This is a genomic window from Nocardioides daejeonensis (assembly GCF_003194585.1).
Lineage (GTDB): Bacteria > Actinomycetota > Actinomycetes > Propionibacteriales > Nocardioidaceae > Nocardioides > Nocardioides daejeonensis.
In genome coordinates this window covers 225,939-338,874 of sequence record NZ_QHKZ01000001.1, presented here as the reverse complement: position 1 = coordinate 338,874, position 112,936 = coordinate 225,939, and the positions used below count along the sequence as shown (strand labels likewise).

Below are 112,936 nucleotides of genomic sequence, written 5' to 3'. Positions count from 1 at the left end.
TCGGTCTGGGAGGTCGTCAGCACCGGCCGACTGACCCGGCGCCGCTTCATGCGCCCGCTGCTGCCGCGCGACCGGGCCGCCATCCGTGAGGCGCTGGAGGTCGTCGGGCTCGCCGACCGGCACCGCGACGGGGTGGCCACGCTCTCCGGCGGCCAGCAGCAGCGGGTGCTCATCGCACGCGCCCTGGCCGGCGAGCCGGAGCTGATGCTCCTCGATGAGCCGACCGCAGGCGTCGACCTGCCCAACCAGCAGGCGCTCGCGTCGACGCTGGCGACGCTGAAGGAGCGCGGCGTGACCGTCGTGCTGGTCGCCCACGAGCTCGGGCCGATGGCGCCGCTGCTCGACCGGGCGGTCGTGATGCGGGATGGCCAGGTGGCCTACGACGGTGCCCCCTTGGCCGATCACGAGGTGCACGGGCCCTTCTTCGGCCCGGGCCACCACCACCATCACCAGGAGTCCGTCCGTCCGCACCTCGACCACGTGCCCCCGGTCCTCTCGCCGATGGACGCCGCGCACGAGGAGGTGCAGCCCTGATGGACGTGCTCGGCTACGACTTCATGATCCGGGCCATGCTCGCTGCGGTCTTCACCGGTCTGGCCGCACCGGTCGTGGGCACCTACCTGGTGCAGCGGCGCCTGTCGCTGATGGGTGACGGCCTCGGCCATGTCGCGGTCACCGGCGTCGCTCTCGGCCTGCTCACCAACACCTCGCCCACCTGGACCGCGATCGCCGTGGCGATCCTCGGCGCCATGCTGATCGAGGTGATCCGGGAGCGAAGCAACGGAGGAGGCGACGTCGCCCTGGCGCTGCTCTTCTACGGCGGCATCGCGGGCGGCGTGCTCATCACCGGCATCGCCGGGCAGTCCGCCTCCCGCCTCCAGGAGTTCCTCTTCGGCTCGATCACGACGATCTCCGTCGACGACGTCTGGATCACCATGGTCCTGGCGGCTGCGGTGATGGTGATCGGCCTCGGCCTCGGCCCCCAGCTCTTCACCGTCGCGCAGGACCAGGAGTTCGCCAAGGTGGCGGGCCTCAACATCCGGGCCTACAACCTGCTCCTCGCCGTACTCGCGGCTGTCACCGTGACCGTCGCGATGCGCACCGTCGGGCTGCTGCTCGTCTCTGCCCTGATGATCGTGCCCGTTGCCACGGCGCAGCAGCTGAGCCGCAGTTTCCGAGCCACGCTGGTCGCGGCCATGGGAGTCGGGCTGGTCGCCTCCCTCGGCGGCCTGCTGCTGGCTGCGTGGGCGTCGTACGACGTGCCGGGGATCTCGCCCGGACCCACGATCGTGCTGCTCGCACTCGCGATGTTCGCGTTCACCTGGCCGCTCGGCGCCTGGCTGCGCTACCGCCGACGCCAGCGGGTGCCCTTCAACGAGCTCCCGCCGCTGGCCCACCACACCACGGGCGAGCATCCCCACCGGCACGGCGAGAACTGCGGACACGCCGCTGTGCCGCACGGCGACCACGTCGACTACCTGCACGACGGCCATCGACATGCCGTCCATGGAGAGCACTATGACGAGCACTGAGGCCAACAGCCGACCGTCGAGTCCCGAGGCCAACAGCCGACCGTCGAGTCCCGAGGCCGGCCGCCCGACCAAGCAACGGCTCGCGGTGGCCCGGATCATGGACACCTTCGAAGGCTTCCGAAGCGCGCAGGAGGTGCACACGCTGCTCGCGACCGCGGGCGAGACCGTCGGGTTGGCGACCGTCTATCGCGCCTTGCAGCGGATGGCGGAGGCCGGCGAGGTCGACACGTTGCGCACCGAGGAGGGCGAGCTCACCTACCGAAGGTGCTCCACCACCCATCACCACCACCTGGTCTGCCGGGCCTGCGGCGCCACCGTGGAGATCGAGGGGCCAGCCGTCGAGCGGTGGGCGCAGACGGTCTCGCACGAGCACGGGTACGTCGACGTGAGCCACACGCTCGAGATCTTCGGCACCTGCGCCGACTGCGCGAGGGTCTCGACGGGCGGTCGCTGAGACCGAAGGCGATCAGGCGGAGCCGTAGCGACGATCGCGGCGTGCGTAGGTGTCGATCGCTGCCCAGAGGTGGCGCCGATCCACGTCCGGCCACAACACGTCGGAGAAGACGAACTCCGAGTAGGCGGCCTGCCAGAGCATGAAGTTGGAGAGACGCTGCTCGCCGGAGGTCCGCCAGACCAGGTCGGCATCGGCGAGCTCGGGCACGTAGAGATAGCGCGCAAACGTCTTCTCATCGACCTTGTCGGGGCGCAGACGCCCCGCGGCGACGTCGCGAGCCAGTGCCTGGGCGGCGTCGGCGAGCTCCGCCCGGCCACCGTAGTTGACGCACATCGTGAGAGTCGCGACCTTGTTGTCCTTGGTCAGCTCCTCGGCGATCTGCAGCTCCTTGACCACCGACTTCCACAGGCGCGGCGCTCGCCCCGCCCAGCGCACGCGCACCCCCAGGGCGTGCATCTCGTCGCGGCGACGCCGGATCACGTCCCGGTTGAAGCCCATCAGGAACCGCACCTCGTCGGGCGATCGCGACCAGTTCTCGGTCGAGAAGGCGTAGGCGGAGACCGCCTTCACACCGATCTCGATCGCCCCCTCGACCACGTCGAAGAGCGAGCTCTCCCCCTGCTCATGGCCCGCCGTACGCGGGAGCCCGCGCTCCTTGGCCCAACGGCCGTTGCCGTCCATGACGATGGCGACATGACGAGGCACCAGTTCCGCCGGGATCGGAGGCGGCGTGGCGCCCGACGGGTGCGGGGTCGGTCGGCGGACGGCTCTGCTCACCGGACAAAGATAGGCGGTATCCACAGCCGCATCGTTTAGGGTTCGGCTGTGACCGGCAGCAACGACGCCATCGAGCAACAGCTCTTCACGCTCTTCCGACGGAGCCAGGCGATCCACATCACCACCCGTTCGGGCGGGTTCGAGCTCGACCGCTCGAGCTACGGCATCCTGTGCCTGCTGGACGACGCCGGTCCCCAGCGGCTCGGCGCCATCGCCGCTCGGTTCCGCCTCGATCCCTCCACCATCACCAGGCAGGTCCAGGCCGTGGTGCGGATGGGGCTTGCGGAGAAGACCACCGACCCGGCCGACCGCCGCGCCAGCCTGCTCGAGCTGACCGAGATCGGCCGGGAGACCATCGCGCAGGCGCGGGCGCACCGGCGCCGGATGCTCGACGCGATCCTCGCCGACTGGAGCGACCAGCAGCGTCAGGAGTTCCTCGACGCCCTGACCCGCTTCAACACGACCGTGGACGGCTGGATCGACGCCGGGCACATGCCCCTCTGACCCGGCTCACCGCGGGACGTGGGCCAGCGACCTGATCCCGCGTTCCAGGTGCCACTGCACGTACGCCGCCACGAGACCGGTCGCCTCGCGGAGGTGCCGCGGCTCGGTAGCGGCCACGGTCACCCAGTCCCCGGCCAGCAGTGCCCCCAGCAGCGCCACGGTCTCGGCCGCCGGGTTGGCCGACCCGGGCAACCGGCAGGCAACACAGAGGATGCCACCGGCTGAGGCGTTGAACCAGCGGTGCGGCCCCGGTGCGTCACAGCGGGCGCACTCGTCGAAGGAAGGCGCATACCCAGCGATCGCCAAAGAGCGGAGCAGATAGGAGTCGAGCACCTGCCCGGCCGCTCGCGGCACCTCGGCGCCGTCGTCGGTGAGGGCCCGCAGGCCGCCGACCAGGAGCAGGAACTGCTGCGGCGAAGGCTCGCGCTCCTCGGCGATCAACCGCTCCGCCGTCTCCAGCATGGCGGTGCCGGCCGTGTAGCGGTCGTAGTCCAGTCCCAGGCGGGAGTGGAAGGGCGTCAACGTCTCGGCCTGGGTGATCGTGTCGAGGTTGCGCCCCTGCGCCAGCTGCAGGTCGACGTGGGTGAACGGCTCCAGGCGGGAGCCCCAGCGCGAGGTGGTCCGGCGTACCCCCTTGGCGACGCCGCGGACCAGCCCCTGAGAGCGAGTCAGGAGCGTGATGATGCGGTCGGCCTCACCCAGCTTGTGAGTGCGCAGCACGACGGCCTCGGCGCGATAGAGGGGCACAAGGAGATTGTGCCCCGGCGGCGGCTGGAATCAGCGGAGCACCACGGGGTCGCCCACCCGGATCGTGCCCGGGGTCACCACGTCGAAGTAGACGGCGAGCTTCGCCTCCCGCTCCCGCCCGAGCGTCTTGAGCAGCTGCCCGTGTGCGGTGGCCCCGTCCTGTTCGATGTCGACCATCCGGCACCGGGTGATCCGCTTGACCCCGCGCAGCACCACCTCGCCGATCTGAATCTCGGCCCCCAGCCAGGACTCCTCCAGCCACGGCTCCTCGGTCTCGACGACCAGGTTCACCCGGAAGTGCCGCGGATCCACCGGCTCCGGATCCCCGGTGAGGTCGGCCAGGGCCTGCAGTGACGCCGTACCGACCAGAGAGACGGAGCCGGCGTCCATGTGCGGCGTCTCGCCCTCACGTCCGAAGCGCACGTCGGCTCCGATGTGGGCGCTGAGGAGGATGTCGACCTCCGGTGCGTCCACCCGCCGCCATCCCCCGTCGGGAAAGAGCACCTCGGGTACGTCGTCGGTCCAACGGGTGCCCAGCTCGAAGATCCGGTCGAGGCGCCGGAACCGGCGGCCATCCTTGCCCGAGCCGAGCTTGCCGTCCGGATCGACGACAGCCCAGGCGCGATCGCCGAGCAGCCCCCGGCGATCCACCTCGGCGACGTCGAGCGCCTCGCCCCCGCAGGACTTGACGGGATGACGGCGGATGCTGAGAAGGGCCACGGGCGCAGCGTAATGCCGGGCCGGGTGCCGATTGCTCAGGACCAGCGGGGAGGACGCTTCTCAAAGAAGGCTCGGACGCCCTCCACACGGTCAGGTGAGCTCGCGTTCTCCTCGTCGGCGGCCCGGGTGAGCTCCCAGCCGTATATCTCCCGCTCAGCGGCCTCGACATGGATCGCCCGCAGCGACCCCTGGACCGCATCCGGGCTGTTGACCGCGATGCGATCCGCCAGCCGCAGTGCCTCCGGAAGCGCCTCGCCGGGTGCGCTGAGCACGTTGATCAGCCCGTGCTGGTAAGCACGTTCAGCGGGGATGGGGTCGCCGGTGAGCAGCAGCTCCGTGGCGAGGCTGAGCGGCAAGCGGGCCGGCGCACGGAAGAGCGCCCCGCTGTTGGCGACCAGGCCACGCTTGACCTCGGGCAGACCGAATCTCGCCTCGCGACTCGCCACCACCAGGTCGCAAGCCAGCACGCATTCGAAGCCTCCTCCCAGCGCGAACCCCTCCACAGCGGCGGTCAGCGGCTTGCGTCGTACCCGGGCGAGGAAGCCGTAGGCCCCGCCCTCCGTGCGCGGCGGCGCGGTGGAGGTCAGGTCGGTGCCCGCACTGAAGTAGCCACCGTCCCCGGTCAGCACGACCGCTCGCACGCTGCGCTCGCCCTCCAACTGGTCAAAGGCGGCCGAGAGCTCGTCGGCCAACGCCTGATCGATGGCGTTGCGCCGCTCGGGCCGGGCGAGAAGGAGCACCCGGACGTGGCCGTGGTCCTCGACACGCAGAGAGGTCATAGCTCGATCCTCTCGCGAGTGCCCCTCATCGGTGCGTCTGCCCGTCGTCGACCTTGATGATCGTGCCGGTCACGAACTCCGACGCCGGCGAGACGAGGTAGAGCAGGGTCGAGTCCAGCTGGGCCGGATCGCCGAGACGCTGCCGGGGAAAGCCGGTCGTGATGTCGCCGACCCGGGCGATCATCCCCTCCATCATCTCGGAGGAGAAGGCTCCCGGAGCGATGGCGTTGACGTTGATCCCATGGCGTGCCCACTCCACCGCCAGCGACTCCGTCATCCGGTTCACCGCAGCCTTGGTGACCGCGTAAAGGGCCGCGCCTTCCCCGGCGTAGTGGAACGCGCTCATCGAGGAGGTGTTGACGATCCGCCCGGGCAGGCCGGCCTCGATCAGGAGCCTCGCCACCGTGGTCGAGAGCAGCCAGGGACCGCGGACGTTGGTGTCGAGCACCCGGTCGACGAGGTCGAGGGTCATCTTGTGAGCCCGCGCTGCGTCTGGGATCCCGGCGTTGTTGACCAGGATCTGCGGCACGCCGACCCGGTCGACGACCTCGCCGATGCAGGTCTCGATCGACGCAGGATCGGCCACGTCGAGCCGCACGCCCACCGCGCTGCCGCCCGCCGTCACGACCTCGTCCACGAGCGCGGCGATCCGGTCCTCGCGCCGGCCCGTCACCACGACCGTTGCACCGGCCGCAGCGAGAACGCGCGCGAAGCGGTGGCCGAGCCCCGAAGTGGCCCCGGCGACGAGGGCGACCTCACCGCTCAGGTCGTGGCCGGCGTACGGCAGGGGGAAGGTCACGGTCGGAGCTCCGCCGCACGACCGAGCTCGGTCCTGGCGATGGTCCGCAGGTGCACCTCGTCGGGGCCATCGAAGATCCGCATCGCCCGATGCCAGCCATACATGGCCGTCAGCGGTACGTCGTCACTCACCCCCGCGCCGCCATGCACCTGGATCGCGCGGTCGATGACATCGAGTGCCACCCGCGGCACGGAGACCTTCGCCATGGACACGTACGGTGCGGCCGCCTTGTTGCCGTGCTTGTCGATCACGGCGGAGGCGTGCTGGCAGAGCAGGCGCGCCTGCTCGATGGCGAGTCGCGACTCGGCCAACTGCTGCTGCACCATGCCCTGCTCGGCCAGCGGCTTGCCGAAGGCGACCCGGCTCTGCACCCGTTCGGCCATCAGCTGCATCGCCCGCTCTGCGGCACCGAGGGCTCGCATGCAGTGGTGGATGCGACCGGGACCGAGCCGGGCCTGGGCGAGAGCGAAGCCCGAGCCCTCCTCCCCCAGCAGGTTCGCGACCGGCACGCGTACCTCCTCGAAGAGCACCTCGCAGTGACCATGCTGGTCGTGGCGGCCGAAGACGGGCACGTCGCGCACGATGGTGACTCCCGGCGTACCACGAGGCACCAGCACCATGGACTGCTGCAGGTGCCGCGCTGCCCCGGGGTCGGTCTTCCCCATCACCACGAACACCTGGCACCGTTCGTCGGCAGCGCCGCTGGTCCACCACTTGCGTCCGTTGATGACATAGGAGTCACCGTCGCGCACGATGCTGGTCTCGATGTTCGTGGCGTCGGATGAGGCGACGTCCTTCTCGGTCATGGCGAAGGCCGACCGGATCGTGCCGGCAAGCAGCGGCTGCAGCCACCGCTGCTTCTGCTCGGCCGTGCCGAAGAGGTGCAGCAGCTCCATGTTGCCGGTGTCGGGCGCCTGGCAGTTCAGTGCCTCGGGCGCCAGCTCAAGACTCCAACCGGAGATCTCGGCGAGCGAGGAGTAGTCGAGCTGGGAGATACCCGACTCGGCAGGCAGGAAGAGGTTCCACAGCCCGCGCCGCTTCGCCTCCTCTTTCAGCTCTTCGATCACCGGCGGCACCGTGTGGTCGTCCGGGCCGCCGGCGGCGCGGTGTGCGTGATAGGAGTCTTCGGCCGGAAAGACCGCAGTATTCATGAAGTCGATCAGCTCGGCGCGCAGCCGCTGCGCTTCGGCCGATGGGGAGAGGTCGAGTCCGAGCCCGTCATAGGCGAGTGTGGGAGTCATGGTGGTCCTCCTGGTTTCAGAGTCCGGCCCGGTCCGCGCGCTCGCGGGCCCGGGTGAGTAGGGGGCCGACCATGTCGCCGATGTCGTCGAACCAGTCCCCGACCGTCGTCCCCTGCAGGTGACGGTGGTGGATCTGCTCGAGGATCACCGCGATCTTGAAGTCGGCGAAGACGATGTACCACTCCAGGTCATCGACACTGATGCTGCGTCGCTCGGCATAGAGCGCCACTACCTCGGCGGCGGTGGGGAAGCCCGCATGCGCGGTCGCGCCGGCGGTGATGGGGTTGTGCATCTGGCCGGGCTCGTCCCAGAAGCTGATCAGGATGCCGAGGTCGGTGAGGGTGTCGCCGAGGGTGGACATCTCCCAATCGAGCAGACCCAGGATCCGACTCGGGTCGTCGTGATCGACCATGAGGTTGTCGATCTTGAAGTCACCGTGGACGATGCCGGGGAAGCGCAACGGCGGCAACGAACGGGTGAGCCGTTCGACGAGATCATCGACCTCAGGACGCTCGGAGGTCTTGATCTTGTGCCACTGCCGGCCCCAGCGTGAGACCTGGCGCTCGAGGTAGCCGTCGGGACGACCCCAGTCGGCCAGGCCGACGTCTGCGGGATCGATCGAGTGGAGGGCGACCAACGTGGTCACCATGTTCTCGGCGAGTGCCCGGCGCTGCTCGACGGTCAAGGTTCCCGTGCCTTCACGGGTGCGGTAGGTGCGGCCCTCAAGCCGATCCATCACGTAGAAGGGCACGCCGAGCACCTCGGTGTCCTCACAGTGCGCTACCACCGTGGGCACCGGCACGGCGGAGCCGCCGAGAGCGCCCATCACTCGCGCCTCGCGCGACATGTCGTGCGCGGACTGCAGGATCTCGCCGTACGGCGGGCGCCGCAGGATCCAGTGCCGGCTCCCGTCGGAGATGTCGTACGTCGGGTTGCTGCGTCCCCCGGCGATGAGCCGCGCGGTCAGCACCCCGGTCGGGCCTTCGGGCAACTCCTTCGCCAGGTAGCGCTCCAGCGCTGGCAAGTCGAGGAGGCCGTCCCCGACCATCGCGTTGCCGGCCTCCTGCGCGGCGCTCGAGTCAACCATCTCCTCAACCCCTATCCAAACGACCGTTTAGATAACCATAGGGCGCCGTCCTCGGTCTGGCAACCCCCGGGCGAGCTCACCCCTCCCCAGCGTCGCGACAACCCACCGTGCCCAGGGCCAGGTCCACGTAGCGCTCGGCCATCTCGGCCGGAGCGACCTCACCGTCCTGGCGATACCAGCTCGCCACCGAGTAGCCCATATTGATCACCGCGCGCGCAGCCTCGCGCGGATGCCTGGTTGCAAAGTCGCCGGTCTCGACCCCACGGGCGATCACGTCATCGAACATACGTTGCTGTTCATCACGCAGCCGCACCACGATCTTGCGTCCCACCTCGTCGAGGCTGCGCAGTTCCGAAGCGCCGATCTGCGCCTCTGCCTGACGATCAGTGTGAAACAGAATCCAGGCTCTGACCAGCGCAGAGAGCTGCTCGCGCGGCGTCCGGCCGGCCGCCAACAGTGCCGATCGCGTGGCAGAGATGACGTCGCTCATCGTCTCGACCATGATCTCTTGCAGCACCTCCTGCTTGGAGGGGAAGTGATGATAGATCGATGCCACGGTCACATCGGCGCCGCGCGCGATGTCACGCATGGACGTAGCGTGATAGCCGACCTCGTTGAACCTCTCGACGGCGGCCCGCAACACCGGCGCCTTGCCGTGCCGCGCCTTGCCCTGAACGGCTCTGACCATGCTTGACTCCTTCGCTCACCACGCTGGCGGATCGCCTCAGCAAACCAGAGCGGGCAGCTCTTGCTCAACCCTAGTTATTTAACTGATCGTTTGTTTAGATATCATCACAAACACGAGCAGGAGGCCCCTGATGACAACACCGGTGGTGGTCACCGATCCCGCGCCCGGCGTCCGCATGATCACACTGTCGCGCCCCGACCAGCTCAACACCCTCGAGGCCGGCCTGGTGTCCGCGCTGCATGAGGAGCTCGATCGCGTCGCAGCCGAGCGTGACGTGCGGGTCGTCGTGCTCACGGGGGCGGGTCGCGCCTTCTGCGCGGGGCTGGACCTGAACGGCTATGGCGACCCCGAACGGATCGATGAGCAGGGCTTCACCTTGGGCACGCTCGACCGCCAACGCGAGATCGCCCGGCTCGTGGAGAAGATCAACGCGCTCCCCCAGCCGGTGATCGCCGCCGTGAACGGAGCCGCCGCCGGTGGCGGGCTGGCCCTGGTCTGTGCCAGCGACATCAGGATCGCGGCCGAGCCGGCGGTCTTCGCCGTCGGCTTCATCCGCGCCGGATTCTCAGCCTGCGACATCGGCATCTCCTGGCTGCTCCCCCGCGTGGTGGGCGCCGGCAACGCGCACGAGCTGATGCTCACCGGTCGTCGCTTCGACGCCGCCGAGGCGCACCGGCTCGGGTTGCTCACCCAGGTGGTGCCGACCGAGACCCTGCTCGACGCCGCGTTGGCCAAGGCCGCCGAGATCGTGCGCAACCCCCCGGCATCGGTGGCGCTCACCAAGCAGGGCATGTGGATGGCCCTGGAGATGCCCAGCCTGAAGACCGCGATCGAGTTCGAGAACCGCCAGCAGGTGATCACCGCCCTCACCGAGGACCAACCCGAAGCCATGCGTGCCTTCCTGGGGAAGCGCGCTCCCGACTACAAGCACAGGTGACCGCCGTGGAGACCCTGCTCTACGCCGTCGAAGACGGCATCGCGACCATCACGCTCAACCGGCCCGACCGGCTCAACGCCTTCACCGACGAGATGGAGGCCGAGCTGATCGAGGCCTTCGACCGGGTGGACGCCGACGACGACGTCCGGGCCGTGATCCTCACCGGTGCTGGCCGGGGCTTCTGCGCCGGAATGGACGCGGTCGACGGGGGCGATGCCTTCACCGCCTGGCGCACCAGCCGCACCGCTCCCGCCGACACCCAGTTCGACGTACCCGGTGATGACCTGCCGCGGCGCCGGGACGGGGGCGGCCGGGTGGTGCTGCGGATGTTCGACTGCCGCAAGCCGATCATCGCCGCCGTCAACGGCCCCGCCGTCGGGGTGGGCGCCACGATGATCCTCGCCGCCGACATCCGGCTCGCATCCGAGACCGCGAAGTTCGGCTACGTCTTCGCGCGGCGCGGCGTGATCCCCGAGTCCTGCTCGTCATGGTTCCTCCCCCGGCTGGTCGGGATGCAGACGGCCCTGGAGTGGGTCTTCACCGGCCGGGTCTTCCGAGCCCCGGAGGCGCTCGAGCACGGCCTGGTGCGGTCGTTGCACACGCCCGAGGAGCTGATCGGCGTCGCCACCGACATCGCCCGCGAGATCGCCGACAACGCAGCCCCGGTCTCCGCCGCCATGGCCCGGCAGCTGCTGTGGCGCATGCAGGGCGCCGCCCACCCGATGGTGGCGCACCAGATCGAGTCGCTCGGCCTGAACCTGCGGGGCGTCAGCGCCGACGGCCGCGAGGGCTTCGCCTCCTTCCTGGAGAAGCGACCTGCCGCCTTCCCCGACCGGGTCACCACCGAGCTGCCTGACCTCTTCACCACCTTCCCTGCTCCCACCTTCGACCCGACCACCTTGGAGGACCCCCGATGAAGCGCACTCTCTACACCGACGATCACGAGGCCTTCCGCGGCACTGTCGCGGCCTTCGTCGAGCGCGAGGTCGTGCCCAACCTCGAACGCTGGGAGGAGGAGCGCATCATCGACCGCGACGTGTGGCTCGCCGCCGGCAAGCAGGGCCTGCTCGGCCTGGCCGCCCCGGAGGAGTACGGCGGCGCGGGTGGCGACTACCGCTTCCGCAACGTGATCCTCGAGGAGTTCGCCAAGGTGCACGCCACCTCGCTTGCCTCGAGCTTCTCGTTGCAGGACGACATCGCCATCCCCTACATCGCCGAGATCGGCACCGAGGAGCAGAAGCAGCGCTGGCTCCCCCGCATGATCGCCGGAGAGCTGATCGGCGCCATCGCGATGACCGAGCCCGGCACCGGATCCGATCTGCAGGGCATCAAGACCTCCGCTCGCCAGGTGCCCGGTGGCTGGGTGATCAACGGCGCCAAGACCTTCATCACCAACGGCATCAACGCCGACCTCGTCATCACCGTCGCCCGCACCGACCCGGCCGGTGGGCCTCGCGGCTTCACCCTCTTCGTGGTCGAACGGGAGATGGAGGGCTTCTCCCGCGGGCGCAAGCTCAAGAAGGTCGGCCTGCACGCCCAGGACACCGCCGAGCTGGTCTACGAAGACGTCTTCGTGCCCGACGCTGGAGTGCTCGGCGAGATCGGCGGCGGCTTCGGCCAGCTGAAGAACATGCTGCCGCTGGAGCGGCTCTCGATCGCCGCCCACGCGGTCGCCGTGGCCGAGGCCGTCCTCGCCGACACGATCACCTACACGAAGGACCGCAAGGCCTTCGGTCAGCGCATCGCCGACTTCCAGAACACCCAGTTCGAGCTCGCCGAGATGCAGACGATCGTCCACGTGGCCAGGGTGTACGTCGACCAGGCGATCCTCGCCTTCAACCTCGGCGAGCTCACCGACGTCGATGCGGCCCAGGCGAAATGGTGGGCTTCCGACCTGCAGAACGACGTCATCGACCGCTGCCTGCAACTGCACGGCGGCTACGGCTTCATGTTGGAGTATCCCGTGGGCCGCGCCTACCAGGACGCCCGGATCCAGCGCATCTTCGGCGGGGCGAACGAGGTCATGAAGCTGATCATCGGGCGGAAGATCGTAGGCCGCCCCTGAACGAACGGCGGCCTGTCTCCGATCAGATGACCGGGGACAGGCCGCCGTTGACGTTCGCGCGGGCGTCGTCGATCCGCGCCCAGCCGCTCAGCCGTCGATCCGCAACAGCACGTCTTCGAGATGGGCGTCGACGCCGAGCCTGGCCGCCGCCTCGCGCACCGCGTCGACGTAGGTGACGACGTTGCCCAGCTTGACCTCGTCGTAGCCGCGGATGTCGTCGGCAAGAGCCAGCAGGCTCGTGAGCGCCGACCGCTCGTGGTCGGCCATCTGGGCCATAACCTCCTCGCACAGCCCCCGATAGTGCCGGACCAGGGCCTTCTCGATCCTGCGGACGCGGTCCATCCCGAAGATGTCGAGTCGGGTGCCGCGCAGGAACTTCATCCGCGCCATCACCGCGAAGAGCGGGCGGAACCAGCCGCCGACCTTGATCTTCTTGTGCATGCCCAACGCCTTCAACATCGGCGGGTGGAGATGGAAGCTGACCTTGGCTCCGACACCGAACTCGTCTTCGATCCGCTGCTTCTCACTGTCGAGCAGATGCAGGCGAGAGACCTCGTACTCGTCCTTGTAGGCAGTCAACCGGTAGAGCTGGAAGGCGACCGTCTCGGTGATGGAGCCGACCGTCCCATAGGCCGCCCGCTCCGCCGCGGCGGCTCGGTCCACGACGTCGAGGTAGCGGGTTGCGAGCTTCTCGTCCTGGTAGGCGACCAGCTCGGGGACCCGCACGTCGAGCAGCTGCCGCACCTGGGTGCCCTCGGGGTGGGCGGTGATCCGGCGGGCGAGCGCCTGCGAGATCACCGCGGCGGGCTGCGATTGCGCCTTTTCCAGCATCGTCGCCACGACCTCGGGAGCCGCGACGGCGGCGCGCCCCCAGCGGAACGCGTTGATGTTCGCCTCGACGGCGGCACCGTTGACGCGGAGCGCCTCCTCGATCGAGCCAGCCGTGATCGGCAGCGCACCAGACTGATAGGCGGCGCCGACCAGCACCGTGTTGGTCATCAGGTGATTGCCGAAGACGGCCTCCGCGATGCGGTTGGGATCGACCGCAACGTTGTCGGCCGCGCGCGAGACTTCCGCGAGCTCGGCAAGAAGCACGGCCGCATCCGGATAGGGGATGCTCGGGTCGATCGCCTGATCGGCGGTCGGCGTGGGCGACGTGGAGGCCACGACGATGGTGCGGTCGGGCCCCGCCAACGACAGGTTCTTCGGGGCCATCGACGTCAACAGGTCGAAGGCGAGGAAGAGATCGGTCTCCCCCTCAGCGATCTGAGCGGCCGGCTCGTCGGACGCCTTGCTGTAGACCTGCAGCTGGGAGACCACCGGCCCCGCCTTCTGGCTCGACCCGGTCAGGTCGAGGTTGCGCACCAGCAGGTTGTCGAACGCGGCCGCATTGGCGAGCACTTGACTCATCGTGACGACGCCGGTGCCGCCGATGCCGGTCATCGTGATGTTGAAGGCTTCAGAGGGCACCCGGCAGACCGGTGCGGGAACCTCGGGTGCCTGAGCCACCGCACGCTCCGTGCGGACCGCGTCCTTGGTCTCGACCGAGAGGAACGACGGGCAGTTGCCGTCGACGCAGGAGTAGTCGAAGTTGCACGACGACTGGTGGATCGTCGTCTTCCGGCCGAACTCGGTCTCGATCGGCTGCACCGAGAGGCATTGCGACTTGCGGTTGCAATCGCCGCAGCCCTCGCAGACGCGATCATTGATCGCGATCCTTCTCGTCGGCTGCACCATCTTCTTCCGCTTGCGCAGCCGACGCTTCTCGGCAGCGCAGTACTGGTCGTGCAGCAGGACCGTGACGCCACGCACGTCGGCAAGGGTCTCCTGCGCCTCGAGCAACCGGTCCCGATGCCAGACCTGGACTCCCTTGGCCAGCTTGGTGCGTCGGTACTTCTTGGGATCGTCAGTGGTGATGATGGTGCGAGCGACCCCCTCCGCCTCGAACAGCTTGGTCAGCGCCGGCACGCTCATGCCGCCTTCGACGTGCTGTCCACCGGTCATTCCCACGGCACTGTTGTAGAGCAGCTTGTAGGTGATGTTGACGCCGGCTGCCACGGCCGAGCGCAGCGCCAGGCTGGCGGAATGGTGGAACGTCCCATCACCGACGTTCTGGAAGATGTGTGCCGTGTCGGTGAACGGCGCCATGCCGACCCACTGCGCGCCCTCCCCGCCCATCTGGGTGTAGCCGGCCATCTCGCCGTACTCGTCGCGCGGCACCACCAGTTCGAGGATGTGGCAACCGATACCGGCCGAGACGGTGGCGCCCTCGGGCGCGATCAGCGACCGGTTGTGCGGGCAGCCGGAGCAGAAGAACGGCTTGCGGTCCGTGATCAAGGGCAGCAGCGGGCGGGTACGTCGGGGCGCCGGCACGGTGACCACGTCACCGAGCAGATCGCGCAGCGCGGGCCCGAGGGCGCGGACGACCGCGTCGGAGGTGAGGGCGCCGTAGTCGGGAATCATCGGCCGCCCGTTCGGACCGAGCTTGCCATGGATGGCAGGCGCGTCGGCGCGACCGTACAGCGCCTCCTTGAGGAAGCCCTCGACCAGGGACTTCTTCTCCTCCACGACGAAGATCTGCTCCAGACCGTCGGCGAAGTCCGACCACTCCTGCTGACTGACCGGCCACAGCGCACCCAGACGCTTGACTCGTACGCCGTGCTTGCGCAGCGCCGCCTCGTCGAGCCCCAGGTCCACCAGGGCCTTGTGCAGGTCGTAGTAGGTCTTGCCCGGAGAGACGATCCCGATACGTGCCTGGGCTGGAGCGATGGTGATCGGGTTCAGGTTGTTGAGCCGGATGTAGTCGGCAGCGATCTGCTTACGCTCCTCCACCAGGTCGCGCTCCGCCTCACGCATCGGGCCGCCAGGCGTGTTCACTCGCAAGGTCGGGGCGAACTCGCCCGAGCGGACCGCCTCAGGAAGGACGAACCGCAGCCGCGCCGGATCGACATCGGCCGATCCGGAGGCGTCGGCAGTCTCGGTGACCATCTTGAAGCCGACCCACAGGCCGCTGATCCTGGAGAGCTCATAGCCGTGGGCGCCGAGATCGAGGATCTCCTGGACGTTGCCGGGGAAGAAGAGTGGCATCCCCCAGTCGATGAACATGCCGTTGCTGTCCGTAGGGAAGTTGGTGGAGCCGGCATTCGGGTCATCGCCGGCCACCACTAGGACACCACCGTGCCGGCCGGTGCCCCGGATGTTGCCGTGCCTCAGTGCATCCGCTGCACGGTCGACACCCGGGGCCTTGCCGAACCACATGCCGAAGACGCCGTCGACGGTGGCGCCGGGCAACTCGTTGACGGTCTGCGCGCCCCACAGCGCCGTTGCTGCCAACTCCTCGTTGAGCCCGGGGCGATGAACGATCCGGTGCTCCTCGAGAAGCTCGGTCTGCCGAGCCATCTCGTCATCGACGCCACCGAGCGGTGATCCCGGGTAGCCCGAGACCAGGCCGCCCGTGTTCAGTCCGTTCGCGACGTCGCGGCGCCGCTGGTCGACCAGGATCCGGACGAGGGCCTGGATGGAGGTGAGGTAGGCACCGTCCTTCTGGTCCTCGAAGCGGTCCGCCAGGGAGTGGCGGGCCTGCGGCCGGCTGGTGAGCGTCATTTCTCTTCCTTGTCTGATGAGATCGAGTGGTACGGCAGGCAACCGGCGAGGCGGTGGCCTCAGCTGCCCAAGTGGGTGCTGAACTCGCCGACCGCCAGTTCGCGGATCGTCATGTTGTCGATCTCGTCCTCATCGATCTCGTAGCCGAGACCCGGCTTGGTCGGCGCGTCGACGAATCCCTCGGCGTTGACACGCAGCGTGTCCTTCATCCCCTGGTCGAGGATTCCGGTGGGCACCGGAAGTTCCACCAGATCGCAGTTGTGGATGGCGAGCATCACGTTGAAATGGGCGGCCTGGATCAGCGTGTGGCCGTAGGAGTGGGGTTCGTAGTTGATCCCGAACGCCTCACACATGGAGGCGGCCTTCTTCATCGCCGAGATGCCACCGACGAAGTCCCCGATCCCCCGGATCTGGTCGACCGCGTGTCGAGTGACGTACTGGGGCAGGAACTTCAGCCCGCCCATGACGCTCTCGGCTCCCGCCACCTGGATGTCGAGGCTCCGGGTGAGGTCGACGAGTCCGTCGATGTCGGTGTCCTTGATCGGCGCCTCGTACCAATAGAAGTCGAGCTCTTCGAGGACTCGGCCCACCTTGAACGCTCCGTGCCGGTCGTAGGAGTTCACCGGGTCGAGCATCAGATCCATGGTGTCTCCGACCGCTTCGCGGACGGCACGACACACCTCGATGTCCTTGTCCGGGGTGCCGAACGCGTGCAGCTTGTAGGCGGTGAAGCCTTCGTCGCGGCACTGGAGGGCAAGGTCCACGTAGTCCTGGACCTCCGGATACCACACCGTGCTCGCGTAGGCGCGGACCCGATGCCTGGCGGCGCCCAGCAGCTTGTAGACCGGGGTCTCATGGTGCTTGCCGATCAGGTCCCACAATGCGATGTCGACGGCCGAGCTGACGCCCGTCGGTGCGGTCAGCGAGTCGCTCAGCTCGTAGGAGATGGCCTCGACGTCGTGCGGGTCGCGCCCGACGAGCACCTTCTTGAGTCGCGGCAGCGAGTCCTCCATCTGACCGTTGCCGACCAGCCACGTGATGCAGTGGCCCTCGTGGCCGTCCTCGCCGATGATGCGCAGGAGAATCAGGCCGATCCGCCGGCCCTCCCACTCGTCCTTCCACTTGAACTCGTAGTCGGGGGACTTGAGCTGGGTCGCGCGTACGTCGATGATCTTCATGGAGATTCAGTCCTCAATGGGTGGGAACGGGTTGGCTGATGAGAAACGGGGCATCCGCTGACTCCACGGGCTCCAGGTCGTCGATCTCCAAGGAGGTCAACTCGGAGGCCGCAAGCAGACGCTTGGTGTAGTCGTGTTCTGGTGCGCGCATGACCGCATCGACAGGCCCCTGCTCGACGATGTCGCCCTTGTAGAGCACGGCCACGCGGTGGCACAGGTGCCGGATCATGTCCATGTCGTGGCCGATCAGCAGGAAGCCGACGCCGAAGTTCTCCTGCAACTCCAGCAAGAGGTTGGCGATCTGAGCGCTCACCGAGACATCGAGCGCGGACATCGGCTCGTCGAGGACGATGACCGACGGATCCTCGGCCAGGGCACGCGCGATGGCGATACGTTGCCGCTGACCGCCCGACAGCTGGTGCGGATAGCGGTCGATGTAGTCCTCGGGCAGGCCGACCATGGCGGTGAGCTCGGCCGCGCGCTCACGTCGCTCCGACTTCTTGGCGCGGCGCTCGATCGCGCGACGCTCGGTCATCACGTCCCAGAGTCGGCGACGCGGATTGAGCGAGCTGAACGGGTTCTGGAAGACGGCGCTGACGTTGTTGAAGTACTCCTTCATCTCCGCCTTGCCCATCTCATTGCGCGGCGTACCGCGGAAGCGGACCACACCGGTGGTCGGCTCCTCGATCGCCAGCAGCATGCGCATCAGCGTGGTCTTGCCGCTGCCGGACTCGCCGACCAGGCCGACGGTCTCCCCCTGGGCGACGCCGAGAGAGACGTCCTTCAGCGCGTGCACCGCGGCGGCACCGCGTGCTTCGTAGGTCTTGACGACGTTGCAGGCTTCGAGAATGTAGTCGGTCATGACGCCACCGGATTCCAACATGTGTAGCGGGTCCCTTGCTCGGTTGCGACCTCGCTGGGAAGGCCTTCGTGACACTGGTCGGTCGCGTTCGCGCAACGAGGGCTGAACGGGCAGCCCTGAGGCATCGCGAACAGCGAGGGCGGATTGCCCGGAATGGCACGCAGCTTCTGTCTCGGCCGGTCCCCCAGCACGCTCGCGTCGAGGAGGGCGCGGGTATAGGGATGCGAGGGCGCCGCCATCACCTGCTCGATAGGCCCGCTCTCCACCACGATGCCGCCGTACATGACCACGACGTGCTGACAGAGCAACCGCGCCACGCGGATGTTGTGGGTGATGAACAGGGTGGCCAGATTCCGCTCGCGGCGCAGGCGGTCGAGCAGACGCAGGATGCCGACCTGCGTCGTGACGTCCAGAGCCGTGGTCGGCTCGTCGGCGATGAGCACACTGGGCCGCTTCGCCAACGCGATCGCGATCGCGACCCGCTGCTTCATGCCGCCGCTGAACTCGTGAGGGTAGTCGCCGAGCCGATCGGCGGCGTTCACGATGCCGAGCGACTCGAGCAGCTCGGTGATCACCTGGTCGGCGTTGCGCTTGTCCTCCTCCGGGAGGACCTCCTTGATCTGCGAGCGGATCGTGTAGAGCGGATCGAGCGCTGTGGTCGGGTCCTGCGGGATGAAGCCGATCTCGTTGCGCAGCACCTGGCGCATCTGCCGGTCGGTGCACAGACGTACGTCGATGCCGTTCACCGAGACGATCCCCTCTCGGAGATTGCCGACCGGCGGTCGGATCATCCGCATGACGCTCTGCGCGACGGTGCTCTTACCGCTCCCGGACTCGCCGACCAGAGCAACTGCCTGACCCTGTGGAACGTGGATGGAGACACCGCGGGCGGCGTGCGCCACCCGGCCACCCTGGTAGTACTCCGTGTGCAGGTTCTTGACGTCCAACATGGTCATCACCGCCTTGTCGCGGGGTCGAGGGTTTGACGAAGCCAGTCACCGAGGAGGTTGGCTGAGAGCACGGTGATGCTCAGGGCGATGCCCGGGAAGACCGGCACCCACCAGGCGGTCTGCATGAAGTTGCGGCCGTCGGCCAGCATGTTGCCCCAGGAGGCCGCAGGCGCCGGGACGCCGATGCCCAGGAAGCTCAGCGAGCCTTCGGCGATGATCGCGAATCCGATCTGCAGTGTCGCGAGCACGAGCAGGGTCGGCACGACGTTGGGCACGATGTGCCGCACGATCGCCCAGCGGGCGTTGCCACCCATCACCTTCGACATCACGACGTAGTCCTCGTTGCGGATCCGGATCACCTCGCTGCGCAGGACCCGGGCGTACTGCGGCCACACCGCCAGCACCAACACGACGATCACGATGGTGATGCTCTTGCCGTAGAGCGCGACCACGATGACCGCCAGCAGCAGCACCGGGAAGGCCATGGCCGAGTCGGCCACACGCGTGAGGAAGGCATCCAGTCGACCGCCGGTGTAGCCCGCCAGAAGGGCGACGCCCAAGCCGATCGCGCCCGCGATCAGCACCGCACCCACAGCGACCAGGAACGAGACCTGAGCGCCCGAGAGCAGTCGACTGAGGATGTCGCGACCGAGCTGGTCGGTGCCCAGCAGATACGTGGTCGAGCCGCCCTCGGCCCAGAACGGCGGCGCCAGCGAGTGCGCCAGGTCGTTCTGGGTCGGATCGTGGGGGGCGATCAGCGCGCCGAAGATCCCACAGAAGGCGAAGAGTCCCATCGCCGCCATGGAGAACCACGGCTTGCGCGAGTGCCTGCTGCGCTTGAGGCCGCGTCGGCGCGGTGCCCGGCGGGTGGGCGTCATCGTGGACATCAGACTGTCTCCATCACGTCGATGGGCTGCACGGTCGTCGTGGGCCTCTTCTTCTTGCCGCGACTGGCGGCCGGTCTACGGACTCGCGGATCCAGCAGGCCGTAGAGCACATCGACGATGAAGAGCAGGGCGATGAAGACGAGGGTGTTGACGATGACGATGCCCTGGATGAGGGCGAAGTCCTTGGCGTTGATCGCCTGGATCGCCAACTGGCCGACACCAGGCCACGCGAAGAGGTTCTCGATCACAATGGTTCCGGAGAAGAGGGCTCCGAGTTGGATGCCGGCCAAGGTGACCACCGGCAGCGAGGAGTTCCGCAGCACGTGCACGACCAACGTGGCCGGGGCGACGCCCTTGGAGCGTTCGAAGAGCGTCTGATCCTTGGAGAGCATCTCGAGTACGGTCGAGCGGGTGAGGCGCGCGATCGAGGCGAGCGCGAACGCCGCCAACGAGATCGCCGGCAACACGATGCTGGTTGCGGTCGCATCCCCGAACGCTGGGAACCAGCCGAGGCTGACGCTGAACACCGCGACCAGGATCATGCCGAGCCAGAAGGACGGGATCGACTGGCCGAGCACGGCCATCAGGCGCACCCCGTAGTCGGTGGGCGTGTTGGAGCGGAAGGCGGCGAGCGCACCCGCCGCAACACCCAACACCAGTGCGAACAGGAAGGCGACCAGCGCAAGCTTGGCGGTGGCCTGCATGCCCGGAACCACCAGGTCGGAGACCGGAACCCGATAGCTGGTCGAGCGACCGAGGTCACCGGTGACCAGGCCCTGGAGGTAGTCCCAGTACTGCACCAGGATCGGGCGATCGAGGCCGAGCTCGACGCGGACCGCATCAAGCTGCTCCGGCGTGGCATCCGGCGGGGCGAGCAGCGCGGTGGCATCCCCGGACATCCGGGCCAGGAAGAACACCACCGTAACGATGAAGAAGAGCGCGATCAGGCCTTGCAGAAACCGCGTTCCGGTGTATCTCAGCATGGGGGCTCCAAGAAGGTGGGGTGCGCCCGGTCGCCGACCGGGCGCACCCGGGTCGGTTACTTCGCCCGCAGGGACCAGAACGGTCCGGCGTACGGGTTGCCACTCATCAGTTCGAAGTCGGCAACCGTGGGGCCCACCGCATAGACCGCGTCGAGGGAGACGACGGGCAGCGAGTAGGACTGGTCGTAGAGGTATGTGCCCATCTCCTTGGCGATCGCCTCCTTGTCGGCAGGATCCATCGCCTCGGACATGTCAGCGAACATCGTGTCCAGCTTCGGGTCCTTCACGGTCGTGTAGCCACCGTCGGAGCCGAAGAAGATCTGGTAGTTCTGCGGGTCGGCCATCAACAGACCGGGCATGCCCAGCACGATCGCGCCCCGAAGCTGGTGCTTGACCACACTGTCGAGATAGGTCGCAGGGTCCTGCACGTCCAGAGTCGCCTCGACCCCGATCTCCTTCCAGTAGCCGACCACGGCTTCCGCCATCTTCTGCACGTCCGTGACGGCGGTCGTGGCGTTGTAGAGCGTGAGGGTGAACTTCAGGTTCGATGCGCCGGCATCGGCCAACAACTGCTTGGCCTCGTCGGGGTTGTAGGGCAGCGCGGTCAGGGACGGGTCGTTGCCGAGCGTCACCGGGAACGTGTTGTTGGCAGGCACCGAGCCGAAGCCGCGATAGAGCGAGTCCGCGATGGCCTGGCGGTCGACCGCCAGCGTCAGCGCCTTACGGACGTTGGGATCCTTGAGCGGCGAGTCCTCGGGGAAGTAGTTGTCCATGTAGAGGACATGCCCCTGGGATGCGGCCTCGCCCTTGATCAGCCGAATGCTCTTGTCGTTCTCCAACTGCGCAGCGCTGTTGGGCGAGATGCCCTGCGCGATGTCGATCTGCCCGGTCTGCAGACCTGCGACGCGGCTGCTCTCATCGGGGATGATCTTGAGGACGAGCGTCTTGAAGTTGGCGATCCGGTCCTTGTCCCAGAAGTCCTTGAAGCTCTCGAGGGTCATCGAGTCGTTGAACTTCTGCGAGACGAACTTGAACGGGCCGGCCGCTACCGGAGCCTTGCGGAACTCCTTCTCGCCGACCTTCTCGTAGTAGTCGCTGGCGATCGGCGCCGGGATGTCCATCGGCAGTGTTGCGTAGGGCTCCTTCGAGGTCACCGCGACGGTGAGCGGGTCGATCACCTCGACCTTGTCGATACGACCCGCGAAGGTGGCGTAGGAGGTGAACTCGGGATCGCTGACTCGCTCGATCGACGCCTTGACGTCCTCGGCATCGAAGTCGGAGCCGTCGTGCATCTTGACTCCTTCGCGCAGCTTGAACGTCCAGGTGCGGCCGTCCTCGCTCACCTCCCACTCGGTGGCCAGCGCCGGCACGAACTTCGCGTTGAGGTCCTGGCGCAGCAGCGGCTCGCCCACCGACCACTTGATCGGGTAGGTGTTGCCGCCCTCGTTGGCGAGCACCGGATCGGCGTACTGCTGTTGCAGCGTGGCGACACCGACGGTGAGCGTCTGGTTCTCAGCGACCTCAGGGATGTCGCCTTCGCCGAGCTCGTCGACAGAGCTACCGCCACCGCTGCCGCAGGCGCCAAGTGCGAGGGCAAGGGCAGCAGCCCCCGCCACCACGCGGAGCCCGCGTACGTGGTTCCGTCGGGGACGACCGCCGCTGATCGCGCGACGCGTCCCGAGTAGTGCTTTGGACACTGCCTTCTCCTTTGTTCCGATCGCCGGACACCAGAGGTCCGACCTGCGCGGGGCTCGGCGTCGATGACCCGACAACTTCCGCCTTGTTGACATACACGTCAACTTGATACCCATGTCATATTGTGTTGCGTGCCACCCTCCCTGTCAAGGGATCGAGAAAGGTTCCCGAGAGCGCTATTCGCCGCGACCCATGAAGCCCATCTGCTGAGCCCAGAGCTGAGCCAGCACCTCGTTCGCAGCAGCCCGCTCGAAGGGCATGCCACGCAGCAGCCAGAAGTGCGAGAACCTCTCGTGCTGCATCGTGAGCAGCGCCGCTCGCAGCTCCGCCTTGGCCTTCGAGACACCGAGCGACCGCTCGATGAGGGGCCCGACCTTGGCGGTGATCTCCCCCATGCGCAATCGATACATCTCGGCCACCTCGGCCTCGAGCGCAATGGCCTCGTGGACCGCCAGGAGCGCGGTCTTGTTGTTGGCATAGAAGTCGAACGAGGCATCTAGCCACTTCTCCAGGAAGGCCTCGTCGATGACCGCGGCATCGCACAACTCGTCGTACAGATCGAGCAGTTGCACCCGGAGGTCCCCCCACAGCCCGATCACCAAGTCGGCCTTGTTGGCGAAGTGGAGATAGAAGGTCGCCCGACTCAGGCCAGCCGCCTTCGCCACCTGGTCGATCGAGGCGGCGGCATAGCCACGTTCAGCGAAGACCTCCACGGCACCCTCCTCGAGACGTCGCCTGACGAGCTCGCGGCGCTCGTCCTGCAAGGAGGGTCGGGCCTTGGCTTCCGCATTCATTCTTAGATACCTCGTCTACCGCCGTTGACATCGTGTCTACCTAAGTAGACAGTGAGTCACCTCACTCGTCAAGGCTTCCTGAGAAGTTTTGACACTTCCATCAAGTCTTCGAGAATCAGTTGACATTGATGTCAATCTCAGTGGATGGTGCAGGCCGGAGACCGGCTTCCCCAGACGCTGAAGGAGAGAGTGGACATGCGCATCACCGAGGTGGAGACCTATCTGGTCCGACCGGACGGATACAGCTTCAAGTGGGGCGAGAACCAGCCCGTCGTCCCGATCGGGCTGACCTTCGTCCGGCTCAAGACCGATGTGGGGCTCGAGGGCAACGCGACGGCGTGGCTGCCCGGCACGCACTCCGAGGTCGGCGAGATGATCGAGCTGTTCATCCGCCACAACCTCATCGGTCGCGACCCGCTGGACCGCGAGGCGATCTGGCAGGAGATGACGGCGACGATCAACAACACGATGGGCAGCAAGGCGACCAGCGCGGTCGACACGGCGCTATGGGACCTCGCCGCCAAGGCGGCGGGCATCCCGCTGTACAAGTACCTGGGCGGCCACCAAGACAGCAAGCCGGCCTATGCCTCGACCACCCACTACGACGACATCGACTCCTACCTCAAGCTCGCTGACGAGTCGATCGCCCTGGGGTATCGGGCCTACAAACTGCATCCCTTCGGCGTACCCGACAAGGACATCGAACTCGTCAAGGCGGTGCGTGAACACGTCGGCCCCGACATCCGCCTCATGATCGACCCCGTCAACCACTACGACTTCAACGGCGCCATGCGCGTGGGACGAGTGCTCGACGACCTCGACTTCTACTGGTTCGAGGCGCCGATCCGCGATGAGGACATCGCCGGCCTGCGCCGGCTCACCAGCGAGCTCCGGACCCCGATAGCCGTCGGCGAGTCGCTGGTGCGGGGCATCTGGGACTACGCCAACCTGTTGCGCAACGATGCCGGGGACATCATCCGCACGATCGGTGATGCGATGGGCGGCATCACCGGCATGCGCAAGGTCGGAGCCATGTGCGAGGCATTCAACCGTCAGATCGAGACGCACTCCTACGGCCCCACCCTGGTCCAGGCAGCACATCTCAACTTCATGCTCGCCGCACCCAACTCGGAGTACTACGAACAGGCGGTGCCGGGCGGCATGCTCGACTTCGGCATGAAGGACGTGATCACGGTGGGCGCCGACGGCCGGGTCCAGGCGCCCACCAAGCCCGGCCTGGGCTACGACGTGGACTGGGATGCCGTCGACGACGCGACGGTCGTCCACAAGACCTGGTCCTGACGACGTCGCGCACGAGGGGTGTGACAGCTACCGGCTGTCACACCCCTCGTCCGTCGCGCCCCTCGCGTCGCCGCGTTCGCGCGACCAGAACTCACCTGGGCGCGAGCGCGCGCGACCAGATGTGCGCGAGCGCATCGACGATCCTCGTCTCCTCGAAGTCACGGTCGAGGGAGAACCAGATGTAGCAGATGTACTCGAGCATCGCACCCAGGGACTCCGCGGTGTATTCGACATCGAGGTCTGCCGGCGTCCGCCCCTCGGCCTTCAAGCGCTCCATCCCGCGCCGAGTGCGTTCGACGAAGGTGTTGCGCGCCTCAAGGCGCAGGTCACGAAGCTCGGGAGTGAACGTGCCCACCTGCTCCATCAGCCCGAGCATGGTGGCGTGCGGACGATAGGCGTGCACGAAGCGCTCGATCGAGTCGTGCACCCGCTCCTCGACCTCCTTGGTCGGCGGCGGCGCGGTCATCGCCTCGACCATCTCCTCGATCACCTGATGGCTCACCGCCTCGAAGACCGCGTCCTTGGTCTCGAAGTAGGTATAGAAGGTGCCGTGCGAGACCTTGGCCTGCTTGACGATGTCAGCGACCCGCGTCTCGATGAAGCCCTTGCGCTCGAAGACCTTGCGAGCTGCTTTCAGCAGGGCCGCCTTGCGCGCCGCCCCGCGATCGGTCACCGGCCCGGCATCGCGCCGTGCCTGCTGTGGTTCCGTCGGCCCCCGCATCGTCCACTCCCCTAGCCCTGCTGCCTGGTCGGCGAGATCGCGTCCAACAGGAGCGTCGCCATCTCCGAGAAGGGCGCCCGCTCACCCTGGGCCTTCGCGGCCCTGACCACGGCGCCACTGATGGCGTCATGCTCGAACGGTCGCCCCGACCGGAGATCCTGCCACATGGAGGAGTGGATCGAGTCGGGATAGCCGGCGAATTCATCGAGGATGACCGTCGCCAGATCGGCGGGAAGCACGACGCCACGACCGGCTGCGACGGTGATGCACTCGGCCACCAAGCCGTGGATGACCTCGCGCAGCGGTGCCCTCACTGCCAGTTCCCGCACCCGCAGGTCGGTGATGGTCGAGACCGAGTTGCCGGCCAGGTTGTAGGCGAGCTTGACCCACAGCGCCGTCTCGAAGTCATCCACGACGGAGACCGCCAGCGAGGTGCCGGACGTGGCGTCGGCGAAGCGATGCCCTCCAGGGGTGGCGGGCACCTTGATGTCGCCACGGTTGGTCCGTTCGATCCACCCCGGCCCATGCCGCTCGACGGCATGCTTGACGATCGCCGGGACGACGCGCGCCGCGTCGACGAAGGGCGCCATCCGCTCGACATGCTCGATGCCGTTCTGCGCGACCACCACGTCGGTAGACGTGGTCAATGCGGCCGCCAGCCACGGGCCGACTCCCGCGACGTCGTACGTCTTCGTCGCCACGACGATCAGATCCGCAGGCCCGGCCCGCTCCGGGTCGCCGATGATCGCGACCGGCGCCGTTCGACGCTCCCCCGCCTCCTCCAGCACCAGTGCAGACACGGAGCTGCGCACGGCGAGGGAGACCTCGTGCTCCCCTGCCAGCGCCAGGTCTGCCGCGATCAGTCCGCCGATACCTCCCGCGCCGACGACCAGGATGCGCATCTCAGCCGTAGACCTGGATCGTGGCGTCGTCGAGGACGTCCCAGTCGACCTCGTAGCCGAGCCCGGGGGCGGTGGGCGCGAGGGCGTAGCCGTCCGCATCGATCTCGACCACGCTCTTCATCCCGAAGTCGAGTGGCCCACGCGGGAACGGCAACTCGAAGAACTCACAGTTCTTGGCAGCGAGGATGTAGTGCAGATGAGCGGCCTGCACGAGGGTCGAGCCATACGAGTGCGGCTCAAGCCGCCGGTTGTGCAACTCCGCCAACGCGCCGATCTTGCGCAGCCCTGTGATGCCCCCAACGATGTCGCCGACTGCGCGGAGGCCGTCTGCAGCGCCTTGCATGAGGTAGTTGGCGTAGGTCCACGGACCCCGTGCCGTCGACTCGCCCATGAAGACCGGTACGTCCAGCACCTCGCAGAGCCGCCTGAACCCCGCGACGTCGTCATCGCGGATCGGGTCCTCGTACCAGTGAAAGTCGAGCTCTTCGAGCACCCGCCCGACCCGGACGGCGTCCTGGAAGTCGTAGGCGCTGGTGGCATCGAGCATCAGCGTGTAGTCCGGCCCCACCGCCTCGCGTACGGCGCGGCAGGCGGCAATGTCCTTGTCGGGGATCGCGGCAGCGTGCAGCTTCACCGCGTGCATCTCGGCGGCCTTCGCCTCGAGGGCCAACGTCGCGTAGTCCTCGGTCGCCTTCTGTGTCTCGGTGGTGATGTAGACCGGCACCTTGTCGCGATAGCCACCGAGCAGTTGATGGATCGGCATGTTGGCGGCTTTGCCGGCGATATCCCACAGCGCGATATCGATGTTGCTGGCGGCCTTGGGGGCGATCATGTAACGACTGAAGGCCATCAGCTCCTGCCAGATCTTCTCTCGCTGCAGCGGATCGGCACCGACCAGCAAGGGCCGGAAGAAGTGATCGGCGGACTCGCCGATCTCACGCGGGGCCGCCGGGAGCCAGGACGAGGAGATTCCACTGATCCCTACGTCGGTGACGATCTCGAACACCGTCATCGTCAGCTGGACCGGAGGAATGTCCTCCCGCCACTGGAAGGTGAACTCCGGCGGTTCGACGACCCGGATCTTGAGATCGGTGATGCGCATCGCGTGCTCCTCTACAAGGCTGCGGAACCTCGGTGTGGTCCGGCTCACCACACCATACGAACGACTTGACATTGACGTCAACATTGAGATCGGCGATCATGAGCATCCAGACCGCCGTCGCAGCAGCTTCCCCCGAAAGGTTGGCGTCCATGACCACCCGAGCTCCCCGGCTCCGCACACGTTTCACCGAGACCTTCGGAGTCGAGTACCCGATCATGCAGGGCGGGATGCAATGGGTCGGCAAGGCGGAACTCGTCGGCGCGGTGGCCGAGGCGGGAGGCCTGGGCATGCTCACCGCCCTCACCTTCCCCGACCCGGCCCAGCTGAGCGCGGAGATCCAGAAGGTCCGCGACCACACCGACAGGCCCTTCGGCGTGAACCTGACGATCCTGCCGTCGATGCGCACGGTGAACCATGACGAGCTGCGTCATGCCATCGTGGATGCCGGGGTGCGGATCATCGAGACAGCGGGGGCGAACCCCGGCCCCTTCATGGACTACTTCGACGCGCACGGCGTCAAGATCATCCACAAGTGCACCAGCGTGCGGCATGCGCTCAAGGCTCAGGCAGTCGGTGTCACGGCCGTCAGCATCGATGGCTTCGAGTGCGCCGGACACCCGGGAGAGGACGACGTACCCGGACTGGTCCTGATCCCGGCAGCAACCGCACAGCTGGAGATCCCAGTGATCGCCGCGGGCGGCATCGCCGACGCTCGTGGCCTGGTCGCCGCACTCGCGTTGGGTGCCGACGGCGTCAACATGGGCACACGCTTCCTCTGCACGCAGGAAGCGCCGATCCATCCGCGTATCAAGGAGGCGATCGTCGCCGCCAGCGAGCGCGACACCGAGCTGCTCTTCCGGCCACTGCGCAACACCTCCCGCGTGCACAGCAACGCCGTGGCGCGAGAGGCCGTCGAGATCATGTCCACAGGCGGTCAGTTCGAAGACGTCCGGCATCTGGTCAACGGGATCCGTGGACGCACCGTCTATGAGCTGGGCGATCCAGAAGCCGGCGTCTGGTCGGTCGGCATGGCCCAAGGACTCATCCACGATGTCCCGACGTGCGCCGAGCTCCTCAACACGATGACCTCCGAGGCCGTCGACCTCATCGACAAGCGCCTGGGGAGCATGCTCGAGGGGGCCCCCGCCCTGGCCTGAGGACGTGCTTCAGAAGGTTCGGCCTTCGCGAGCGGCGCATCCAGTGCGTGTCCCCGGAATCCTCGCGGAAACGCGAGCGAAGCGGGTGCTTTTCGTGGGGTGGCGACACAGTCCCGGTTCGCGCCGGGGCGGCGCGCCGCAGGCCACGACCGTCATCAACACGTGCTGAGGGTGGAAGTACGACAAGGTGAAGGCATGCGAACCGGCAAGCCCCCACCCTTGAGCGCCTATCCCTCGAAGCCCCCGACAGGGTGGGCGGACTGGACGATGCTGCTCATCGCGATCGTCTCGGTGGCGCTGCTCGCCTGGATCACCTTCTGGGAGGTCTCCCCCAGCGTCGAGCGCCGAGTGATCATCGCCGACTACGCCATCTGCGGGCTCTTCTTCGCGGAGTTCGTCTGGCGTTGGCGACGCAGCCGAGAAGGCTGGCGGTTCCCGCTGCGCAACTGGTACGAGGTGATCGGGATGATCCCGCTCTCGAACCCGGCTTTCCGGTCCTTCCGGCTGCTGCGCGTCATCGTGGTCCTGGCCCGGCTCGGACGTGCCGCGGACCGCGCGTTCGGAGACCGGGTGACCGCGGCCGTGATCCAGCGCTCCACCGACACGCTGGTGGAGGCGATCAAACGGCCCATCACGATCGCGGTGATGGACGAGGTCGCCGCGGTGCTGCGCACCGGCAACTACACGCAGAACATCGCCGCCGCACTGGAGGAGAACAGGCACGAGCTCGACGAGATGATCGTCGAGCTCGTCAAGCAGGACAGCCGGATCGGACGACTACGCAGGCTCCCGTTCCATGACGATGTCGTGCGCTTGGTCAGCGACACCGTCTTCGGGCTCGCCTTCGAGGTCTTGAAAGACCCGCGCACCGACGAACTGATCTCCGACCTCCTCCGCGAGAACATCGAGCAGATGCGGATCGCCGTGCGCGAGCGCGACCGAGCCGCTGAGCGAGAGCGAGCGGCCGTGGCGGCCGCCCGAGGACGCTGAAACGGACGTCCCGGTCGCCACACCCGCCTGTCAGTCGGCACTCAGGCCCGCGTAGGCGTCGCGCAGCTCGCGCTTGAGGATCTTGCCGCTGGGGTTCTTGGGTAGCGAGTCGGCGACCACGACGAACTTCGGCGCCTTGTAGGACGCCAACCGCTCACGTGCGAACGCACGGACCTCCTCCGCCCCCACCTCGACGCCAGCCCGAGGTACGACGACAGCGGCCACGGCTTCGATCCAGCGCGGATGAGGCACCCCGAACACGGCAACCTCACCAACGCCTTCGTGTTCGAAGAGGACCTCTTCGACCTCACGACTGGAGACGTTCTCTCCACCGGTCTTGATCATGTCCTTCTTGCGATCGACCACGTAGAGTCGCCCGTTGACGTCGACATACCCGAGATCGCCGGAGTGGAACCAGCCGTTACGGAAGGCCTCCGCCGTCTTCTCCGGATCCTTGAGATAACCCAAGATCAGGTGGGGGCTGCGATGGACGACCTCGCCGACCGTCCCGGGAGGCAGCTCCCGATCGTCGTCATCGACGATGGCGGTCTCCACGTTGAGCGCCGGGTAGCCGGCAGAGCCACCGTGGGTGAACTGATCCTCGGGTGGCAGTGCGGTGGCCAGGGATGCCATCTCCGTCTGCCCATAGAAGTTCCACAGTCGCAGGCCGGGGACACGCGTGGTGAGCTCGCGCAGCACCTCCTTGGGCATGGCAGACGCGCCGTAGTAACCCTTGCGCAGACTGGTCAGGTCGGTGTGGGCGAACTCCGGCGTCGCCATGAGACCGATCCACACGGTCGGCGGCACGAAGAGGTTGGTGATGCCGTGGCGCTCGATGGCCGCCAAGATCTCGATCGGCTCCGGGCGGCGCAGGATCACGCTCGTCGCGCCCAGGAAGATCTTGGTCGAAAGGAAGTTGTCGAGCTGGGCGCAGTGGTAGAGCGGCATCGCGTGGAGCTCGATGTCATCGGAGCCCATGCCCCCCGTGACGATGCACGAGGTGTATTGCCAGATCAGCGATCGACTGCCCAGCACGGCGCCCTTGGGGCGCGACTCGGTGCCGGAGGTGTACATGATCCGCACCGGGTCGTCGTCCGCCAGGTCCTCATCAGGCAGCAGGCAGCGGGCATGCTCGAGCCAGGTGCCCAGCGGAGTCCAGTCCGCACCGGGAGTGGGGTGCGTCCCGGGCTCGAGGTCGATCCGGACGCGGATCGGCACCGCCTGCTTGGCCAGACCGATCGCTTCGACGGCGACCGGCAGCATCGTGTCCTCCACGAGGAAGGCCTTCGCCTCGCAGTGGTCGAGGATATAGGCGACCTCGGCGGCGCCGAGCATGAAGTTCACCGGCACCAGGACGACGCCGCGGCGGGCCGCAGCGAACGCGATCACCGGGAACTGCCAGCAGTTGTGGCTGAGCAGGGCAAGCGTGTCGCCACGCTTCAAGCCGGCTGTGGCCAGCGCGCCGGAGAGCCGATCGACCTGCTCATCGAATCCGGCGAAGCTCAAGGTCACCGGCCCGTCGATGATGGCGGTCTTCTCCGGCGTCCGCCGGGCCGCACGCCGCGGCAGGTCCCCGATGCGTTGGCGTCGGGCGGCGACGACCTCGACACCGGCCATTCCCTCGAACATGGGTTTCACTCCTTCTCTGCGCTGGGCGACGGCCGGCTCGGCCTCAGTAGGGCCGGTGCGTTCCGAAGGTCCGACCCTGGTAGGTCATCGGCGCCCGGCCTGCGTCGCGGAAGGAGGTCTCGACCAATCCGGAGACCAGCACATGGTCCCCACCTGGCTGGATGCGCTCGACGGTGCAGCGCACCCAACCGGACGTGCCCTGGAGGCGAGGGACTCCCGACTCCAGGACATGTCCCAGTCCGGCGAACTTGTCGTCCTTCTTTGAAGCGAAGGCCAGCGCGACGTCCGACTGATCAGCAGCCAGGATGTTGACCCCGAAACGCCGGGTGCGCTGGATCACCGCCAAGGTCGTGGATCGGCGATCCAACGCCACCACGATCATCTCCGGGTCCATGGACAGCGACATCAAGGCGCTGACCGTCGCTCCGGACCCAACGCCGTCGAGTGCGGAGGTGATCACCGAGACCGGAGCCGCCATGTTGGCCATGACGTCACGGAAGGCCGAGGTCGGCGTTGTGGTCTGCACGGGGCGAACGACGCGTCCGAGCGCGGCGGTCGTGCGCGGCCGACTTTCCATGATCGTCATCTCTTCTCCTTCGTCTGCGGTCGTGGACTACCCGGCCAGGCCGGTCTCGGCCCAGAAGCGGTCGAACTCGGCCGGCACCACGTCGGAACCGTGGGTGACCTTGCCGTCTACGAACCGGTGCGTGAAGACGCCCTGCACATCGAGCTCCTTCTCGCCCAAACGGCGATAGAGCCGCAGGGTCGCGGTCACGATGCCTTCCGGGGTCTCGGTGGCGTCGAGTACCTGGTTGGCCGACTCATCCAACTTGGCCAGCACGCCGAACGCCTCGAGGAACGAGGCCTTGGTGTAGACCGTCTGGGTGCCCTCAAGCGTGAACCCTGCCCAGGAGAGGTTGTCGTCGTAGAGCGCGACCAGCGGACCCGCATCGCCCGCGTCAGCCGCAGAGAAGGCATTCTTGAGAGACTCGATATTGGCGCTCATTTCCACTCCTATCGATGAATCCGACCGCAGTCGAATAAAAGGGGATCCCCTATTTTCGGGATCGCGAGAAAGCGAAGCCGTACACATCTTCCGATGTATTTCAATTGCACACTTCGCCTGTGACATCGATTACTCTGCACCTCGGGAGCGCAGCGTTGCACCGGACAACTACGTGGTCCACCACGCGATCGAGTGACCCCGGACACAATGAGCCCGATCCGCGCTCGATCAGGGGCGCCGATGGCCCCCTGGCGCTCGAGTCGGCTCACTCGTTCCACGAGTTGACCCCCCGGCCTCCGGCGCCGAAATCTCCGCGTCGCCGACGCGCTTGACAAGCACGCGCCGCGTCGATGACAGTGATGGAAATCACCGCATGATAACCGTGGAAAGCTGGCAGTTAATGAATAAGGACGAGTGGGAGCAGGTGACCTCACTCCATGCTTCCGGTGAATCGATCAAAGGCATTGCGCGACGGTTGGGAATGTCGCGCAACACCGTCCGACGCGCCCTCTCGTTCGAGAGCGCCCCAGACGACTCGCGCGGGGCGCGCAGCACGCTCTACGACCAGCATGGGGAGCGGATCCGCCGACTCGTCCGCGACGACCCGGCGAAGACGGTGGCGCAGATCGCCGCGGAACTCGACTGGCGCCATGCCCCTTCCACCTTGGCCAAGTTCGTCGCACGAGCCCGCGAAGAGGTCCCCGACAACGCCCGGGCCACGACCCCCGCCCTCGGCGCGACGACGTCCAGCAGCGTCGGCCCGACGGACAACCCCGTGCCCGCACCGGACAGCGCGGCGCCGGTGCCACCGGGTCCGCAGCTCAGCACCCCCCACTCGCTGGGCCTGCCGCACTTCTCGACGCCCTTCGTGGGGCGTCGTGCGGAGCTCGCCCGGCTCCGCGGCCTCCTGGGTGAGCACCGGCTCATCACGATCACCGGCATCGGAGGCATCGGCAAGACCCGCCTGGCCACCCACGTCGCCCACGAAGTGCGGCGCGCCTTCCCCGATGGCGTCCGGTTCGTGGAGCTGGCCGGCCTCCGTAGCCCGGAGCTGATCGCGCAAGCCGTCCTGGAGGGACTGCGGCTGGCTGGACGCGACCAGCAGGGCTCCACCGCCGAGGCCGCCCTGGTAGAGCATCTCTCCGGACGTCGGATGCTGTTGGTCATCGACAACTGCGAGCACCTGATCGATGCGAGCGCCTCGCTGGTGCATGCGCTCCTGCAGGAGACGGCCACGCTGACCGTCATCGTCACCAGCCGCGAGGTCCTCTCTCTGCCCGAGGAGTTCGTCCTGCCGCTGAGCCCACTCCCCGTCTCCGACGGCCCAGCTGGCGACCCAGCGCTGGAGAGCGCCATGGAGCTCTTCGAGAGTCGTGCGGACGCCGTGCTCGGCGGGTTCCGCATCACGGAGAGCAACCGGGAGGCTGTACGTCGCGTCTGTCGACAGCTCGACGGCCTTCCCCTGGCCATCGAGCTGGCCTGCGCGCGCCTGGCCGTCCTCTCGGTCACCGAGCTCGCAGACCGGCTCGACCGACGCCTCGAGCTGCTGACGACGGGCAGCCGGGCCGCGCCGGTCCGCCACCGGTCGCTGGCGGCCACGCTCGACTGGAGCCATGATCTGTGCACCTCGGAGCAGCAGTTGCTCTGGCGGCGCGTCTCGATCTTCACCGACGGCTTCGATCTGGCCATGACCGAGGAGGTCTGCGCCGACGCCGCTCTGCCGGCGGCTCAGGTGCTCGACGCGATCATGGCCTTGGCGGGCAAGTCGATCCTGCAGCGCGAAGAGGTCGCCGGGTCGGTGCGCTTCCGGATGTTGGAGACCATCCGTGAGTACGGTCAAGGGCACCTCGACGAGGACGAAGCGGCCACCCTGCACCTACGGTTGCTGACCTGGGTGCACACCAAGGTCAGAGAGCTCGTCGCGGCATGGCCAGGGCCGGATCAGGTGCGCATCAACGCGTGGTTCCGCGCCAACCGCGCCAACCTGCGGACCGCCCTGCGGTGGGCCGTCGAGAGCCAGTCCGACCCCGAGGTACGCCGCACCGCTGCCCAGGTCGTCGCCGAACCATGGTTCCTGTGGGCCGGCGGCTTCTCGGTGCGCGAGCATCGGCTGTGGCTCGACCGGCTCTCGGCGAGCGTCGCCGGCACGCCCGAACAGGGCCAGGCACTGGCCACCCTCGCCTTGGTGGAGACGCTGCAGGGCGATCGCGAGAGCGCCACGCACGCGATCGACGTCGCGGGCCGTATCGCGACCGACGCCCACGACCAACCGACACTCGACTTCGTCGAACACACCCAGGGGTTGATGGCCTACTTCGGCGGCGACTTCGCCGCCGCCGAGCCGCTGTTGCTCTCTGCTCTCGAGCACTACGGCGAGCGCGAGCCACTCGGCGGCCTGCGCTCGGCACTCGACGTACATCTGGGCATGTTCTATGCCTCGACCGATCAGCTCGACCTGGCAAGCAAGCACTACGCGGAGGTCCAGCAGCGCTCGGCTGTCACCGGGGAACGCTGGTTCCATGCCTATGCCGACTTCGGGCTGGGAGCGGTGGCCCTGCTGGCCGGCGACGGTGAGCGGGCCCGAGCCCTGGCCAAAGCCGGCCTGGAGATGATCCGGGAGTTCGACGATGAGATCGGCGCCACCCTGCTGCTCGATCTCCTCGGTTGGGCCGAGGCGACGCTCGGCGAACTGGAGCGGGCCGCCGTACTGGCCGGCTCCGCGGCGCAGCTGTGGGACGGCTTCGGGCGGCAGCTCTATGGTTCTCGTCACTGGATGGAGGTCCGCGAGCGACACACCGCCGCGACCCAGGAGCGGTTGGGCGCGGAACACTTCCACCGACTTCACGGCGAAGGTGCGGCGAAGTCGGTGACCGAGGCGATCGCCTTCGCTCTCGACGAACAGATGCCCGCGCCTGCGTCCCCCACCCCGGCCACGGGGGTCGACGAGCTGACCCCACGCGAGCGCGAAGTAGCGGCGCTGGTGGCACAGGGGCTCTCCAACAAGGAGATAGCCTCTCGGCTGGTGCTCTCCCCACGCACGGTAGAGGGGCATGTGGAGCGGGTGCTGCAGAAGCTGCTCGTCACCAACCGCACCCAGGTCGCTGCCATCGTGCGCAGCTGACGCCCCGGGAAGCGGATCACCTCCACTCCCCGGGGCGAAGTCTGAAGCCCGGTCACGCCGCCTGCGTCAGCTGAGGCGCCCCTCGCCGTACTCGGTCATGATCGGGCCGGCCGCATCGACCAGGGTCATCGGGTCGACCAGCAGATGCTGCGTGGCGATGGCCGCGTCCCGCGTGGCCCTACCCAGCGCCGTCGGGTTGCGGAACGACTGGCTGCCGCCCCAGCGGTGGGCGAAGTTCGTCACCTGAGCGTTGACCTCCTGGACCCAGGTGACCGCCTGACGCAGACGGGCGCCCTGGACCTGGGTGAGTTCATTGCCCGCGTTGATCCACTCCTCCGCCTCCTGGTGCACCTCGTAGACGTAGGCGCGAGCGGCCCGGTAGAGCGCCTCGTGCTTAGCGAACTCGAGTCGGAAGAGCTCGGAGTCTCCGATCACCGTGGCGTACCCGACCCGCCCCTTCACGCTGGCGATCTTCACGATCTCGTCGAGTGCCCGACGCGCGATCCCCAGGGCGACCGGGGCATGTCCGCCGACCCCGATGCCGAGCAGGCCGAACCGATAGGCAGGCTCCGGTCGCACCGGGGTCGTCGAGAAGGTGTCGAAGGCGTGCTCCTCAGGGATGAACACCTCGGTCAGTCCATAGTCGTAGGAACCGGTGCCGACCAGGCCCCACACATTCCAGTTGCCCCGGAACTCCACCTGCTCCCGCGGCACGAACGCGGTGCGGCAGACCGGCTGGCCGTCCGCGGAGGTCAGTGGGTTGCCCTCGTCGTCATGGACGATGAAACCGGCACCGATCCACGAGGCGTGGGCCGAGCCACTGGCGAACTGATAGTTGCCCGTGACGACATAGCCCCCCTCGACCCGACGACCGGAACCCGTCGGCAGGATCATGCCTGCGGTGATCCCGGGGACCGGCTGGTCGAAGAGGTCGCGCGCGCCCTTGTCCGCCAGGAAGCCAGCAGCGAGGGAGGTGCTGAGGCTGTTGGCCATGAACGCCCAGCCGGTGGAGCCGTCGGCCCGGGAGAGCTCCTCGATGACCTCGAAGGCCTGGACCAGGCTCATGCCCTCGCCGTTGAGCTCCTCCGGCACCATCATCCAGAAGAGACGGCTGTCGACGAGCGCGTCGTAGACAGGCTTGGTGATGGTGGCCCGGTCCTCGATCTCGTTGGCTTCGGCCTCGATGATCTGGGCAACAGCGCGGGCGCGGGCGAGGTGATCACCCAGGACGACGGGAGTTTCGGTAAGCAGTGCGGACATGGGGCGACCTTTCTCGTTCCGAGCTCTGAGCCCGGGGACTTGTGATGGCCACCACACTGCTCCGCTGCCCGGTCGCACACATGCGGGCAACTACGTGGTCCGCCACCCGTCCGACCACGTGACCCACTCCGCGCCTGACTGACCCCCGACATGGCTCGGCGTCCGGTCCCCGACGGGACCGGACGCCGAGCAGTCGACTCAGTTGGCGCGGTTGATCGCCGAGATGACCGCCTTCAGCGACGCGGTCACGATGTTGGCGTCGAGACCGACGCCCCACAGGATCTGGTCACGCACCGCGCACTCGACGTAGGCGGCGGCGATCGCGTCACCACCGGCGGAGAGGGCGTGCTCGGCGTAGTCCAGGACACGCACGTCGCCACGGTTCTCGAACGCGGGGTTGCCCTTCTCCTGCTCGGCAGCCACCAGCTCGGAGAGCGCGTTGGTGAAGGCGTTGATCGGTCCGTTGCCGGTGCCGACCAGCTCCCGCTCCTCCCCGTCGACGTAGATGTTGACCGCCAGCTCGTCCTTGCCGCCGGCCGTCGACGAGGTGCGTACCGAGTTCAGCCTGAGCGGGGTGTCCCGGTCGAGGTACTCGGCGCTGAAGACCCGCCAGATCTGCTCGGGCGTCATCTCGCCGCCCTCGCTGTCGGTGTGCTCCTGCACCACCCGGCTGAACTCGATCTGCGCACGCCGCGGCAGGTCCAGGTTGTGGTCGGCCTTCAGGATGTAGGCGACTCCGCCCTTGCCGGACTGGCTGTTGACGCGGATCACGGCCTCGTAGGTGCGGCCGACGTCCTTCGGGTCGATCGGCAGGTACGGCGCCTCCCAGGCGATGTCGCGCACCGAGATGCCCTGCGCCATCGCCTTCTGGTCCAGGTCCTCGAGGCCCTTCTTGATCGCGTCCTGGTGCGAGCCGGAGAAAGCCGTGTAGACCAGGTCACCGGCGTACGGGTGTCGCGGGTGCACGGGCAGCTGCGTGCAGTACTCGACCGTGCGGCGTACCTCGTCGATGTCGGAGAAGTCGATCTGAGGGTCGATGCCCTGGCTGAACAGGTTCATCCCCAGCGTGACCAGGTCGACGTTGCCGGTGCGCTCCCCGTGGCCGAACAGGCAGCCCTCGACCCGGTCGGCACCGGCCATCAGCGCGAGCTCGGTGGCGGCGACCGCCGTACCCCGGTCGTTGTGGGGGTGCAGGCTGATCGCGGAGTGCTCCCGGCGGGTCAACCCACGCGAGAAGTACTCGATCTGGTCGGCGTAGGTGTTCGGCGTGGACATCTCCACGGTAGCCGGCAGGTTGAGGATGATCTCGCGACCAGCCTCGGGCTGCCAGACGTCGGAGACCGCTTCGCAGACGCTCAGTGCGAAGTCGGTGTCGGACTGGGTGAAGATCTCCGGGCTGTACTGGTAGCCGAAGTCCTCGCTGCCGACGATCCCGCCCAGCAGCTGCTCGGCGTACTTCATCACCAGCTCGGTGCCCCGAGTGGCGATCGCCCGACACTCGTCGGGGGTGACGCCGAAGACGACGCGCTGGAAGAGCGGCGCCGTGGCGTTGTAGAGGTGCACCGTGGCGCGGTCGGCACCGACCAGCGACTCGATGGTGCGGGAGATCAGGTCCTCACGCGCCTGGGTCAGCACGGAGATCTGGACGTCGTCGGGGATCCGGTCCTCGACGATGAGCTGCCGGACGAAGTCGAAGTCGGTCTGGCTGGCACTCGGGAAGCCGACCTCGATCTCCTTGTAGCCCATGCCGACCAGCAGGTCGAACATCTTCAGCTTGCGAGCCGGACTCATCGGGTCGATCAGCGCCTGGTTGCCGTCGCGGAGGTCGGTGCTCAGCCAGCGCGGCGCGTGGGTGATCCGCTTGGTGGGCCAGGTGCGGTCAGGTACGTCGACCGGCACGAACGCCGAGTAGCGCTGGTGCGGCATCCCGCTCGGCTTCTGGCTGTTGGCGGTGTTGCTCAGGTTGGTCATGGGTTCCTCGCTTCGATGGTGGGTCGGGCGCCGGGCACGCACCACGAAACTCCGCAGCGAGGGGGTCCGGCTTTCAGACCTCGCTGCGGCAGCGAAGGAGGAGGCTGTGAAGAGTCATCATGACAAGAGACACGATAGCGCACCTGACTGAGGAGAAGACATTGGCTCGCCTGCTGGTCGTCCACCACTCACCCTCCCGCTCGCTGCGGGCGCTGCGCGACGCCGCGGTCGAAGGCGCCGCGAACGAGGAGATTCCCGACGTCGAGGTCGTCGTCCGGGAGGCCCTCGACGCGGCCGCCGACGACGTGCTTGCCGCCGACGGCTACCTGCTCGGCACCTCGGCCAACTTCGGCTACATGTCCGGCGCACTCAAACACTTCTTCGACCGCAACTTCCTGGCGATCGGCGGCGCGCTCGACGACAGCGGCGCCGCCAGCGAACAGCCCTCCGGGGCCACCGCGAAGCGTCCGTGGGGCTACTGGGTGCATGGACGCTACGACACCACCGGTGCGGTGCGCTCCGTGCAGTCGATCGTCGGTGCCCTCGGCTGGCGCCAGGCCCACGCCGGCGTGGACGTGCTGGGCGAGGTGACCGACGAGCACCTCGAGCAGGCATGGGAGCTCGGGGCGACGGTCGCTGCCGTGATCTCGGACTCAGCGCACTAGGGTAGGCCCGCCAGTACCGACTCCCGGGAGGGAATGCCGTGACCGCCGTGACCCGTCGTCTCGCTGCGATGCTCGGCGTCGCCACCCTCGTGCTGCTGGCCTCCGGTTGCGGCGGCGACGAGTCGGACACCCGGGTCGACCCCGACCTGGTCGACTCGACCGAGGTGCCCGACAACGGCCTGTGCCGGATGCTTACCCCCGACGACGTCGCGCAGCCGACCAATGCGACCCGCACGGTCGACTGCGCAGAGAAGCACACCGCCGAGACCTACGCCACCGGCGAGCTGCCCGGACGCTTCGCCGAGGCCGACTACGACGACCCCGAGCTGAGCGCCTACGCCTACGAAACGTGCTCGGCCGCCTTCGAGGAGTTCCTCGGCGCCGACGAGTCCCTGGTGATGCGCTCGGTGCTGAGCTGGGCGTGGTTCCGGCCTTCGGAGAAGGCTTGGGACGACGGAGCCCGGTGGTACCGCTGTGACGTGGTCGGCGGCGGCGAGCAGTCGAAGGAGTACGTGGCACTGCCCAAGACCGCCAAGGGGCTGATGCTCGGCAAGCCGAAGGACGACTGGATGGTCTGCGCCGACGGTCCGAGCGTCGCCGGCTCCGTGAAGGTGCCGTGCTCGCGTCCGCACACCTGGCGCGCCGTCACCACCATCAAGGTCGGCGCCGACAGCGACCCCTACCCCGGGGACCGCCTGGTCGAGGTGAAGTCGCGCGACTTCTGCTCGCGCTCGGTCGGCGGCTGGCTCGGCTACCCGGACGACTACGACTTCGCCTACACCTGGTTCCACCAGGCCGAGTGGGATGCCGGCAACCGGCGCTCGATCTGCTGGGCCAGGACCCGCAAGTGACCACCCCCTGGCTCCGGGGCGTGGCTGTGGCGGTCACCGTGGCTGCACTCCTGACCGGCTGCTCCGGCGACGACGCGGCGCCTGCCCCACGGCCGACCAGCAGCGCCGCACCGCGCACGCCGGACCGGCCTCCAGCACCCCCCGAGGCCGGCTCCTGCCACCGGCTCGACTACGCGACAGCGGTGCAGCCGACGGCCGAGGACACCACCGTGCCGTGCCGCAAGCCGCACACCTCGCGCACGATCAAGGTCGGACGCCTGCGCACCGCCGTCGACGGCCACCTGCTGGCCGTCGACGCCGTCCGGGTACGTCGACAGCCCGCCCGCTACTGCGCCGCGGCCTTCGACGCCGCAGTCGGTGGCTCACCGGAGCAGCGTCGGCTGAGCATGCTGGCCGTGGCCTCCTTCAGCCCGAGCGTCGAGGAGTCCGACCGCGGCGCGACCTGGATCCGCTGCGACGTGGTTGCCGTCGTCGAGCCCGAGCGCCTCGGTCCCCTGCCCGCTGCCGTGCGTGGACTGCTCGACACCTCGCAGGGCCGGGAGCGCTTCGGCATGTGCGGCACGGCCAAGCCCGGCACGCCCGACTTCAGCCGGGTGGCCTGCTCCCAGCCGCACACCTGGCGCGCCACGGCGAGTGTCGACGTACCGCCGGGGGCGAAGGGCGGTTGGCCGGGCGCGGCGAAAGCCCAGGCGGCGGGGAAGGACCGCTGCACGGAGGCGGCCCGGGCGAACGCCGACGACTCGCTCAACTACGAGTGGGGCTTCGAATGGCCGGACCGCATGCAGTGGCGCTCGGGGCGCCACTACGGGATCTGCTGGGCGCCCGCCTGACGGCTCCTAGAAGCCGAGCTTCCGCAGCTGCCGTGGATCGCGTTGCCAGTCCTTGGCGATCTTGACGTGCAGGTCGAGGAAGACCGGGGTGCCGAGCATCGCCTCGATCTGCTTGCGCGCGTTGGTGCCCACCTCCCTGAGGCGGGAGCCCTTGTGACCGATCACGATCCCCTTCTGCGAGGAGCGCTCCACGAAGACGTTGGCATGGATGTCGAGCAGCGGGCGGTCGGCGGGCCGGTCCTCCCGCAAGCGCATCTCCTCGACCACCACGGCGATCGAGTGCGGCAGCTCGTCGCGCACGCCTTCCAACGCGGCCTCCCGGATCAGCTCGGCCGCCAGGATCTCCTCGGGCGCGTCAGTCAGATCGCCCTCGGGGTAGAGCGGCGGGCCGGGGGGCATCATGGCCACCAGCAGTTGAGCCAGCAGCTCCACCTGATCGCCGGAGACCGCGGAGACCGGCACGACCTCTCCCCAGTCGGTGCCCGTCTCGCGTCCGAGCTCGGCGATGTCGAGCAGGTGCTGCGCCAGCCGGTCCGGGCCGACCAGGTCGGTCTTGGTGGCCACCGCGATCTTGATGGTGCGGCGCACCTTGCCCAGCTCGTTGACGATGAACCGGTCCCCAGGGCCGACCTTCTCATCGGCCGGGAAGCAGACCGCCACCACGTCGACCTCCGCCCAGGTGGTCTTCACCAGGTCGTTGAGCCGCTCCCCGAGCAGTGTCCGCGGCTTGTGCAGCCCGGGGGTGTCGACGAGCACCAGCTGACCGTCTTCGCGATGCACGATGCCGCGCACCACGGTCCGCGTCGTCTGCGGTCGCGAGGACGTGATCGCCACCTTCGTGCCGACGAGAGCGTTGGTCAGCGTGGACTTCCCCGCGTTGGGGCGGCCGACGAAGCAGGCGAAGCCGCTGCGGTAGCCCTCCGGCACGTCGAGACTGAAGCTCGTGGCCGCCGCGGCTGCCAGATCGGCCGGTGCGAAGTCGTCGTCGAAGTCGTCGTCATCCATCGGCGTTCTCCTGTGCTGCGTCGTAGTCGGCCCAGATCTCGTCGTCGGACTTGCCCGCGGCCTTGCCGGCCCGGTAGATCGGCCCCGGGTCCACCTTGCGAGGCTGGCGGCCGGCCGTGGCACGCCAATAGCCCATCACGTCGTAAGCATGGCTCGGGAGCTTGCGCACCCGCATCAGGTGCTTGCGGATGGCGCGCATCTGCGCGGACTCCCCGGCCATCCAGAAGTATCCCTCGCCCGCGGGCCAGTCGATCCCCTCGACGACCTCCGCGAGCCGGCTGGCGCCGTACTCGGAGGGAAGCCAGGTGACCTCGGGGCCCTCAGGCAGGTAGCCCTCGTGCGGCTCGGGCACCTCGGCCCAGATCCGGACCGGGAGGTCGGTGGTCGACTCCGCGATCCGGGCCATTGCGGGAAGCGCCGTCAGATCGCCGACCAGCAGCACCCAGGCGGCGTCCTCGGGAAGCGTGAAGGAGCCCTTCGGTTCGGTGATCACCACGGTGTCACCGACGCAGTCGCCCGCTGCCCACTCCGTCACCAGCCCGACCGCATGGACCACCACATCGACCACCAGCTCGCCGTCGGCCCAGCTCCGCACCGTGTAGTAGCGACTCTGGAACTGCCCCGGCACCACCAGGCCGACCCACTCGTCCAGTACGCCGGTGGAGGGGAACCCGGCAAGCCCCTCGCCGCCGAGGGTCAGCCGCACCAGGTGGTCGCTGAGCTCCTCGCGACGCAGGACCTGCGCGGTGAACTGGTCGGCACGGGTACTCACCGGCTTAGGGTACGTCGGCTCCTACCTCTGGTGAGCACCGGTGCGCGCCAGCGCAGCCACCCAGTCCGGGCGGCTGCGCCTAGGCCGCCCAGTCCGGGCGGCTGCGTCTAGGCCGCCCAGTCCGGGCGGCGGGGGAACTCACTGTCGCCGTCGTCGTGGTTGCGCGTCGCCAGCACCTGGTGCAGCTCGATCTCATCACGCTCGAAGGCAAGCCGGGAGCCAGCCATGTAGAGCCCCCAGACGCGGGCGATCTCGATGCCCGCCTCCGCGACGCACTCGTCCCAGTGCTCGGCGAGGTTGGCCGACCAGCCGGCCAGGGTGCGGGCGTAGTGAGTGCGGAGGTTCTCGGTGTGCTGCACCTCCAGGCCGGCGTCCTGGGCGGCGGTCACGATGGTCCCCGAGCCGGTGAGCTCCCCGTCGGGGAAGACGTAGCGGTCGATGAACTGGCCGGTGCTGGTGGGCCGGTTGTGCGGCCGGGTGATGCAGTGGTTGAGCAGCCGCCCACCCGGACGCAGCCGACTGCGCAGGAAGGAGAAGTACGACGGGTAGTTGGCCACCCCGATGTGCTCGGTGAGGCCGATCGAACTGACCGCGTCGAAGCCGCTCTCCGCGACGTCGCGATAGTCGAGGTGGCGCACCTCGACGAGATCGTCGAGCCCCTCCTCCTTGATCTTCGCCTGGGCCCACTCCGCCTGCGCCGCGGAGAGGGTCACGCCGAGCGCACGCACGCCGTGCTCCCGCGCGGCGTGCCGCACCATGCCGCCCCAGCCGCATCCGACGTCGAGCAACCGCATGCCCGGTCGCAGGGCCAGCTTCTGGGCGACCAGCTCGTACTTGGCCCACTGCGCCTCCTCCAACGTCACGTCGTCGTCGGCGTGCACCGCGCAGGTGTAGGTCATCGAGGGCCCGAGCACCATCTCGTAGAAGCGGTTCGAGACGTCGTAGTGGTGCGCGATCACCTCGGCGTCGCGAGCCTGCGAGTGCCGCAGCCCCTCCACGATCCGTCGCCACCGCGGCAGGTGCTCGGATGCCGGCGGCGGGGGCGGCACCAGGGTGGAGATGCCGATGTTGCGCAGGATGGTCGCTGCCTCGGTCACGCTCGGCTTGCGGAACCGGAGATGGTTGAGCAGCAGCTGCATGACCGGGTACGGGTCCCCGGGGCTCACCCCGCGCACCTCGAGGTCGCCGCTGACGTAGGCCCGCGCCATCCCCAGGTCGCCGGGCGCGGTCAGCAGGTAGGAGAGCCCACGCTCCGTGGCCAGGTGGAGGTGGAACGGCGAGTCCTGAGGACCCGCCGCGCTGCCGTCGTAGGCTGTGAAGCGGAGGGGAAGGCCGTCGACCAACAGGTTGTCGACGGTCTGGGCAAGGGAAACCGGAGTGGTCAGGCTCAACGTCGTCGCACCGCCTTGTCGTGGAGGGTGGTCAGGCGGCTGTCGGGGTCGTAGCGCTCCCGCAGCCGGGTCAGGTTGTCGGTGTCATAGAGACGGTCAAAGGTCTCAGGGTCGTAGAACGCCTCGGAGTAGAGCGACTTGTGGCCGTCCAGGGCCTCCACCCGCTCTTCGATGGCCCGGTTCAGGGGGCCCGACGGAGCATCGGGGCCGACCGGCACGGTCCCCCAGAAGCCTGCGTTCACGTAGGTGCGCCCCGGCTCCAGCGGGTACGTCGGCCAGGGACGCGCGCCACCGCCGGCTCCGGAGCGCAGCCGGAGCGGGCAGAGCCAGACCGGGCGCATGCCGACCTCGCCGTCGAACCAGGTGAGGAACTCCCCGAGCCGCTCCAGGGGCACCTCGACGTCCTGGATCACCCGCTCCCGTTGCGGCCGGCCCTTCCAGCGATCGATCCGGTCGACGATGCCGTAGCGCCGATCGAGACCGACCAGCTTGTGGTAGACGTCCGAGCGGCGCCAGCGGCGCGGCCACAGCCGCCGGACCCGCGGATCGTGGAGACCGAAGGCGCCGGAGCACCAGAACCAGTCGGTGTCCCAGCGCCACAGGTAGTCGTAGGTCGTGAGCAGGTCCTCGGAGCGCTCCTGGAGCGAGCGGTAGTAGATCTGCTGGCCGGTATAGGAGGACGGTGCCCCGGCATAAGGGCCGCGCCCCCAGTGCGCGAGGGTGAGTCGCAGGTCGTCGGGAGCAAAGGCCACGCCGTCCATCGCGTCGACCCGCTGCCCGGCCCACGTGCCGGTGGCGACGACCTCCTCGACCACGGCGGCCAGCTCGGTACTGTCGTGGAACGCCAGGTGGCGGAGCCACACCTCGCCAGGTACAGGCTCGAGCGCGATCCGCAGCCTGGTCGCGTAGCCCAGACTGCCGTAGGAGTTGGGGAAACTGCGGAAGAGGTCGGCGTGCTCGTTGTCGGGCGTCGCCGTCACGATCTCACCTGCGCCGGTGAGGAGATCGAGCTCCAGCACCGACTCGTGCGGCAGGCCGTTGCGGAAGCTCGTCGACTCGATGCCGAGGCCGGTCACCGCACCGCCGAGGGTGATGGTGCGCAGCTGCGGCACCACGAAGGGCATCAGTCCGTGCGGCAGGGTGGCGTCGACCAGGTCTTCGTAGGTGCACATGCCCTGTACGTCGGCGGTGCGCGCCACCGGGTCGATCGCGATCACGCCGTCGAGCCCACGGACGTCGAGCGCCCCACGCACCGGGTCGCGCGGACGGAAGAGGTTCGAGGTGCGCTTGGCAAGACGAACCGGATGACCGGGCGAGATCGAGGCCATCGAGGCTCGCAGTCGCGCGACCGCGGCCTCGTGCTGGCTCCATCCCTGCAAGGACGGGGACGTTACCGCTGGAGCAGTCACGATGCCCAACGTAGCCGGATTGACTGCACCTGCCAACCTTGTTTTCGGGTAGCCGGAGCAGGGCGTTTCGGGTAGCCGGAGCAGGCAGGGTCCCCTCAGGCGAGGTGGACGACGACCCCGTCGCCGGCGAACTCCCGGATCGCCTCAGCGTCGACTTCGGCCAGCGTCTCGGCGCCCATCACCACGACCGCCTCGAGGCCCTTCGCCCCTGAGGAGAGGGCCATCGCCAAGCAGACACCGACCGCGCTGACCTGCAACGAGGGCAACGCGACGGTGGCGCCGGCGTACGTGCGCCCGTCGAGGTCGCGAACGGCTGCGCCCTCCGCGGCGCCGGTCCGGGCCCGGGTGGCCCGGGCGAGGGTGACGAGCTTGCGGTCCTCTGCGGAGAGTGCGGTCGGGTCAGGCATGGGGTTCAGCGTAGTCAGCGTCAACGCCCGGCTCCTCGGCCGGTACGGCCAGCCGGATCACCACACGGCCGACGCGGTTGCGTCGCCCAGCGGGCGCCTCCGCCTCGAAGCGCAGGCCGTACGCGATCGCCACCGATCCCGGCAACGGCACCCGGCCCAGCTCCTTGGCGAGCAGCCCGCCGACCGAGTCGACGTCGTCGTCATCGACCGGGTGCCCGGGAAAGAGCTCCGCAAGGTCGTCGATCGGGTAGCGCGAGGAGACCCGGTAGCCGCCGTCGGCAAGCGCCTCGACCTCGACCTCGCCGGCGTCGTACTCGTCGGTGATCTCGCCGACGATCTCCTCGAGGACGTCCTCGATGGTGACCAGGCCGGTGGTGCCGCCGTACTCGTCGACCACGACCGCGATGTGCTGGCGGCGGGCCTGCATCTCGGTGAGCAGCTCACCGGCGGGCTTGACCGCAGGCACCCAGTGCGCGGCCCGCATGTGCTGGTCGATGCGCTCGGTCAGCTCAGCCTCGGCGTGGTCGAAGACCCGCCTTGAGATGTCCTTGAGATAGGCGACGCCGACGATGTCGTCGAGGTTCTCGCCGACCACCGGAATCCGCGAGAAGCCACTGCGCAGGAAGAGCGACATGGCCTGGCGGAGGTTCTTGTGGCGCTCGATGAAGACCACGTCGTTGCGCGGCACCATCACCTCGCGCACGACGGTGTCGCCGAGCTCGAAGACCGAGTGGATCATCTTGCGCTCGCCGGACTCGATGACGCTGGACGCCTCGGCCATGTCGACGAGCTCGCGCAGCTCGGTCTCCGTGGAGAACGGGCCGTCGGTGAACCCCTTGCCGGGCGTGAGCGCGTTGCCCAGCAGGATCATCAGCTTGGGAAGCGGGCCGAGCACCCGGGTGACCAGTACCAGCGGGCCGGCCGAGAAGAGCGCGACGGGGACGGCGTGCTGACGGCCCAGGGTCCGGGGAGCGACCCCGATGACGACGAACGAGACCAGCACCATCGAGGCGACGCTGACCAGGACCGTGTTCCACCAGCCGTCGATCGTGGAGGTTACCAGGCGGGTCGCCAGGACGATCCCGGTGACCTCGCAGAGCATCCGCAGGAACAGCGCGGTGTTCAGGTAGCTGGCCGGGTCGTCGAGCACCTGCAACAGGCGGCGTGAGCCGGGCTTCCCCTCGGCGGCGATCTCCTCGGCGCGGGCCCGGGAGAAGGCGCTGAGGGCCGCGTCGGCGGCGGTGAGCAGGCCGGCCAGCACCACCAGCAGGACGATGGCGATCAGTGCCCAGAGATCCGCAGACTCCATCGTGGGGTCAGGCCTCCGAGGTGGCGACCTGGCGCCATTCGTCGAGGAGCTGGGCCTGAAGGCCGAACATCTCCTTGTGCTCCTCCGGCTCCGCATGGTCGTAGCCCAGGAGATGCAGGATGCCGTGCACCGTCAGCAGGTCGATCTCGGCCTCGGTGCCATGACCGGCGGTCTCTCCCTGCCGCTCCGCCACGACCGGGCAGAGCACCAGATCGCCGAGCACACCCTCCTCGAGCTCCTCGTTGACCATGCCCGGGCGCAGCTCGTCCATGGGGAAGGCGAGCACGTCGGTCGGCCCCTCCTTCCCCATCCACTGCTCGTTGAGGTGGGCGATGGTGGCCTCGTCGACCGCCTTGATGCACAGCTCTGCAAGGGGATGGACACGCATCTGGTCCATCACGAACCTGCTGAGCCGGGAGAGTCGCTGGACGTCTATCTCACGCCCGGACTCGTTGATCACCTCGATGGTCACTGGTGCTTTCCTCCGGAACGGTCGGCCCGGGCGCGCTCACCGCGGGAGTCGAAGTCGTCGTACGCCGCCACGATCTGCCCGACCAGGCGGTGCCTCACGACGTCGTGGCTGGTGAGCCGGTTGAAGGAGATGTCCTCGACGTCGGTGAGGATCTCCTGGATCACTCGCAGACCCGAGCGGGTGCCACCCGGGAGGTCGACCTGGGTGACGTCGCCGGTGACCACGATCTTGGAGCCGAAGCCCAGCCGGGTCAGGAACATCTTCATCTGCTCCGGCGTGGTGTTCTGCGCCTCGTCGAGGATGATGAAGGAGTCGTTGAGCGAGCGGCCACGAAGGAAGGCCAGCGGCGCGACCTCGATGGTGCCGGCGGCCAGCAGCTTCGGGATGGTCTCGGGATCGACCATGTCGTGGAGTGCGTCGTAGAGCGGCCGCAGGTAGGGGTCGATCTTCTCGGTGAGCGTCCCCGGCAGGAAGCCGAGCTTCTCCCCCGCCTCCACTGCCGGGCGGCTGAGGATGATCCGGTTGACCTCCTTGCCCTGCAGAGCCTGCACGGCCTTCGCCATCGCCAGGTAGGTCTTGCCGGTGCCTGCCGGGCCGATCCCGAAGGTGATGGTGTGGTTGTCGATCGCGTCGACGTACCGCTTCTGGTTGAGGGTCTTCGGCCGGATCGTGCGCCCGCGGTTGCTCAGGATGTTCATGCTGAGCACGTCGGCGGGGCGCGTCTCGGTCTCGGTGCGCAGCATGCCGGCGACCCGCTCGACCGCCTCGGCGCTGATGCCCTGACCGGTGCGGATCAGCGTCACCAGCTCCTCGAGGCAGCGTTCGACGAGCGCGATCTCGGCCGGCGCGCCGTGCATGGTGATCTGGTTGCCGCGCACGTGGATGTCGACATCGAACGCGCGCTCGATCCGGGTGAGGAACTCGTCGCCGGGCCCGAGCAGGCTGACCATGTTGATGCTGGCCGGGACCACCACGGTGTGGCGGGTGCGGGAGGTGTCCTTGTGAGGGGTGTCAGTCATCGTGCCGACCATGCTACGGCGCACGCCCTCAGCGGCGCAGTCGGATTCCTCTCCGCTCCGATGGAGCATGTGGGCTGCCGAACCCCGAGAACGCAGCCCGTTGACTCCATCGAAGCGCCCCAGGCGCCCGGCTCAGCGCGTGTCTCACCCAGGCGGCCAGGTGAAGGGACGACCACCGAGCACGTGCAGGTGGGCATGGAAGACCGTCTGCTGGGCAGCGGCGCCGGTGTTGAAGACCGCCCGATAGCCCTCCAGGCCCTCCTGCTCGGCCACCGTGCGGGCGAGCAGGAACATGTCGGCCAGGGCCTGAGGCTCCGCAGCGGCAACCTCCGCAGCGTTCTCGTGGTGGCTGCGCGGCACCACGAGAACGTGCGTCGGCGCCTGGGGCATCAGGTCCCGAAACGCCACCGACAGCTCGCTCTCGGCCACGATGTCGCCCGGCAGGTCGCCTGCCACGATCTTGCAGAAGATGCAGTCTGCGCTCATGACACCCGACAATAGAGGGCACGGTCGTGGAGATTCGACACGCACCACCCCTCCGCAGGTAAACCGACCGGCCGGGCTCGTCGTCGTACTAGCGTGACCACCCATGCACTCCCCCTGGATCGGGCCTCGCCGGTGACCGTGCCCCCCGACGTGTGGGACGCCGATGCCGCAGTCGGTGCGCTCTACGCCGCGCACTGGCGTCAGCTCGTGCGTCTCTCCGTGCTCCTCGTCCGCGACCTCGGCACCGCCGAGGAGGTCGTGCAGGACGCGTTCGTGGCGATGCACGGCCGCTGGCACCGGCTCCGCGACCCCGACAAGGCACTCGCCTACCTGCGCCAGAGCGTGGTGAACCGCAGCCGGTCGGTGCTGCGACACCGCGGTGTCGTCAACCGGCACCTCGCCCGGGAGGCGGCGGCTCCGCTACCCACTCAGCCGGGTGCGGACCAGGCGGCGCTGGCAGCCGAGCAGCGCGGCGCGGTGCTCGACGCGCTGGCCGACCTGCCGCGCCGGCAGCGTGAGGTGCTCGCGCTGCGCTACTACCTGGATCTCTCGGAAGCAGAGATCGCCACCACGCTGGGCATCAGCAAGGGCGCGGTCAAGAGCCATGCCTCCCGCGGCGTGGCCGCCCTGCGCACCCGTCTCGCCCCCCACGGCTCGGAGGAGCTCCGATGAACGACCACGACGACGACCTCCGTCGGCTCCTGCACGACGCCGTCGACCACGTCACCCCGCACGAGGGGCTGACCAGCATCCGCAGCAAGACCAAGGAGAAGAAGATGTCCGCACGCCGTCCTGTCCTCTTCGGCGCCGGCGGCGCCGCCGTCGCGACCGCTGCCGTGATCGGGGTGATCGTCTGGTCCGGTGGCCTCGGCGGCGGCGACGACAAGCCCGACTCCGGTCCGGCGTCCGCACCGACCGCACCCAGCGCGACCGTCGACGACAGCACGCCCAGCGAGCCGACGACGACCGGCAGCACCGACGCGCCGGAGCCGTCCTCGACCAGCGCCGCTGTCCCGGTCTATTACATCGGCGACACGCCGCGCGGCCCCGGCCTCTACCGTGAGTTCCACCGCAACCCCGACGGCACCGACCCGATCTTCGCGGCGGTCGACGCCGCGATCCGCCAGCAGCCGCTGGACCCGGACTACCGGACGGTGTGGCCCGAGGGGGCCGAGGTGCAGGAGATCGGCGTGGAGACCGACCGGATCGTGATCGGCCTGACCGGCGACCTGCGTGAGCGTCCCTCCAGCATCTCCGCCAAGGACGCCGCCATGGCGGTGCAGCAGCTCGTCTACACCGCCCAGGCCGCCCACGGGCAGGGCCGGGTGCCGGTGCAGCTGACCCTGAACGGGTCACCCAGTGACACCATTCTCGGCGTCCCCACCGCCGAGCCGCTGGCCGCGGGCAAGCTCTTCAAGACCCTGTCGCTGATGAGCATCACCTCCCCCGCCGAAGGCGCCACCGTCTCCGGCAGCTTCACCGCCACCGGGGTCGCCAACAGCTTCGAAGCCTGGGTCGGCTACCAGATCCTCAAGGACGGCCAGGAGGTCGCCACGGGATTCGGTACGGCGGAGGGCGCGATGGAGGAGAAGCTCTTCCCCTGGGAGGTCGAGGTCGACCTCAGCGGCCTGGCACCCGGTGAGTACGTGCTGCGCTTCCACACCGACGACCCGACCGGCGGCGCCGAGGGCAACGGACCGGACGAGGACACCCGCACCATCATCGTGAAGTGAGCGACGTCGCCGGAGGTCGAGCCTGTCGAGATCTCGACAAGCTCGATCACCGGTGACACGCACGATCACCAGGGGCGGGCGAGAACCTGCCTGACGCCGTACACGAGTGACGAGGGCAGGAAGCCCGGGTCGTCGTCGGTGAGCCGCATCTGCGGGAACCGGCGAGCCAGAGCCGGGTACGCCGCCCGGAGCTCCATGCGCGCGAGCTCAGCACCGACACAGCGGTGGATCCCGTGCCCGAAGGCGAGGTGGGAGGCCGGCGTGCGGGTGGGGTCGAAGGAGTCGGGCGCCGCGCCGAAGCTCGGGTCCCGGTTGGCTCCGGGGAGCGAGACCAGAACGACGTCGCCGGTGCGCACCAACTGGCCGCCGACCACGATGTCGTGCTTGGCGAAGCGTGGGAAGGCGACCTGCACCACCGACAGGTAGCGCAGCAGCTCTTCGACGGCCGGGCCGACGAAGTCAGGGTCCTCGGCCATCTGCTGCCAGGCGGTGGGATGGCCGAGCAGGACGGCGGTGCCCATGGCCAGCATCCCCGCGCTGGTCTCCATCCCGCCGGTGAAGACGCCGTCGGCGAGGCCGGCCAGGTCGAAGTCCGAGATCTCGTCGCCGTGCTCGCGAATGATCTGGCCGATCAGGCCCGGCCCCGGCTCCCGTCGCTGCCGGGCGGTTGCCTCCTTGAGGAACTCCCGCGAGGCGGAGATCGCGCCCAGCGCACCGACGCCGCCGGAGGTCACGTCGAAGCGCGCATGGCCGAGCTCACGGAACGTCTCACGATCCCGGTCAGGCAGGCCGAGCAGGTCGCAGATCATCAGGAACGGGATGGGGAAGGCGAAGGCGGGCACCAGGTCGACCACGTCATGGACCCGGGCGCGCGCCTCGATCTCGTCGAGCTGGCCGGCGATGATCCGGTCCAGCGAAGGCTGGATCCGCTGCAGCCGGCGCATCGTGAACTCCGGGGTGATCAGGCGCCGGAGCCGGGTGTGGTCGGGGGGATCGGTGAAGCCGAGGCCACCGATGTCACCGTCCGCAGCACCTCGCTTGCCGACGTAGGGCCGGATGTCGGTGCTGAAGGCATCCTGTTCGGTCAGCGTCTGACGGCCGGCCTCCTCGCCGGTGACGAGCCAGATGTCGATGCCGAGCAGGGATCCGAGGCGGTGCACCGGCTCACTCGCCCGGGTGCTGGCCAAGCGCGGGTCCGGGTCGAACCCGTCGCGCCGCAGCGGCCAGGAGAGGTGCTCGGGGATCCTGTCGAGGCGCGACAGATCCACTGATCGAGCCGGAAGCACGGTGAGCAGCGTCCGGCGAACCAGCCCCAAGATCTGTCGCTTCATGAGCCATAGCCTCTCGCATCGACCGCTCCGACCGCGTCAGGGACTCCCCTGACTTCGTCCCGGAGCGCCGGATCGAGTCATGCCCAGCGGGCGCTGCGTCCCAGGAGGGTCGCCATCGCCGCCACCCCGGCGGTGGAGGTGCGCAGCACCTCGCTGCCCAGGCGGACGGCGGGCGCGCCCGCCTGCGCGAAGGCCTCGATCTCCTCCGGACTCACCCCGCCCTCGGGGCCGACGACGAGCACCACCGGCCCCTCCGGGTCCGGGGTGACGCCGGCCAGGGGCGCCCAGGCCTCCTCGTGCAGCACGAACCCCTGGGTGGCCGAGCCGAGCAGCGCCACGACGTCAGCGGTCGTGGCCAACCCGGTCACCTCGGGGAACCAGGAGCGACGTGCCTGCTTCGCCGCCTCCCTCGCGGTCGCCGCCCACTTCGCTCGGGACTTCTCCGCCCGCTCACCACGCCAGACCGCAACCGAGCGGGAGGCCGCCCAGGGCACGATCCGATCGACGCCGAGCTCGGTGAGCATCTCCACCGCCAACTCGCCCCGGTCTCCCTTGGGCAGGGCCTGGACCACCGTGAAGGCGGGGGTCGGACGCGGATCCATCCGGCGCTCGGCGACCTCGACGACGAACCGGCGCTTGCCGACCTCCGCGACGCTGCCGGTCACGGAGACTCCCGCACCGTCGGTCAGCACCACCTGCTCGCCGGCGCGCAGTCGGCGTACCGCCACCGCGTGGTGTGCCTCGTCGCCGGTCACCTCGACCGGGGTGCCGGGCGCGGCGTCCGTCAGGTCGGGCACCCAGTGCACATGAGCCGTCATGGTCAGTGCGGGTTGAAGGCGTCGCGGAGGCGGCCGAAGACGGACTTGTGCTGCGGTCCGACGGCACCGGTCGGCGACTCCTCACCACGCAGCTCCGCCAGCTCGCGCAGCAGCTCCTCCTGGCGCTCGTCGAGCTTGGTCGGTGTATCGACCACGATGGCGACGACGAGGTCACCGCGGCCGGTGGTCCGCAGCCCGGGCACGCCTCGTCCACGGAGCACCTGCTCGGTGCCGGACTGGGTGCCGGCTCGCACGTCGAGTGCGAACTCGGTCTCGATCTCGCTGTCCTCGCCGGCGAGGTCGGCCTCCAGGGTCGGCAAGGTGAGCTGCGTGCCGAGCGCGGCCGCAGTCATCGGCACCGTGACCGTGCAGTGCAGGTCGTTGCCTCGACGCCGGAAGGTCGGGTGCGGCGCCACCTGGATCTCGACGAACAGGTCGCCGGCAGGGCCCCCACCCGGGCCGACCTCTCCCTGGCCGGAGAGCTGGACCCGGGTGCCGGAGTCGACACCAGCGGGGATCTTGACAGTGAGCGTACGCCGCGAGCGCACCCGGCCGTCGCCGGAGCAGTCCCGGCAGGGGTCGGGGATGACGCTGCCGAAGCCGCGGCAGGCCGCGCACGGTCGCAGGGTGCGGATCTCTCCCAGGAACGACCGCTGCACATGAGCGACCTCACCGGCGCCGTGACACGTCTCGCAGGTGACCGGCTTGCTGCCGGCAGCGGCGCCATCGCCCTTGCAGGTCTCACAGACCACCGCGGTGTCGACCTTGAGCTCACGCGTGACGCCGAAGGCAGCCTCGGCAAGCTCGATCTCCAGCCGGATCAGGGCGTCCTGGCCGCGCCGCACCCGCGAGCGGGGACCGCGCCCCTGCGCCTGCCCCGCGCCACCCCCGAAGAAGGCGTCCATGATGTCGGTGAAGGAGAAGCCGGCCCCCTGGCCGAAGCCGCCACCCATGCCGCCGAAGGCGTCGCCACCGCGGTCGTAGCTGGCCCGCTTGGCGGGGTCGCTCAGCACCTCGTAGGCGTGGCTGACCTCCTTGAACTTCTCCTGGGTCTCCGGGTCGGGGTTCACGTCCGGGTGCAACTGTCGGGCAAGGCGGCGGTAGGCCTTCTTGATCGCGTCGGCGTCGGCGTCCCGGGGCACCCCGAGGAGCTCGTAGAGGTCCTGGCTCATCTGTCCTTCTGTGTTCACATCGTGGGCCCGACTCGGGTCAGGCCTCGTCGAGAATGCGGGAGACGTAGCGCGCTACCGCACGCACGCTGGCCATCGTGGCCGGGTAGTCCATGCGGGTCGGACCGACGATCCCGAGGGAGGCGATGGACTGCTCGCCGGGGCCGTAGCCGGCCGCCACCACGCTGGTCGTGGCGAGGTTCTGGAACGGGCCCTCATGGCCGATCCGCACCGTGACCAGCCCGTCGCTGCCGGTCTCGCCGAGCAGCTTGAGCAGCACGACGTGCTCCTCCAGCGCTTCGAGCAGCGGGCGGATGGTCGTGTCGAACTCGCCGAAGCGGCTGAGGTTCGCCGTGCCGCCGACCGCGACACGTGCGTCGGAGCGGTGGTCGGACATGGCCTCACGGACCGCCACCGCAGCGGTGCGGGCAGCGGAGGCGAGCTCGGGCCGTACGGTCGCGTGGAACTCGCCGAGCGTCGTGACCGCGTCGCTGATCTGCTCACCCGCGACGGCGCCGTTGAGGCTGCCCCGGAGCTCGGAGAGCTCGTCGTCGGCGAGCTCCCCCTCGAGCTCGACCAGTCGCTGCTCGACGCGACCGGTGCTCAGGATGAGGACGGCCAACAGCCGGGTCGGGGTGACCGAGACGAGCTCCACATGGCGAACCGTGCTGTTGCTCAACGTGGGGTACTGCACCACCGCGACCTGACGGGTGAGCTGGGAGAGAAGGCGGACGCTGCGCTGGACCACGTCGTCGACGTCGACGGCTCCGTCGAGGAACGAGGCGATGGCCCGGCGCTCCGCAGCCGACATCGGCTTGACCTGCGTCAGGCGGTCGACGAAGAGCCGGTAGCCCTTGTCGGTCGGCACCCGACCCGCACTGGTGTGCGGCTGGGTGATGAACCCCTCGTCCTCCAGCACGGCCATGTCGTTGCGCACCGTGGCCGGCGAGACACCGAGCTGGTGGCGCTCGACCAGCGCCTTCGACCCCACCGGCTCCTCGGTGGAGACGTAGTCCTCCACGATGGCCCGGAGCACCGCCAATCGCCGGTCCTCGACGACCATCGCTCCTCCTCACGTCCCGCCGTGCTGGCACTCAAACTCTGCGAGTGCCAAGGATACTCCGGGTTGTCCAACGTCTCGCGCTCGCTGCGCGTCACGCCGGTCACGCCGAACACGGGCACCCGCAGTCACGGGGCACCCGCTCACCGCTCACCGGGCGATTCTTACCGAGACCGGCAGGTGGTCGGAGAGCTCCGTACGCACCGTCCGAGCGCCGGAGACCACCACGTCGGGAGTGACCAGCAGGTGATCGATCTGCTCGACCGGGCGGTCCGCTGGCGAGGTGAAGAGCGGCCGCCGCTCCGCCAGTGCGTCGACCAACCCCACCGCCAACAGGGCACGGAAACTCTCGCTGTCCGGTGGGATGTTGAGGTCGCCGCCGAGGACCAGCGGCCGGCCCTTGGCCAGTCGGCCCGCGACGATGTCGGCGATCTGACGGGCCTGGAGGAGGGATCCACCCCCGAGGCCGGACGCGGCCGGCTGCAGGTGGGTTGAGACGACCTCGTAGCGATCGCCCGCCTTCGTCACCGTGGCAGTCAGCACCTGCGCGCCGGTCGGGGCGCCGAAGTCCCGAAGTGGATGGGACTCGACGTTGCTGATCGGGAGGCGGGTCAGGATCGCGTCGCCCCAGACCGGGTCGGCGGCCGGGCCGAAGTGCGCCTCCATGTCGAGCAGCCGGGCCAGGATCCGGAGCTGGTCCTGGCCTCCGTTGAGCAGCCAGCCGCGGTCGATCTCGCTCAGCAGCACCACGTCGGGCGCTTGGCCGGCGATCAGCTCGGCGACCTCACGGACCTGGAACTGACCGTCCATGCCGTAGCCCATGCGCAGGTTCCAGGCCAGCACGCTCAGCCCGGGCTCCCGTCCGGTTGGGATCGAGTCGAGCGGCCGGATGGTCACCTGGGGGCCGACCCAAGCCACCCCTGCCGCGACGAGCGCGGCAGCGACGATCCCGGGCACCGCGGCACGGTGCCGGTCGACGCCGCCAGCAACCCGTGCCGGGTCGGCCGCGTCCCGGCGCGCGGCGAGGACTCCCGCCAGACCGAGCGCTGCGGCCAGCACGGTCAGCACCCAGTCCGCGCGGTAGCCGAGGTCGTAGCCGGCGTAGTAGGCGAAGAAGAGCAGCACCCAGGTGATCCCGCCCGTCCACATCGCCCAGCCGAAGCCCGCGGGCGGCACCTCCGGACCGCTTCGCAACGGCTCGACCGCTCCGGCAAGCATCACCAACAGCCCGGCCAGGGCGACGATGCCGGCGGCGGCAGCCAGCCCGGTGGGCTCCCCTGCCAGGACGAGGGCGGTCGCGGCGGCGAGGACGACCGCGGCGATGACCGCGACCGACGGCGACAGGCGCGGAACGAGCAGCGCCACGCCCGCGGCCGCGACGGTCGCTCCCGCCACCAGGGCCGCGCCCCATCCGCCGGCAGCCGCCGACGCCCGGCCGACGTTCGCCAGCGCCACGCCGGCCAACAGCAGCGCGGGGAGGAGGGCGAGTGCGAACCGGGGCGGACTCGCCCCCACCCAGCGCTCACCACGCAGGCTCAGCAGCACCGCGGCGGTCTGCACGGCAAGCAGTCCCCATGCCCAGGCGTCGGCTCGCCATACGGCTCCCCAGGAGCCGAGTGCGGCGTGCGTGAGCGTCGCCACGGCCAGCCCGGTCATCACCCCGGCCGCCAGGACGCGCGAGCCGAACGGAGCGACGTAGAGCCATGCCAGCGCGGCGACCAGACCGACGGTGGCGATCCAGAGCTGGGGATCGCCACCACCGACCCACTGCAGCGCGATCCGCGCCAGCAGGGCGACGACGAGCAGGCCAGCGGCAGTCCGGGCGCGCCGCTCCGGACCGACCCGGCGGAGCACCAGCAGCAGCACCGCCGGGCTGGCCACGACCACCACCGCGAAGAGGCCCATCAGCTCGGCGGGTGTGCTGGCCGCCTGCCCGAAGATCGTGATCAGCGAGGGTGCCCAGACTCTCTGGAGGTCGATGAGCAGCCAGACTCCAGCGGCTACCGGGAGGATGCGAGGAAACAGACGCGGCATGGGGACCATCATGGACTGACTGGGTCAGATGTACCAGAGACCTCGTAGGGACGGATCGAGCCGGACAGTAGGCTGCCCGTCGTGAGCGTGACGATCCCGATCTTCCCCCTCAACGCGGTGGTGATGCCCGGTCAGGTGCTCCCCCTGCGAATCTTCGAGGAGAGGTACGTCGCCATGCTTGCCCACCTCCGACAGGAGACCGACCCCGCGCAGCGGCTCTTCGGCACGGTCGCCATCCGTGACGGCCACGAGGTCGGTGCGCCGGCCCAGGCCTGGTTCCGGATCGGCTGCCTGCTGCAGCTCACCGACGTCGAGCGCAACGCCGACGGCAGCTACGACGTCGAGGCAGTCGGCCGCAGTCGGCTCAGGCTCGACCGCCTCGACCACACCGGCCCCTTCCCCGAGGGCGACGTCGAGCTGCTGGAGGACCCGGTGCCCGAGCAGGCCGCGCAGCTCGCCCCGCGGGCATTGGCGACCTTCGAGGAGTACCGGCAGGCGCTCTCGGCCGTGAACGGCGAGGAAGTGCTCGTCGGCGCTCTCCCCCGCGATCCGGCCATGCTGGCCTGGAGCATCTCCGCCGCGACCATGTTGACGCTCCCCGAGCGCCAGGCGCTGCTCGAGGAACCGGATGTCGCGCTGCGCCTCGCCCTCGCGATCGACCTCATGCGCCGCGAGATCCAGGCCATGACCACCCTCCCGTCGCTGCCTGCCACGCAGATCGGCCGGACCGCCTGGAGCCCGAACTGATGGCTCGCAAGGCCCCCGCAGGCACACCGGCCGTGATCGCGCTGACCCAGGCCGGCATCCCCCACACGTTGCACGCCTACACCCACGATCCGCGCGTGACGAACTACGGGCTGGAAGCCGCCGAGGCGCTGGGCGTGGAGCCCGAAGCGGTCTTCAAGACCTTGCTCGCCGACGTCGACGGCCGCCTCGTCGTGGGGATCGTGCCGGTGACCGGCCAGCTCGACCTCAAGGCACTTGCCCGCGCCGTCGGCGGCTCCAAGGCCGCGATGGCCGACCCTGCTGCGGCGCAGCGGGCCACCGGCTACGTGGTCGGCGGAATCTCACCGATCGCCCAGGTGCGTAGCCACCCGACCGTGCTGGATGAGACCGCGATCCTGCACGAGACGATCTATGTCTCGGGCGGACGGCGCGGTCTGGACATCGGCCTGCGCCCCGACGACCTGCTGATGCTCACCGACGGAACCTACGCGGCCATCGGGAGGTAGCCGTGTCTCAGGAGGGGCTGTGGGCGACCTCGCCCTGTCCCGCCGGAGGCACGTCGACCGCAGCGGGATCGCGGCGGGGCACCGCGCCGTCGCCGGGAAAGCCCACCAGCACCAGCACGCTGCCCACCAGTGCGCCGCCGGGGAAGCCCAGGAACCAGGCCACCCGCGACGCGGTCAGCGCAGCCTCAACGGTCGGGAACCCGTCGCTGTAGTCCGCGTTGACGTCGATCGACTGCGGCGCGTCCGGGCCGAGCCAGGAGCCGACCGCGACCATCAGCAGCCCGGCAGCGAGCGCTCCCACCACGACCAGCCCCAGCGTGACGAGCTCATCGTGGTCGTACACCCACATGAAGACCGCGCCGAGGACGAGGCCGACCGGCACGGCGACCGCCAGGTAGAGGCCGGTGGAGCGGAACTGCTGGTCGGGCTCGAAGAACGGCTTGCCGCCGTCGAGCAGGTAGGCGTTGGTCGCCGGCGCCGGCGACCACCACCAGTACCAGAGGAACGCGGCAGCCACCCCGACGAGCAGGAACGCACCGAGGGTGATCGCCACCTGGCGAAGCACCGCCGGGCGGGTCACTGCCCCAGGCACCCGGGCCCCAGGAGCTGCTTGAGGTCGGCGAAGAGAGCAGGCGTCGGTGTCACCCGAAGCCGGTCATCGAGCCGAAGGACGGTCGTGGCGTTGCGGGTCATCAGCTTCAACTGCACCTCCGACATTCCGGGATGGGTGGACAACACGTCCTTGAGCTGCTCGACGATCGGTGGGGTGCACCGGGTCGACGGCATGCTGATCACCACCGGTCCGGACGGGCCGTCGTTGAGATCCGGGAGGCTGACCTCCTGCCCACGCAGCTCCGGCTGGTCCTTGTCGCGGGAGAGCGTGCCCTTGACCCTGATGATCGAGTCCTCGGCCAGGTGCGGCCCCGCAAGCTGGTAGGAGCTGGGGAAGAAGAGCACCTCGATCGCCCCGTCGAGATCCTCCAGGGTGACCGTCGCCCAGGCATCACCGCGCTTGGTGATCTTGCGCTGCACCTGCGTGATCAGGCCGCTGACGGTCAGCATCGTGCCGTGCGGCCGGTCTTCGTCGAGCAGCAGCTGCCCGATCGTGCAGTCCGTGCCCTGGGAGAGCACGTGCTCCAAGCCGAGCAGCGGGTGGTCGGAGACGTAGAGGCCGAGCATCTCCCGCTCGCTGCTCAGCAGCGTCATCTTGTCCCACTCGTCGATCTCTTCGTTGATCTCGACGTAGGTCGACGCACTGCCTGCCTCCTCGGCTCCCAGCATGTCGATCAAGGAGTCCTGACCGCCACCGTCGTTCTTCTTCGCCTCGACATAGAGATCGACGGCACGCTCGTGGACCGCCACGATGGAGCGGCGCTTGTGCTTCATGTCGTCGAAGGCGCCGGCTTTGGCCAGCGAGTCGATGACCCGCTTGTTGCAGACGATCAACGGCACCTTGCTCATGAAGTCGTTGAAGTCGGTGTAGCGCCCCTCCTGGCGCCCTTGGATGATGCCGTCGACCACGTTGTGGCCGACGTTGCGTACGGCGGTGAGACCGAAGCGGATGTCGGTGCCGACGGCCGTGAAGTTGTGGGCCGACTCGTTGACGTCGGGCGGCAGCACGTGGATCTTCATCCGCCGGCACTCGTTGAGGTAGATCGCCATCTTGTCCTTGTCGTCCTTGACGGACGTCAGGAGCGCGGCCATGTATTCGGTCGGGTAGTTGGCCTTGAGGTACGCCGTCCAGTAGGTGATGACGCCGTAGGCCGCCGAGTGCGACTTGTTGAACGCGTAGTCGGCGAAGGGGACGAGGATCTCCCAGAGCGTCTTGACCGCGTCTTGGGGATACCCGCGCTCGAGCATGCCGGCCTCGAAGCCGGCGTACTGCTTGTCGAGCTCCTCCTTCTTCTTCTTGCCCATCGCGCGACGCATGTTGTCTGCGGCGCCCAGGGAGAAGCCGGCGAGCACCTGGGCGATCGCCATCACCTGCTCCTGGTAGACGATCAGGCCGTAGGTCTCCCCCAGCACCGGCTCCAACGCCTCGGCGAGGGCCGGGTGGATCGGCTCGATCGGCTGCCGCCCGTTCTTGCGGTGCGCGTACTTGTTGTGGGAGTCGGCACCCATCGGCCCCGGTCGGTAGAGCGCGCTGACCGCGGTGATGTCGGCGAACTTGTCGGGCAGCATCGAGCGGAGCAGCGCCCTCATGCCGCCGCCATCGAGCTGGAAGACCCCCAGGGTGTCGCCCCGGCCCATCAGCTCGTAGGTGGCCTTGTCGTCGAACGGCAGCTCCTCGAGCACGACCTGCTCACCGCGGTTGGCCAAGATGTTGCCCAACGCGTCTTCGAGGATGCGCAGGTTGGAGAGACCGAGGAAGTCCATCTTGACCAGACCCAGCGACTCACACATCGGGTAGTCGAACTGGGTGATGACAGCGCCGTCCTGAGGACGGGCCATGATCGGCACGATGTCGATCAGCGGCTCGCTCGACATGATCACGCCGGCGGCGTGGACTCCCCAGTTGCGGATCTGGCCTTCGAGGCCGACCGCGGTCTGGTAGATCTTGCGGACCTCGGGGTCCTGGTCGTAGAGGGCGCGGAACTCGCCACCTTCGCCGTAGCGCTTGTGCTCCTCGTTGAAGAGGTCCTTGAGCGCCACGCCCTTGCCCATCACGTCGGCAGGAAGTGCCTTGGTGATGCGGTCGGAGATGGCGAAGCCGTGGTCGAGCACACGAGCGGCGTCCTTGATCGCCGCCTTGGCCTTGAGCCGGCCGAACGTGGCGATCTGCGCGACCCGCTCGGCGCCGTACTTGTCGCTGACGTACTGGATCACCTCGCCGCGACGGGCGTCGTCGAAGTCGATGTCGAAGTCGGGCATCGACGGGCGCTCGGGATTGAGGAACCGCTCGAAGAACAGGCCGTGCTCAAGCGGGCACAGGTCGGTGATGCTGAGGGCGTACGCCGCGATCGAGCCCGCGCCGGAACCGCGGCCCGGGCCGACCCGGATGCCGTTGCGCTTGGACCACTGGATGAAGTCGGCAACCACCAGGTAGTAGCCGCAGTAGCCCTTCTGCGAGATGATGCCGAGCTCCATCTCGACCCGGTCGCGGACCTCCTCGGTGAGTCGCTCCCCCGGGTAGCGAGCCTCGATGCCCCGCCAGACCTCCTTGCGGAACCACGACTCCTCGGTCTCCCCCGCCGGCACCTCCGCACGCGCCATGTAGCCGCCGGTCGACTCGGTGAACTCGACGTTGGCGCGCTCGGCGATCAACAGGGTGTTGTCACACGCCTCGGGCATCCCGAACTCGTCGGCCCACAGCGCCCGCATCTCCGCGGCCGACTTGATGTAGTAGCCGCCACCGTCGAACTTCAGTCGGTTCGGGTCGGAGAGCCGCTTGCCGGAGGCGACGCAGATCAGGGCGTCGTGGGCGTCGGCGTCCTCCGGGTTGTTGTAGTGGGAGTCGTTGGTGGCGATGGGCTGCAGGCCCATCTGCTTGCCCAGTCGGAGCAGGTCGTCGCGGACCCGCTTCTCGATGGAGATGCCGTGGTCCATCAGCTCGAGGAAGACGTTCTCCTTGCCGAAGATCTCCTGCAGCTCCGCCGCCTCGCGCACGGCCTCGTCGTACTGCCCCAGGCGGAGCCGGGTCTGGATGGCACCGCTCGGGCAGCCCGTGCTGACCATCAGGCCCTTGCTGTGCTCAGCCAGGATCTCCTTGTCCATCCGTGGCTTGTAGAAGTAGCCCTCGAGACTGGAGCGCGAGGAGAGCCGGAAGAGGTTGTGCATGCCCTCGGTGGTCTCCGCCCACATCGTCATGTGGGTGTAGGCACCGCCGCCGGCGACGTCGTTGCCGCCCTCCTCGGCGAGATCGCCCTTGCCCCAGCGCACCCGGCGGCGCTCGCCGCGCTGGGTGCCCGGGGTGATGTAGGCCTCGATGCCGATGATCGGCTTGACGTCGTACTTCTTGGCCTTCGACCAGAAGTCGTAGGCACCGTGCAGGTTGCCGTGGTCGGTCATCGCGATCGACGTCATGCCGAGGTCGCGCACCCGGGTGAAGAGCCCGTCGAGCAACGAGGCGCCGTCCAGCATCGAGTATTCGGTGTGAACGTGCAGGTGGGCGAAGGAATCACCGGAACCGGCAGCCATGGATACGAGCAACTCCTGCGGGTCGAGAGGGAGAAAAACAGCCTACGTCGTGCTGGGGATCATCCTGACAGAGCACACCGACACAATCGGCCGGCTCCACTCATCGACCGTCGATCCAGCCGAATGAGCGTCCGTGGCCGTGCGTCCACGCGACCGCCTGGCCGTCGAGACCGAGCACGAAGCGCCCGGGGCGAGGCTCCGGAGCCGTGGCCGCCACCTCCGGAAGCACCGTGGCGGCCTCGTTGCTGATCCAGCGGCAGGCACCGTCGGCGACCAGCCCTCGCATCAGCTCCGCGAACTCGGCCCGGCGAGCGGGTGGCAGGTAGGCGATCACCGCGCTGTGCTGCACCACGGGCGTACCACGCCGCGCCGCGTCGGCAAGCAGCCCGGGCAGCAGTTCGAAGAGGTCGCCGCGGCGGAGCTCCGGAGGCTCCGCGCGCGCTACCTCGATCGCCACCTGGAGCTGTCGGCGACGGTCGTCCTGCTCGGGCCAGACGAGATTCGCGAGCCAGGCTGCCGCGTCGGCGTCCGTCACGTCGAGCGGGTTCAGGTCGCACCCCGCACGCCAGCGGACGGAGGGATGCCGCTGCGGCACCGGGAAGGCGCCGTCCGGCACCGATCGCAACGTCGGTCCTCCACTGCGGAGCTCCCCGTACGGCGACCAGTCGTAGTCCCAACGGTCCGGGTAGAGGCAGAGGCCCCCGCTGGCACCGACCTCGACCAACGCGATCTCCCCGCCGATCAACCCCAGCACCGGAGTCAGGGTGGCCATCCGACCGGCCTCGTTGGTCTGCGTGGCCCGGCTGAGGATCGTCTCGCGGACGGTCGCGGCGCGGCCCAGCAGGACCTCCCGGAAGCCCTCGTAGGCGCCTGGCGCAGGAGCGCCGTGCCAGCGGGCGGCGGCGAAGACCAAGTTGGGTTGCTGCTTGACCGGGGGCAGTCCAGCCAGCCAGTCGAGCACCTCCTCGTCGGCGGCGACGCGAGTGCTCCAGTCGACGAAGCACGGCGAGTCCCGCGCATGCTCGGCGAAACCCAGGTACTGCTCCCGTACGGCGCCCCAGGGGTTCACGTCCCCATCCTCCCTCGCCACTGCAGCTCGATGTCGGGCGCCCCCTCCTCGTTCTCGGTGCCGTCGGTGCGCCGCACCTCTGTGAAGCCGTGACGCTCGTAGAAGCGTCGCGCTCCGAGGTTGCTCACGAAGACCCAGAGGCCGATCCCTGCCGGCCGCAGCGACTGCGCCAGGCCGAGGAGCGCGGAGCCGATGCCCTGGCCGGCGTGCCGCGGATCGACGTACAGGTGGTCGAGCCAGGTCGAGGTCAGCGCCGCGAAGCCGACGACCGCCCCGTCACGCTCAGCCACCCAGAGCCCGACGGCGCTGAGATCCCAGCCGGCCACCCCAGCACGCACCTCCGCCTCAGGGTGCACGAACGGAGGCATCGCCGGGTATGCCGCGCGGCGTGAGGCGACCAACACCTCGGCGACCTGCCCGAGGTCGCTCGCCGTCCCCGGACGCAGCAGGAGCTCCTCCACGCCGCTCAGTGTGCCTCGCGGATGACGTCCAGCGCGTGTTGCAGGTCGGCGGGGTACGTGGAGACGTAGGTGACGTAGTCGCCGGTGTCGGGGTGCTCGAAGCCCAGCTTCACCGCATGCAGCCACTGGCGCTCCAGGCCGACGCGCCGCGCCAGCACCGGGTCGGCGCCGTAGGTCATGTCTCCGACGCAGGGGTGTTTCAGCGCCGACATGTGCACCCGGATCTGGTGGGTGCGGCCGGTCTCGAGGTGGATCTGCAGCAGGCTCGCGAAGCGGTGGGCCTCGAGCGTCTCGTAGTGGGTGATGCTGTGGCGACCGTCAGCCATCACCGCGAACTTCCAGTCCGACTTCGGGTGCCGTCCGATCGGCGCGTCGACGGTGCCCTCGAGTGGGTCTGGGTGCCCCTGCACCAGCGCGTGGTAGGTCTTGTCGACGGTGCGCTGGCGGAAGGCGTTCTTGAGGCGGGAGTAGGCGTGCTCGGACTTGCAGATCACCATCACGCCGGACGTTCCGACATCGAGCCGTTGCACGATCCCCTGGCGCTCCGGGGCTCCGCTGGTGGCGATGCGGAAGCCCGCGGCAGCGAGATGGGCCACGACCGTGGGGCCGGTCCAGCCCATGCTCGGGTGGACCGCGACGCCGACGGGCTTGTCGATCACGACGATGGAGTCGTCGTCGTGGATGATCTTGATGCCCTCGACCGCCTCGGGTACCACTGCCAGCGGGTCCCGCTCGTGCGGGATCGTCACGTCGAGGGTCGATCCCGCGGTCACCCGGTCGCTCTTGCCGACGCCACGACCGTCGAGCTCGACGTGGCCGGAGGCGATCAGCTCGGCGGACTTCGTGCGGGACAGTCCGAACATCCGGGCCATGGCGGCGTCGACGCGCTCGCCGTCCAGCCCCTCGGGGATGAGGACCACGCGCTGCTCAGTCATCGTCGGTCCGCTTGTCGGCCTCGTCCCGGCTTCCGTCCAGACGGATCCCCCGCAACGCCTGGATGATGATCACGCCTGCCGCGATGTTGATGCAGACGTCGGCGACGTTGAAGACCGGGAAGTTGGGCAGCGCGAACATGTCGACGACGTGACCGCGGAAGAAGCCCGGTTCGCGGGTGAGCCGGTCGATCAGGTTGCCGCAGATCCCAGCGAGCAGGAAGCCGAGCCCGATCGCCCAGAAGCGATCGGCGACCCGGAAGGAGAGCACGATCACCACGATCGCCGCAAGGCAGGCGAAGCCGGCAAGGATCTCCGTCGCCGAGGTGCCCATGCTGAAGGCCGCACCCGGATTGCGGACCAGACGCAGCCCGAGGAGGTCTCCCAGCAGCGGACGCGTCTCGTACGGCGTGAGGTGGGTCAGCGCCGCATGCTTCGACCATTGGTCGATCCCGACCATGACCAGGGCAGCTGCCCAGAAGAGCAGCCGACTGACCCCGCGGCTGCGCGGAGAGGCGACGGGGCTCTCGGGGTCGGTTTCGTCGGGTCCTGGTCTCCGGTCTCCGGCACCCCGGGACGCTCCTCGCGCTGCTTCCATCTCGCCCCGAGTCTTCCACATGGGGTGTCGACTCCCCGCTTCGCCGGGCGCGACCCGGGACGCCGCGCGGCTCAGTACGCCCGTTTCTCCTCGCGCTGCTTGCAGGTCATGCACAGGGTCGCCCGCGGAAAGGCCATCAACCGCATCTTACCGATCGGGTTGCCGCAGGACTCGCAGACGCCGTAGGTGTTGTCGTGGATCCGCTCGAGGGCCCGCTCGATCTGGGCGAGCATGTCGCGGGCATTGTTGAAGACGGTCAGCTCGTGGTCGCGCTCGAAGCTCGAGGCTCCGACGTCGGCCTGGTCGTGCCCCGCACCGTCCCCGGAGTCGCGCAGCAGGACGGTGATCTCCTCCTCGTGCTCGCGCAACTCGGCACGGAGTCGGTCGGCGTGCTCGTGCAGCTCGGTGAGGACCTCCTGCAGCTCCTCGGGAGTCCACTCGGACTCCTCCGGACGCACGGCGAGCTTGGCCGGGGCCACCGCCTTGGCCGGGCGCTTCGCGCCCGCCTTCTTCGCCGGGGCCTTCTTCACGGGTGCCTTCTTCGCTGGCGCCGTCTTCTTCGCCGGGGCGCTCTTCTTCTTCTTCGCGGGAGCCGTCTTCTTCGCCGCAGCAGTCTTCGCCGCGGCAGCCGGTGCGCTCTTCTTCGCGGGAGCCTTGGCCGGAGTGCTCTTCTTGGCGCTGGCCTTCTTCGCCGGGCTCGTGGCCGCAGCCTTCTTGGCGCTGGCCTTCTTCGCCGGGGCCTTCTTGGCGGGGGCCTCCGCCTTCGGCGCCTCGGCTGCGCGCGTGCGCGGCTGGATCGCTCGCTTCACGGCAGCGGCTGCTGTACCGACCATCGACCTCTTCGAACCGCGTGCCATCGTCCACGTCCTCTCGGCCTGACCCGCGCGAGGCCGCGCGTGCCGTCAAGTGGGAGGGAGGCTAGTGGGTGCCGCCTCGTTACTCAATGCGCCACGCTCAGATCGGCGCCTCGCCGGGCCGGGAACGCCGACGGCGGCCGGGTCCCTGTCGGACCCGGCCGCCGCCGGTAGGTGCGGTGTTGCTGCGCTGAGCCTTGGCTCAGGCCTCCTCGTCGCCCAGGATCGAACGCAGCCGCTTCGGAGCCGGGCTGGCCTGCGCGACCTCCGCTCCGGTGTCGCCGGAGGCGTTGAGCGAGGCGAGCTGCTCGGTGAAGTAGCTCTTGAGCCGGGCCCGGTACTCACGCTCGAAGGAGCGCAGCTTCTCCACGTCGGCGCTCAGCGTGTCGCGCTCCACCTCGAGCGCACCGAACATCTGGGTACGACGCTCGGCCGTCTCGGAGTCGAGCAGCTGCGCACGGGTCCGCGCGTCCATCTCCAGGCGGTCGGCCTTCGTCTTGGCCTCGGCCTCGAGACGCTCGGCCTTGGTACGGGCCTGCCCGACGATCTTGTCGGCCTCGTTCTTGGCCTCCTCGACGAGCTCGTCCGCGTTGCGGGTGGCGATCTCGAGGAGCCGAGCCGCGGCGCTGGACGCCTCGGCAACGGTCTCGACCTTGATCGTCTCCACCTGGCCGGTCGGCGCCGCAGCGGGAGTCGGCGTCGGCACCGGGGCGGGCTCGGGCTTCACCTCGGCCACAGGGGCCGGGGCAGGCGTCGGCACGGGGGCCGGAGCCGCTGCCGGAGCACCGGCCTGCGCCGCAGCGAGCTTGGCGCGCAGGTCCTCGTTCTCCTTGGTGAGTCGGGCCAGTTCGGCTTCCACCTCGTCGAGGAACTGGTCGACCTCACCCATGTCGTAGCCCTCACGGAGCCGGACCGGAGTAAAGCGCTTGTTGCTCACGTCCTCAGGCGTCAGCGGCATGACCTCACCCAATTCGTCACTAGTTCATGGTCTGTTTTCTCGTCCCGAACAATAGCGCCTGGGGTCATACCCCCGGCACCACGCCGGATGCGGTGGGACCAGCCCCACCCGACGATGCTCACCTCGGCCTCACAGGAGCAGGGCCGCGTTGAGTTGCATCAGAAGGTATGCCCCCACCAGCACCAGAAGGAAACTCAGGTCCAGTGCCACGCTGCCCAGGCGGAGCGGCGGGATCACCCGCCGCAGTGCCTTGATGGGCGGATCCGTGACCGAGTAGACCCCCTCCAGCAGCACCAGCAGCGGGCCGCTCGGCGACCAACTGCGGGCGAAGACCTGCACCCAGTCGAAGACGAAACGTATCCAGAGCAGAGCGATGAACACCCACAAGACGATGTGGATGATCTGTCCAGCGATCACGTGTCAGCTCTGGTTGAAGAAGCCGCCCTCGGCGATTCGCTGCTTGTCCTCGGCCGCAACGGTGACGTTGGGCGGGGACAGCAGGAACACCTTGGCGGTGACGCGCTCGATCGAGCCGTGCGTCGCGAAGATCAGGCCGGCGGCGAAGTCGACGAGTCGCTTCGCGTCGGCGTCCTCCATCTCCGACAGGTTCATGATGACCGGCACGCCCTCGCGGTAGTTCTCACCCACCGTGCGGGCCTCGTTGTAGGTGCGCGGGTGCAGTGTGGTGATGCGAGACAATTCGGCGACAACTCCTGATGACGGGACCGGCTGCGGACGACGGCGCTCGGCCAGATCGGCGACCGGCGCCGGGCGGCGCTCGCCCCGTTCCGGCTCCTCGGCGTGGTCGTCGAGTTCCTCGTCGAGGTAACGGTCGCTCTCCTCGACCAGGCCGAGGTACTCACCGATCCTGCGCATGGCGCCGCTCATGAGTCTTTCCTCCGGAGTTCTGTGCCCGAAGCGGGCACGTTTGGTATAGGTGACATTACTGGACCGCCGGCCTCTCCCCGAGGACCGCACGGCCAATGCGTACGTGTGTCGCGCCGTGTTTCACGGCCTCTTCCAGGTCGCCGCTCATCCCCGCGGACAGCACCGTGGCCTCCGGGTGGTCACGGCGAAGGGCCGCGGCGAGCTCGGCCAGCTCGGCGAAGGCGGCATCGGCGTCCGCGCCGAGCGGCGCGACCGCCATCAGCCCCGCCAGTCGCAGTCCGTCGGCCGCCACCACCGCCTCGGCCAGCGGGCCGATCTCCTCCGGTCGTACGCCGGCCCGTCCGTCCCGCTGCTCCGGTGGATCCAAGCTCACCTGGACCAGGCAGGGCAGCACGATCCCGCGCTCCTGGGCGCCACGGGAGAGCCCCGCGACGAGCTTGGGCCGGTCCAACGACTCGACCATGTCGGCGTAGCGCGCCACCGCTGCCGCCTTGTTGGACTGGAGGCCGCCGATGTAGTGCCAGCGCAGTCCCAGATCCGCCGTCTCGGCCGCCTTGGCCTCGGCCTCCTGGTGGCGGTTCTCCCCGACGTCGGTGACGCCGAGATCGGCCAGCAGGCGTACATCGCTGGCCGGGAAGTACTTGGTGACGACGGTGAGCGTGACCTCCCCCGGGTCACGACCGACCGAGCGACAGGCGGCAGCGATCCGCTCCCGGGTCGCCGCCAGCCCCGCCGCCAACTCCTCGCGCCGCGTCATCGCGTCTCCACTCCTTCGGAATCTCGCATCACGATCAGCCCCACCTGGCGCCCGGACTGCGCAGCGTCGCGCCGGTAGGAGTAGTGCGCCGGCGACTCGACGGTGCAGATGCCCACCTCGACGACGTCGGCGACCCCGGCCCGGTCGAGCTGGGCTCGCACGCCGGCAGCGAGGTCGAGTGACGGCGTACCCCAGGAAGTGGTGGCGCCGGCCTCGGGAACCAGGGCCGCCACCTCGGCGCGCAGCACGTCGGGGACCTCGTAGCAACGACCACAGACGTGCGGCCCGATCCGAGCCAGGATCCGTCGGGCGCCGGCCGCGCGCATCCGGCGCACCGTCGCGCCCACCACATCCGCAGCCATCCCGGCTCGTCCGGCGTGGGCCGCGGCGACGACCCCCTCCTCCGGATCGGCCAAGAGCACGGGGACACAGTCGGCGACCCGCACCACCAGCACTGCCCCGGGCACGCTGGTGACCAGCCCGTCACACTCCGGAGCGACCTCCGGCACGCTGTCGAGGTGTGCCACAGCCGCACCGTGGACCTGCCGCATGTCGACACGGCGCGCCGACGGGGAGAAGTCGTCCAGCACCCGGCGCCAGTTGGCCTCGACCTCATCGCGACGCGGCGGCGGAACGAGAGCCAGGTCAAGCTCGTCGTACGGCGACGCACTGACTCCGCCGAACCGGTCGGTGAAGGCCAGGTCGACGGAGCCGATGCGTTCGCGGTGCGTGAACAACCGGGGTTACTTCAAGAAGTCCGGGACGTCGAGATCGTCGTCGTCGAACTGGACCGGCCGGGGCGCCTGGCGCTGCGCCGGCTGCTGGGCGGGGGCCGCCGGGCTCGGGCGGGCTGCCTGCTGCTGCGGCTGCGCCGCCGGAGCAGCGGGCGCCTGCTGGGCGGGCTCGGCGCGCCGGGTGGCGAGCGCCTGCGCCGCCTCGCGGGTCTCGGCCTGAGTCTGCTGCGGAGGCTGCTGCCGGCGCAGCACCGTGCCCTCGTCGCGACGCTTCGGCATGCCGCCGTCGAAGCCGGCGGCGATGACCGTGACCCGCACCTCGTCACCGAGGGCGTCGTCGATCGTCGCGCCGAAGATGATGTTGGCCTCGGGGTGGACAGAGTCGGCAACCAGGGCGGCTGCCTCGTTGATCTCGAAGAGACCGAGGTCGGAGCCTCCGGCGATCGAGAGCAGCACGCCGTGCGCGCCGTCGATGCTCGCCTCGAGCAGCGGGCTCGAGACCGCCATCTCAGCGGCGGCGACCGAGCGGTCCTCGCCCCGAGCCGAACCGATCCCCATCAGGGCGGAGCCGGCGTTGGCCATCACGGACTTCACGTCCGCGAAGTCGAGGTTGATCAGGCCCGGGGTGGTGATCAGGTCGGTGATGCCGGAGACACCCTGCAGCAGCACCTGGTCGGCCTGCTTGAAGGCGTCGAGCACCGAGACGTTGCGGTCACTGATCGAGAGCAAACGATCGTTGGGGATCACGATGAGGGTGTCGACCTCGTCGCGCAGCGCCGCGATGCCCTCCTCCGCGGAGTTGGCCCGGCGCCGTCCCTCGAAGGCGAACGGGCGGGTCACCACGCCGATCGTCAGCGCGCCGAGCGATCGAGCGATGCGAGCCACGACCGGCGCGCCGCCGGTGCCGGTGCCGCCCCCCTCGCCGGCGGTCACGAAGACCATGTCGGCGCCCTTGATGACCTCTTCGATCTCGTCCGCGTGGTCCTCGGCTGCCCTGCCGCCCACTTCGGGGTTGGCGCCGGCACCCAGTCCACGGGTCAGTTCGCGGCCGATGTCGAGCTTCACATCGGCGTCGCTCATGAGCAGGGCCTGCGCGTCGGTGTTGATGGCGATGAACTCGACGCCCTTGAGGCCGACTTCGATCATCCGGTTGACGGCGTTGACGCCACCCCCACCGATGCCCACGACCTTGATGATGGCCAGGTAGTTCTGTGCTGCTGCCACGTCGTGCGTGCCTCTCCTGATCGGTGTCGCCCGCCGCTCCGGTAGGAGCTGCGGGCCTTGCCTGTGCCTACTGCGGCCTTGCCTGTGCCTACTGCGGGCCTTGCCTGTGTCTGGGTGCGGCGACCCGGTGATCACACCCGGACCTCCGCGGCGGGGAAGTCTCGATCAGTCGGCCCGAACCCTAACCCTCAACTGAAGGGTTATAGTTATGTCAACCTCTCGATGCGAAGAACAGTAGGCAGCCGATGACACGGAACCGCGCAGACACGCCCGCGCGTCGACAGATTTCGGCGCGCGTTCTGACGAAGGCCGCGCGGGCGCTACAACGGGTCAGCGGGTGGTGGGGCGCCCGGGCACGCTGACGTCGTACGTGGTTGCCTTCTGCTTGAGCAGCACGGTCAGCACCTCCGCCTTCTCGGCGGACTTCTCCGCACTCCCCCAGGCCACGGTGCGCCCGTCGCGCAGGTGGAGGTCGATCTGGTCGATGGTGCGCAGCTCGATGAACTCCACCTGCTTGGCGATCTGACGAGGCAGTGCCCCGGCTACCGCCGCACCCTCGGTGCGCACCTCGGCGGTCAGCTCGCCGGCGGCGCGGAGCACCGGGAAACCGGAAGGCACCCGGGCGAAGTTGCGAAAGACGGTGCCCGTCTCGTCCATGCCCCGGTAGCGCTCCCCCACGCCGAAGACCGCCACCACGCGGCGCTCCTCGATCCGGATCAGCACCTTGTCGGGCCAGGCTCGGGAGACGTCGGCGCCCTTGACTGCCGGCAGCCGCTCCACACGGTCGGCGATCGCATCGACGTCGAGCGTGGCCAACGGCTCTCCGGAGGGCACCATCGCCGCATCACGGACCTGTTCCGCCGTCAGGGTGCGGGTGCCCTCCACCTCGACGCCGGAGACGCCGAGCACCGAGGAGAACCACACCAGCCAGATCCCTACGCCCAGCAGCGTGAACGCCAGCGCGGCGACCAGCAGGACCCGCCAGGCCAGCCACCTGCGCAGCCACTGACGACGGGCGAACCGGCGCCGGGTGACCGTCTCCTCGTCCACCGCGCCGCGCCGCCACAGGTCAGGCATCGCGCTCGCGCTCGTCCAGCAGCTCGAGCACCCGGGGACCGACCGTGGTGATGTCGCCGGCCCCGAGAGTCACCACCAGGTCCCCCGGCCGGGCCCGGCGCACCAGAGCGTCGGCGACGTCGGCCAGGCCGGGAGCGAACTCCACTCGTTCGTGAGACAGCGGCACCGCCGCGGCGACGAGTGCGCCGGTGACTGCGGGATCCGGCTCCTCGCGCGCCACGTAGACGTCAGCGACGACGACCTCGTCGGCCGCCGCGAGCTCGACACCCATCTGCTCGGCGAAGATCCGGGTCCGCGAGACCAGATGGGGTTGGAACGCCGCGAGCACACGGCCGGCTCCGGCGACCTCGCGGGCTGCCTGGAGGTCACCACGGATCTCGCTGGGGTGGTGGGCGTAGGTGTCGTAGACGCGCACACCGCCTGCCTCCCCCTTGCGCTCCATGCGGCGTCGGGTGCCGGTGAAGCCCGCCAGGCCCCGGGCCAGGTCGGCGAACGCGTGTCCGAGCTCGAGGCCGACCGACAGCACCGCCAGCGCGTTCAGCACGTAGTGCCGACCGGGGATCTGCAGCGTCACCTCGCCCAGCCGCTGGTCGCCGCGCAGCACCGTGAACCGGGTACGGGTGCCGTCGTGGACGATCTCCGCCGCCCGCAGCTCCGCGTCCGCATCGATCCCGTAGCCGAGCACCCGACGTCCCGCAGCAGCGGCCGTCTCCGCCAGGGCAGCGGCACCGGGGTCGTCGCGGCACGCGACCAGGAAGCCCGCCGGATCGAGGGTCGTGACGAACTCGTCGAACGCCGCGCGGTAGGCGGCCTCGGTCCCCCACTGGTCCAGATGGTCGGCGTCGATGTTGGTCACCACCGCGGCGTACGGCGCATAGTGCAGGAAGGCACCATCGCTCTCGTCCGCCTCCGCGACGAACAGGTCACCCGACCCGTCGGCGGCGTTGACGCCGGTCGCCGCCAGCTCGCCGCCGATCGCATAGCTGGGATCCGCACCGGCCGTCTGGAGCGCGACCGTGAGCAGCGAGGTGGTCGTCGTCTTCCCGTGCGTGCCCGCCACGGCGAGGGTGCGTCGTCCGTCCATCACCGCAGCAAGCGCGGCCGAGCGGGGCAGGATGCGGAGTCCCTGCGCCACAGCGGCCAGATACTCCGGATTGTCCTCACGGATCGCCGTGGAGACGACGACCGTGTCGACGTCATGCACCTGCTCGGCGGCATGGCCCACGTGCACACGGGCGCCGAGCTCGCGCAGCGCAGCGAGGGCGGCGGAGTCCGCGCCGTCACTCCCGCTCACCACGACGCCACGAGCCAGCATGATCCGGGCGATGCCGGAGAGCCCGGCCCCGCCGATCCCGACGAAGTGCACGCGGCCGAGCTCACCGGCCGGGAGCATCCGTTCGGGCACCGGGATCCTCATCTGGCGGCCTCCAGCACGATGCGGGCCAGCTTCTCGTCGGCGTCGCGTGGGATCAGCGCGGCGGCCGCCGAGCCCATCCGCGCCAGACGCTCAGGGTCGAGCACGAGACTCGGCACGAGCTCCGCCACCCGGTCCGCGGTGAGGTCGGCGTCGTCGACGAGCAGCGCCCCGCCGGCCTCCACCACCGGCCGGGCGTTGAGGGCCTGCTCGCCGTTGCCGATCGGGAGCGGGACGAAGATCGCAGGCAGTCCGGTCGCGGCGGCCTCGGTGACGCTCGAGGCGCCTGAGCGGCAGAGCACGAGGTCGGCGGCGGCGTACGCGAGGTCCATCCGGTCGACGAAGGAGACGACCCGGTAGGGCACCCCGGTCTCGACCGGCTCCGCGGAGCCGTTGGGACCGACAACGTGCACGACCTGGATGCCGTGATGGCCGAAGACCGGCGCAGCAGCGGAGACCGACTGGTTGAGCCGCCGCGCGCCCTGGGACCCGCCGGTCACCAGGAGCGTCGGCCGCTCCGGGTCGAGACCGAAGTGCGCACGCGCCTCGTCGCGCGACGCGGCGCGGTCGAGGCCGGAGATCATCGGCCGGATCGGCAGGCCGACGTACTCCGCCTTCTTCAGCGGCGTGTCGGGGAAGCTGACCGCGACGCGAGTGGCGACGCGAGCACCGGCCTTGTTGGCGAGCCCGGGCAGCGCATTCTGCTCGTGCACCACCAGCGGCAGCTTGCGCCGGCGCGCCGCGAGATAGGCAGGCATGGAGACGTAGCCGCCGTAGCCGACGACGACGTCCGGGCGGACCCGGTCGAAGACGGCCAGGGTCTCCTTCACCGCAGCCCGCAGTCGCCCCGGCACCCGGAAGAGGTCGGCGTTGGGCTTGCGCGGCAGCGGCACCGGCGGGATCAGCTCGAGCGGGTAGCCGGCGTCGGGCACCACGCGGTTCTCCAAGCCGCGGGGCGTCCCGAGGCAGGTGATCTCGGTCTCCGGCGCGAGCCTGCGCAGCGCATCGGCCGTGGCAAGCAGGGGTGAGGTGTGGCCGGCGGTACCCCCGCCGGCGAGCAGGACACGCATTCTCGTTTCAGGATCCTCGTCGTGACGTCGGTGCCGAGAGCCCCGCGGTACGGCGGCGCTTGCGGGCGGCCAGCGCGCGGGCGGCCTGGGGCTCGGAGCGGGCGAACCCGATCAGGATGCCCAGCGCAGCCAAAGACGGCAACAGCGCCGAGCCGCCGTAGGAGATGAGCGGCAGCGGAATGCCGATGACCGGCATCACCGCCAGCACCATTCCCACGTTGATCATCATCTGCCCGATCAGCCAGATCGTGATGCCGAAGGTGGCGTAGCGGACGAACGGGTCCTTGGTGTGGGAGGCCACCCGGATCGCCGCATAGGCGATGGTCAGGAAGAGCGCCAGCACCAGCATCGTGCCGACCAGGCCCAGCTCCTCACCGAGCACCGCGAAGATGAAGTCGGTATGTGCCTCGGGCAGGTCGCCCCACTTCTGCTGGGAGGCCCCGATCCCCTGGCCGAAGAGGCCGCCGGTGGAGAGGGCGTAGAGCCCGTGGGCGGGCTGCCAGCCGGCGTCCTGGTAGTCCTTGAAGGGGTCGATGAAGTTGAAGAGGCGCTGTTGGCGCTCGGTGTTGCTGTTGGCCAGGTAGAGGGCGGCCACGCCGATGACGGCGAGCGCGAAGCCGAAGAGACGCCCCGGGGCGCCGATCGCCCAGAGCATGCCGATCAGGATCGCGAAGACGACCAACGCCGTCCCCAGGTCGTGCTGCATCACGATGAGCGCCGCCACCAGGAGCACGCCCGGCACCACCGGCATGATGATCTGGTGCCAGCTGGTGAGGCGGCGATCCTTCCGCGCGTAGATGTGGGCCGCCCAGAGGATCACCGCAAGCTTGGCCACCTCGGAGGGCTGCACCTGGAACGGCCCCAACGCAAGCCAGTTCGTGTTGCCGTTGACGCGCACGCCCAGGGGCGTATGGGTCAATCCCAGCAGGAGGATCGCCAGGCCCATCGCCGGCCACGTGAGCCGGCGCAGCCAATCGCGACGCATCCGGCTGGCGATGAAGGCGACCGGCAGGCCGATCGCCACCCACATCAGCTGCTTCTCGACGATCGCATAGGAGTTCCCGGTCACCCGGTAGGCGTAGACGCTGGACGCCGAGAGCACCATGATCAGGCCGATGGTGAGCAACAGCCCGGAGGCGCCGAGCAGCAGGTAGTAGGCGGTGAGGGGCCGGTCGATCGCCTCCCGGACAGTCCCCCACCACGACGGGCCGCGCAGCGTGGGCCGTGAGGTCGGACGCTCACTGGTGGTGCTGGCCACCTGCTCCTCCCTCACCTCACGTGCTGAGCCGGCGAACCGCCTCGGCGAACTTCCTGCCGCGCTCACCGTAGTTGGCGAACTGGTCCATGGACGCGCATCCCGGCGCCAAGAGCACGGTGTCTCCCGGCGTCGCGAGATCGGCCGCCGCAGCGACCACGCGATCCATGATCGTCTCGGCGCCAGTCTCCCCGGCCTCCACCACCACCACCGGCACATCGGGAGCGTGTCGCGAAAGTGCCGCGGCGATCACGTCACGGTCGGCGCCGATGAGCACCGCGCCACGCAGCCGCTCGCGGACCTGACGGACCAGGTCGTCGAAGTGGGCTCCCTTGGCCAGTCCCCCGGCCACCCACACCACCGACTCGTAGGCCTGCAGCGAGGACTGGGCGGCGTGCGGATTGGTGGCCTTGGAGTCGTCGACCCAGGTGACCCCGGCGATCTCCGCGACCCGCTCGATCCGATGACCGTCGGGCCGGAACGTGCTCAGCCCCTCCCGTACGGCGGAGCGAGAGATGCCGTGCGAGCGGGCCAGCGCGGCGGCGGCCAGGGCGTTGGCCACGAAGTGCGGGGCGTCGGAGGCGAGATCGCCGATGGTGAGCAGCTCCGCGGCGCTGGTGGCGCGCTCCTCGATGAAGGCACGGTCGACCAGCATGTCCTCGACCAGCCCGAGCATGCCGACGCCGGGCATGCCCAGGGTGAACCCGATCGCCCGCGCTCCCTCGACGACGTCGGCCTCGCGCACCATCTCCTCAGTGGCCGGGTCGGCGACGTTGTAGACGCAGGCACGCTCGACCTGGTGGTAGATGCGTGCCTTGTCGGCGGCGTAGCGCGTCATGCCGTCGGGGCCGTCGTACCAGTCGAGGTGGTCCTCGGCGAGGTTGAGCACGGCGGCCGACTCCGCCCGCATCGACTGGCTCCAGTGCAGCTGGAAGCTGGAGAGCTCGACAGCGAGCACGTCATACGGCGTCGGGTCCATCACCGCCTCGACGATCGGCGTGCCCACGTTGCCGACCGCGAGGCTGCGCAGTCCGGCGGCACGCAGGATCGAGTCGAGCATCTGGACGGTCGTGGTCTTGCCGTTCGTGCCGGTGATCGCCAGCCAGGGAGCGGGCCGCTCCGGATCGCGGAGTCGCCAGGCAAGCTCGACCTCTCCCCAGACGGGGATGCCGCGGGCCGCCGCCTGCGCCAGCAGCGGGGCGTCCGGCCGCCAGCCGGGAGAGGTGACGACGACGTCCACGTCGTCGGGCAGCGTGGCGGTGCTGCCGGGGCCGAGCCGCAGCCGGGCCCCGAGGGACTCCAGGAGCTCGCCCCGCTCTCCGTGACTGCTCTCCCGCTCGTCCAGTGCGGTGACCTCGGCGCCCAGGAAGAGCAGGTTGTCGACGGCGGCCACGCCCGAGACGCCGAAGCCGGCCACCACCGCGTTGACGCCGTCCCAGGCGTCGGCACGGCCCAGGCCCGAGACGTCCCTCACGTGCCCGCCACCCACTCCGCGTAGAAGACGCCGAGGCCGGTCGCCACGAAGAGACCCGAGATGATCCAGAAGCGGATCACGACGTTGACCTGCTCCCAGCCCAGCATCTCGAAGTGGTGGTGCAGCGGCGCCATGCGGAAGACCCGATGGCCCTTCTGCACGCGGAAGACCTTCCGCACCAGTCCGCTGCGCGTCGAGGCCTTGAAGAAGCTCACCTGGATCATCACCGACAGGGTCACCATCACGAAGAGGCCGCCGATCACGGCGAGCAGGATCTCGGTGCGGGTCAGGATGGCGAAGCCGGCGAGGGCAGCACCGAGCGAGAGCGAACCCGTGTCTCCCATGAAGATCTGCGCCGGCGAGGCGTTCCACCACAGGAAGCCGAAGCAGGCCCCGGTGATCGCGGCGGCGATGATCGCCAGGTCGAGCGGGTCACGCACCTCGTAGCAGCGGCCGTAGCTGATGTTCTCCTGGCCGCACCACTGGTTGTTCTGCCAGATGTTCACGAAGGTGTAGGCACCGAAGACCATCATGGAGGAGCCGGCGGCCAGGCCGTCGAGTCCGTCGGTCAGGTTGACCGCGTTGCTGAAGCCGGTGACGAAGAGCCAGATCAGGAGCAGCACCACGACGACCGGGAGCGTCCACTGGTCGAGGTCGCGGATGAAGGAGAGGTGGCGCGACGCCGGGGTCTGGCCGCGGTCGTCCTCCAACCACGGGGAGAGCGCAAGACCGCCGAACACGAGGGCGATGACGGTCTGGCCGATCATCTTGGCCTTGCTGCGCAGCCCGAGGTTGCGCTGCTTGTAGATCTTGATGAAGTCGTCGAGGAAGCCGACGGTGCCCATGCCGACGAAGAGGAAGAGCAGCAGCAGCGCGGAGGCGCTGGGGGCGGTGCCGGTCACCAGCTTCGCGAAGAAGTAGCCGATCACGGTCGCGGCGATGATGACGATGCCCCCCATGGTGGGGGTGCCGCGCTTCGTCTGGTGGGTGGTCGGCCCGTCCTCGCGGATCTCCTGGCCGTAGCCCTTCGCGGAGAGCATCCGGATCGCATAGCGGGTGCCCAGCAGCGAGATGATCAGTGACAGTCCGCCACCGAGCAGGATCGCTCTCATGCGCCTGCCTCCTCCGACAGTTCCTGGGCCAGTACCTCGAGGCCGGCGGCGCGCGATGCCTTCACCAGCACGACATCGTGTGCGTCGACGTTCTCGCGCAACCATGCCAGAGCCGCGGCCCGGTCAGCCGTGGACACGACGATAGGTGACACAGATGTGACGCTCGCCGCGCCCGCGGCGATCTCGGCCGCCTCTGCGCCGATCACCACGATGACGTCGATGCCGAGCCGGGCCGCGATGTGGCCGATCCGGTTGTGCTGGGTGGCGTGCTCCGCGCCCAGCTCGCGCATCACCCCGAGCACCGCGACCGTACGCCGCCCCGACGACTCCTTGATGTGCACCAGCGTGTCGAGGGCGAGAGCGACCGACTCCGGGTTCGCGTTGTAGGCGTCGTTGAGCACCACCAACCCGTCGGCACGGCGCAGCGGCTCCATCCGCCAGCGCGACTGGGCCGTCGCGCAGTTGAGCGCGGCGACGACGGCCTCGAAGTCGAGGCCGGCGGCCAGCGCGAGGGCGGCGGCAGCAGCGGCGTTGTCGATCTGGTGGGCCCCGATCTGCTGCAGGGCCAGCTCCGCCGACCGGTCGCCGTACCGCAACGTCGTGCGTGGGCGACCCAGATCGTCGAACGTCTCCCCCCACCACGTGACGTCGGCCGGCTCGGTCGGGGTGCCGTCGCCGTGCTCGGCCGTGCCGCGGTCGCTGCCGAAGCTCAGCACCCGCTCCACGACCGCACCGCCCAACCCCACGCGCGTACGTCGGTCGTCCGCGTTGATCACGGCAGCGCCGTCGGCGGGCAGCGCAGCGAGCAGCTCGCCCTTGGCGCGGGCGGTGTCGTCGACCGTGCCGAACTCGCTGGCGTGCGCCGAGCCCACGTTGAGCACGGCACCGAAACGCGGGCGGGCGATGCCGCAGAGGTAGGCGATGTGGCCGCTTCCCCGCGCTCCCATCTCGACGACCAGGTAGCTGGTGTCGGCGTCGGCGCGCAGGATGGTCAGGGGCACGCCGAGCTCGTTGTTGAAGTTGCCCGCTGTGGCCACGGTCGGGCCGGCCGCGGCGAACACCTGCGCCAGGTAGTCCTTGGTGCCGGTCTTGCCCTGGGAGCCGGTGATGCCGACGACGGTGGCGCGCAGCCGGTCGCGCACATGGCGGGCCAACGCGGCCAGGGCGAGGGCGGGGTCCGCCGTGACGATCGTCGGGACGCCGGTCGGGCGGGCGCCCAGCACGGCGACCGCACCGCCCGCCACCGCCTGCTCGGCGTAGTCGTGCCCGTCCACCCGCTCGCCACGGATCGCGACGAAGAGACCGTCCTCGGGCACCGCGCGGCTGTCGAGCGAGGCAGCGCCGCGCACGACCAGCTCCGGATCGCCGTGCACCTCGCCGGCAACCACGTCGGCGATCTCCGCAAGCGTCATCGGGATCACCGGGTCGCCTCCTCGTCGCGCTCTCCAGCGTCGTCGGCGCGCAGCCTGCGCGCCTCCTCGGCAACCACTACCCGATCGTCGAAGGGGTGCACCACGCCGTCGATCTCCTGGCCGGTCTCATGCCCCTTGCCCGCGACCAGCACCACGTCACCGGGGCGCGCCACTGCCAGAGCGCGGCGGATCGCGGCTCGGCGGTCTCCGACCTCGACCACCTCGGCCGGCCCGGCGCATCCGGCCAGGACCGCCGCGCGGATCGCCGCTGGATCCTCCGAGCGTGGGTTGTCGTCGGTGACGATGAGCAGATCGGCCAGCCGTGCGGCGATCTCACCCATGACCGGGCGTTTGCCCGTGTCGCGGTCGCCACCGGCGCCGAGCACGCAGATCAGCGAGCCGTCGGTGAGCGGCCGCAGCGTGCTCAGCGCTGCCTCCACGGCGTCGGGCTTGTGGGCGTAGTCGACGACCGCCTCCACGCCCAGGCCGGTCTCCACCCGCTCCAGCCGGCCCGGCACCCCGGTGCCCGAGGCCAACGCACCGGCCAGCGCCGTCAGCGGGTGGCCGACGCTGGCTCCCGCGGCCAGCGCTGCGACGGCGTTGGCGACGTTGAACTCCCCCGCGATGGGCACGCCGGTGGAGACCGCCTCGCCATCGTGGCGGATCGTGAAGGCAGAGCCCTGGGCGGTGGCCACGACGTCGTCGACCGACCAGTCGGCCGCCCCGTGCACGCTGTAGGAGTGCACCGGCACGTCGGCCAGCCCCACGAGACGGCGGCCGTGCTCGTCGTCGACGTTGACGACGGCCTGTTTGCAACGCCGCGCAGTGAAGAGCGAGGCCTTGACCGCGAAGTACTCCTCGAGGTCGGCGTGGAAGTCCAGGTGATCGCGCCCCAGGTTGGTGAAGACCGCCACGTCGAAGCGCACACCCTCCACGCGTCCCATCGCCAACGCATGGCTGGAGACCTCCATCGCGCAGGTCTCGACCCCCGCCTCGACCATGCGCGCGAAGAGCGCCTGCAGGTCGGGCGCCTCCGGCGTGGTCAGCTTCGTCGGCACCTCCTCACCGAGGATCCGGGTGCCGATCGTGCCGATCACCGCGGCACGCACCCCGGCCCCGGTCAGCGCGAGCTCGGTCAGTCGGGTGACCGTGGTCTTGCCCTGCGTGCCCGTCACCCCGATCATCCGCAGGCGCCGCGTCGGGTGGTCGTAGATGTGCGCGGCGACCTCGCCGAGCACCCGGCGGGGCGCCTCCACCACGAGCACCGGAACGCCTGCGTCCGTCGCACGCTCGGCTCCTGCGGCGTCGGTCAGCACCGCGCTCGCACCGCCAGCCACCGCCGCAGCGACGTAGTCGGCACCGTGTGCGCGCGCACCGGGCAGGGCGGCGTACAGGTCGCCGGGCAGCACCCGGTCGGTGCTCAGGGTGATGCCGGTGACCGTTGCCTCACCGACGGGGGCGGCGACCTCCAGCAGCTCCGCCAGCTCCCGCAGCGGCGTGGGCCTGGTCTGCGAGGGACGGGTACGGCGTACGTCGGCTTGGTTCACCACGCGGTGAGGTTACCCGTCACCGCGCCTCACCACTCGACCGGCAACGTGGACGGCGTGGTTCCGGTGCTGGGCACGCCGTACTTGTTGAGCAGGTAGGTCATCACCTTCGCGAAGACCGGGCCGGCGTTGCCGCCGCCGCCGAGGCCGTTCTGCGGGCGGTGCAGCACCACGTAGACGGTGAAGCGGGGCGCGTCGGCCGGCGCGAAGCCGGCGAAGGAGACCGTGAAGGAGCCGTCGTAGCGACCGTCGACCACGCGCTGGGCGGTGCCGGTCTTGCCGGCCACCCGGTAGCCGGGGATCGCGGCGGCCGGGGCGACGCCGTCGGACTGCGGCACCAGCTCCATCATCTCGGCAGTGTCGCGGGCGGCCTGCTCGCTCACCACCCGACGGGTGGTGACATGGTCGGTGCCGACCTGCTGACCGGTGTCGGTGGTCGCCGAACCCTTGATCAGGCTCGGGTCGACGTGGACGCCGCCGTTGGCGATCGTGTTGATCGCCGCCGCCATCTGGACCGCGTTGACGCTCAGCCCCTGGCCGAAGGCGATCGTGTCGCGGGAACCGTCGCTCCACGCGCCCTGCGGGAGGATCCCCGCGGACTCCCCGCGCATGCCGATGTCGGTGCGCTGCCCGAGCCCGAAGGCTCGCAGGTAGTCGGCGAGCTTCTGCTTGTCGGACTCGCGAGCCGCGAGCACCGTGCCGATGTTGGAGGACCGGGCCAGCACCCCGGCAGCGGTGAGCCGGATCGTGTCGTGGTCCCAGTGGTCCCCGATCGGCTTCGCCCCGGCACGCTCGAGCTCCGGCGGCACCGTGATCCGGGTGCGCGGGGTGATGAGACCCTGGTCGAGCAGGCTGGCGAAGGTCAGCGCCTTCTCCACCGAGCCGGGCTCGTAGGGGTCGGAGAGTGCCCGGGAGCCGAGGTCCGTCTTGCGCTTCTCGACCTCCTCGGGGGTGTTGGCACCGTCCAGTGGCTTGTTGGCGTCGTAGGTCGGGTAGTCGGCCAGGGCAAGCAGCTCCCCGCTCCCGACCTCCTCCACCACCACGGTGCCGGAGAGGGAGCCGGAGCTCTCCACGGCGTTGCGCAGCACGCGCTGGGCGTACCACTGCACGTCCTGGTCGAGCGTGAGCTGCAGGTCGGTGCCGTCGCGGGCCTCGGTCACGTTGTGGTCGCCGAGCGGGATCCGGTTGCCGCCGCCGACCTGGTAGCGGGCCTTGCCGTCGGTGCCGGCGAGCTGGGCGTTGAAGGTCCGCTCCAGTCCAGCCAGCGGCTCGTCCTCGCCGAGGAAGCCGACGATGTTGGCGGCGACGTCGTTGCCCGGGTAGTCGCGGATGGGGTCGCGCTGGGTGCTCACGCCCTTGTAGCCCTGCTCGGTCAGCGAGTCGACGACGGCCGTGGCCTTGGTCGCAGGCACCCGGCGGGCCAGGTACTGGAAGCGGGTGCCCTCGCGGCGCAGCCGCTCCAACGTCTCGAAGTAGTCCAGCCCCAGCTCGTCGGAGAGGAGCGTGGCGATCTCGGGCGCCTTCGCCCGGGTCATCTGCGGGTCGGCGATCACCATCATCCCGCTCACCGAGGTGGCGAGCTCGGTTCCGTTGCGGTCGAGGATCGCGCCGCGCTCGGCGGGCAGCTCGACCGTGTCGGTGCCCTCCTGCGCGGCGCGCGTGGCGATAGCCCCCGGGTCGATCACCTGCAGTTGCACCAGCCGGGCGCCGAAGAACGAGATCACCACCGCGATCACGATGAAGCCGAGCCGCAGCCGCAGCATCGCGGAGCCACGGGTCCCCCCGAGGGAGGAGGACGGGCGAGAGGTCAACGGTTGCTCCGGTTCGCTGATCGGTGGGCGGTGCTCCCATTCCTACCTGCCGAGGGCAGCCGATCCGTCGAGGCTGCGTCCGTGTCGCGCGCCCGGCGGTTCTTGGGCTTGGGGTCGCGCCACTTGTACTTCGGCGGAGGGTTCAGCGCGGCGGGCTTGTTCGCGTCCCTGGCCGTGATGGTCAGCTTGTTCTCCGGGCTGGCGACGTCGGCACCGGAGGGGACCACCTTGCCCCGGCTCAGATCGACGTAGTCAGCCACGTTGGCCTCCACCATGCCCATCGCCAGCGCCCGCTCCGCGACCTGCTGCGGGTCGTTGAGCTGGGCGAGCTCCATCTCCAGGCCCTCCCGCTGCGCGGTGAGCGCATCGGCCCGGCTTTCCAGCGCGGTCGCGCGGAAAGAGTTCTGCTGCATGGTGGTGTTGAGCATCAGCAGCCCGATCACGCCCGCGACCAGCAGCACACTCACGAAGATGACGAACGGAACCCTGGTGCGGGGGCGGCGTACCCGAGGGACGACGGTGAGGCGGGCGCGCTGGACCGCCTGCTCGGCGATCCGGGGCAGCCGTCCGCGGGTCGCCGCGGCCTGACGCTCGCTCATGCTCGTCCCTCCTCGTGTGCGTGCACCCGCTCGACCGCTCGCAGGCGGACCGACGCGGCGCGGGGGTTGCTCTCTGTCTCATCGGCAGGGGCCTGCTCGGCCCCGCGGGTCACGGTGCGGAACTCCGGCTCCATGCCGGCCGGCACGAACGGCATGTCCGGCGGCACCTCGCTCCTGGTGGCAGCGGTGAACGCCTGCTTCACCAGGCGGTCCTCCAGCGACTGGTAGGACTCCACGACGACGCGCCCTCCGACGCCGACCGCCCCCAGCGCCGCCGGCACCGCGCGCTCCAGTACTCGCAGTTCGTCGTTGACCTCGATCCGGAGCGCCTGGAAGGTCCTCTTCGCCGGGTGGCCGCCGGTACGCCGCGCCGGCGCCGGGATCGCCTCGTAGAGCAGCTCGACCAGACGTCCGGAGGTGGTGAACGGCTCCCTCCGTCGCTCCCGCTCGATCCGCTCGGCGATCCGGCGAGCGAACTTCTCCTCGCCGTAGATCTTGAGGATCCGGGTCAGCTCACCGACCGACGCCTCGTTGAGCACGTCCGCCGCGGTCCGGCCGGTCGAGTCGTCCATCCGCATGTCGAGCGGCGCGTCCTGCGCATAGGCGAAGCCGCGCTCCGCCTCGTCGAGCTGCATCGAGGAGACGCCGAGATCGAAGAAGACCCCCTGGACCTCCTCGACTCCTGCCTCCGCCAGCACCTCGGGCAGCTCGTCGTAGACGGCATGCACCAAGGTCGTGCGCTCGGCGTACGGCGCCAGTCGCTCGGTGCTGAGCGCCAGGGCGTGCGAGTCCCGGTCGATGCCGATCAGGCGACACGCGGGGAACGCCCGGAGCAGCCCCTCGCTGTGCCCACCGAGCCCGAGCGTGCAGTCGACGACGACGGCGCCCGGAGCCGTCAGGGCAGGCTCCAGGAGCGCGACGACCCGATCGAGCATGACGGGCACGTGGCGGTTGGCGGTCACTGGTGATCAGCTCCGGCGGCCCGTGTCGCGGTGGGCGTGCCGGAACGTCGGTGGTGCTCCGACGCTTCGCTTCATGGTGTCGACCCCTGGCGGTTGAGTGGTGGTGTGGGTGGTTCACCTCGCCAGGTCCCTGCCCGCTCCCTCCTGGGGGAAGTCGTCGTCTGGAACCGGGGAAGGTGCCCCAGAAGACGTAGATGGGAGCGGGCGCGAGACCTCGCGTTGTGAACCAGTTGTGGAGTTGTGGCTGGTGGGCGTCCCTCAGAAGCCGGGGAACACCTCGTCACTGATCTCGGAGAACCGGTCCTCCTGCTCCTCGGAGTAGCTCCGCCACGCAGTCGGGTCCCAGATCTCCAGCCGGTTCATCGCGCCGATGACCATCACCTCGCGGTTGATCGACGCGTACTCCCGCAGCACCTGCGGCAGCGTGATCCGCCCCTGCTTGTCGGGGGTCTCCTGAGAGGCCGCCGAGAAGAGCATGCGGATGTAGTCGCGTGCACCCCGATTGGTCATCGGGGCCTCGCGGAGTCGCTCCGTGAGGGTGGCGAAGTCGGCGAGCGACCAGACGGTCAAGCACCTCTCCTGCCCTCGTGTCACCACGAGCCCCTCCTTGAGTTCGTCCCTGAATTTCGCCGGGAGGAAGAGCCGGCCCTTGTCGTCGAGCTTCGGGGTGAAGGTGCCGAAGAACATCGGTCACCTTCCCTTCAGCGCCATTCTTCCTCCACTTCCCACCACTTTACGCCACTTTCCCCCACCGTCAACCAGGTTAGGCGTGTCTTCGCGCCTGATTTCGTGGCTCTCGGCGATGGCTCTGCCGCGTGCGCCACCAGGGCCGCACGACCGGACGCTGCGCTCAGCGGCGGCGTACGCAGGCTCGGTGGAGCACCGGGGAGGGCGATCCGGAGCGACCGGTGGAGCGAAGTGGAGCGGAAGGTGGGGAATCACCCACCCGTGCGCCCCGGGGAACCGGTCCCGGGCCGGCCGGCAGGGAGCGCCGGTGGCGTGGCGGGGAGGTCGCAACGATCTGGTCGCGATGCGGGGAGCACTCGCCGCCCCCCAGCCCTTGCGCCGTACGGTTGACTCTCACGCAAACGACGGCGAGCGGAGAAGACGTGACAGCGGTGGCAGGCGACCTGGACGCGGTGGGCCGCGTGGCGAACCGCATCCGCGACAACATCGAGGCGGTCATCGAGGGCAAGACAGATGTGGTGCGCACCGCGATCACCGTGTTGCTGGCCCAGGGCCACCTGCTGATCGAGGACGTGCCCGGCGTCGGCAAGACCATGCTGAGCAAGGCGCTCGCACGCTCGGTGGACGCGACGGTCCGTCGGATCCAGTTCACCCCGGACCTGCTCCCCTCGGACGTGACCGGCGTCAGCGTCTTCAACCAGGAGACGCGGGAGTTCGAGTTCCGCCCCGGTGGAGTCTTCGCGAACATCGTGGTCGGCGACGAGATCAACCGCGCGTCGCCGAAGACGCAGTCGGCGCTGCTGGAGTGCATGGAGGAGCAGCAGGTCACCGTCGACAACACGACCTACCCGCTGCACACGCCGTTCATGGTCGTCGCCACCCAGAACCCGATCGAGATGGAGGGCACCTACGCCCTGCCGGAGGCACAGCGCGATCGCTTCATGGCCCGCGTCTCGATGGGCTACCCCGTCCCCGCCGCCGAGATCGCCATGCTCGTCGCGCACGCCGGCGCCGCCCCGCTCGACGACCTGGAGCCGGTCACCGACACCGGAGAGATCGCCAAGCTGATCGCCGCGGTCAACACCGTGCACACCGCGGACGCCGTGCTGCGGCACGCGGTTGCCATCACGACGGCCACCCGGAGCACGCCGGAGCTCACCCTGGGCGCCTCGCCCCGGGCGACGCTCCACCTGGTGCGGGCCGCCAAGGCCAGCGCAGCCCTGAGCGGCCGCGGATACGTGATCCCCGATGATCTGACCGCGATGGCCGGGCCGGTCCTCGCCCACCGGCTGATGCCCAGCGTGGAGGCCGCCATGACGGGCCGCACCGTCGAGGCGATCCTTGCGGAGATCGTGGCAGCAGTGCCGGTCCCCGGGCCCTGATCCACGTGCGTACCGGACTCCAGGGACTCACCACCCGCGGCCGTTCGTTCCTCGCCGCGGGAATCACGGCGGCCAGCGCCTCACTGGTGCTCGGGCAGCCCGCCCTGCTCCGGATAGGCCTGCTGCTGGCCCTCCTCCCCCTTGCCTGCGCCGTGGTGGTCGGGCGCACTCGACTCGACGTCCGTCTCGAGCGAAGCGTGCATCCGTTGCTGGTCAGCGCCGGCCAGCCGGCCGAGGTCCGGCTGACGCTGGTCAACCAAGCACGCCGGTCCACCGGGCTGCTGCTGCTGGAGGAGCGACTGCCGTACGCACTCGGCACCCGACCCCGCTTCGTGCTTGCCGGGATGCGCTCAGGAGAGTCGCGGTCGGTGAGCTACCAGGTCCGCTCCGATGTGCGTGGGCGCTTCGAGATCGGGCCGCTCACCGTCGGCATCGGCGACCCCTTCGGGCTCGTCGAGATCCACCGTCAGGTCCCGGGGAGCATCGCGCTCGTCGTGACGCCACGGACGGTGCCACTGCCCGACATCCCGGTAGGCGGCATGTGGACCGGCACGGGCGACAACCGGCCTCGCGCCTTCACCGTCGGCAGCGCCGAGGACGTCACCGTGCGTGACTACAGGATCGGCGACGACCTGCGCCGTGTGCACTGGCGCAGCAGCGCTCGGCGCGGCGAGCTGATGGTGCGGCGCGAGGAGCAGCCCTGGCAGTCCCGAGCGACCGTCCTGCTCGACAATCGGGCCTCCGCGCACCGCGGCGTCGGTGCCGCCTCCTCGCTGGAGGCGGCCGTGCTGCACGCCGCGTCGATCGCCACCCACCTGGCCGGCCACGGGTTCCACGTCCGTCTCGTGACGGCAGACGGGTCGGATCCGGAGCTGGCCTGGCACGACCGCACCGCACCCCAGAGCACCGCGGCGCTGCTCGAGTCCCTGGCCGTCCTGCAGCAGACGCGCCAGCCGCACCTGACCACCGACTGGCTGGTCGAGCAGCATCAAGGAGCCCTGCTCATCGCCCTGTTCGGCCAGCTCGACGAGCATGACCACGCCGCACTCCGCCGGATGCGGCTGCACGGCACCCGCCCGATGGCCCTCGCGCTCGACGTCGAGCAGTGGCACCGCGGCGGGGCCGGCGGCGATGCAGCCTGGCTCTCCGGGCTCGGCTGGTCCGCCGTCACCGTCCGGCCGGGCGACCCGCTGCCGGCGCTGTGGCACGAGCTCGGCCGTCGCTCCCGGCAGCGCCCCGGGCGCGCCACCGGGCTCTCCGGAGGGAACCGATGAGCCGGCGCCCCCTCCTCCACTCACTGCCCCTGGCCGTCGTCGCGGCACTCACCACCTGGGTCGCCTTCTGGTCGTGGGGAAGCTTCTTCGAGTTGCCCGGCGACTTCCTGCGCCCGCTCGCCGGCGGGATCCTGCTCGTGGGGCTGGTCGGCGTCGCCGCCCGGGCAGCGCACCTCCCCCTCCTTCTGGTGGCGAGCTGCCAGCTGCTCACGGTCTTCCTGACCGCCAACGTGGCCTGGGGCAGCTCCCCGTGGCCGACACCGCGATCACTCACCCACACGGTGCGCCAGGTCGACACCTCCGTCGACGCCCTCACCACCTGGGCACCTCCCGTGCCAGCCTCCACCGACGCGGCCCTGGTCGTACCGCTGCTCGGGGCACTGGTGCTGTATCTGCTCGTCGACCTGCTCGCGGTGACCCTCGGACGCGCCCCCCTGGCCGGGCTCCCCCTGCTGGCCGTGCAGACCGTGCCGATCAGCGTGCTCGACGACGGCGTGAGCTGGATCGTGTTCACAGCGACGGCGGCCTGCTTCCTCGGGCTGCTCTGTCTTCAGGAGGGCTTGCGCGTGGGTTCGTGGGGCCGGCACTTCGGCAGCCCTCGCGACAACGACCTCCTGCGCGCGCTCAACGGCGTGGACCCCGGGCGGCATCCCCTCGCGATCGGCTCCGTGGTGGTGCTGCTCGCCGTCGTGCTGCCACTGCTGATGCCGAGCTACCGGGTCGCACTGCTGCCCGGCGGCAGCGGGGGCGCCGGCGACAACGACGTGCGCATCACCAACCCGATCGCCGACCTGCACCGCGACCTGGATCGTGGCGAGGACATTCCGTTGCTCCAGGTCACCACGACTGGTGAGCGGCCGACGTACCTGCGGATCTCGGCACTCACCCAGTTCAGCGGGGTGACCTGGACGCCGGGCAACCGCGACCTGCCGGCCGCCAACGCGGCCGACGGCAACGTCCCCGACCCGCCGGGCCTGTCTGCGTCGGTACGTCGCGACGAGCGCGCGATGGCGGTCCAGGTGCGCAAGCAGTTCTCCTCGCTGTGGCTGCCCACGCCGCTGTCGGTCTCGGAGGTCACCGCAGGCGACGACTGGCGCTACGACCGCGCGATCATGGACTTCCACAGCGCCGACAACTCCATCACCACCGCCGGCATCTCCTACGACCTCGTGGAGTCCCGGCCCCTGATCGAGCGCGAAGAGCTCATCCGGGCCCGCCCGGCGCCGTACTCGGTGCTCACCGAGTACACCAAGCTCCCCGACGACCTGCCCCGGATCGTCGACGACCTCGCGCGCGACGTCACCCAGGGCGAGGCGTCCGACTACGACAAGGCCGTCGCGCTCCAGGAGTGGTTCCGCTCCCCGGAGAACTTCACCTACTCCCTGGAGAAGGAGGAAGGAGCGGTGATCGGCAACGGCAACGCCGCGCTCGAGCGCTTCCTCTCCCCCGAGGGCCGGGTCGGCTACTGCGAGCAGTTCTCAGCAGCGATGGCGCTGATGGCCCGGAGCCTCGGCATCCCCGCGCGGGTGTCTGTCGGCTTCCTGCGTCCCGACCGCGTCGGCCCCAACACCTACGAGTTCAGCAGCCACGACCTGCATGCCTGGCCGGAGCTGTGGTTCGACGGATTCGGCTGGGTGCTCTTCGAGCCCACCCCTCAGGACCGGGCCACGCAGGTGCCGGAGTACACCCGCGGCGGCGAGGGGCCGGACAATCCCGACCCCAGCCAGAGCGCCTCGCCGTCGACCAGCTCCTCGGCGACCGCGCAACCCACGACGCGGCCGACCCGGGCCCCCGAGGTCCCCGAGTCGACGGGCCAGACGGCCCCGGAGCAGGAGCGGCGGGGCGGCCCCTGGCTGCTCGGGCTGGTTCCTCTCGCCCTCGTACTGCTGGTGGCCCCCCTCGTGCCCGGATTGCTCCGTCGCCGACGTACCCGTCGCCGCCTGGCCGAGGGCACCGTCGAGGCCGCCTGGCTCGAGCTGCGCGACACCGCCATCGACCTCGGCCGGAGCTGGCCGGAAGGCCGTAGCCCACGCACGACCGGCCGGGAGGCGATGGCGTGGCTGGGTGCTGTGCCGCCCGCTCCGGGTGAACAGCGTCCGGCCACCGGTCCGCTGGAGAACCCGGACGCGGCCCGCGCCCTGGACCAGCTGGTGGGACGGCTGGAGCAGGCCCGCTACGCAGCCGATGCCGGCGACGACGACTCCGCCGAGCTCACCGCTCAGGTCCGCACGGTCGCCGCGGCCCTGGCAGCCGGAGCAACTCCGCGGGTACGCCGCCGAGCACGCTGGCTCCCGGCCTCCCTCTTCACCCGTTGAAGGATCAGAAGCCCTGGTCGCGCCGACGGCGCCAGCGCTCCTCCATCCGGTCCATGAAGGAGCCGTGGGAGCGGGCTCGCGCCTTGCGACCACCATCGATCACGCTGAAGCCGGTGTGCCGGGTGGTCCGACCGGCACTCGGGGCGGGGGCGTGGCTCTGGCCGCGCAGCGCGGTGAGGCCGAAGGTGGCCGAGCCGAGCATGACGACGAAGCCGACGACGCCGACCGCGATCTGCTCGGTGATGGCCCCCGTCATCAGGACGGCGATGCCGAGCACGAAGATGACGCCGGCGAGCACGGCGCGGCGGCGGGCGATCTGCCGGAAGGTGGTGCCACGCAGCGTCGAGGCGAACTTGGGGTCCTCCTCGGAGAGGGCGCGCTCCATCTGCTCGAGCAGTCTCAGCTCCTCTTCAGAGAGTGGCACGTCTTCCTCCCAACTGCGCGACGCCCCCGCGTGAAGCGTTTCTCCAAGTCTAGGCAGCCGAACTCAAACGTGGTAGTCGCATCCACCGATTGACCCGAGATCGGGTCGATCGCGGACGATCCCACCCCCTCAGCGGGTGGCGACCACGTGCACCTGGGTGGCCAGCGGAAGGAACTCAGGGCGTCGCGCAACCGCGGTCTCCAGGTCGATCAGCGCCTGGGTGGAACCGGCCTCGAGGTCGAGGAGCGACCCCGGCACGAGGTCAGCGAAGACCCGCACTCCGCGCGGCTGCCCGGGCGTGAACCCAGCGTCGCCGAGCAGGCCCACGACCTCGTCGGCCGTGAACCGCCGGCGTACGCCGCGCCCCGGGTCGGGCTCGTCACCGTCGAGCAGCGCAAGCGCCTGGCCGAAGTGTCCGGCCATCGCCCTCGCCACCACGGCGGCATGCCGCTGGGCGACGATCAGGCTGAGCGCGCCGCCGGGACGCAGCACGTCGTAGATCCTGGACAGCGCCTCGACCGGGTCGGCCAGCACGTCGAGCACGCCGTGGCACAGCACCAGGTCGACGCTTCCTCCGCCGACCATCCCGGCGAGATCGGCGATGTCACCCTGCCGCCCGACCACGCGGTCCGCCACACCGGCCTCCGCCGCCCGTCGAGCCAGAGCAGCCAACGCGTCGGGGCTCGGGTCCACCACCGTCACCCGCAGCCCACGTTCGGCGACCGGAACCGCGAATCCTCCGGTGCCTCCGCCGATGTCCACCACGTCGCCTGCATCGGCAAGCACCTCGGCCAGGTCGTCCCAGACAACGGCTGTGCGGGCAGCGGCCCGGCGCTCGGCAGCAGACATGAGCCCAGACTAGTGGGGGCCGTGCGGCAGCAGTCCCAGGGCGCGCTCCACGACAGCGAGGAACCGATCGGCCTCACGCACCAGGTCGTCCGCCTCACGCGCACTGACCGCTCGGCTCGATCCAGCCTCCACCGCCGCCCGCTTCGAGGCACCCGCGGCGAAGAGGCTCGCCCACTCCTCGAGCTCCGGCGCCACCTGGCACAGCAGCACCCATGCGTTCAGCTGCCTCCGGCCCGGGCGCCCGGGCCGGGCGCGTGCGGCGATCAGGGCGGAGGCGGCACGCAACGCCGCGACATGCGCGCAGGCGTAACGGTCGGGGACTTCGTCGGCGACGATCGCCTCGCGAAGCGACTCGGCAGAGCGCTCCAGGCAGGCGAGCACGTTCGGCGGCAGCGCATGCACACTGCCGATCATCCAAGGCCTCCGAGCACCTGCTGCGGGTCGTCGTACGTGCGCATCCTTCTGCTCCTTCACCGAGCCGTGGACTGAGACCGACCCTGACCGACCCTGGCCGAGCGTCGGTGGGGGTGCGGGTCGAGGACACCCCCACCGACTTCGAACAACTGTTCGAACATCGAGAACGTTACTCGCACCTCCCGACACAACTCAACCCCGGAACCTCCTAATCTTGGGGACATGACCGAGCCTGGGGACCTGACCACGGACCAGAGATCCGAACACCCGTCGATCGCCCGCTTCCGCGCGGCGCTGGCCGCGCAGGGCGGCACCGGCGAGATCCGCGTGCTGCCCGACTCGGTGCACACCGCCGCCCTGGCAGCGGAGGCGCTCGGCTGCGAGGTCGGTGCCATCGCCAACAGCCTCCTCTTCGACAGCGAGGGCTCCCCCGTCCTGATCCTGACCAGCGGCGCCCACCGCGTGGACACGGCGCAGGTCGCCGCACGCACGGGTCCGCTGAAACGCGCCAAACCCGAGTTCGTCAAGGCGCACACCGGGCAGGTCATCGGCGGCGTCTCACCGATCGCCCACCCCAGCCCCGTGCCGACCTGGATCGACACGGCTCTCCGCGGCTATCCCGTCCTCTGGGCGGCAGCCGGTCATCCCGCAGCGGTCTTCAGCACCACGTTCGACGAGCTGGTCACCCTGACCGGCGCCCAGGAAATCGAGGTCAACTGATGGAGATCTGGATCAACCCCGCCTGCTCGAAGTGCCGCACCGCGGTGTCGACGCTCGACAAGGCCGGCGCCGCCTACACCCAGCGCCGCTACCTCGAGGAGCCACCGACGGTCGACGAGATCGAGGAGGTCCTCGTCCGCCTCGGCCTGGAGCCGTGGGACATCGTGCGCACTGGGGAACCGGTCGCCAAGGAGATCGGCCTGAAGGAGCTTCCGAAGGACGCCGAGCACCGCGACCGGTGGGTCGCCGCGATGGCCGCGCACCCGAAGCTCATCCAGCGACCGATCATCACCCTCGACGACGGCACCGCCGTGGTCGCCCGCGACCCGGAGACGCTGGCCCGCGTGGTCGAAGGCTCCTGAGGTGGAGTCCCTGGCACTGGTCTTCTCCAGTGGCTGGGCCAGCGGCGTCAACGCCTACCTGGTGGTACTGGTGCTCGGCACCGCCGAGCGCCTCGGATACGACCAGGCACCGGCGGTGCTCGGGCGCTGGGACGTGCTCCTGGTGGCCGGGCTCCTCTTCACCATGGAGTTCGTCGCCGACAAGGTGCCGCTGATCGACTCGACCTGGGACGCGCTCTCGACCGCTGTCCGCCCGACGATCGGCGCGGTGATCGGCGTGCTGCTGGCCGGGCAGGCCGACAGTCTCAGCGCGGCCGTCGCCGGCGTGGTCGGCGGCGGCACCGCACTGGCCTCGCACCTGGTCAAGATGGGCGGGAGGCTGGCCATCAACACCTCGCCGGAGCCGGTGACGAACACGATCGCGAGCACCACGGAGGATCTCGCGGTCCTCGCGGTCGTCTGGTTCGCGCTGGAGCACCCGGAGATCGCCGCCGTCATCGCCGCCGTCCTCCTCGTGATGGGAGCCGTGCTGCTGTGGTTCGCGGTGAACCTGATCCGGCGCGGCCTGAGCCGCTGGCGCTCCCGCCGCTCCGGCGTACGGCCGGTCGGCTGAGTACCCCGGAACGTCAACCCTTAGGGTTCGCTCCATGGCACGCGTCGTGGTGATCGGAGGCGGCTTCGGCGGCATGGCATCCGCGGCGCGGTTGGCCAAGCGAGGGCACGAGGTCACCCTGCTGGAACGGCTGCCCACCCTCGGCGGAGCACTCGGCTTCGTCGAGTCGGAGGGCTTCGCCTGGGAGGCCGGCCCCAGCAGCACCCTGCTGCCGGCGGTGGTCCGAGACCTCTTCCGCAAGTCCGGGCGCCCCTTGGAGCGAGAGCTCGACCTGGTGCCGCGAGAGATCATCCGGGAGCATCACTTCGCCGACGGCAGCTCAGTCGCCCTGCCGGGCGGCTCCCGGGCCGCCCAGATCGCCGCGATCGACGAGCTCAAGCCGGGGCTCGGAGACCAATGGGCGGCGTACGTCGAGCGGTTCGCCGACGACTGGGACGTGCTCCGGCGCAACTACTTCGAACGGCCCTGGCGCCCCGAGGTGACCGACAAGGCCGTCGTCGACCGGATCACCACCCGCGAGACCGTCGCCAAGCGGGTGAAGAAGGCGTTCAAGGACGACCGGTTGCGGCTGCTCGCCACCCACCCGTTCGTCTTCGAGGGGCACGACCCACGCGACGTACCGGCCTGGGCGGGGGTGGTCTCCTACCTGGAGCAGAACTTCGGAGCCTGGACGGTCCCTGGCGGCATGGGGCTGCTCAGCCAGGCGATGGCGGACCGGTTGGCGACACGGAGGGTCGACGTCCGGACCTCGACACCCGCGACCGACATCGTCGTCAGCGAGGGACGAGCGGTCGCCGTGGCCACCGACGCCGGGGAGATCGACGCCGACCATGTGGTCTGCGCCATCGACCCACGTCAGCTGCCCGCCCTCGCCGACCATGTCAAGCGCACCCTGCCCGCGATCCCCCCGGTGGTCTGCCACCTCGGCCTCACCGGCGACGACCTGCCCGACCTGCCTGCCGAGGCCGTCTATCACGGCGACCCGATGCTGGTCGTGCGGGCCGGGGTCCGCGCGCCCGACGGCGGGCGCGCCGTGACGATCCTGGGCCGCGGCCTGCTGTCGGAGGACATCGTGATCGCACTGGTACGCCGCGGCCTCAACCTGCGCCCCCACGTCGAGGTCCGCATGGACATGTCGCCGCGCACCCAGGTCGAGCAGTGGCGAACCTCCCCGATGGGCGTGCTGTGGCAGGGCCGCTCGACCCTGCGCGACCGGCTCAGCACACGCACTCCGATCCCCGGTGTGTACGCCGCGGGAGCGCACGCGACCCCCGGCGCTGGCCTCCCCTACGTGGGGCTCTCGGGGGCGTTGGTGGCGCAGGAGATCGGCGACGCCTGAGCGTCGATGCCTCAGTCGACGAGCCGCCAGGTGATCCGCAGCGCGGCCGAGAGCTCGGTCTCTCCCGGCACCAGCGGTGCCGAGGCGACCATCCGCTTGAGAGCCACCCCACCGTGGTCGGCGACCTCCTCGACGGAGAGCACAGGCCCTAGCTGGCCGTCGGCGAGATCGGCCAGCTGCTCGGCACGCCGCTCAGCGTCCAACCACGCCGCCTCCCGCGCTCGTTCTAGTGCGGCGAGCGGGTCCGCGACCTCCACGGAGACACCCTCGATCTGGAGACCCTCGTCCAGCCCGGCGACCAGAGCATCGATCAGCGCACCGGCCGCCTCGAGGTCGGGACAGTGCCCGACCAGGCCGCGTCGTGCCTCGAAGCTCCGCACCGTCTGCTCCCCCACGGTGCGCTCTTGCGGCCAGAGGCTGACCTCGTGCGCGGCGTACCTGCCTGCTGGCAGGTGCTCGCTCATCGTGCGGACCGCTCGCATCACCAGGTCGGAGACCTCGGCCCAAGCCGCAGCGACGGTCGCCCGGCTGACGGCGACCGACGCCCGCACGACGGCGGTGTCGGGGACGGCGACTGCGGCTCCGCGGCCCACCACGGTCAGAGTGCGCTCCATCCCCGCAGCCTATTTCGAGCCGCCGGCTCGAGACAACAGGGAGCCGCGCGGCCCCTCGTGGCGGCGTGCCCTGGTCAGGCGGTGATCTGCAGGGCCTCGAAGATCTCCAGCGTCGCCTTCGACCGGTTCAGCGTGTAGAAGTGCAGCCCCGGGGCGCCGCCGGCCAGGAGCTCGTCGCAGAGCTCGGCAGCGATGCGGATCCCTTCGGCCCGCACCGCGGTCGGATCGCCGTCGTAGGCGCTGATCCGGGCGACGAGATCGTCGGGAACGCTGGTGCCGATGAGCTCACCCTGCCGGCGGATCGCGTTGAGGTTCAGGATCGGCATGATGCCGGGCAGGATCGGGATGTCGACCCCGCGCGCACGGACCCGCTCCACCAGGGCGAAGTAGTCGGCGGCGCGGAAGAACATCTGCGTCACGGCGAAGTCCGCGCCGGCCTTGGCCTTCGCCACCAGCACATCAGCGTCGGCATCGAGCGATGCGGCAGACGGGTGCCCCTCGGGGAACGCGGCGACCCCGACGCGGAAGTCGCCGCGGGACCGGACCAGGTCGACCAGGTCGACGGCGTAGTTGAGGCCGCCGTCGGTCGGCGTCCAGTCGGCACGCGGCCCCTCCTGCGGATCGCCGCGCAGTGCCATCACGTGGTTGACGCCCTCCGCCTCGTAGGCGTCGAGGATTCCTTCGAGCTCGTTCCGGGTGTGGCCCACGCAGGTCAGGTGCGCCATCGGCAGCAGGCTCGTCTCGCGGGCGATCCGGCCGGTGATCGCGACGGTCTTGTCACGGGTGCTGCCACCGGCGCCGTAGGTCACCGAGACGAAGGTCGGCCGATAAGGCTCGAGCTCCTGGATCGCCTTCCACAGCTGGGCCTCCCCGGCCTCGTCCTTGGGCGGGAAGAACTCGAAGGAGAAGGAACGTCCACCGTTGCGGACCAACTCCCCGATGTGACGAGACTCGTGCGCTGCCATGCGCCGAAGCATAGGTTGCAGTGGGCAGCAAAGCGGCCGATGTCCAAGAAAAGGGCGGTCCACCGCGTACGGCGCTCCCGGAGTCGAGCCCGGAGGCGCGGCGCCTGCCGCCGATCACTAGGCTCGAACCCGTGACCGCCGACTCCGCCCATGACGTGGCCGCCTTCGCCGAGCAGATCCAGCAGACCCTCGACTCCTTCCTCGAGGAGCAGACCGGGCGCTTGGCGCCCCTCGGCCCCGATGCAGACCTGCTGCTGGCGGAGGCCCGCACCGCCCTCGCCGGCGGCAAGCGCCTGCGCGCGGCCTTCTGCTGGTGGGGCCACGCCGCGATCTCCGAGATCGGCGATGACGACCGTGAGGCCGTGCTGCGGGCCTGCTCCGCGCTCGAGCTCCTGCATGCCAGTGCCCTGGTCCACGACGACTACATGGACGCCTCCGACACCCGGCGCGGTCGACCCGCGACCCACCGTGCCTTCGCGACCCGGCACCAGGAGCAGGGCCTGCCCGGGGATCCCGAGCAGTACGGCGCTGCCGCCGCCATTCTGCTGGGTGACCTGCTGCTCACCTGGGCCGACGAGCTGCTCCGCCGTTGCGGACTGCCGGCCGAGCGCGTCGCGGCCGCCCTGGACGTCTTCGACGTCTGCCGCTCCGAGGTGGTCGCCGGCCAGTTCCTCGACGTCTCCGTACAGGCTCGCGGGCATGCCGACGTCGCCACCGCGATGACCGTGCTGCGCTTCAAGTCGGCGAAGTACTCCGTCGAGCGACCACTTCACGTCGGTGCCGCACTGGCCGGCGCGACGCCGGTGCAGGTGGAGGCCCTGACCGCCTACGGCCTGCCGCTCGGCGAGGCGTTCCAGCTCCGCGACGACCAGCTCGGCGTCTTCGGCGACCCCGAGGTGACGGGCAAGCCGGCCGGGGACGACCTGGTCGAGGGCAAGCGCACCGTCCTGGTGGCGCACGCGCTGGACGGCCTGGCGGGCGACGACCGGGAGCGCCTCGACTCCGCTCTCGGCACCGAGCTGACCGACGCCGAGGTCGCCGAGCTGCGCGGACTGATCCGCGCCTCCGGTGCTGCCGACCGCGTCGAGGCGCTGATCGACGAGCTCACCGCGACCTCGCTGCGCGCCCTTGCCGACGGCCCCTTCCGCGACGAGGCACGCGCGTCTCTGCGCCAGCTCGCCAACGCCGCCACCCGCCGTACCGTCTGATCCCTCCGCAACGTCATGCGTTGCGGCGGGCGAGAGGGTCAAGCCTCGCGGTGCTGCACCGGCCAGACGACGAAGCGGTAGGCGAGGAAGTTCACTACGAAGCTGACACCGATCGCCAGGAACTTCACGACGGCGATCTGGTCGACGACCTCGAGCAGCAGATGGATGACGATCGGCTGCAGCACCCACATGGTGGTGCCGGTGGTCGCCAGGAAGAGGGCCGCCGACCGCAGGGTCGGGCGTTGCGCGCGGAAGGTGAAGCGGCCGTTGACCAGGAAGCTGAAGGTCATGCCCGCACTGGTGGAGACGAAGTTCGCCACAGCGATCCCCCACCACGGCTCGAAGAGCAGGAACAGGAAGAAGTCGATCGCCGTGTTGACCACGCCGACGGCGGCGAACCGCACGACCGTGCGGCTCAGCAGCTCGCGGATCAGCGGGACTCCTCCCGCCGGTCACCCCGGGCAGCGAGCGCCACCGAGTAGAGCGGCCGGTCCTGCACCTCGACGTACACCCGCCCCAGGTAGCTGCCGATCACGCCCATCATGATCAGCTGCAGGCCACTGAGCAGGAACATGCCGACCCCGAGGAAAGCCCAACCGGGTACGGCGCTCTCCGGGTCGAGGACCCGCACCCCGAAGACGTAGAGGGCCAGCAGCAGGCTGATGCCGGAGATGGCGAACCCGAGACGCGAGATCATCCGCAGCGGCATGGTCGAGAAGCCGAGGATGCCGTTGGCGGCGAACTTCAGCATCTTCTTCAGCGGGTACCCGGTCGTGCCGGCGTGACGCTGGTCGCGGTCGAAGAGCAGCGCCTCCTGACGGAAGCCGACGTGCGCCACGATGCCGCGCAGGAACCGCTCATGCTCGCGGTAGCGGGAGACCTCGGCGACGACCTTGCGATCCATGAGGCGGAAGTCCCCGACGTTGCGCGGGATCTCGATGGAGGCCAGCCGATCAAGCGTCCAGTAGAACAGCCAGGCGGTGGAACGCTTGAAGACGCTGTCCTGCCGGCTCCGGCGCTGCGCGTAGACGACGTCGACGCCGCCCTCCCACATGCCGATCATCTCCATGCTCACCCGCGGCGGGTCCTGGAGGTCGGTGTCCATGATGATCACCGCGTCCGCATCTCCCACGGCGTCCAGTCCGGCGGTGACCGCCATCTGGTGCCCGTAGTTGCGCGACAGGCTGATCACACTCACCCGAGGGTCGTCGGCCCGCAGAGCCAGCAGCCGGTCGAGCGAGTCGTCCCTGGAGCCGTCGTTGACGTAGACGAACTCGAAGTCGAGGTCGGGCCTGCCTGCGGTGGCCTCGAGGATCGCGTCGTGGAAGACCGCGATGTTCTCCGCCTCCTCGTACACAGGCAGCACGTAGGCGACCTTGCGGCGGACGGACCGCTCCGGTGTCACGCTCATCCCTCTCCTCTCTCGGTGGCTGTCGTCATGATGCGATGGCGTCAGACCGCCAGTATCGCCAACACCACCGGCACTGCCACGAATCCGGCCACCAGCAGCCACTGCACCCGGTCGAGCCACCGGGCCGTCGTCACTGCTCCCGGCCCGCTGTAGTCCGGCAGGTCGACGAGCTCCTCGACCTGGCCGCGGCGACGGGAGCGCCACTCTCCGACCAGCAGCACGCAGCCGAGGCCGAACATGGGGGCGGCGGTCGTCCAGTAGCGGGCGCCGGCGATGTGCACGAAGGGTTGCAACAGCAGCGCGCCGATGCCGAGCTTGATCACGATCGCCGACCAACGATTCTCGAACGAGGCGCGAAAGACGGTCAGCATCATGGCGAGCACGAGCAGCAGGACGGCGTAGAACATCACCGTCGTCGTGCCCGCGATGGCCCAGTACGCCGCGTCCTTGCCCGCGTTGGGAGGCTGCAGGTGGATCGCGAACCCGCCGGGCTTGAACAGGTAGGCCTTGGTGTTGGTGAAGACGTCGCGCGCGTAGCTGTGCGCGGTCACGTCGCGGCGCGCGTACTCCGACATCTGGTTGAGCATCTCGACCTCACCGACGCCAGTCGCCCGGGAGACCTCACGGGCATAGCGCACCGGGGTGAACCAGATGGTGCTCGTCGGATCGCAGGGGCCGAAGCAGAGCTGGGAACGGTCGCCGAAGGTGTTGGCCCGGACCGTGCCCACCGTCGTGGTGGTGATCACCCGGTCGTCGAGCGCCTTCGACGCCGTGATCGACCACGGCGCCAGCACCGCAAGGAAGACTCCCCCTGCCAGCACCATCGCGGCGAAGCCCTGGAGCCGGGCGCGCCCGCGCAGCAGGAAGAGGATCGCCAGTCCGACCACCAGGCAGAGACCGACCGACAGGACCGAGGCCGAGGAACGGAAGTAGACCACCAGGATCGCCAGCAGGCCGAGCCGCGCGCCCTCCGACCAGGTGGGCGGGACGCCCTGCCGGACGCGGCGCAGGACCGGCACCAGCAGACAGAGGAACCAGAGCACCATGATGCCCGCGGTCAGGTCGCCCCAGGCTGCGTAGGAGAACGACGACCACATCGGCACCAGGCCCGGGAAGATCGCCAGCCCCACGGCGTACCGGACCCCGAAGGTACGCCGGACCGCCAGCACCGCGCCGACCGACAGGAGCAGCGAGACCACCCCGAGGTAGCCGCGGATCATCTGCAGGGATGCGTCCGGATCGACCACGAAGAGCGGCGCACAGAGGAACATCATGCCGGGCATGAACCAGCCGCTGCTGACCACGTTGCGCGAGAGCTCGGCCGTGTCGAGCGCCCGGAACCCCACCAGGTCGCGCAACGCGTTGGAGAGCGCCCGGCCGCCGTTGACATAGGAGGTCTCGTCGCCGATCAGCTCGGCATGCATGACCTGCGGATAGACCGCGAGCTTGATCAGCACATGGGCGAGAAGGAGCCCCACCAGGAGCTGGTCACCGCGGGAGAGGGCACGCAGCCGGCCGATCACCGGTCCACCCCCCGGGCGAAGCGCTTGGTGGTGAACCTGTCGGAGCAGACGGGGTCGTCGGACTGGGCCGGGATCGACGGCAGGTCGAACCGCACGTTGCCCTGCACCGCGACGTCGGCGGCGACGTCGAGCGGCTGGATCTGCCACGAGACCGGCCCGACACCGGGCTTGCGCACCGTCGCGGACAGCGGCTCGTCTGCGACCACGGTGAACCCGGCACGGGTGAACGCCTCGAGCAGGCCCGCGCGCGCCTCATCGGCACCGATGAGGTCGTACTGCAGGAGCAGGTGCCGACGGGTCCCCTCCGGAGTGTCGACGTCGGTGTCCCAGCGCACCTGGAAGGGAAAGTCGAAGTGCACACCGTCCGGCAGCGGGTAGCAGCCGGTGTCCAGCGCCGCCTGCTGCAGCGGCGGCCGGTAGTTGCCTGTCGGCTCGGCGCGACCGAACGAGTTGCTGAACGCTGCGATCACGAGCGCGACGGCGGCCAGCAGCATCCAGACGACGCGCCGGCGCGGCGGGTGGGCAGACGCGGTGGGCACGATGGGAGATCGTAACCGGCGGCTCCGACACCTACCGCATCCGACTCGACACCGTGTGTCGGCTCACAGCCACCCCGCGGGAGGTGGTCAGAGCTCCTCGACTCCGGGCAGCTCCGGCCCTGCTCCTCGCAGCAGCACGGCGAACCGGCCGGTCCCCTCCGCGCTGTGCCCCTCCGCGCTCGCCGCGCTGTGCCCCTCCGCGCTGTGCCTCTCCGCGCTCGCCGCGCTGTGGTCGGTGAGCACCGCCAGGACCCCGAGGAAGCCGGCAAGGTCCTCCTCCAGCAGCACCGCCCAGCCGTCCCAGAGCAGCACGGTGTCGACGGTCAGGTCGGCCAGGCAGTCGGCGAGAGCGTCGAGGTTGCGGCCGTAATGCTCGGGGAACGACAGCGCCTCGCCGAACGCCGTCAGCACCTGGTCGCGGCCGGTGAGCGTCCACCCGTCGACGGCGCCGAAGGCCCATCCCGCAGAAGCGACGGCGCGGCGTACCTCGTCGGCGGGCTGGTTGCCCGCCCACCGCCAGACCGCGGGCGTCTCGCGGCCGGCGAGCAGCGCGGCGAGCCCGCTCACCAGTCGATCCGCTCGAAGGAGGCGTAGTGGTCGCCGGTCCAGTAGTACTCGTCGTCGGCACCCGTGACGATCCGACGGGCGCCGCGATCCCGGGAGCCCGGCGTCGGCACCGTGTACTCGCGGTAGTAGCCGCGTGCCTCGCGCGGCAGGATCCCCTCGTAGTTGCCGAAGGTGACCCCGTCGCGGTCGTAGGGGAAGGGACCACCAGCGTCGATCAGCTCGAGCGTCTCCTCCGCCTCGGGCGGAAGCTCGGCAACGCTGACCCAGCGCAAACCGGAGGCCACGTCGATGTCGAGCGTCTGAGCCGCCGTCGGGGTCGTGGAGGCACTGCTCGTCGGCCGAGGACCCGTGGAGGGGGTCGTCGTCACACTCGGGGCGGGCGAGGGGCTCGACTCGCTCCCCGCCACCCGGTCACCGGGCCCAGGGTCATCGGGTGCGTCGCCGGCACCCTGGAACCACCAGAGGAGCACCGCCACCACCGCGACAAGCGCGGTGCCGACGACCCGCAGGGTGCGCCGGTCGATCGTCACAGAGCGATCGCCTGGGCGCGCCGTTTCGCCTCCGACCCGCGGTTCTCCCGCAGCGCGTCGATCGGGCGACCGGGCAGGTCCTGGTCGGTGAAGATCCACTCGATGCACTCGCGGTCGGACCAACCGCCGTCATGGAAGGTGGTGAGCAGACCGGGCAGGCCCTTGACGATGACGCCGTCCTGGATCATCTGGGCGGGGATCTTCAAGCCCTCGCCGTCCCGGGGCGCCGCGGTCGCCAGCTGATGGTCCTTGAGCATCGTGCGCAGCTTGTTGACGCTGACGCCGAGCGCCTGTGCGGCCTGGGACCAGTCGAGCCAGTCGGGCACCAGGTCGGCGAGGTCGGGAGCAGAGTCGTTCATGCGTCCCAGCCTGTCATCCGGAGCATCGCTCCGCCACGCCGACCCTCGTCGAAGGTGGGGTGGTGTGCCGCGCTTTCGTAGGATGACCCCGGCGGACCCTTCCCCTCCGCTGAGTCGCGATCTTCTGGCCCGGGCAGGCACCGGTCCGCTGGGCCGGGGCTGAGTTGGAGCGTGAGGACGACAGAAGTGGACCGATCACCCGTCGCGGACCCGGACGACCCGCTGGTCGGCCGGCTCCTGGACGGTCGCTACCTGATCGGCGAGCGGATCGATCGCGGCGGCATGGCGACCGTCTACCAAGCACTCGACCAGCGCCTGGAGCGCACGGTTGCCGTCAAGGTCATGCACCCCGGGCTGGGTGACGACGAGGAGTTCGCCGCACGCTTCGTGCGCGAGGCCCGGCATGCCGCCCGGCTCTCGCACCCCAACGTCGTGGCCGTGCACGACCAGGGACGCGAGAACGGGACCGTCTTCCTGGTCATGGAGTACGTACCCGGCCACACCCTGCGCGACGTGATCCGCGCCGAGGCGCCGCTGCCGCCGCGCAAGGCGCTGGCGCTCGCCGAGCCCATCGTCGCCGCGCTGGCGGCTGCGCACGAGGCCGGGCTGATCCACCGCGACGTGAAGCCGGAGAACGTGCTGATCTCCGATCGCCCCGACGGCGCAAAGGTGAAGGTCGCCGACTTCGGACTGGCAAAGGCGATCAGCGCCGACACGCAGCACACGGCAACCGGCGGCGTGCTGATCGGCACCGTCTCCTATCTCGCCCCCGAGCTCGTCGTCGATGGGCGCGCCGACACCCGCGCCGACGTCTACGCGCTCGGCGTCGTGCTCTTCGAGCTCCTGACGGGGAAGCGCCCGCACGAGGGCGAGTCACCGATCCAGGTGGCCTACAAGCATGTGCACGAGGACGTGCCGCCACCCTCCTCGCTGGTCGACGGCGTTCCGGACTACGTCGACGCACTCGTGGCCCGGGCCACTGCCCGGGATCGCGAGCATCGCTCCGCCGACGCGCGGGTGCTGCTGCGACAGCTGCGGCGGGTGCAGACCGCACTGGCCGCCGGCACCGCCTCCGACCCCGATCTCGTCGCCGACCTGGCACCGCCGCGAGCCGCCGCCGACCCCGATCCGGACGGCTCCCGGCACGACACGGCGCGGGACCCGTTCGTCGACGCCCCGCCCGTCGTGCCGACCCCGGCTTCGGAGACCACCCCGAGAACGCCGCCACCCGATGCGGATCTCACCAGCGCCTTCGCGGTCGAGCACCTGGCTCACCTCGCCTCTCCGGGCGTCGCCCCCTCCCGCCCCGGCCCAGGGCCGGCGACCAACCCCCGCACCGATCCCGTCCGTGCCGGCCGGCCGGGCGGCGTAGGCCCCGGGGCACCGGCCGTACCGCTCCCGCCCGCGGGAGCTCCGCGCCGACGCCGCGGTCCCTGGATCTGGCTGGTCGGCGCACTGGTCCTGGCCCTGCTGGCAGGATTCGGCTACTGGTTCGGCATCGCCCGCTGGACCTCGACTCCCGCCGTGCTCGAGTACACGCAGGCGGACGCCCAGCAGAGGATCGAAGACGCCGGTCTCACCTTCGAGCTCGGCGACCCCGAGTACTCCAACGATGTGGCCGAGGGCCTGGTGCTGCGTACTGATCCGGGGCCGGGCGACCGGGTGCTCGACGGCGGCACCGTCACCGTCATCCTCTCCCTCGGCGAGGAGCTCTACCCCATCCCGACGGTCGCCGACCTGAGCGAGGACGACGCGCAAGCCGCGCTGACCGAGCACTTCCAGTACGACGAGACCAAGGAGATCTGGTCGGAGTCGGTGCCGGCCGGCACGGCGATCCGCGTGGAGGTCAACGGTCGCACCGTCGAGGCCGGTGAGCAGAAGCCACCCAGCACCCGGGTCACCCTGGTGGTCAGCAAGGGTCGCAAGCCGATCCCGGTCAAGGACTTCACCGGCAAGCAGCTCACGCAGCTGCAGGCCTACGCGAGCAAGCGCAAGCTGCAGCTCGACACCGAGGAGGTCTACGACGACACGGTGAAGAAGGGCCTCGTGGTCTCCCAGAACCCGACCAGCGGCACCCTCTACCGCGGTGAGTCCATCACCGTGAAGGTCTCGAAGGGACCGGAGCTGGTCACCGTGCCGTCGACCCGGGCGAAGGGTGTCCGAGCGGCCACCGACATGCTGGAGGACCTCGGCTTCAAGGTGAAGACCCGCCCCCACCCCAACGGGGTCGGCTTCGGCATCGTCACCTCCTCCGACCCGCCGTCCGGGGCACGCGTCCCGAAGGGCAGCACGATCACACTGATCGTCTTCTAGTCGGGGCCTCCGAGTACTCTTCGCGGGTGCTCGACGACCTCTCCCCCGCTCACCGCAATCCGATCGGCACCCACCTTCCCGTGGGCAAGGGCCTCGCCTCCGGTGCACTCACCGATGCTCTGGCCATGGGCTGCGAGACGCTTCAGGTCTTCGTCGGTAATCCGCGCGGCTGGGCGTTGTCGCCGGGCAAGCCCGACCAGGACGCCGCTTTCCGAGAGCGCAGTGCCGAGCTCGGGGTGCGTTCCTTCATCCACGCGCCGTACCTGGTCAACCTCGGCTCCCCGACGGAGAAGACCTACCTCAACTCGGTGTCCGTCGTCGCCCACAACCTGCGTCGCGCGACCGAGATCGGCGCCGAGGGCGTCGTCGTCCATACCGGCTCGTACGTCGACCCGGAGGGCGGACCGGAGCGCCTCGCCGCTGCGATGAGACAGGTGCACGACGGCCTGGTGCCGATCCTGGAGGCGCTGGGCGACGCGCCCGAGGCCCCATGGTTGCTGATCGAGCCGACCGCGGGCCAGGGCCGGTCGCTGTGCGCAGGGATCGACGACCTGGCGGCGTACCTCGAAGCCCTTGAGCACCACCCCCGCGTGGGGATCTGCCTCGACACCTGCCACGTCTTCGCCGCCGGCGAGCCACTCGACGAGGCGGGAGGGGCGAGTCGGGCGGTGGACCGGATCACCGAAGTGGCCGGCGCCGGACGACTCCGGCTGATCCATGCCAACGACTCGAAGGACGTGCGCGGAGCCAACCTCGACCGCCATGAGCAGATCGGTGCCGGTCATATCGGCACCCAGGCGTTCGCAGAGCTCTTCACCCACCCGGGCACCACCGGCGTTCCGTTCATCCTCGAAACCCCCGGCTCCCGCGAGCCCGGCAATGCCGACCTGGCGCTGCTGAAGGAGCTCCGCTCCGGCGTTGCCCGCTGATGCGGGAGCGCACCGCCACTCGGTGGGCCACCGTGGCCCTGCTGGCCATGACGGCATCGTGGGGCTCGACGTTCTTTCTCATCAAGGACCTCTCCGAGCGGGTCAGCGCGCTGGACTTCCTGGCGATTCGCTTCCCCATCGCGACCGCCGTCCTCTTCCTGCTCTTTCCCCGCGCCGTCTTCCGACTCCCCCGTGCGTCGCTCCGTCATGCCGCGCTCCTGGGCGCGCTGTACGCCGTCGCACAGATCGTGCAGACGATCGGCCTCGCCCACACGGCGGCGTCCGTCTCCGGGTTCATCACCGGCCTCTACGTCGTGCTCACACCGATCCTCGCCGCGCTGCTGTTGCGCACCGCGATCGGCCGGCTCACCTGGGCCGCCGTTCTCATCGCCGTCGCAGGCATCGGAGTGCTCACTCTGCAGCCCGCCGGGCTCGTCTTCGACTACGGCGAGCAGCTGACCCTGGTGGGAGCAGTCATCTACGCGCTGCACATCGTCGCGCTCGGCGCCTGGTCGCGACCGGAGCATGCGATGGGCCTGGCGATCGTGCAGCTCGCGGTGATCTCGCTGATCTGTCTGCTCGGTGCCGCCCCCTCCGGGATCGACCTGCCCAGCCGAGGCACAGACTGGTTGTCGATCCTCTACATGGCCGTCTTCGCCGGTGGCTTGGCGATTGCCGGTCAGACCTGGGCACAAGCCCACCTGACCCCCACGCGCGCCGCGATCGTGATGAGCATGGAGCCGGTCTTCGCCGCGACCTTCGCGGTGCTCGCCGGCGCCGAGTCGATCACCGGGCGACTCGCGCTCGGCGGCTTGCTCGTGGTCGGCGCGATGCTGCTCTCCGAGCTCGCTCCACGGCGAAAGGTGGAGGGCGAGGTGCCGCATCTCGCGGTCTGAGTCCAGCCCGCTACGTCGTCGTTCGAGAGACCGGCTCGGTCAACGTTCCGAGAACCGACGGAATCAACGTTCCGCATACCGACGGAATCAACGTTCCGCATACCGGAAATACCCGTCTCGCCGCGTGGCGCGACGGCTACGCTCCGAGGCATGGTCGTCGTCATGTCCCCGGATGCCACCGACGAGGACATCGCCCAGGTCGTAACTCGCGTCGAGAGCGTCGGCGGCGAGGCGTTCGTCAGCAAGGGCGTGATGCGCACCATCATCGGCCTGGTGGGTGACATCGAGTCCTTCCACCACCTCAATCTGCGGACGCTGCGGGGCGTCGCCGACGTACGACGGATCTCCGATCCCTACAAGCTGGTCAGCCGCCAGCACCACCAGCAGCGCTCGACGGTCTGGGTCGGTCCGGCAGGCAAGCAGGTGCCGATCGGCCCCGACACGTTCACCTTCCTGGCCGGCCCGTGCGTGGCGGAGTCCGCCGAGCAGACCGTCGAGGCCGCGCGGATGGCGCAGTCTGCAGGCGCCACGATCCTGCGTAGCGGCAGCTACCGCCCCGGGGTCGCCCCGCACGGCTTCGCCGGCATCGGCGCCGCCGGGCTCGAGACCCTGACCGCGATCCGGGAGACCACCGGGATGCCCGTCGTGACCGAGGTGATCGACACCCACGACGTCGAGGCACTGGCCGAGCACGTCGACATGATCCAGGTCAGTGCCCGTGACATGTCGAACTTCGGTCTCCTCCAGGCCGTCGCGCAGGCAGGACTGCCGGTGCTGTTGCGGCGCGGCATGTCCTCCACGGTCGAGGAGTGGCTGATGGCTGCCGAGTACATCGCTCAACGCGGCAACCTCGACATCGTGCTGTGCGAGCGCGGGATTCGTACCTTCGAGCAGTCGACACGCAACACCCTCGACATCTCCTCGGTCCCCGTGGCCCAGGTGGCCAGCCATCTCCCGGTGATCGTGGACCCCTCGCATGCCGCCGGGCGTACCGACTTGGTGGTGCCGCTGTCGCGAGCGGCGATCGCCGTCGGCGCCGACGGCATCGTCGTCGACGTCCATGCCGATCCTGAGGTCGCGCTGTGTGAGGGACAGCAGGCACTCTCGGGCAGCGAGCTGCGCGCCCTGGCGCAAGCGGTACGTCAGCTTCCCAAGACCGTCGGACGGCTCCCGGCCCGCGACCTCGCCCGCTGACGTCGAACGGTTCAGGTACCCTCCCCCGGAACGGCGCGGAAGGACCCGCCGGAGGGACAAGAGATGAGCTTCTGCACGAACTGCGGTGCCCAACTCGGCTTCGGCCGGTTCTGCACCAACTGCGGCGCGCCTGTCGCGCCCCCTGCGGACTCCACGTCGCCCGAGGCCGACATCGACACCACCAGCGTCCGACTTCCCCGGGTGCAGCCCGACGCATCCAGCGGTCCCCGCTTCCCCCTCTACGCGGCTCCGACCGACGCCGTCCCTGCCGAGGCGCCGGCCCCGAGCACCGACCCGGTGCCGGCGGCGTACCCGATGGCCGCCCCCACCCCCACGCCCGCTGGCGGGCGACGCGAACGGCGACGCTCTCCGTGGCCCTGGGTAGCGGTGGTGCTTCTCCTCCTGCTCGGTGGCGCGGGCGGGGCGTGGGCCGTCCTCCGCGACAACGACGACGACAACGATGCCCGCGGCGCCGACGCGCCGGCCTCGACGACGCCACCGACCGACGAGCCCACCACACCGAGCCCGACACCCACGGAGTCCGACGGCCCGTCCCCCACCGTTCCTGACGAGCCACAGGGCAAGCCGGTCGACCTCGCCGCGGAGGCTCAGGTGAAGGCACCTCGTCCTACGGCTCCCGGCCAGTCGGTCGGCGGAGCGAAGGTGAGCTATCCCCCGACCAACATGCTCGACGGCGACCCGGCCACCGCCTACCGAATCGACGGCAACGCCGCCGGCACCACGATCACCTTCACCTTCGACTCTCCCGTGACGATCCGCGAGATCGGGATGATCAACGGCTATGCCAAGACCGAGGGCAAGGGCGCGAAGCGACGCGACTGGTACGCCAGCAACCGCAAGGTGACGCTCGTGGAGTGGGCGTTCGACGACGGCACGGTCGCCGAGCAGAAGCTGCGCAACACCACCGACCTCCAGGTGATGCAGGTGACCGCGACACCGACCCGCACGGTGCGGCTCACCCTGGTGGAGGTGAGCGAGCCAGGCCCCGATCCGCGCAACACGACCGCCATCAGCAGCGTGCTGCTCCGCGGACACCGCTGACAGGGTTTCCCGGCCGTCGCTTGCGGGTAGAGGCCGCGCAGTGGGCGTCAACGCGCCGTTCCGAGGCACTCAGTGACTAGTCTGAGCGCATCGCAAGTTCTCCCGAGCAACGATCGGAGTCATCACCATGACCCCCTGCCCGCATTGCGGAGCGGCGACCACGCCTGGTGCGCCCTTCTGCGGCTCGTGCGGCCGCCAGTTGGCACCCGCCAGCACCCCTGACCCGAACGCCACCCAGGTGCGCCCGGCGACTCCGAACCCGAGCCAGCCGCTCGACCCCTCGTCGGCCGAGACCGCCTACGCACCGCAGCCGCCTGCCCAGCCGCAGCCCCCCGCGGCACCGCAAGCCCAGCAGTGGGGCCAGCCCCAGGACCAGCAGCCTCAGCAGCCGCCCGCCCAGCAGTGGGGCCAGCCCCAGGGCCAGCAGCCGCCACAGCAGCAGTGGGCGCAGCCTCAGGCGCAGCCCGGTCAGCAGGGCTGGGGGCAGCCTCAGGGACAGCAGCCGTACGGCGCCCCTCAGCAGCAGTGGGCACAGCCCGTCGGTGGCAACAACCTGCCGAAGATCAACGTCGCCGCCCTTCTCGGTGGCAACTGGATCGGCATGGGCATGGTGGCCGGCGCAGCACTGGCAGTAGCGCTGGTGGTCAACCTGCTGATCGCCTTCACGATGGCGGACGACCTCAAGGTCGGCAGCGCGATCGCCCTCGCCTTCATGCTGGCTGGCGCCACCTTCGGTCCGGACCTGCGGGTCGACCTCGGCGACGACATGGGCCAGTCGATCGGCCAGTATCCCTCGCTGGCCACCCTGCTTGCCCTCGGCGTGGCGGTGTTCCTGTTCCGGCGCTTCACCGCAGGTCACCGCGACGTCCGCCTGGGCCTCGGTGACGCGGCACGGGTCGGCGTGATCCTCAGCGCGGTCAGCACGGTCCTGGCGATCATCTTCACCGCGGTCAAGCCCGAGATCGAAGGCTACGACGGCAACAGCATGGGCCTGGTCGGTTCCAGCGGCGAGACCGGCCTGTCCATCGCCGGAGCGATCTTCCTGCCGTTCCTGCTCTCCTTCACCGTGCTCGCGCTCTCCTGCCTCGTGCGCGGCGACTGGATGCAGGGTGTCTTCGCCAAGATCCACGCCTGGATCGCTGCACCGCTCTACGGTGTCGCGGCGCTGGCCGCGCTGACCCTCGGTGCCGGCCTGATCTACCTGATCTGCGCCATCATCGGCGACGACGACGCACGTGACTTCAACGCCATCATGGGCATGGTCGGTGTGCTGCCCTCGCTCGGCATCTTCATGATCACGCTGGGCGTCTTCAGCCAGGTCGGCAGCAAGACCAAGTACGACGGCGACACCGACAAGTCGTTCGACCGCCTCGGTGACTTCGCCGACGACCACGGCGCCATCTTCTGGATCGCACCGGTCGTCGCCATCCTCGTGGCCGCCGCGATCGCCTATGTGGTGATCATGAAGTCGACCGACCGCACCAAGGTGCAGCGCAACATCCTGGTCCTCTTCGGCGCCGTTGTGGTGGTGTTGCCGTTCCTGATCCGGATCGCCAACGTGCACTTCAAGCAGTGGAACGACGACGACGACGCCACCTCGATGGCCGGCGCAGACGGCTTCCAGACCGTGCTGCTCTTCCTGGTCCTGACCGCGATCATGTCCGCCGTGATGCTGGTAGTCACCGGCAACCTCGATGTCAATGCGGTCAAGGCCAAGGCGCAGCAGGCCGCCAGCCAGGCGCAGGCGCAGTATCAGCAGCAGCAGGCCCAGTGGCAGCAACAGCAGGCCCAGCAGCAGGCCCAGGCCCAGCAGTGGCAGCAGCAGCAGGGACAGCAGCAGTGGGGCCAGCAGCCTCCCGCTCAGCAACCGCCCGCCCAGCCGGGCCAGCAGCAGTGGGGCCAGCAGCCTCCCGCTCAGCAACCGCCCGCCCAGCCGGGCCAGCAGCAGTGGGGCCAGCAGCCTCCGGCACAGCAGCCGCCCGCCCAGCCGGGCCAGCAGCAGTGGGGCCAGCCCCCGCAGCAGTGACACAGCCGTCAGGCTGAGCGAGCGCCCCGCAGTCGACCCACGACGGCGGGGCGCTCGTCTGCTCTCCCCCGGCTGTGGAGGAGCACCCGCATGAGGTCGGTGATGAGGTCTAACCTCAGGCGACACCAGGAAGGGCCGACGAGGAGGATCCATGAACTTCTGCCCCGGCTGCGGACGCCCGGCCACCCGCGATGCCTTCTGCCCTCAGTGCGGCAGCCCTCTCGCACAGGCGACGCCGTCTCCTCCGCGCATCGACCTCGGCGTCCTGGTGCGGGGCAACTGGCGGGCCGCGAGCTTCACGGCCCTGAGCGCGCTGCTGCTGGCGTTCCTCTCATCCGGGGTGCTGCTCTGGATGGCCGATCCACCTGAGACCAACACCTCCGAGCGCCTCACCCTGACGATGGTCTCGACCACCGCTGCCTTCGGAGCGGGAGGCGAGGCCCGGCTCACGGCCTCCTCCGAGGGGACGCGGCTGGTGATGGACGCGTCCGGCAACGTGATGCCGCTGACGATCACTCTCGTCGCCCTGGGCACTGCCGTCCTCGTGTTCCGACGCCTCACCCGCGGCTACCCGAGCATCGGATCCGCCGTCGGCGACGTGCTCCGCACCGCGGGGATCTTCGCTTCGCTCCTGCTCATCGTGGCGATCGCCTTCCGGGGAGACGACCCGGAGCACCGGGTGGCACGCGCGATGGACTTCGAGGACGCCGACCGCCTCTCGTGGGGTGCTTCCCCCGGCGTCGCGTTCGTCATCGGGTTCGCAACCATGACCGTGACCCTGCTCGCGGCCTGCTTCGTCCGCGGCGACTGGCTCGGTGAACGCCTGACCCGCCTGCACGACCATCTCGGCGCTCCCCTAGCCGGCTTCGGCGCGTTCCTCGCGCTGCTGCCTGTCGTCGGGGTGATCGCCTGGGCCAGCTTCTGGCAGACCGCGACCGGCGAGCCGGGCGAGGACTCGCTCCGTGGGGCCCAACTCCTGGCTTTGTGGATCTCCACCCTTGGCACCGCAGGCCTGGCCTACGTGCACGGCGGTGCCGGTGCCAGCGCAGGCAGTCGGTGGGAGATCGACGCCGAGCTTGCCGACGATGCAGCCCGGGGCTCGCAGACCGAACGCCTGGGCTATGCCGTCGACCAGACCGACGCCTGGGGTCTCTGGCTGGCAGTCCCGACGCTGGCCCTGGTCCTCCTGCTCACGACGTTCGTGGTCGCTCGGGTCGCCCGTCGCTCCGCACGGCCGCAGCTAGGCATGCTCTGGTGGCCTGTGCTCATGCTCGGGTGCGTGCCGCTGCTCACCCGAGCCGCCTCGGCGCGTGGGTCGTTCTCGATCGAAGGCACCGGAGGCTTCGGCGACCAGCACGTGGTCTACGGCGGCAGCGGCTTCTTCGGTGTGTCGTTCGCAGCGAGCCTGCTGCTGCCCCTCCTAGCCGTGCCGGTCACGCTGCTGATCGGCACGATCACGCGCACCCTCACGCCGACGCAGCTCGCCCGAGCGGTGCGCACCGCAGCGAGCCGCCTCCAGGAAGCGCCTGAGCCACCGCCGTCGTCAGAGCGAGGCCAGCACTGACGCCGCGCGCTCGGTGTCGGCGGCGCTCACATCGAGGTGGGTCACGAGTCTGATCGTCTCCGGACCGACCGCGCTGATACGTACACCGGCATCTCCG

General features: G+C 69.5%; 110 protein-coding genes (2 of these 110 only partly in view). 34 read left to right on the top strand and 76 right to left on the bottom strand.

What is annotated here, in order from left to right:
* The 3 genes in view from DNK54_RS01620 to DNK54_RS01610 are tightly spaced (each overlapping or abutting the next) and all read left to right on the top strand, a layout consistent with a single transcriptional unit that may run on beyond the window.
* Nucleotides 1-534 carry the 3' portion of a metal ABC transporter ATP-binding protein gene (locus DNK54_RS01620; protein WP_239459857.1) on the top strand. The gene continues 285 nt to the left of window position 1, outside the view, so the window shows 534 of its 819 coding nt (coding positions 286-819); the start codon falls outside the window, past its left edge; its stop codon occupies nt 532-534.
* On the top strand, nt 534-1,532 hold the full coding sequence (locus DNK54_RS01615) for a metal ABC transporter permease (protein WP_110205204.1): 999 nt from the start codon (nt 534-536) through the stop codon (nt 1,530-1,532). The genes DNK54_RS01620 and DNK54_RS01615 overlap by 1 nt, the downstream gene beginning before the upstream one ends.
* Nucleotides 1,519-1,986 carry a Fur family transcriptional regulator gene (locus tag DNK54_RS01610; protein WP_110205203.1) on the top strand — a complete coding sequence of 156 codons (468 nt, stop codon included), beginning with the start codon at nt 1,519-1,521 and terminating at the stop codon, nt 1,984-1,986. Before DNK54_RS01615 ends, DNK54_RS01610 begins: the two co-directional genes overlap by 14 nt.
* A gap of 12 nt (nt 1,987-1,998) precedes the next feature.
* On the opposite strand, the gene DNK54_RS01605 is transcribed toward DNK54_RS01610, so the two are convergent.
* Nucleotides 1,999-2,763 (bottom strand): isoprenyl transferase, encoded by a 765-nt coding sequence (locus DNK54_RS01605; protein ID WP_110205202.1) that lies wholly within the window; start codon nt 2,761-2,763, stop codon nt 1,999-2,001.
* Nucleotides 2,764-2,811: 48 nt separating this feature from the next.
* Here DNK54_RS01605 and DNK54_RS01600 point away from each other — a divergent pair, with 48 nt between their 5' ends.
* The gene (locus tag DNK54_RS01600) at nt 2,812-3,267 is read left to right on the top strand and encodes a MarR family winged helix-turn-helix transcriptional regulator (RefSeq protein WP_110205201.1); all 456 of its coding nucleotides are present in this window, start codon (nt 2,812-2,814) and stop codon (nt 3,265-3,267) included.
* A gap of 6 nt (nt 3,268-3,273) precedes the next feature.
* Here the strand turns inward: DNK54_RS01600 and recO are convergent, their stop codons facing one another.
* From recO to DNK54_RS01565, 7 genes are all read right to left on the bottom strand, one after another.
* On the bottom strand, nt 3,274-4,014 hold the full coding sequence (gene recO, locus DNK54_RS01595; protein WP_110205200.1) for a DNA repair protein RecO: 741 nt from the start codon (nt 4,012-4,014) through the stop codon (nt 3,274-3,276).
* Nucleotides 4,015-4,044: 30 nt separating this feature from the next.
* The gene (locus DNK54_RS01590) at nt 4,045-4,734 is read right to left on the bottom strand and encodes an MOSC domain-containing protein (protein WP_110205199.1); all 690 of its coding nucleotides are present in this window, start codon (nt 4,732-4,734) and stop codon (nt 4,045-4,047) included.
* Between the two features lie 35 nt (nt 4,735-4,769).
* Complete coding sequence (locus DNK54_RS01585; protein WP_110205198.1) at nt 4,770-5,513, bottom strand: enoyl-CoA hydratase-related protein; 744 nt, start codon at nt 5,511-5,513, stop codon at nt 4,770-4,772.
* A gap of 25 nt (nt 5,514-5,538) precedes the next feature.
* Nucleotides 5,539-6,312 (bottom strand): SDR family NAD(P)-dependent oxidoreductase, encoded by a 774-nt coding sequence (locus DNK54_RS01580; protein WP_110205197.1) that lies wholly within the window; start codon nt 6,310-6,312, stop codon nt 5,539-5,541.
* Complete coding sequence (locus DNK54_RS01575; protein WP_110205196.1) at nt 6,309-7,553, bottom strand: acyl-CoA dehydrogenase family protein; 1,245 nt, start codon at nt 7,551-7,553, stop codon at nt 6,309-6,311. Before DNK54_RS01575 ends, DNK54_RS01580 begins: the two co-directional genes overlap by 4 nt.
* A gap of 16 nt (nt 7,554-7,569) precedes the next feature.
* The gene (locus DNK54_RS01570) at nt 7,570-8,640 is read right to left on the bottom strand and encodes a phosphotransferase family protein (protein ID WP_204164381.1); all 1,071 of its coding nucleotides are present in this window, start codon (nt 8,638-8,640) and stop codon (nt 7,570-7,572) included.
* Between the two features lie 76 nt (nt 8,641-8,716).
* Complete coding sequence (locus tag DNK54_RS01565; protein WP_110205195.1) at nt 8,717-9,328, bottom strand: TetR/AcrR family transcriptional regulator; 612 nt, start codon at nt 9,326-9,328, stop codon at nt 8,717-8,719.
* A 130-nt stretch (nt 9,329-9,458) separates the two neighbouring features.
* On the opposite strand from DNK54_RS01565, the gene DNK54_RS01560 reads away from it, so the two are divergent.
* From DNK54_RS01560 to DNK54_RS01550, 3 genes are read left to right on the top strand one after another with little or no spacing between them, the layout of a single operon-like run.
* A complete protein-coding gene (locus DNK54_RS01560; protein WP_110205194.1) occupies nt 9,459-10,265 on the top strand; it encodes an enoyl-CoA hydratase/isomerase family protein in 807 nt (268 codons plus the stop codon).
* Between the two features lie 5 nt (nt 10,266-10,270).
* The gene (locus tag DNK54_RS01555; RefSeq protein WP_110205193.1) at nt 10,271-11,182 is read left to right on the top strand and encodes a crotonase/enoyl-CoA hydratase family protein; all 912 of its coding nucleotides are present in this window, start codon (nt 10,271-10,273) and stop codon (nt 11,180-11,182) included.
* Complete coding sequence (locus DNK54_RS01550) at nt 11,179-12,330, top strand: acyl-CoA dehydrogenase family protein (RefSeq protein ID WP_110205192.1); 1,152 nt, start codon at nt 11,179-11,181, stop codon at nt 12,328-12,330. Before DNK54_RS01555 ends, DNK54_RS01550 begins: the two co-directional genes overlap by 4 nt.
* An 87-nt stretch (nt 12,331-12,417) precedes the next feature.
* Here the strand turns inward: DNK54_RS01550 and DNK54_RS01545 are convergent, their stop codons facing one another.
* The 8 genes from DNK54_RS01545 to DNK54_RS01510 form a co-directional block, all read right to left on the bottom strand.
* Entirely contained in the window at nt 12,418-15,933 is a 3,516-nt protein-coding gene (locus DNK54_RS01545) for an indolepyruvate ferredoxin oxidoreductase family protein (protein ID WP_110205191.1), read from the bottom strand.
* Between the two features lie 59 nt (nt 15,934-15,992).
* Complete coding sequence (locus tag DNK54_RS01540) at nt 15,993-17,111, bottom strand: enolase C-terminal domain-like protein (RefSeq protein WP_110205190.1); 1,119 nt, start codon at nt 17,109-17,111, stop codon at nt 15,993-15,995.
* A gap of 13 nt (nt 17,112-17,124) precedes the next feature.
* A complete protein-coding gene (locus DNK54_RS01535) occupies nt 17,125-17,973 on the bottom strand; it encodes an ABC transporter ATP-binding protein (protein WP_162602266.1) in 849 nt (282 codons plus the stop codon).
* Nucleotides 17,970-18,929, bottom strand: coding sequence for an ABC transporter ATP-binding protein (locus tag DNK54_RS01530; protein WP_110205188.1), 960 nt, complete (start codon nt 18,927-18,929; stop codon nt 17,970-17,972). Before DNK54_RS01530 ends, DNK54_RS01535 begins: the two co-directional genes overlap by 4 nt.
* The gene (locus tag DNK54_RS01525; RefSeq protein ID WP_110205187.1) at nt 18,929-19,810 is read right to left on the bottom strand and encodes an ABC transporter permease; all 882 of its coding nucleotides are present in this window, start codon (nt 19,808-19,810) and stop codon (nt 18,929-18,931) included. The genes DNK54_RS01530 and DNK54_RS01525 overlap by 1 nt, the downstream gene beginning before the upstream one ends.
* Nucleotides 19,810-20,793: an ABC transporter permease gene (locus DNK54_RS01520; protein ID WP_110205186.1), complete on the bottom strand. Its 984-nt coding sequence runs from the start codon at nt 20,791-20,793 to the stop codon at nt 19,810-19,812. Before DNK54_RS01520 ends, DNK54_RS01525 begins: the two co-directional genes overlap by 1 nt.
* A gap of 56 nt (nt 20,794-20,849) precedes the next feature.
* The gene (locus tag DNK54_RS01515; RefSeq protein ID WP_162602265.1) at nt 20,850-22,490 is read right to left on the bottom strand and encodes an ABC transporter substrate-binding protein; all 1,641 of its coding nucleotides are present in this window, start codon (nt 22,488-22,490) and stop codon (nt 20,850-20,852) included.
* A gap of 174 nt (nt 22,491-22,664) precedes the next feature.
* Complete coding sequence (locus tag DNK54_RS01510; protein WP_110205184.1) at nt 22,665-23,282, bottom strand: TetR/AcrR family transcriptional regulator; 618 nt, start codon at nt 23,280-23,282, stop codon at nt 22,665-22,667.
* A 195-nt stretch (nt 23,283-23,477) separates the two neighbouring features.
* On the opposite strand from DNK54_RS01510, the gene DNK54_RS01505 reads away from it, so the two are divergent.
* On the top strand, nt 23,478-24,584 hold the full coding sequence (locus DNK54_RS01505) for a mandelate racemase/muconate lactonizing enzyme family protein (protein WP_162602264.1): 1,107 nt from the start codon (nt 23,478-23,480) through the stop codon (nt 24,582-24,584).
* Between the two features lie 91 nt (nt 24,585-24,675).
* Here the strand turns inward: DNK54_RS01505 and DNK54_RS01500 are convergent, their stop codons facing one another.
* Genes DNK54_RS01500 through DNK54_RS01490 form a run of 3 tightly spaced genes read right to left on the bottom strand, consistent with a single transcriptional unit; the run spans nt 24,676 to nt 27,309 of the window.
* Nucleotides 24,676-25,305 carry a TetR/AcrR family transcriptional regulator gene (locus tag DNK54_RS01500; protein ID WP_110205182.1) on the bottom strand — a complete coding sequence of 210 codons (630 nt, stop codon included), beginning with the start codon at nt 25,303-25,305 and terminating at the stop codon, nt 24,676-24,678.
* A gap of 11 nt (nt 25,306-25,316) precedes the next feature.
* On the bottom strand, nt 25,317-26,207 hold the full coding sequence (locus tag DNK54_RS01495) for a ketopantoate reductase family protein (protein WP_162602263.1): 891 nt from the start codon (nt 26,205-26,207) through the stop codon (nt 25,317-25,319).
* A gap of 1 nt (nt 26,208) precedes the next feature.
* Nucleotides 26,209-27,309, bottom strand: a complete 1,101-nt coding sequence (locus tag DNK54_RS01490) for an enolase C-terminal domain-like protein (protein ID WP_162602262.1) — start codon at nt 27,307-27,309, stop codon at nt 26,209-26,211.
* 149 nt (nt 27,310-27,458) lie between these two features.
* Between DNK54_RS01490 and DNK54_RS01485 the strand changes: the two genes are divergently transcribed.
* Complete coding sequence (locus tag DNK54_RS01485; RefSeq protein WP_110205179.1) at nt 27,459-28,466, top strand: NAD(P)H-dependent flavin oxidoreductase; 1,008 nt, start codon at nt 27,459-27,461, stop codon at nt 28,464-28,466.
* 195 nt (nt 28,467-28,661) lie between these two features.
* Nucleotides 28,662-29,456, top strand: a complete 795-nt coding sequence (locus tag DNK54_RS01480) for an ion transporter (protein ID WP_204164380.1) — start codon at nt 28,662-28,664, stop codon at nt 29,454-29,456.
* Nucleotides 29,457-29,486: 30 nt separating this feature from the next.
* Here DNK54_RS01480 and DNK54_RS01475 read toward each other — a convergent pair whose 3' ends face one another.
* The 3 genes from DNK54_RS01475 to DNK54_RS01465 are packed head-to-tail and all read right to left on the bottom strand — an operon-like array spanning nt 29,487 to nt 32,091.
* Entirely contained in the window at nt 29,487-31,085 is a 1,599-nt protein-coding gene (locus DNK54_RS01475; RefSeq protein WP_204164379.1) for a fatty acyl-CoA synthetase, read from the bottom strand.
* Between the two features lie 43 nt (nt 31,086-31,128).
* Nucleotides 31,129-31,671, bottom strand: coding sequence for a flavin reductase family protein (locus DNK54_RS01470; RefSeq protein ID WP_204164378.1), 543 nt, complete (start codon nt 31,669-31,671; stop codon nt 31,129-31,131).
* Nucleotides 31,672-31,698: 27 nt separating this feature from the next.
* Nucleotides 31,699-32,091 carry a nuclear transport factor 2-like protein gene (locus DNK54_RS01465; protein WP_110205177.1) on the bottom strand — a complete coding sequence of 131 codons (393 nt, stop codon included), beginning with the start codon at nt 32,089-32,091 and terminating at the stop codon, nt 31,699-31,701.
* Between the two features lie 373 nt (nt 32,092-32,464).
* Here DNK54_RS01465 and DNK54_RS01460 point away from each other — a divergent pair, with 373 nt between their 5' ends.
* Nucleotides 32,465-35,212 (top strand): LuxR C-terminal-related transcriptional regulator, encoded by a 2,748-nt coding sequence (locus DNK54_RS01460; protein ID WP_338036266.1) that lies wholly within the window; start codon nt 32,465-32,467, stop codon nt 35,210-35,212.
* A 66-nt stretch (nt 35,213-35,278) separates the two neighbouring features.
* On the opposite strand, the gene DNK54_RS01455 is transcribed toward DNK54_RS01460, so the two are convergent.
* Both DNK54_RS01455 and leuA read right to left on the bottom strand, forming a co-directional pair.
* On the bottom strand, nt 35,279-36,472 hold the full coding sequence (locus DNK54_RS01455; protein WP_110205175.1) for an acyl-CoA dehydrogenase family protein: 1,194 nt from the start codon (nt 36,470-36,472) through the stop codon (nt 35,279-35,281).
* Nucleotides 36,473-36,670: 198 nt separating this feature from the next.
* Entirely contained in the window at nt 36,671-38,443 is a 1,773-nt protein-coding gene (gene leuA, locus DNK54_RS01450) for a 2-isopropylmalate synthase (protein WP_110205174.1), read from the bottom strand.
* 119 nt (nt 38,444-38,562) lie between these two features.
* Here leuA and DNK54_RS01445 point away from each other — a divergent pair, with 119 nt between their 5' ends.
* The 3 genes from DNK54_RS01445 to DNK54_RS01435 are packed head-to-tail and all read left to right on the top strand — an operon-like array spanning nt 38,563 to nt 40,789.
* The gene (locus tag DNK54_RS01445) at nt 38,563-39,108 is read left to right on the top strand and encodes a flavodoxin family protein (RefSeq protein ID WP_239459855.1); all 546 of its coding nucleotides are present in this window, start codon (nt 38,563-38,565) and stop codon (nt 39,106-39,108) included.
* Nucleotides 39,109-39,146: 38 nt separating this feature from the next.
* Nucleotides 39,147-39,959 carry a septum formation family protein gene (locus tag DNK54_RS01440; protein ID WP_239459854.1) on the top strand — a complete coding sequence of 271 codons (813 nt, stop codon included), beginning with the start codon at nt 39,147-39,149 and terminating at the stop codon, nt 39,957-39,959.
* The gene (locus tag DNK54_RS01435) at nt 39,956-40,789 is read left to right on the top strand and encodes a septum formation family protein (RefSeq protein WP_162602261.1); all 834 of its coding nucleotides are present in this window, start codon (nt 39,956-39,958) and stop codon (nt 40,787-40,789) included. Before DNK54_RS01440 ends, DNK54_RS01435 begins: the two co-directional genes overlap by 4 nt.
* Nucleotides 40,790-40,795: 6 nt before the next feature.
* On the opposite strand, the gene era is transcribed toward DNK54_RS01435, so the two are convergent.
* The 9 genes from era to DNK54_RS01390 form a co-directional block, all read right to left on the bottom strand.
* The gene (gene era / locus DNK54_RS01430; protein WP_110205171.1) at nt 40,796-41,794 is read right to left on the bottom strand and encodes a GTPase Era; all 999 of its coding nucleotides are present in this window, start codon (nt 41,792-41,794) and stop codon (nt 40,796-40,798) included.
* Complete coding sequence (locus tag DNK54_RS01425) at nt 41,787-42,566, bottom strand: siderophore-interacting protein (protein ID WP_110205170.1); 780 nt, start codon at nt 42,564-42,566, stop codon at nt 41,787-41,789. Before DNK54_RS01425 ends, era begins: the two co-directional genes overlap by 8 nt.
* 107 nt (nt 42,567-42,673) lie before the next feature.
* Nucleotides 42,674-43,957 carry an SAM-dependent methyltransferase gene (locus DNK54_RS01420; RefSeq protein ID WP_110205169.1) on the bottom strand — a complete coding sequence of 428 codons (1,284 nt, stop codon included), beginning with the start codon at nt 43,955-43,957 and terminating at the stop codon, nt 42,674-42,676.
* Entirely contained in the window at nt 43,954-45,336 is a 1,383-nt protein-coding gene (locus DNK54_RS01415; protein WP_239459853.1) for an FAD-binding oxidoreductase, read from the bottom strand. Before DNK54_RS01415 ends, DNK54_RS01420 begins: the two co-directional genes overlap by 4 nt.
* 125 nt (nt 45,337-45,461) lie before the next feature.
* Nucleotides 45,462-45,773, bottom strand: coding sequence for a cytidine/deoxycytidylate deaminase family protein (locus DNK54_RS01410; RefSeq protein WP_110205167.1), 312 nt, complete (start codon nt 45,771-45,773; stop codon nt 45,462-45,464).
* On the bottom strand, nt 45,766-47,082 hold the full coding sequence (locus tag DNK54_RS01405; RefSeq protein WP_110205166.1) for a hemolysin family protein: 1,317 nt from the start codon (nt 47,080-47,082) through the stop codon (nt 45,766-45,768). Before DNK54_RS01405 ends, DNK54_RS01410 begins: the two co-directional genes overlap by 8 nt.
* A gap of 7 nt (nt 47,083-47,089) precedes the next feature.
* Nucleotides 47,090-47,554: an rRNA maturation RNase YbeY gene (ybeY, locus tag DNK54_RS01400; protein ID WP_110205165.1), complete on the bottom strand. Its 465-nt coding sequence runs from the start codon at nt 47,552-47,554 to the stop codon at nt 47,090-47,092.
* The gene (locus DNK54_RS01395; RefSeq protein WP_110205759.1) at nt 47,551-48,573 is read right to left on the bottom strand and encodes a PhoH family protein; all 1,023 of its coding nucleotides are present in this window, start codon (nt 48,571-48,573) and stop codon (nt 47,551-47,553) included. Before DNK54_RS01395 ends, ybeY begins: the two co-directional genes overlap by 4 nt.
* A 144-nt stretch (nt 48,574-48,717) precedes the next feature.
* Nucleotides 48,718-49,059, bottom strand: a complete 342-nt coding sequence (locus tag DNK54_RS01390; protein WP_110205164.1) for an HIT domain-containing protein — start codon at nt 49,057-49,059, stop codon at nt 48,718-48,720.
* A 93-nt stretch (nt 49,060-49,152) separates the two neighbouring features.
* On the opposite strand from DNK54_RS01390, the gene DNK54_RS01385 reads away from it, so the two are divergent.
* Nucleotides 49,153-49,731, top strand: a complete 579-nt coding sequence (locus DNK54_RS01385; protein ID WP_239459852.1) for a SigE family RNA polymerase sigma factor — start codon at nt 49,153-49,155, stop codon at nt 49,729-49,731.
* Nucleotides 49,728-50,792, top strand: a complete 1,065-nt coding sequence (locus tag DNK54_RS01380) for a Gmad2 immunoglobulin-like domain-containing protein (protein ID WP_110205163.1) — start codon at nt 49,728-49,730, stop codon at nt 50,790-50,792. Before DNK54_RS01385 ends, DNK54_RS01380 begins: the two co-directional genes overlap by 4 nt.
* Before the next feature lie 65 nt (nt 50,793-50,857).
* Here DNK54_RS01380 and DNK54_RS01375 read toward each other — a convergent pair whose 3' ends face one another.
* The 5 genes from DNK54_RS01375 to DNK54_RS01355 all read right to left on the bottom strand — a co-directional run bounded on the left by DNK54_RS01375 (nt 50,858) and on the right by DNK54_RS01355 (nt 57,204).
* The gene (locus DNK54_RS01375; RefSeq protein WP_110205162.1) at nt 50,858-52,123 is read right to left on the bottom strand and encodes a cytochrome P450; all 1,266 of its coding nucleotides are present in this window, start codon (nt 52,121-52,123) and stop codon (nt 50,858-50,860) included.
* Between the two features lie 77 nt (nt 52,124-52,200).
* A complete protein-coding gene (locus tag DNK54_RS01370; RefSeq protein WP_110205161.1) occupies nt 52,201-52,941 on the bottom strand; it encodes a 16S rRNA (uracil(1498)-N(3))-methyltransferase in 741 nt (246 codons plus the stop codon).
* 2 nt (nt 52,942-52,943) lie between these two features.
* A complete protein-coding gene (gene dnaJ / locus DNK54_RS01365; protein WP_110205160.1) occupies nt 52,944-54,113 on the bottom strand; it encodes a molecular chaperone DnaJ in 1,170 nt (389 codons plus the stop codon).
* A 37-nt stretch (nt 54,114-54,150) separates the two neighbouring features.
* Nucleotides 54,151-55,173: a heat-inducible transcriptional repressor HrcA gene (gene hrcA / locus DNK54_RS01360; RefSeq protein ID WP_110205159.1), complete on the bottom strand. Its 1,023-nt coding sequence runs from the start codon at nt 55,171-55,173 to the stop codon at nt 54,151-54,153.
* Nucleotides 55,174-55,320: 147 nt separating this feature from the next.
* Nucleotides 55,321-57,204, bottom strand: coding sequence for an endonuclease/exonuclease/phosphatase family protein (locus DNK54_RS01355; RefSeq protein ID WP_162602260.1), 1,884 nt, complete (start codon nt 57,202-57,204; stop codon nt 55,321-55,323).
* An 81-nt stretch (nt 57,205-57,285) separates the two neighbouring features.
* Between DNK54_RS01355 and DNK54_RS01350 the strand changes: the two genes are divergently transcribed.
* Together DNK54_RS01350 and ybaK are read left to right on the top strand one after the other, a co-directional pair.
* The gene (locus DNK54_RS01350; protein ID WP_110205157.1) at nt 57,286-57,951 is read left to right on the top strand and encodes an LON peptidase substrate-binding domain-containing protein; all 666 of its coding nucleotides are present in this window, start codon (nt 57,286-57,288) and stop codon (nt 57,949-57,951) included.
* A complete protein-coding gene (gene ybaK, locus DNK54_RS01345; protein ID WP_110205156.1) occupies nt 57,951-58,436 on the top strand; it encodes a Cys-tRNA(Pro) deacylase in 486 nt (161 codons plus the stop codon). Before DNK54_RS01350 ends, ybaK begins: the two co-directional genes overlap by 1 nt.
* A 7-nt stretch (nt 58,437-58,443) precedes the next feature.
* On the opposite strand, the gene DNK54_RS01340 is transcribed toward ybaK, so the two are convergent.
* From DNK54_RS01340 to DNK54_RS21375, 7 genes are all read right to left on the bottom strand, one after another.
* Nucleotides 58,444-59,016: a hypothetical protein gene (locus DNK54_RS01340; protein ID WP_110205155.1), complete on the bottom strand. Its 573-nt coding sequence runs from the start codon at nt 59,014-59,016 to the stop codon at nt 58,444-58,446.
* The gene (gene dnaE, locus DNK54_RS01335; RefSeq protein WP_110205154.1) at nt 59,013-62,573 is read right to left on the bottom strand and encodes a DNA polymerase III subunit alpha; all 3,561 of its coding nucleotides are present in this window, start codon (nt 62,571-62,573) and stop codon (nt 59,013-59,015) included. The genes DNK54_RS01340 and dnaE overlap by 4 nt, the downstream gene beginning before the upstream one ends.
* 100 nt (nt 62,574-62,673) lie before the next feature.
* The gene (locus tag DNK54_RS01330; RefSeq protein ID WP_110205153.1) at nt 62,674-63,642 is read right to left on the bottom strand and encodes a DUF2332 domain-containing protein; all 969 of its coding nucleotides are present in this window, start codon (nt 63,640-63,642) and stop codon (nt 62,674-62,676) included.
* A complete protein-coding gene (locus tag DNK54_RS01325) occupies nt 63,639-64,103 on the bottom strand; it encodes a GNAT family N-acetyltransferase (protein WP_239459851.1) in 465 nt (154 codons plus the stop codon). The genes DNK54_RS01330 and DNK54_RS01325 overlap by 4 nt, the downstream gene beginning before the upstream one ends.
* 5 nt (nt 64,104-64,108) lie before the next feature.
* Complete coding sequence (locus DNK54_RS01320; RefSeq protein WP_110205152.1) at nt 64,109-65,038, bottom strand: RluA family pseudouridine synthase; 930 nt, start codon at nt 65,036-65,038, stop codon at nt 64,109-64,111.
* On the bottom strand, nt 65,031-65,654 hold the full coding sequence (lspA, locus tag DNK54_RS01315; protein ID WP_239459850.1) for a signal peptidase II: 624 nt from the start codon (nt 65,652-65,654) through the stop codon (nt 65,031-65,033). Before lspA ends, DNK54_RS01320 begins: the two co-directional genes overlap by 8 nt.
* 50 nt (nt 65,655-65,704) lie before the next feature.
* Nucleotides 65,705-66,163: a TraR/DksA family transcriptional regulator gene (locus DNK54_RS21375; RefSeq protein ID WP_239459849.1), complete on the bottom strand. Its 459-nt coding sequence runs from the start codon at nt 66,161-66,163 to the stop codon at nt 65,705-65,707.
* Here DNK54_RS21375 and DNK54_RS21370 point away from each other — a divergent pair.
* The gene (locus DNK54_RS21370) at nt 66,117-66,512 is read left to right on the top strand and encodes a hypothetical protein (protein WP_239459848.1); all 396 of its coding nucleotides are present in this window, start codon (nt 66,117-66,119) and stop codon (nt 66,510-66,512) included. The genes DNK54_RS21375 and DNK54_RS21370 overlap by 47 nt on opposite strands.
* 177 nt (nt 66,513-66,689) lie before the next feature.
* Here the strand turns inward: DNK54_RS21370 and DNK54_RS01305 are convergent, their stop codons facing one another.
* The 18 genes from DNK54_RS01305 to mraZ all read right to left on the bottom strand — a co-directional run bounded on the left by DNK54_RS01305 (nt 66,690) and on the right by mraZ (nt 85,468).
* Nucleotides 66,690-67,445 (bottom strand): DivIVA domain-containing protein, encoded by a 756-nt coding sequence (locus tag DNK54_RS01305; RefSeq protein WP_110205754.1) that lies wholly within the window; start codon nt 67,443-67,445, stop codon nt 66,690-66,692.
* 129 nt (nt 67,446-67,574) lie between these two features.
* A complete protein-coding gene (locus tag DNK54_RS01300) occupies nt 67,575-67,862 on the bottom strand; it encodes a YggT family protein (protein ID WP_204164377.1) in 288 nt (95 codons plus the stop codon).
* Between the two features lie 3 nt (nt 67,863-67,865).
* On the bottom strand, nt 67,866-68,333 hold the full coding sequence (locus tag DNK54_RS01295; RefSeq protein WP_110205151.1) for a cell division protein SepF: 468 nt from the start codon (nt 68,331-68,333) through the stop codon (nt 67,866-67,868).
* A 55-nt stretch (nt 68,334-68,388) separates the two neighbouring features.
* Entirely contained in the window at nt 68,389-69,090 is a 702-nt protein-coding gene (locus DNK54_RS01290; RefSeq protein ID WP_110205150.1) for a YggS family pyridoxal phosphate-dependent enzyme, read from the bottom strand.
* The gene (gene pgeF, locus DNK54_RS01285; protein WP_110205149.1) at nt 69,087-69,827 is read right to left on the bottom strand and encodes a peptidoglycan editing factor PgeF; all 741 of its coding nucleotides are present in this window, start codon (nt 69,825-69,827) and stop codon (nt 69,087-69,089) included. Before pgeF ends, DNK54_RS01290 begins: the two co-directional genes overlap by 4 nt.
* 6 nt (nt 69,828-69,833) lie before the next feature.
* Nucleotides 69,834-71,048, bottom strand: a complete 1,215-nt coding sequence (gene ftsZ / locus DNK54_RS01280; protein WP_110205148.1) for a cell division protein FtsZ — start codon at nt 71,046-71,048, stop codon at nt 69,834-69,836.
* Between the two features lie 330 nt (nt 71,049-71,378).
* Nucleotides 71,379-72,125 (bottom strand): cell division protein FtsQ/DivIB, encoded by a 747-nt coding sequence (locus DNK54_RS01275; RefSeq protein WP_110205147.1) that lies wholly within the window; start codon nt 72,123-72,125, stop codon nt 71,379-71,381.
* Entirely contained in the window at nt 72,118-73,542 is a 1,425-nt protein-coding gene (murC, locus tag DNK54_RS01270; protein ID WP_110205146.1) for a UDP-N-acetylmuramate--L-alanine ligase, read from the bottom strand. The genes DNK54_RS01275 and murC overlap by 8 nt, the downstream gene beginning before the upstream one ends.
* Nucleotides 73,539-74,609, bottom strand: a complete 1,071-nt coding sequence (gene murG / locus DNK54_RS01265; protein ID WP_110205145.1) for an undecaprenyldiphospho-muramoylpentapeptide beta-N-acetylglucosaminyltransferase — start codon at nt 74,607-74,609, stop codon at nt 73,539-73,541. Before murG ends, murC begins: the two co-directional genes overlap by 4 nt.
* A gap of 7 nt (nt 74,610-74,616) precedes the next feature.
* Entirely contained in the window at nt 74,617-75,867 is a 1,251-nt protein-coding gene (ftsW, locus tag DNK54_RS01260; protein WP_239459847.1) for a putative lipid II flippase FtsW, read from the bottom strand.
* A gap of 16 nt (nt 75,868-75,883) precedes the next feature.
* Nucleotides 75,884-77,338 (bottom strand): UDP-N-acetylmuramoyl-L-alanine--D-glutamate ligase, encoded by a 1,455-nt coding sequence (murD, locus tag DNK54_RS01255; RefSeq protein ID WP_239459846.1) that lies wholly within the window; start codon nt 77,336-77,338, stop codon nt 75,884-75,886.
* A complete protein-coding gene (gene mraY / locus DNK54_RS01250; RefSeq protein ID WP_110205142.1) occupies nt 77,335-78,450 on the bottom strand; it encodes a phospho-N-acetylmuramoyl-pentapeptide-transferase in 1,116 nt (371 codons plus the stop codon). The genes murD and mraY overlap by 4 nt, the downstream gene beginning before the upstream one ends.
* Nucleotides 78,447-79,862, bottom strand: coding sequence for a UDP-N-acetylmuramoyl-tripeptide--D-alanyl-D-alanine ligase (locus DNK54_RS01245; RefSeq protein ID WP_239459913.1), 1,416 nt, complete (start codon nt 79,860-79,862; stop codon nt 78,447-78,449). Before DNK54_RS01245 ends, mraY begins: the two co-directional genes overlap by 4 nt.
* Nucleotides 79,863-79,867: 5 nt before the next feature.
* Entirely contained in the window at nt 79,868-81,412 is a 1,545-nt protein-coding gene (locus DNK54_RS01240) for a UDP-N-acetylmuramoyl-L-alanyl-D-glutamate--2,6-diaminopimelate ligase (protein ID WP_204164376.1), read from the bottom strand.
* Nucleotides 81,413-81,438: 26 nt separating this feature from the next.
* Nucleotides 81,439-83,220, bottom strand: coding sequence for a peptidoglycan D,D-transpeptidase FtsI family protein (locus DNK54_RS01235; RefSeq protein WP_239459845.1), 1,782 nt, complete (start codon nt 83,218-83,220; stop codon nt 81,439-81,441).
* A complete protein-coding gene (gene ftsL, locus DNK54_RS01230; protein WP_110205139.1) occupies nt 83,217-83,819 on the bottom strand; it encodes a cell division protein FtsL in 603 nt (200 codons plus the stop codon). The genes DNK54_RS01235 and ftsL overlap by 4 nt, the downstream gene beginning before the upstream one ends.
* The gene (rsmH, locus tag DNK54_RS01225) at nt 83,816-84,781 is read right to left on the bottom strand and encodes a 16S rRNA (cytosine(1402)-N(4))-methyltransferase RsmH (RefSeq protein ID WP_110205138.1); all 966 of its coding nucleotides are present in this window, start codon (nt 84,779-84,781) and stop codon (nt 83,816-83,818) included. Before rsmH ends, ftsL begins: the two co-directional genes overlap by 4 nt.
* A 258-nt stretch (nt 84,782-85,039) precedes the next feature.
* On the bottom strand, nt 85,040-85,468 hold the full coding sequence (mraZ, locus tag DNK54_RS01220) for a division/cell wall cluster transcriptional repressor MraZ (RefSeq protein ID WP_110205137.1): 429 nt from the start codon (nt 85,466-85,468) through the stop codon (nt 85,040-85,042).
* A 422-nt stretch (nt 85,469-85,890) separates the two neighbouring features.
* On the opposite strand from mraZ, the gene DNK54_RS01215 reads away from it, so the two are divergent.
* From DNK54_RS01215 to DNK54_RS01205, 3 genes are read left to right on the top strand one after another with little or no spacing between them, the layout of a single operon-like run.
* Nucleotides 85,891-86,850: an AAA family ATPase gene (locus DNK54_RS01215; protein ID WP_110205136.1), complete on the top strand. Its 960-nt coding sequence runs from the start codon at nt 85,891-85,893 to the stop codon at nt 86,848-86,850.
* Between the two features lie 5 nt (nt 86,851-86,855).
* Nucleotides 86,856-88,124, top strand: a complete 1,269-nt coding sequence (locus tag DNK54_RS01210) for a DUF58 domain-containing protein (protein ID WP_110205135.1) — start codon at nt 86,856-86,858, stop codon at nt 88,122-88,124.
* Nucleotides 88,121-90,439 (top strand): transglutaminase TgpA family protein, encoded by a 2,319-nt coding sequence (locus tag DNK54_RS01205; RefSeq protein ID WP_110205134.1) that lies wholly within the window; start codon nt 88,121-88,123, stop codon nt 90,437-90,439. Before DNK54_RS01210 ends, DNK54_RS01205 begins: the two co-directional genes overlap by 4 nt.
* 4 nt (nt 90,440-90,443) lie before the next feature.
* On the opposite strand, the gene DNK54_RS01200 is transcribed toward DNK54_RS01205, so the two are convergent.
* From DNK54_RS01200 to DNK54_RS01190, 3 genes are all read right to left on the bottom strand, one after another.
* On the bottom strand, nt 90,444-90,863 hold the full coding sequence (locus tag DNK54_RS01200; RefSeq protein WP_110205133.1) for a DUF3040 domain-containing protein: 420 nt from the start codon (nt 90,861-90,863) through the stop codon (nt 90,444-90,446).
* Nucleotides 90,864-90,992: 129 nt separating this feature from the next.
* Nucleotides 90,993-91,712, bottom strand: coding sequence for a methyltransferase (locus tag DNK54_RS01195; RefSeq protein ID WP_110205132.1), 720 nt, complete (start codon nt 91,710-91,712; stop codon nt 90,993-90,995).
* Nucleotides 91,713-91,721: 9 nt separating this feature from the next.
* Nucleotides 91,722-92,126: an SAV_6107 family HEPN domain-containing protein gene (locus DNK54_RS01190; protein WP_110205131.1), complete on the bottom strand. Its 405-nt coding sequence runs from the start codon at nt 92,124-92,126 to the stop codon at nt 91,722-91,724.
* Between the two features lie 222 nt (nt 92,127-92,348).
* Here DNK54_RS01190 and DNK54_RS01185 point away from each other — a divergent pair, with 222 nt between their 5' ends.
* From DNK54_RS01185 to DNK54_RS01170, 4 genes are read left to right on the top strand one after another with little or no spacing between them, the layout of a single operon-like run.
* Nucleotides 92,349-92,846: a YbaK/EbsC family protein gene (locus DNK54_RS01185; RefSeq protein ID WP_110205130.1), complete on the top strand. Its 498-nt coding sequence runs from the start codon at nt 92,349-92,351 to the stop codon at nt 92,844-92,846.
* Nucleotides 92,846-93,208 (top strand): ArsC/Spx/MgsR family protein, encoded by a 363-nt coding sequence (locus DNK54_RS01180; protein ID WP_110205129.1) that lies wholly within the window; start codon nt 92,846-92,848, stop codon nt 93,206-93,208. The genes DNK54_RS01185 and DNK54_RS01180 overlap by 1 nt, the downstream gene beginning before the upstream one ends.
* 1 nt (nt 93,209) lies before the next feature.
* Nucleotides 93,210-93,800: a DUF4126 domain-containing protein gene (locus DNK54_RS01175; RefSeq protein ID WP_110205128.1), complete on the top strand. Its 591-nt coding sequence runs from the start codon at nt 93,210-93,212 to the stop codon at nt 93,798-93,800.
* A gap of 34 nt (nt 93,801-93,834) precedes the next feature.
* Nucleotides 93,835-95,139 carry a phytoene desaturase family protein gene (locus DNK54_RS01170; RefSeq protein ID WP_110205127.1) on the top strand — a complete coding sequence of 435 codons (1,305 nt, stop codon included), beginning with the start codon at nt 93,835-93,837 and terminating at the stop codon, nt 95,137-95,139.
* 11 nt (nt 95,140-95,150) lie between these two features.
* Here DNK54_RS01170 and DNK54_RS01165 read toward each other — a convergent pair whose 3' ends face one another.
* Nucleotides 95,151-95,753, bottom strand: a complete 603-nt coding sequence (locus tag DNK54_RS01165) for an SIMPL domain-containing protein (protein ID WP_110205126.1) — start codon at nt 95,751-95,753, stop codon at nt 95,151-95,153.
* Nucleotides 95,754-95,827: 74 nt separating this feature from the next.
* Complete coding sequence (gene metF / locus DNK54_RS01160) at nt 95,828-96,718, bottom strand: methylenetetrahydrofolate reductase [NAD(P)H] (protein WP_110205751.1); 891 nt, start codon at nt 96,716-96,718, stop codon at nt 95,828-95,830.
* A gap of 131 nt (nt 96,719-96,849) precedes the next feature.
* Here metF and DNK54_RS01155 point away from each other — a divergent pair, with 131 nt between their 5' ends.
* Entirely contained in the window at nt 96,850-97,926 is a 1,077-nt protein-coding gene (locus DNK54_RS01155) for a polyprenyl synthetase family protein (RefSeq protein ID WP_110205125.1), read from the top strand.
* 38 nt (nt 97,927-97,964) lie between these two features.
* On the opposite strand, the gene DNK54_RS01150 is transcribed toward DNK54_RS01155, so the two are convergent.
* The 7 genes from DNK54_RS01150 to DNK54_RS01120 form a co-directional block, all read right to left on the bottom strand.
* Nucleotides 97,965-98,330 (bottom strand): GtrA family protein, encoded by a 366-nt coding sequence (locus DNK54_RS01150; protein ID WP_162602259.1) that lies wholly within the window; start codon nt 98,328-98,330, stop codon nt 97,965-97,967.
* Nucleotides 98,331-98,356: 26 nt separating this feature from the next.
* Nucleotides 98,357-99,337, bottom strand: coding sequence for a glycosyltransferase family 2 protein (locus DNK54_RS01145; RefSeq protein WP_110205123.1), 981 nt, complete (start codon nt 99,335-99,337; stop codon nt 98,357-98,359).
* 41 nt (nt 99,338-99,378) lie between these two features.
* Nucleotides 99,379-100,860 carry a hypothetical protein gene (locus DNK54_RS01140; protein WP_110205122.1) on the bottom strand — a complete coding sequence of 494 codons (1,482 nt, stop codon included), beginning with the start codon at nt 100,858-100,860 and terminating at the stop codon, nt 99,379-99,381.
* Nucleotides 100,857-101,399 carry a hypothetical protein gene (locus DNK54_RS01135; RefSeq protein ID WP_110205121.1) on the bottom strand — a complete coding sequence of 181 codons (543 nt, stop codon included), beginning with the start codon at nt 101,397-101,399 and terminating at the stop codon, nt 100,857-100,859. Before DNK54_RS01135 ends, DNK54_RS01140 begins: the two co-directional genes overlap by 4 nt.
* An 87-nt stretch (nt 101,400-101,486) precedes the next feature.
* Nucleotides 101,487-101,966: a barstar family protein gene (locus tag DNK54_RS01130; RefSeq protein WP_275426238.1), complete on the bottom strand. Its 480-nt coding sequence runs from the start codon at nt 101,964-101,966 to the stop codon at nt 101,487-101,489.
* Nucleotides 101,963-102,496, bottom strand: coding sequence for a guanyl-specific ribonuclease (locus DNK54_RS01125; protein WP_239459844.1), 534 nt, complete (start codon nt 102,494-102,496; stop codon nt 101,963-101,965). The genes DNK54_RS01130 and DNK54_RS01125 overlap by 4 nt, the downstream gene beginning before the upstream one ends.
* The gene (locus tag DNK54_RS01120; protein ID WP_110205119.1) at nt 102,493-102,855 is read right to left on the bottom strand and encodes an Rv2175c family DNA-binding protein; all 363 of its coding nucleotides are present in this window, start codon (nt 102,853-102,855) and stop codon (nt 102,493-102,495) included. The genes DNK54_RS01125 and DNK54_RS01120 overlap by 4 nt, the downstream gene beginning before the upstream one ends.
* Nucleotides 102,856-103,041: 186 nt before the next feature.
* Between DNK54_RS01120 and DNK54_RS01115 the strand changes: the two genes are divergently transcribed.
* The 7 genes from DNK54_RS01115 (at nt 103,042) to DNK54_RS01085 (ending at nt 112,839) form a co-directional block, all read left to right on the top strand.
* Nucleotides 103,042-105,168: a Stk1 family PASTA domain-containing Ser/Thr kinase gene (locus tag DNK54_RS01115; RefSeq protein ID WP_162602258.1), complete on the top strand. Its 2,127-nt coding sequence runs from the start codon at nt 103,042-103,044 to the stop codon at nt 105,166-105,168.
* Between the two features lie 26 nt (nt 105,169-105,194).
* On the top strand, nt 105,195-106,097 hold the full coding sequence (locus tag DNK54_RS01110) for a deoxyribonuclease IV (protein WP_110205118.1): 903 nt from the start codon (nt 105,195-105,197) through the stop codon (nt 106,095-106,097).
* Nucleotides 106,097-106,993, top strand: coding sequence for a DMT family transporter (locus DNK54_RS01105; RefSeq protein ID WP_110205117.1), 897 nt, complete (start codon nt 106,097-106,099; stop codon nt 106,991-106,993). Before DNK54_RS01110 ends, DNK54_RS01105 begins: the two co-directional genes overlap by 1 nt.
* 150 nt (nt 106,994-107,143) lie before the next feature.
* Nucleotides 107,144-108,187, top strand: a complete 1,044-nt coding sequence (aroF, locus tag DNK54_RS01100; RefSeq protein ID WP_110205116.1) for a 3-deoxy-7-phosphoheptulonate synthase — start codon at nt 107,144-107,146, stop codon at nt 108,185-108,187.
* Between the two features lie 63 nt (nt 108,188-108,250).
* Nucleotides 108,251-109,249 (top strand): NADase-type glycan-binding domain-containing protein, encoded by a 999-nt coding sequence (locus tag DNK54_RS01095; RefSeq protein WP_110205115.1) that lies wholly within the window; start codon nt 108,251-108,253, stop codon nt 109,247-109,249.
* 127 nt (nt 109,250-109,376) lie between these two features.
* Complete coding sequence (locus tag DNK54_RS21215; RefSeq protein ID WP_204164375.1) at nt 109,377-111,275, top strand: zinc ribbon domain-containing protein; 1,899 nt, start codon at nt 109,377-109,379, stop codon at nt 111,273-111,275.
* A gap of 151 nt (nt 111,276-111,426) precedes the next feature.
* Nucleotides 111,427-112,839, top strand: a complete 1,413-nt coding sequence (locus tag DNK54_RS01085; protein WP_110205114.1) for a zinc ribbon domain-containing protein — start codon at nt 111,427-111,429, stop codon at nt 112,837-112,839.
* Here DNK54_RS01085 and DNK54_RS01080 read toward each other — a convergent pair.
* Nucleotides 112,819-112,936 carry the final stretch of a threonine aldolase family protein gene (locus DNK54_RS01080; RefSeq protein WP_110205113.1) on the bottom strand. 875 nt of this gene lie beyond the right edge of the window, so 118 of the gene's 993 nt are visible here — the last part of the coding sequence; the start codon falls outside the window, past its right edge — the gene reads right to left on this strand; it ends in the stop codon at nt 112,819-112,821. The two genes, DNK54_RS01085 and DNK54_RS01080, sit on opposite strands and share 21 nt — an antisense overlap.

What these genes read in the sequence shown, in the direction of transcription:
- DNK54_RS01615 (WP_110205204.1), top strand. Translation starts at nt 534, where the DNA reads ATGGACGTGCTCGGCTACGACTTCATGATCCGGGCCATGCTCGCTGCG.
- DNK54_RS01610 (WP_110205203.1), top strand. Translation starts at nt 1,519, where the DNA reads ATGACGAGCACTGAGGCCAACAGCCGACCGTCGAGTCCCGAGGCCAAC.
- DNK54_RS01585 (WP_110205198.1), bottom strand. Translation starts at nt 5,513, where the DNA reads ATGACCTCTCTGCGTGTCGAGGACCACGGCCACGTCCGGGTGCTCCTT.
- DNK54_RS01575 (WP_110205196.1), bottom strand. Translation starts at nt 7,553, where the DNA reads ATGACTCCCACACTCGCCTATGACGGGCTCGGACTCGACCTCTCCCCA.
- DNK54_RS01570 (WP_204164381.1), bottom strand. Translation starts at nt 8,640, where the DNA reads ATGGTTGACTCGAGCGCCGCGCAGGAGGCCGGCAACGCGATGGTCGGG.
- DNK54_RS01565 (WP_110205195.1), bottom strand. Translation starts at nt 9,328, where the DNA reads ATGGTCAGAGCCGTTCAGGGCAAGGCGCGGCACGGCAAGGCGCCGGTG.
- DNK54_RS01560 (WP_110205194.1), top strand. Translation starts at nt 9,459, where the DNA reads ATGACAACACCGGTGGTGGTCACCGATCCCGCGCCCGGCGTCCGCATG.
- DNK54_RS01550 (WP_110205192.1), top strand. Translation starts at nt 11,179, where the DNA reads ATGAAGCGCACTCTCTACACCGACGATCACGAGGCCTTCCGCGGCACT.
- DNK54_RS01545 (WP_110205191.1), bottom strand. Translation starts at nt 15,933, where the DNA reads ATGACGCTCACCAGCCGGCCGCAGGCCCGCCACTCCCTGGCGGACCGC.
- DNK54_RS01540 (WP_110205190.1), bottom strand. Translation starts at nt 17,111, where the DNA reads ATGAAGATCATCGACGTACGCGCGACCCAGCTCAAGTCCCCCGACTAC.
- DNK54_RS01535 (WP_162602266.1), bottom strand. Translation starts at nt 17,973, where the DNA reads ATGACCGACTACATTCTCGAAGCCTGCAACGTCGTCAAGACCTACGAA.
- DNK54_RS01530 (WP_110205188.1), bottom strand. Translation starts at nt 18,929, where the DNA reads ATGACCATGTTGGACGTCAAGAACCTGCACACGGAGTACTACCAGGGT.
- DNK54_RS01525 (WP_110205187.1), bottom strand. Translation starts at nt 19,810, where the DNA reads ATGTCCACGATGACGCCCACCCGCCGGGCACCGCGCCGACGCGGCCTC.
- DNK54_RS01520 (WP_110205186.1), bottom strand. Translation starts at nt 20,793, where the DNA reads ATGCTGAGATACACCGGAACGCGGTTTCTGCAAGGCCTGATCGCGCTC.
- DNK54_RS01510 (WP_110205184.1), bottom strand. Translation starts at nt 23,282, where the DNA reads ATGAATGCGGAAGCCAAGGCCCGACCCTCCTTGCAGGACGAGCGCCGC.
- DNK54_RS01505 (WP_162602264.1), top strand. Translation starts at nt 23,478, where the DNA reads ATGCGCATCACCGAGGTGGAGACCTATCTGGTCCGACCGGACGGATAC.
- DNK54_RS01500 (WP_110205182.1), bottom strand. Translation starts at nt 25,305, where the DNA reads ATGCGGGGGCCGACGGAACCACAGCAGGCACGGCGCGATGCCGGGCCG.
- DNK54_RS01495 (WP_162602263.1), bottom strand. Translation starts at nt 26,207, where the DNA reads ATGCGCATCCTGGTCGTCGGCGCGGGAGGTATCGGCGGACTGATCGCG.
- DNK54_RS01490 (WP_162602262.1), bottom strand. Translation starts at nt 27,309, where the DNA reads ATGCGCATCACCGATCTCAAGATCCGGGTCGTCGAACCGCCGGAGTTC.
- DNK54_RS01485 (WP_110205179.1), top strand. Translation starts at nt 27,459, where the DNA reads ATGACCACCCGAGCTCCCCGGCTCCGCACACGTTTCACCGAGACCTTC.
- DNK54_RS01480 (WP_204164380.1), top strand. Translation starts at nt 28,662, where the DNA reads ATGCGAACCGGCAAGCCCCCACCCTTGAGCGCCTATCCCTCGAAGCCC.
- DNK54_RS01475 (WP_204164379.1), bottom strand. Translation starts at nt 31,085, where the DNA reads ATGTTCGAGGGAATGGCCGGTGTCGAGGTCGTCGCCGCCCGACGCCAA.
- DNK54_RS01470 (WP_204164378.1), bottom strand. Translation starts at nt 31,671, where the DNA reads ATGACGATCATGGAAAGTCGGCCGCGCACGACCGCCGCGCTCGGACGC.
- DNK54_RS01465 (WP_110205177.1), bottom strand. Translation starts at nt 32,091, where the DNA reads ATGAGCGCCAATATCGAGTCTCTCAAGAATGCCTTCTCTGCGGCTGAC.
- DNK54_RS01460 (WP_338036266.1), top strand. Translation starts at nt 32,465, where the DNA reads ATGATAACCGTGGAAAGCTGGCAGTTAATGAATAAGGACGAGTGGGAG.
- DNK54_RS01455 (WP_110205175.1), bottom strand. Translation starts at nt 36,472, where the DNA reads ATGTCCGCACTGCTTACCGAAACTCCCGTCGTCCTGGGTGATCACCTC.
- leuA (WP_110205174.1), bottom strand. Translation starts at nt 38,443, where the DNA reads ATGACCAACCTGAGCAACACCGCCAACAGCCAGAAGCCGAGCGGGATG.
- DNK54_RS01445 (WP_239459855.1), top strand. Translation starts at nt 38,563, where the DNA reads ATGACAAGAGACACGATAGCGCACCTGACTGAGGAGAAGACATTGGCT.
- era (WP_110205171.1), bottom strand. Translation starts at nt 41,794, where the DNA reads ATGGATGACGACGACTTCGACGACGACTTCGCACCGGCCGATCTGGCA.
- DNK54_RS01410 (WP_110205167.1), bottom strand. Translation starts at nt 45,773, where the DNA reads ATGCCTGACCCGACCGCACTCTCCGCAGAGGACCGCAAGCTCGTCACC.
- DNK54_RS01405 (WP_110205166.1), bottom strand. Translation starts at nt 47,082, where the DNA reads ATGGAGTCTGCGGATCTCTGGGCACTGATCGCCATCGTCCTGCTGGTG.
- DNK54_RS01395 (WP_110205759.1), bottom strand. Translation starts at nt 48,573, where the DNA reads ATGACTGACACCCCTCACAAGGACACCTCCCGCACCCGCCACACCGTG.
- DNK54_RS01390 (WP_110205164.1), bottom strand. Translation starts at nt 49,059, where the DNA reads ATGAGCGCAGACTGCATCTTCTGCAAGATCGTGGCAGGCGACCTGCCG.
- DNK54_RS01380 (WP_110205163.1), top strand. Translation starts at nt 49,728, where the DNA reads ATGAACGACCACGACGACGACCTCCGTCGGCTCCTGCACGACGCCGTC.
- DNK54_RS01375 (WP_110205162.1), bottom strand. Translation starts at nt 52,123, where the DNA reads ATGAAGCGACAGATCTTGGGGCTGGTTCGCCGGACGCTGCTCACCGTG.
- DNK54_RS01370 (WP_110205161.1), bottom strand. Translation starts at nt 52,941, where the DNA reads ATGACGGCTCATGTGCACTGGGTGCCCGACCTGACGGACGCCGCGCCC.
- dnaJ (WP_110205160.1), bottom strand. Translation starts at nt 54,113, where the DNA reads ATGAGCCAGGACCTCTACGAGCTCCTCGGGGTGCCCCGGGACGCCGAC.
- hrcA (WP_110205159.1), bottom strand. Translation starts at nt 55,173, where the DNA reads ATGGTCGTCGAGGACCGGCGATTGGCGGTGCTCCGGGCCATCGTGGAG.
- DNK54_RS01355 (WP_162602260.1), bottom strand. Translation starts at nt 57,204, where the DNA reads ATGCCGCGTCTGTTTCCTCGCATCCTCCCGGTAGCCGCTGGAGTCTGG.
- ybaK (WP_110205156.1), top strand. Translation starts at nt 57,951, where the DNA reads ATGGCTCGCAAGGCCCCCGCAGGCACACCGGCCGTGATCGCGCTGACC.
- dnaE (WP_110205154.1), bottom strand. Translation starts at nt 62,573, where the DNA reads ATGGCTGCCGGTTCCGGTGATTCCTTCGCCCACCTGCACGTTCACACC.
- DNK54_RS01320 (WP_110205152.1), bottom strand. Translation starts at nt 65,038, where the DNA reads ATGACTGAGCAGCGCGTGGTCCTCATCCCCGAGGGGCTGGACGGCGAG.
- lspA (WP_239459850.1), bottom strand. Translation starts at nt 65,654, where the DNA reads ATGTGGAAGACTCGGGGCGAGATGGAAGCAGCGCGAGGAGCGTCCCGG.
- DNK54_RS01305 (WP_110205754.1), bottom strand. Translation starts at nt 67,445, where the DNA reads ATGCCGCTGACGCCTGAGGACGTGAGCAACAAGCGCTTTACTCCGGTC.
- DNK54_RS01295 (WP_110205151.1), bottom strand. Translation starts at nt 68,333, where the DNA reads ATGAGCGGCGCCATGCGCAGGATCGGTGAGTACCTCGGCCTGGTCGAG.
- DNK54_RS01290 (WP_110205150.1), bottom strand. Translation starts at nt 69,090, where the DNA reads ATGACGCGGCGCGAGGAGTTGGCGGCGGGGCTGGCGGCGACCCGGGAG.
- DNK54_RS01275 (WP_110205147.1), bottom strand. Translation starts at nt 72,125, where the DNA reads ATGCCTGACCTGTGGCGGCGCGGCGCGGTGGACGAGGAGACGGTCACC.
- murC (WP_110205146.1), bottom strand. Translation starts at nt 73,542, where the DNA reads ATGAGGATCCCGGTGCCCGAACGGATGCTCCCGGCCGGTGAGCTCGGC.
- murG (WP_110205145.1), bottom strand. Translation starts at nt 74,609, where the DNA reads ATGCGTGTCCTGCTCGCCGGCGGGGGTACCGCCGGCCACACCTCACCC.
- mraY (WP_110205142.1), bottom strand. Translation starts at nt 78,450, where the DNA reads ATGAGAGCGATCCTGCTCGGTGGCGGACTGTCACTGATCATCTCGCTG.
- DNK54_RS01245 (WP_239459913.1), bottom strand. Translation starts at nt 79,862, where the DNA reads ATGACGCTTGCGGAGATCGCCGACGTGGTTGCCGGCGAGGTGCACGGC.
- ftsL (WP_110205139.1), bottom strand. Translation starts at nt 83,819, where the DNA reads ATGAGCGAGCGTCAGGCCGCGGCGACCCGCGGACGGCTGCCCCGGATC.
- mraZ (WP_110205137.1), bottom strand. Translation starts at nt 85,468, where the DNA reads ATGTTCTTCGGCACCTTCACCCCGAAGCTCGACGACAAGGGCCGGCTC.
- DNK54_RS01205 (WP_110205134.1), top strand. Translation starts at nt 88,121, where the DNA reads ATGAGCCGGCGCCCCCTCCTCCACTCACTGCCCCTGGCCGTCGTCGCG.
- DNK54_RS01195 (WP_110205132.1), bottom strand. Translation starts at nt 91,712, where the DNA reads ATGTCTGCTGCCGAGCGCCGGGCCGCTGCCCGCACAGCCGTTGTCTGG.
- DNK54_RS01190 (WP_110205131.1), bottom strand. Translation starts at nt 92,126, where the DNA reads ATGATCGGCAGTGTGCATGCGCTGCCGCCGAACGTGCTCGCCTGCCTG.
- DNK54_RS01185 (WP_110205130.1), top strand. Translation starts at nt 92,349, where the DNA reads ATGACCGAGCCTGGGGACCTGACCACGGACCAGAGATCCGAACACCCG.
- DNK54_RS01180 (WP_110205129.1), top strand. Translation starts at nt 92,846, where the DNA reads ATGGAGATCTGGATCAACCCCGCCTGCTCGAAGTGCCGCACCGCGGTG.
- DNK54_RS01170 (WP_110205127.1), top strand. Translation starts at nt 93,835, where the DNA reads ATGGCACGCGTCGTGGTGATCGGAGGCGGCTTCGGCGGCATGGCATCC.
- DNK54_RS01165 (WP_110205126.1), bottom strand. Translation starts at nt 95,753, where the DNA reads ATGGAGCGCACTCTGACCGTGGTGGGCCGCGGAGCCGCAGTCGCCGTC.
- metF (WP_110205751.1), bottom strand. Translation starts at nt 96,718, where the DNA reads ATGGCAGCGCACGAGTCTCGTCACATCGGGGAGTTGGTCCGCAACGGT.
- DNK54_RS01145 (WP_110205123.1), bottom strand. Translation starts at nt 99,337, where the DNA reads ATGAGCGTGACACCGGAGCGGTCCGTCCGCCGCAAGGTCGCCTACGTG.
- DNK54_RS01120 (WP_110205119.1), bottom strand. Translation starts at nt 102,855, where the DNA reads ATGAACGACTCTGCTCCCGACCTCGCCGACCTGGTGCCCGACTGGCTC.
- DNK54_RS01105 (WP_110205117.1), top strand. Translation starts at nt 106,097, where the DNA reads ATGCGGGAGCGCACCGCCACTCGGTGGGCCACCGTGGCCCTGCTGGCC.
- aroF (WP_110205116.1), top strand. Translation starts at nt 107,144, where the DNA reads ATGGTCGTCGTCATGTCCCCGGATGCCACCGACGAGGACATCGCCCAG.
- DNK54_RS01095 (WP_110205115.1), top strand. Translation starts at nt 108,251, where the DNA reads ATGAGCTTCTGCACGAACTGCGGTGCCCAACTCGGCTTCGGCCGGTTC.
- DNK54_RS21215 (WP_204164375.1), top strand. Translation starts at nt 109,377, where the DNA reads ATGACCCCCTGCCCGCATTGCGGAGCGGCGACCACGCCTGGTGCGCCC.
- DNK54_RS01085 (WP_110205114.1), top strand. Translation starts at nt 111,427, where the DNA reads ATGAACTTCTGCCCCGGCTGCGGACGCCCGGCCACCCGCGATGCCTTC.